Consider the following 115,343-nt stretch of genomic DNA (forward strand, 5'->3'; position numbering starts at 1 on the left):
GGCCACCATCATTGGTCGTCAGGGCGGTTACCGTGCCGCCGACAACCGTGAGATCATCGAGGGTGAAGCCCATGACTTTTTCACTGAAGGTGAAGGTCACGTCGCTGGTCTCACCAACCGTTAATAACGTATCGACAATGTTGACGATAACGCTGGGTGCACTAGTATCAACTTTTGCCGTATCTGAGCCTTCCCCAGATGTATTTCCAGTTTCATCAGTTTGCGTCGCAATAACTGTAATACTCTGCTCTTCTCCTGGTTTGTTCTCTAACCAAGAGATCTGCCCTGTTTCTGAATCATAAAGGTAATCAGTTGCAGCAGTGCCGTCGGCAAATTGTAGTTCGCCATTAACTAATTGCAGCTCTACTGTGGTTACTTGACCTGAATTACTTATCTGAAGCGTGACGGAACCGCCAAGCTCAAAGAGTGCTTCATCGATATCCACGGATATTACGACTCCGTCTTGGCCCCACATTTCAGCTCGTGATAGAAGCTCATCATTATTTATATCGGTGTTAATTATGACCACTGGCTGATCGACAAGGAGGGTATCAATCACTACATTCTGCGTGGCTGAATCTGTATTGCCAGCGAGATCAGTAACGGTAGCCGTGACCAAGTAAGTGCCATCGGCCAACGTGGTGCCAGTGAGGTCGATGCTCCAGTTACCTTGTGCATCAATGACTAGGCCATTGGCGGTAGTGTAATCGGTGCCTGCAATGTTAACCATTAAGGTGCTGGCATCGCCTAAATCAACGGTGCCCGAGAATACTAAGGTGTTGTCGTTGGTAATGAAATCTGAGCTTGAGCTGCCGGTGTCATCAGTGATGCTGGTGATAGCGACAGTTTGTTCATCCCCATCTTCATCGATTTGGGTGTCGACAACGACATTCTGCGTGGCCGAATCTGTATTGCCAGCCACATCGGTAACAGTAGCTGTAACAACATAAGTGCCATCGGCCAAAGTGGTGCCTGTCAGGTCGACACTCCAGTTGCCATCGGCATCAATCACTAGGCCATTGGCGGTAGTGTAATCGGTGCCTGCGATGTTAACCATTAAGGTGCTGGCATCGCCTAAATCAACGGTACCCGAGAAGATTAAGGTGTTGTCGTTAGTGATGAAATCTGAGCTTGAGCTGCCAGTGTCGTCTGTAATATTAGTGATAGCGACAGTTTGCTCGTCCCCATCTTGATCTATTTGGGTGTCGACAACGACATTTTGTGTGGCTGAATCAGTATTGCCGGCGACATCGGTGACGGTAGCTGTGACGACATAAGTGCCATCGGCCAGTGTGGTGCCAGTGAGGTCGACACTCCAGTTGCCCTCAGCATCAATCAATAAACCGCTATCTGTGGTGTAATCAGTACCTGCGATATTGACGACGAGTGTGCTGGCATCGCCTAAATCGACGGTACCCGAGAAGACTAAGGTGTTGTCGTTAGTGATGAAATCAGAGCTTGAGCTGCCGGTGTCGTCAGTGATGCTGGTGATAGCGACAGTTTGTTCATCCCCATCTTGATCTATTTTTGTGTCGACAACGACATTTTGTGTGGCGGAATCGGTATTGCCGGCGACATCAGTGACGGTAGCTGTGACGACATAAGTGTCATCGACCAGAGTGGTGCCAGTGAGGTCGATGCTCCAGTTGCCCTCGGCATCAATCACTAGGCCATTGGCAGTGGTGTAATCGGTGCCTGCTATATTGACGACGAGTGTGCTGGTATCGCCTAAGTCGACAGTACCTGAGAAAACTAAGGTGTTGTCGTTGGTAATAAAATCTGAGCTTGAGCTGCCCGTGTCGTCAGTGATGCCCGTGATGGCAACATCTGGTGCCGTGGTATCTAGTGTTGCAGAGTCTGTTCCCGGTGGGGATACGTTACCGGCTGGATCCGTAATAGTGGCTTCAACAACAATATCTTCTCCTTCGCCTGGAGCTGGGAGGGTTATATCAACAGTTCCGGTATCTATATTTTCCTGCGTGAGTACTATTTCAGTACCGTTAACCGTTAACGTATCACCGACATTGGCTCCAGTGCCCTCTAACCCAATAGTGACAGATATCTCAGTGTCACCATTAAGCTCGGCATTACTGATAAGCTCATCATTATTGGTGTCCGTTGTGATAGTAACTTGTGGGGCGCCATCAGCGACTGGCGTGACCTCTAGAGTCAGTGTCGCGCTTGACCCGGTATTAGTGGTATAGGTGATAACAGGAACGCTGCCGTTCCAGTTGTCATTTGGGGTGAAGGTATAAGAGCCATCGGGCTCGATAACTAAAGTTCCACCATCTAGTGTGACTGTTGAACCAGCATCATAGCTCACATCTTCAACTTCGAAACTAATGACAATTAAGTCGCTGTCGATGTCAGAATCGTTGGCTAATACATTGCCTGAAGCTACGCCATCTTCATCGATCGTGTTGTTGTCATCTACCACAATGCTTGGGTCATCAACGGCATTGACTTCAATGGTTAATGTGGCAGTTGAGCCTGTGTTTGTGGTGTAAGTGATAACAGGAACAGCGCCGTTCCAGTTGTCATTTGGGGTGAAGGTGTAACTGCCATTTTCATTGATGACTAATGAGCCGCCTTCAAGTTCGACAGTCGTCCCAGCGGTAAAGGTTTCACCGTTCACTTCAAAGCTAGCAACGGTAAGTGCATTGTCGATATCTGAATCGTTTGCTAATACATTACCTATTGCTACGCCATCTTCTGTAATGGTTGTTGCATCATTTTCTAGGATTGATTCGATGTCATAACTTTCAGAGGTGGTTGCAGTGCCTTGCTCCCCATTATTGCCAAATCCATACACAACTGCTTCGATACTTGTATCCGAATCATTAACCAATTCAGCGCCATCAACTTGAATGGAGAAGCTGCCATCTGCGTTCATCTCTGTTTGGTAAGTTACGCCGTTAATGGTGATTGTAATGATCGCAAGCGTGATCGATGGATCTGCATCGACAGTTCCGGTAACGGTAATGAGTTGCAGGCCTTCAGCCGTTGTGATTATGTTGTCGCCAGTAATAGGTGCTAAGTCTATGCTAATGGCAGTATTTGAAGGGCTATCATTATCAAAGATACGAAGTGTACCTTGTGCATCAACTAAAACGGCATTAACAGGATCTGTGAGATTGATGAGTGCAAATTCTGGGCTGCCTTCAACGATTAAATCATCTACGATTGGAATGTTAATGTAAGCGGTTGTTTGCCCCGGTAGAAAGGTAACCGTTCCATTTGTTGCAATAAAGTCTTCACCAAAGAGTGCTGAAAGCTCGGCAGTACTGTAGTTAACCGTGATGATCTCTGTGCTAGGCTCGCTCAGTGTCAGCGTAAAGACAGCAAACTCCATTCCTTCGACAACAAGGGCATAATTGATATCGATAAGTGGTAGATTAGTACCATCTGCATCATTATCAAAAATCGCAAATTCTAAGGTTTCATCGTAAACATTTTCACCCGTTACGACTGCATGGAAAAACTCAGTGGGTTCAATGGCTGCATCATCAAAAATAGGGATACGAATTAATACGCTACTATTACCAGCCTCTAATACGAAACCAAATACTGGGCGGGGAATGCTGCCACTATAATCGATGGAAGTGACTGTCATTGTCTGCCAAGTGACGCCTCCATCATTAGAGTATTCAATTGGTATCAAGTAATCATCAGCATATTCAGCGACAGGAAAACCTAGCTGTTCACTTAATAGTTCACTGGTGAAGTTAATTTCCAGCAGCGAATCTTCGGTAAAGATTAATTCGCTGTTAAGGCTGAATTGATTAAAACCATCTTGTTCAAATACATCAGGAATATCAGCTGAAAGGTGAGATTTGTACTGATCTTGAGTGTTCGAGGTTATGTCACGAGAAACGGTCCAATCCTCTACACGGTAATCAATACTCAATCCTTCTAAGTCATATTGAGTAATACCTTCATTTAGAATTATCTCGTAATTACCATTACCTAAATCAACTAATGTCCCTATGCCTGCAAATTCTGCATTGAGTTGTACATTACTAACAATCAAATTCTCAGTGGTGACCTGATGGCCAGTAGCACCTACAAGTAAATCGTTGGCGGAAAAAGTGATTTTCCCTTCTAATTCATTATAGTTGTACGTTATTAAGCCACCCGGAACATCCAGAACATCTGCAGTACGATTGTCGTGCGAGATAGGTGTTCTATCTTCAGCTAGCGCATCAATCGTGTCAGTAACATGTTCCATTGCTAAGGTTTCGAAAACATTCTGACCATCATTAGATAGTTCGCTTTCTCGAGTAAAAACAATACCTAATTCAGCGAGAACAAGCGACAGCATCTCTTTACCAGCAGTAGCAAGATTTAAGGGCTCGCCAGTCGTTTGGTCGATGTAGTTACTGAGTAGCTCATGGATAGCAAAAACGATATTGATATTAGACGCATAGCTGGCATCTAAATTAAGAAGTGAGTTAGTTTGTAACGTTCCATCGTCGGTGCCATCGCTAAGATCGTTATCTAGAGCCTGAAGGAAGATGGCCATGTTTTCGACATAGTTCATGTTGGTATCAGATAAGGATGTCCCAGCGATATCTTGCAGGAACAATATCGTGCCCTGTATTGCATCAGCACTAAAGCTAGCAATAATCACGTTACCTATGCTGAACGTAATGATGTCGCCAGGATTATAGGCAAAGGAGCCATCACTCCCCATATCGCCAGTAAAGCCGTTTAAGCCTGAAGAGGTGCTATAGGCGATGCCGTTGACAAAGTTATCGCTAAATTGGGCGATGTTGAAGCTATTGCTTGATTCTGGTGCGAGCTCTCCCAAAGACAAGTTAGTTGTCAGTGGTGTTGAGTTTTCGAATGAAGTATTGAAGCCAGAATTTGCCAATGTTTCATCGCCGCTTCGCGCAACTGAAATATAGCCTGAGCCGCCTTCACTACCACTGGTTTCACCCGCTGCTGTTTCTGGGAGATCTAAGGTTGGATCGTCGCCCGAGGCGATTAAAGCTTGGAGTGCTTCAATTTCATCAAGTGCACTGGTATCAAATGGCACTTCAAAGTCTGTATTTGAATATGTGGAATCATCTTCATAAAGAATTTCTATCTGAGCACCGTTTTCAATAAACAGTGTTGTTGCACTGGGCAGTGCTTCGCCTGAAGAGATCGTTTTAGTGATGCCATCTAATGTTCTCGTGACCTTGCCGCTAACAAGTACAACCTGTCCATTTTGTGTCGTAACTAGTGATTCCATTCGAAAACTCCAAGAAATTGAGTGTTAAAGTTGTTGCCTTGTAAACATGAAATAGTGAAGGGTAGCAGCTAAGGCAAGTATAGATTTTTAGATGTTAACTTATGTAACATTCTCTATCAACTCATTGGTTTTAATTGAGTTTTATTTTTGACGCGGCGAGTAATGCAGTGAAGTTAGTAACACTGTTAAGGGGTGTTTCGTTAGTTTATTTCTCTGTTTATTAGTGCTAAATAGTGTTATATGTTGATTATTTGTTACTTTGCGGTGTTCTTATGAATGGCGTTTTTTTGACACTTATTTTTATCGATTAACAAAATACAACTTTAGTATGTAAAGACGCTGTACGGTAGTAAGCCCTTTTGAAAGTTGGGTGATAAACACAGAGATTGTAGAATGGAGTTTGAGATGACTAAGCCAGCAATAGCTGGCTTTTTGATATTACAAATTTAGATAAATATTAATTGGCTAAAGCTAGTGCTTTAGGGAAGAGAATGTTGTTCTCAAGATGGATATGTTGTTTTAGGTCAGCTTCAAACTCTGCCAATGTGGCGTAACAGACTCGCCATGTGGTGCAGGCATGTTCAGGTGGCTGAAAGTCGTTGGTTAACTCATGCAACTTCTCAAGTATTTTTCCTGCGTCATCATGTTCATGTTGCATCGCATTGATAGGGTTGCCGATATGGCCGAAGCAGCCGTTGACCACTTCACCCGCCGCCATGGTGCGAATAGCAGGAAACAAGATCTGTTCCTCTTTCATTAAGTGGGGCGTTAGATCATCAACTAATGCGCGGATCCAACCTGCGAATGGTTTGATCTCTGCATGGTGTTCGCCGTGTGCACGTACCATCTTTTGACTGTACTCAATCAACAGAGGTGCTTTCTCACGCACGTAGCTGTGGTGTTTAGCCTCTATATAATCAATGAGTTCAGAAACGGGTAGTAGATTGAGGGCATCCTCTTTTTGACCTTGTAGATCAAGCTTTGTTAGTTCACTTTCAACGCTCGATAGCTCAACGTTAGCTTTGTCGCAAGCGCTGGCTAACGTGCGTCCCCCACCGCAACAAAAATCAATACCAAACTGGCTAAATACGTGGGCATAGCGAAAGTCTGCGGCAACAAGACTGCCGACACGTTGCTCAGATAGGGAAACATTCAATTGATGGGTCAGGTTCATACACACTCCAAAGCTGCTAAATATTTGCATGTTTTAATGCATCATATTGGCAGCGCTGGTAAGGTGCAATCTATTCCCGACTAAAACACTAGGGTAATCACATTATTCTTGCGCTAGATCATTAATCGGCGTTGTTAAGACGGCATCGGAGACCAACTGCTGTTCCAGCATGCCGCCGACTCTTAATAGGTTCTTTTGATAAAGAATAAGGCCGCGATGATCCATACTGGATTGCTCTACATGTACAGGAGTCAGCCAAGTGTGATGTTTTAGATCAAAGCGATGGAGTGCATTTGATGGTGCGCTTGGTTGACCGTTGTAGCCAATACCACTGTAATTGTATGGATTGTTGCTACCAGCCATAAAGATGAGTTGCTGGTTAGGTGCATCGCCGATAGCTGCCATACGGTAGTGCGCTTCGGGAGCACGTTTAGCGGTTGAGTCTCGATCTTGTAAAGAAGATGAGATTAGTGAGTAGTGGGGCAGTGCTTGCCAGTCTATTTTAAGATGATTTGCGGCTTGGATCTTCCCATATAGGCAGACTGGTGATGAGGTAAAGCCTCTTGCTTGATTGAGTTTTGCTTCTACAGTGACGCCATCGCAGAGAACGAGTTCATTGTTCACGGCTGCTACAGACTGACCAAAAACAGCGGGTGCTGGAATAGGTGTTGCCTGAGACCAATGATTGGTCTGGGTGTCGTAGACCTGAACCAAATTTACATTGCCATGCTGATGCCAGCCGCCAAACAGATAGATGTACCTTTCTTGATAGTTGAAAGCCGCAGTGTCATCGACGGCAACAGGCATGTCGGCGATTCGAGTATAGGTGTTATCTTTGAGTGCGTAGCGGTAGTTGTCTGATGTAGATACTTCGTGATGATCTTTTGATACGGTATAGCCGCCAAAAATATACACACTGTCTTTAACACCAATTGCTATCGAGGCGAGTCGCCCTGGGAGCGTTTCGATATGGGGCACATTGGGTAACGTTTGCCATTGAGCCTTTGGATCACTTAGCTTAAACATCCAAGCTTTATTGTGTATGGCTTGATAGTCTTTACTTGAGCTAAGCCCCATAAAGCTAAACAGATAGTCATCTCCCTCACTCGTCGCCAACGCTATTGCATTATTGGTCACAGGCTCAGGCAGGTTTGGCAATGGTAACAGGAGAGTGTTAGCCGATGTCACGAGAGGGAGAAGCAATAAGAGTATGGCGGTAAGCTTGTTCATGTAATGAGTGTTCCACGGGCTAAATAGTAAACATAGCCATCATAGAATGTTTTCGCATTGACTCAAAATTAGTGTTTTAAAATAGACATAACAAAAACGGGCTTTCCATTGCTGGAAAACCCGTTTTCATACAACAACCTAAGACGTGAGTCTTAGTTCATGCCGTATTTCTTCAATTTTTTACGCAGAGTACCACGGTTGATACCTAGCATGTTTGCTGCACGAGTCTGGTTACCGCGAGTGTGCTGCATGATGATATCTAGCAGAGGCGCTTCAACTTCGCTTAACACCATTTCATATACTTCTTCAGCTTCTTGTCCGTCCATTTGGGCGAAAAAGTTAGTGACTGCGCGTTTTACTGCATCACGTAATAACTGAGGCTTGATAGTACCGTTAGCTGTTTCAATTTTGCCAACAGTAAGCTGATGAGTTTCTGTGTTAGTAGTCTGATCAAACATTCGTATTCTGCTCTTTAATTAATTCTGTGCAATTTCGTCAAAATAGCGTTCCACCATGGAACCTTGTTCTTCAACAGTTTCCAGCCGATTAAATTCGGCGCGGAATGGACGCTGTTCATCTTGGTCCAAATACCATCCAACATGTTTTCTAGCGAAACGGATCCCCTTATAATCACCGTAAAGCGAGTATAAGTTTTTAAGGTGTTCCAGCATCACACGACGCTTTTCATCCACCTCAACAGGCGCTAGCTTGTTACCCGTTTCCAGGTAATGTTGAATTTCTCGGAAAACCCAAGGCCGTCCTTGGGCGCCTCGTCCTATCATAAGAGCATCAACTCCCGTATGTTCGAGCACAAAAAGTGCCTTCTCTGGGGTGAGGATATCTCCGTTCGCTATAACAGGGATCGAGATATTCTTTTTAATAGCCTTAATCGTGTCGTATTCAGCATTACCTTTATACATGCACTGCCTAGTTCGGCCATGTACGGCTAACGCGGCGATACCACAATCTTCAGCTATCTGGGCGATTTGAACACCGTTCCTGTGTTCTGGAGCCCAACCAGTTCGAATTTTCAGTGTTACAGGTACATCCACTGCTGCGACCACGGCTTGTAAAATTGCTTTTACCTGCACAGGATCTTGTAGTAATGCTGAACCCGCTAGCTTTCTATTCACTTTCTTTGCAGGACACCCCATATTGATATCGATGATCTGTGCGCCTTGTTGTACGTTGACAACAGCGGCATTGGCCATCAATTCAGGATCGGCGCCTGCAATTTGTACTGATCGTATCCCATCTTCGCCAGCATGAAGCATGCGCTGACGGCTTTTCTCTGTGTCCCAAACATCGGGATTTGATGAAAGCATCTCTGATACCGCCATGGCAGCACCATATCGAAGACAAAGATTTCTAAAGGCTTGGTCTGTAACACCTGCCATTGGTGCCACGATCAGCTGATTTTTCAGGTGATAGGGTCCAATTTGCATTATCAACATACCTAGAGCTTCAAAGGGGCGCTATAGTACGACTTTTTTGCGCTGGTGAAAAGGTCAATAAATAACCTGAGAGAAACTTTTTTTCTTGACTTTTGGATGCCAAGAAGTCATTGGCAGCACAGGGTGTGCTGCCGTTACCGCTATTTACGTATTCCTGTCAAGCGGCTCCACTCGTCTTTGTGAGCAGGCTCATCCATATCAAACCATTGAGTATAGAACTCGGCAACTTCCAGTGCTTGCTCTTGCAAGAGGCCTGATAATGCCAGTAGACCGCCTGGTTTTACTTTCTCTGCAATAAGTGGGGCTAATTCTCTAAGTGGGCCTGCAAGTATGTTGGCAACTAAGATATCGGCTTTAAGATCGGCTGGTTGGTCTTCTGGAAGGTAGAGTGCGAGTTGATCTTCTACGCCATTTCGCTCTGCGTTGGCTTTAGATGCATCGATAGCTTGGTAATCGATATCAATACCTGTCACTTTGGTTGCGCCAAGTTTCAGTGCGGCAACCGCTAAAATTCCTGATCCACAACCAAAATCGATCACTTCTTTATTGTCGAAGTTCAAACCGTCTAACCATTCAAGACACAATGCGGTGGTTGGGTGGGTACCAGTACCGAATGCAAGACCAGGATCGAGAATGATATTGACGGCAGTAGGGTCTGGGATTTCGCGCCAGCTTGGGCAGATCCATAAGCGATCGCCAAACTTAATCGGGTGGAAGTTATCCATCCATTCGCGTTCCCAATCTTTATCTTCTACTTGCTCAATCTTATAGCTGAAATCATTGCCTAGGTATGGCAGTAACTTTAGCTCTTCTACGACTATGTTCAAATCACGATCGGCTTCGAATAGGGCGGTGAGAACAGTGTGGTTCCACAGTGGCGCTTCGCCCAAAGTCGGCTCATAAATTGGCGTGTCTTTACCATCTTCTAAGGTAATAGACAGTGATCCTACTTCCATCAGTAGATCGCTTAGCGTGTCGGCGTGTTCATTGTCGGTATCAATTTTTAACTGGATCCAAGGCATTGGGATCATCTCAAAGTAAGTGCTGCAATGTGTGTATTGTACCATGAGGCATTTAAAGAGTGAGACCAAATAAGGAGTAGGGTAATAAATTTGCATTTTTTCTCGTATGAGCCTGAATGATAAAACAATAAGGCTATCAAGATATTGTTTTAAATCTTCTCGTAACCACTTGAATTACACTGGTTAATTGGTATTACCTTTGTTTTGTTGTGTATCAATTCTTTGTGACGAAGTTCAAAAAAACACCGCTTAGCGAGTGAGCTTTATCACGATTTATAGAGGGGGTTTATTTCAGGGGAGATCTTCTTGCTAAGGTGTTTGGATTGTATATACCCAAGCTACCTCAAGATGCTCGTTTCAGAGCTCCCGTAGGATAGCTGAACAAGGCAGTGATTGAGGATAATGGTTATTCCCTTGTCGATATCACTAACGCAGTGCAGGGATTCTACGGGAACTCCCGAAGGGCATGGCGAGAAGCAACATTTTTCTGTGTTATGAAATATTGAATTAGAATAACTAGTCCTACAATTTCATACCTTGAACTCTGTCACTTCTCGACATGCTGAATCCTGCATCTTGAAGTTGTTTGGGTATAGTAGCCAACATTAGACGTGATAATAAAAATGACAATCAAAACCCTACTTCCTGCATCGAGTATTCCAGGCTTAGCTGGACACCCTTGGTCAGCAAGAGCCGATAAAATACAGAGTGCGACAGGATTATTACTGGGGTGTTTTTTATTGGCTCATCTGCATTTTGAATCGAGTATTTTACTTGGTAAAGAGGCTTTTTATCAGGTGGTACAGATTTTAGAGGGAGGGATGTTTAGCGAGTCTGGGCATGGTTTCCCTGTTCTTACACAGATTTTCTCTGTATTCATTCTCCTTGTCGTCATCCTGCATGCCGCAGTGGCATTGCGACGCTTTCCTGCTCAACTGGGCCAATGGCGCGCACTGCGACGCCATATGAATGGTATTAATCATAAAGATACTCATGCTTGGTTCTGGCAGCTGGTTACTGGTTTTATTTTATTCTTTTTAGCCCCTGTGCATATATTTACCATGATCACCAATCCGGAAATTGGGCCAAATCTCTCTGCTGAGCGAGTGTATCTAGACAATGCATGGTTACTCTATGCCCTTTTATTACCTGCGGTGGTTATCCACGCCATGATTGGCCTTTATCGTGTGGCGATTAAATGGGGGCTCACTGCCAACCGTTCAGGTTTACGTAAAGTGGCTAAATTTATGATCATCTACTTACTCACCATTGGTATGTTGAGCTTGGTGTCATACCTCTTTATCGGCGCTGATTTAACGATTCCAGTTGAGCCATACATACCCCATTAAATGTCTTCGCTATTGATTAATAAAAATAATAAAGACCTGAAATTTATGTCCCGGCACTTGAAAGTGCGGGGCGTAGAGGCCGTTAGCGTCTATTTTGGGTTTATAAAGGAGCAAGTGTGAAACTGATATATACGGATTCTTTGGTGGTCGGTGCGGGATTGGCAGGCCTCAGAGTGGCTATCGCGTCGAAAGAGCGTGGATTAGATACAGTAGTGCTGTCACTTATCCCAGCTAAGCGTTCGCACTCTGCAGCAGCTCAAGGCGGCATGCAGGCGAGCTTAGGCAATACCGTTAAGGGGATGGGGGATGATGAAGATATCCATTTTCAAGATACGGTTAAAGGCTCGGATTGGGGCTGCGATCAAGAGATCGCACGCATGTTTGCTCATTGCGCGCCAAAAGCGGTACGCGAGCTCACTAACTGGGGCGTACCTTGGACTCGCGTGACTAAGGGGCCGCGTCAGGTCGTGGTTAATGCCGAAAAAGTCACCATCGAAGAAGCCGAAGAAGCCCATGGCCTTATCAATGCACGCGATTTTGGTGGCACCAAAAAATGGCGAACCTGCTATACCGCCGACGGGACGGGTCACTCTCTTCTATACGCCGTCGACAATAAAGCCATCTCGTTAGGGATCCCAGTGCATGAACGTGTCGAAGCACTTTCATTAATCCACGATGGCAAGCGTTGCCAAGGTGTGGTTGCTCGTTGTCTGATAACGGGTGAGTTGAGGGCTTATATCGCCAAGTCGACCACCATCGCCACAGGAGGATATGGGCGTATTTATGAGGTCTCTACCAATGCCATTATCTGTGAGGGAATAGGCCAAGCATTGGCACTGGAAACCGGTGTGGCTAAGCTCGGTAATATGGAAGCGGTGCAGTTTCATCCGACTGCCATTGTGCCCGTGGGCATTTTGACTACAGAGGGCTGCCGTGGTGATGGCGGCCTGCTTAGAGATAAAGATGGCCATCGTTTTATGCCAGATTATGAGCCGGAAAAGAAAGAGCTAGCCTCCCGTGATGTGGTGTCACGCCGAATGACTGAGCATATGCGTAAAGGCAAAGGTGTTGATAGCCCTTACGGTCCGCATCTATGGCTGGATATTACGCTGTTGGGCCGTAAGCATGTGGAGACCAACCTGCGTGAAGTTAAAGAGATTTGTGAGAGCTTTTTAGGTATAGACCCTGCTAAAGATTGGATCCCCGTTCGTCCGACACAGCATTATTCTATGGGTGGCATACGCACCGATAAAACCGGACAGAATCCACAACTAAAAGGCTTGTTTAGCGTAGGTGAAGCGGCCTGTTGGGACATGCACGGGTTCAATCGATTAGGTGGTAACTCATTGGCCGAAACTGTGGTTGGTGGAATGATTATTGGCAAGTATGTGGCCGATTTCTGTGAGGAAAACAGCTTAGAAGTTAACACGGGCTTGATTGAGTCTTTTGTCGAGAAAGTGCGTGGTGAAATAGACGAGCTCATTGAGGGCGAGGGCAGCGAAAATCCCTTCGTATTAAGAAAAGAGATGGAACGGATCATGATGGCTTATGTGGGGATTTTCCGTAATGGCCCCGAGCTGGAAAAGGCCGTGTCTGAGCTACAAGCGTTACTCAAGCGTGCTAAATCTTTAGGGCTTAAATGTAAGAAACGCCATGCCAATCCTGAACTCGTCGAAGCGTTAAGGGTGAAGCGTATGCTTAAAGTGGCACTCACTGTCGCATGTGGCGCAGCCGCTCGTACAGAGAGCCGTGGTGCGCACGCTAGAGAAGATTTTCCCCAGCGTAATGATAAAGAGTGGCTCAACCGTACCTTAGCCAGTTGGCCAGATGAAAACTCGCTTTCACCTGAGTTGAGCTATGAGCAGCTTGATGTGATGAAGATGGAGTTGCCTCCAGGATACCGTGGTTATGGTATTAATAATGCGATAGCGCATCCTGATACTGATAAGCGTGAACATGAGATCACACAAATATTAAGTCAGCTTGGTGATGATGCAGACAGACATCAACGCCAGCATGCTTTGATGCCATTTAACGTCCCAGAATCATTAATGGCTAAAAATGAACGGTTAAATAGAACAGTGAGCAACGAAATGCCAGTTGGAGAACAAGGATGATGAGTCAAGGTCGCACATTAACGTTTAATATCTTTCGTTATGATCCGCAACAGAGCGGCGACAAGCCTAAGATGGTTAAGTATCAGATTGAAGAGACACCTGGAATGTCGGTGTTTATTGCGCTCAATCAATTGCGTGAACAACAAGATAGCTCGCTGCAGTTTGATTTTGTCTGCCGTGCTGGGATCTGTGGCAGTTGCGCCATGGTGATCAATGGCTTTCCAACCTTGGCGTGTCGCACATTGACCAGTAAATATCCTAAAGGTGAGATCACCTTGATGCCATTGCCCGGCTTTGAGTTGATTGGCGATCTGTCAGTGAACACGGGTAAGTTTATGCGTGAACTTGCTGAGCGGTTAAAGCTCTGGCTGCACCCGAATCTGGATGATGTGGATGTGCACCGTCTCGAAGCACCCATGGCACCGGAAGAGGCCGCTAAGCTCTATGAACTCGAGCGTTGTGTAGAATGCGGCGTGTGTGTGTCAGCGTGTGCGACTAAGCAGATGCGCGAGACCTTTGTAGGCGCTGTCGGTATGATGAAGCTGGCTCGTTTTGAGCTTGATAGTCGAGATCAGCGAGGTGTGGAGGATTTCTATCATGTTATTGGTAATCAAGATGGCGTATTTGGCTGCATGACCTTATTGGGTTGCCAAGATAACTGCCCTAAAGATCTGCCTCACATGCAACAAATCGCGTATCTACGCCGCAAGATGGCCGTTGCGCTGGTTTAATGAGCATGTCGTGTGAGATAGAAAGCCTGCTTTAATCGCAGGCTTTCTTTTTGGGCTAAGAGCCCATAGCATGGCTGTTAATTGATTCTTAGGTTTACAATATGCAGATAAATGATCTCAAACTTTTCGTTCGAGTCGCTGATTGCGGCAGTATTACCGCGGCTGCGACGGAATTGGACATCTCATCAGCGTCAGCCAGTGCGTCACTAAAACGCTTAGAGAAGCAGCTTGAGACGAGTCTATTTATCCGCAGTACTCGCAGCCTGAGACTCACTGACACCGGTGAGCGTTACCTTATTCATTGCCGCAAAGCGCTTACTGACTTGGCGCTAGGTCAGCAGGCCATTGATGATGTGAAGGAGAAAATCTCTGGGGTTGTTAAGCTTGCCCTGCCGTCGGATGTGGGACGAAATGTGTTACTTCCTTGGCTGGATAGTTTTATGGATGAGTATCCAGAGTTAAAGCTAAGGTTACATATTGGTGATACTTTATCGGACTTTTATCACGACAAGATAGATGTCGCCCTGCGCTCTGGAACCCCAAAAGACTCTTCGTTAGTCGCTTTTAAAGTTTGCTCTGCTAAACGTGTGCTGTGTGCGTCTCCTGAATATATCGCAAGGCGAGGAAGGGTTGAGTCAATCGAACAACTTGCTGAACATGATTGTCTTTTCTTTATGTTAGATGAGCGTACTCATGACCTGTGGAGTTTTACTCACAATGGGCGTGAACTCAAAGCGAGAGTGACAGGTAAACGAAGCTGTAATGATGCTGATATTGCGCGCCGTTGGGCTGTTGCTGGCAAGGGAGTTGTCTATAAATCTTCATTGGACTTAGGTGAAGATATCATCAGTGGCAGGCTGATACCCATGTTGACCGATCATGAGGGAGAGTCGGCTGATCTCTATTTAGTGTGCCCAGGAAGAGAGCATGTTACCCCTGTCATCTTGCTTTTAAGGGATATGTTGAGGGAGAGATGTGAGCTAAAGCTAAAGGAAGTATCAAAGGCTCTTGGTTAATTCCAATAGGGCTTTATTACAAGCTGTCCTGACATAACGAAGTTCTTATACCGTCCTTGGTAAAACTTCATAAGTGTTCTAGACACAAAAAAGCCGCAACGAGTGCGGCTTTTCTTTATGCTTTGCTAGAACCTAGAACCTAGAACCTAGAACCTAGAACCTAGAACCTAGAACCTATTAGCTCTTAGCGCGTTTCATCGCGGTGAAGAACTCTTCGTTAGTCTTGGTCATTGCCAATTTGTCGATAAGGAATTCCATACCTGTGACTTCATCCATTGGGTGTAAGATTTTACGCAAAATCCACATTTTCTGAAGTTCATCTGGTGTTGTAAGCTTCTCTTCGCGACGAGTACCAGAGCGGTTAAAGTCGATAGCAGGGAAGACACGCTTTTCAGCGGCTTTACGAGAAAGGTGTAACTCTTGGTTACCTGTACCTTTAAACTCTTCGTAGATGACTTCATCCATTTTTGAGCCTGTATCAACCAGTGCAGTAGCGATAATCGTTAAACTTCCGCCGTGCTCGATGTTACGAGCTGCACCGAAGAAACGCTTAGGACGGTGTAGTGCGTTAGCATCAACACCACCAGTAAGTACTTTACCAGATGACGGGATAACGGTGTTGTAAGCACGTGCTAGACGTGTGATTGAGTCGAGTAAGATAACAACATCTTTCTTGTGCTCTACAAGACGCTTAGCTTTTTCGATAACCATTTCGGCTACTTGTACGTGACGGCTTGCTGGCTCATCGAAGGTAGAAGCAATAACTTCACCTTTAACCATTCGTTGCATTTCGGTCACTTCTTCTGGGCGCTCATCGATAAGCAGAACCATCAACACAACATCTGGGTTGTTGTAGGCGATGCTTTGGGCGATGTTTTGCAGTAATAGTGTTTTACCCGCTTTAGGCGGTGCAACAATCAAACCACGCTGACCTTTACCAATTGGTGAGCATAGGTCGAGAATTCGTGAAGTAATATCTTCAGTCGAACCATTACCACGTTCCATTCTCATGCGTTCTTCAGCATGGAGTGGGGTAAGGTTTTCGAATAAGATTTTTGTGCGGGAGTTTTCTGGCTTGTCAAAGTTGACTTCAGATACTTTCAAAAGAGCGAAATAACGTTCGCCCTCTTTAGGTGGTCTAATTTTACCAAAAACGGAATCACCTGTTCGTAAGCTGAAGCGACGGATCTGGCTTGGAGAGACATAAATGTCATCTGGACCAGCTAGGTAAGAGGCGTCACCACTACGAAGGAAACCGAAACCATCCTGCAGAATTTCTAAGACACCACCACCGAAAATATCTTCACCGCTTTTGGCGTGGGCTTTAAGGATTGAAAATATAATGTCCTGTTTACGTGCTCGAGCAGGGTTCTCAACGTTCATTTCTTGAGCAAGTAAAACTAAGTCTGAAATCGGTGTGTCTTTTAGTTCTGATAAATTCATCTTGGAGGGTCTTTTTATGCGAGATAAGGCTATTTAGATTCAATTGTCATAAAACGATGGGATATTGAACGAATAGCGAGATGTGGTTAATTAGAAATAGGTCTGGTTATTAAAGTAGCACTATAGTGGCTGTGCGTCTAGGTTTTTAGCTAAAGCCGACACAATTTATTGAATAAGATGTGTCGGCGGTCACTTTCATATACTGAACTTGGATCCGCGGGCTATATTTCTAGATCGCAGAACCAATAAATAGCGTATTAAAGTTGAGCGTCGATAAACTCTTTAAGCTGAGTTTTAGAAAGAGCACCGACTTTAGTGCTGGCAAGCTCACCATTTTTGAATATAAGTAACGTCGGGATCCCACGAACACCATATTTAGCTGGTGAAATACTGTTACTGTCGACATTCATTTTAGCGATAGTCACTTTGCCTGCATACTCTTCAGCAACGTCATCTAAGATAGGTGCAATCATTTTACATGGTCCGCACCACTCAGCCCAAAAGTCGACGACTACAGGTAGTGTTGAGTTGATTACGTCATTTTCGAAGCTGTCGTCACTTAAATGTACTATTTTGTCGCTCATGATGTTCTCCAGTTAGGTTGCCATTGCTGGTTTGTTAATGGCTTAACCTGTATATTGGGACTGAAAAATAACTTTTCAAGGCATAATTTTTCGCCTTTAAAGCTAGTTTTTATTATTAGTCGCTATTTCAAACGATTGAGTTTCTTATTGCAACCCTAACTGGTATGCTGCCGCTATGAGCGAAACACATTTATCAAATCAAAAGTTTGCCGACTTTTCTCTTAATGAAGGGATAAAAACAGCACTAAACGAGAGCGGTTTTGAATTTTGTACGCCTATTCAAGCCCTATCTTTACCTATTCTATTACAGAAAAAAGATATTGCTGGCCAAGCCCAAACGGGAACAGGGAAAACATTAGCTTTTCTTGTGGCGACTTTTGAGCATCTTCTTTCTACTCCAGTTCCTGAAGGACGTCAGATTAATCAGCCTAGAGCGATGATTATGGCGCCTACTCGTGAATTGGCTATCCAAATCGCAAAAGATGCAACTTTACTCGCAAAACACACAGGCCTAAAAGTCGGTATTGTTTATGGCGGTGAAAGTTATGATGTTCAGCGCAAAGTGCTGGATAAAGGTATCGATATTCTCATCGGTACCACGGGTCGTATTATCGATTACGTACGTCAAGGCATCATCAATTTAAGTGCTATTCAAGCTGTTGTGTTAGATGAAGCCGATCGTATGTTCGATCTTGGTTTTATTAAAGATATCCGCTTCCTCTTTAGACGTATGCCAGACGCTAAATCGCGTTTGAATATGTTGTTTTCTGCGACTTTATCAATGAAAGTGCAGGAATTGGCTTACGATCACATGAACGAGCCAGAGAAAGTCGTTATCGCGCCTAACGAAAAAACCTCTAAAAATATCAGAGAAGAGATCTTCTATCCATCCACCGAAGATAAGATGAAGTTGTTGCTGTCGTTGCTAGAGGAAGATTGGCCAGAAAAGGCGATCATATTCTCAAATACTAAGCACAGCTGTGAAAATGTCTGGTCTTGGTTATCGGGTGACGGTCACCGTGTTGGTTTGCTAACAGGTGATGTACCGCAAAAGAAACGTATTCGTATTCTTGAGCAGTTTACTACAGGTGAATTAGACATCTTAGTGGCTACCGATGTGGCTGCACGTGGTTTGCATATCTCAGATGTGTCTCACGTGTATAACTATGACCTACCTGATGACTGTGAAGATTACGTTCACCGTATCGGCCGTACAGGTCGTGCTGGTAAAAAAGGTGTATCGGTCAGTTTTGCCTGTGAAGAGTATGCACTCAACCTACCTGCAATTGAGGAGTATATTACTCACTCGATTCCTGTAGTTAACTATGACAGTGAAGCCTTGTTGGAAGATATTCCAGCGCCTATTCGCATCCATAGAAAGCATAACACTCGTCCACAAGGGCGCTCAGGTTCAGGACGTCCACAAAGTGGAAATCGAAGTGGTAATCGTAATAACGCTCCGCGTCGTCACGACACAACCCGTAGACACTCTTAGAGCATAATTGATGTCGACAGCTCGCTATGCTGCTATTACGTTAGGTTCAAATAGCTTTAATATGCTGGTCGCTGAAACCTCGGCAGGCCAGCCAAAAGTTATTGCTAAATACAAACGTAAAGTACGTCTTGCCGAAGGGATCCAAACTGATGGGTCCCTAAGCGAAGAGGTGATATTACGTGGTCTCGACTGCTTAGCCATGTTTAGTGATATGCTCGATAAAGAGTCTGTGTCAGCAGGTAATATTGCGATTATTGCCACTGCAACGCTTAGAAATATAGCTAATTCTGATGATTTTTGCCGACGTGCACTCCCCATTATAGATCACCCCATAGACATCATTTCAGGTATGCGTGAAGCTGAACTTATCTATCAAGGCATGGTTGCTACTACAGAGGGAGAGGGGCGACGCTTAGTTATCGATATTGGCGGTGCGAGTACCGAATTTATTATCGGTGATGGTGATAAAGTCTTACTTAAAACCAGTTTAGCGGTTGGTTGTGTCACCTTTAACGACAAATTCTTTAGCTCTTTTCCTTTTCAGCAGTTAGATTTTGATGAAGCAAAAGCGGAAGTCAAAGCTGTGCTTGGTGATTATCTGAGCGAACTTAAATTGTTAGGTTGGCATTGTGTTGTAGGCGCCTCGGGCAGCGTACAATCAGTGGTTGAGTTACTCAATCACAGAAAGCAGTCAGCGACAATCACCTTGGATGTGCTTCTTACACTTCAACAAGAGGTGTTATCCCAAGCAGATCCTTCAATGTTAGCCATCTCAGGTCTTCATTTGGAAAGAGCGCCCACTTTTGCTGCTGGCGTTTCGATTCTACTGGCTCTGTTTGAATTACTGGATATTAAGAGTTTGAATTTATCCGGTGGAGCGCTCAGAGAAGGTGTGCTACAGATGTTATCTCAACAGCAATTAGACAATCTCTGAAACAGCAATATCATTTTTAGCTATTAGTTCCCTTCTATTTCTCAATATTTATATGATAAGTCTTTGTGTTCTATCTAACATGAATACTTTTCATCGCAATAATAGATTTAACCTATTCTCCATTCTTTTTAGCTGTCCTCAACTTACCGACTCATTCGTAGCTTTTTTGTCACTCTAATCTCTCTTTGTTTAGATAGTATACATATTTTTTGGATATTGAAGATTGTATATAATATGTGGTTCATGTTATGTTTTTGTTGCACTTGGTGTTTGGTACACCAAAATCAACTAATAATATTTTGCCAAGTGCTTACTTAGATAAAGTTTAAGGGAGACTAAATCATGTCTAGAAGTAATGCGCTTATACGATTTTCGCCGAAAAAGACGCTAGCGGCTCTTGCCGTAGGTTCAGTGTTATTTATATCTGCCCCAGCGGCTATGGCTGCCGATACGAGTATTGTAAAAGGTCATATTGTAAACGCTTCAGGTAGTAACCTATCTAATGCGACTATCACGCTTAAACATAAGACCAAGGGTCTTGTTTTTAAAGTAGAAACTAATGATAAAGGTGATTATCTTTTACGTAATGTGCCTATCGGTGATTACGATATTACGATTAGTAAAGATGGTTACGAGCAGAACCAAGAAAATGGTGTTCAAGTTAGTATCGGGCAATCAGTTATTCTTGATAGTCAGTTATATTCGGCTGGTGCCGACAATGTTGAACGCATTGCTGTAATGGGCAGCATGATCCGTCGTGTAGACATGGCATCATCGACCTCAGGCTTAACTTTTAGTCAAGATGAGCTACAAACTATGCCTGTTAATACAGGGTTCGAAAGCATTGCGTTGCTTGCACCGGGTACTGCAGCTCCTGGTGGTTCAAATTTTGATGGTGCATCTAGTTTTGGTGGTTCATCTGCGGCTGAAAATGCTTACTATTTTAATGGGCTGAATGTAACAAGCATTCGTACGGGGTTAGGCTCAATTCGTCTACCTTGGGAGGCGATATCCCAGACACAGATAAAAACAGGTGGTGTTAGTCCTGATTTCGGTGGCGCATTGGGCGGTATTGTAAACGCTGTTTCTAAATCGGGTGAAAATGAATTCAAATTTGGTGCTGAAGCACGATGGGATCCAAGTTCTTTACGTTCATCTCATAGTAATATTTATCAATCAAATGGTGAAGTCGATACTAATACTCAACAAGATGGCTATGACTTTAAAGAGCTACAGTTATGGGCAAGTGGTGCAATTATTGAAGATTCTCTATTTTTCTATGGTTTGTTTGCACCAAGACGAGAAGCTCAAGATTGGGCTGGACAAACAACTAAAGGCGGTCGAGATCGCGAAGAAGACCGCTGGTTTGCAAAGTTAGATTGGTACATGTCAGATGACCATTCAATTGGCTTCTCTGCAATGAATAACAAGCGTACATGGACAAATCAAACGTATGCTTATGATTGGGAAACCAATATTGTTGGTGAACAGCAAGGCGTAAATGCACCAGGTGAAGATGGTGGTAAAGTGTATAGCTTGAATTATAACGGTTATTTAACTGATGCTTTCTCAGTTTCAGCTGTTATTGGTCGAGTACAAGAAGATGTTGAAAATGTTGTGGCGTCAGCAAACCCTGGTGTTTGGGATTATCGTGATGGTTTTTCGACTTTGAGCCAACATACTAACTCGTCAGTATCAGAAGAGCATTACACTCGTGACCAAGCTAGAATTGATTTCAGCTTGGATTTAGAAGATCACTCAATTCAATTTGGTGTTGATTATACCAAGGTTAAAGTTGATTATTCTTCGTCTCAAAACGGTATTGGTGATGCACAAGGTTGGTGGTCAATCTACACGGCTGGTGCTGATGATAACTCTGGTCAAACTCAGGGTGAAGACTATGTTGAACGTCGTGTACGTGAACGTTTTACTGATTCGGATGTGACCTCTACTGCGTTTTATATTAATGATTCTTGGCAGGCAACTGATAACTTAGTGTTAAATCTTGGCTTACGCTATAGCGAGTTTGAAAACACAGTTTCTGATGGTCGTGCGTATGTGGAAATGGATAATCAATTTGCACCACGTATTCAAGCTATTTATGATGTATTTGGTGATGGTGAATCGAAAGTATTCGCAACCTATGGTCGTTATTTCCAGCCAGTTTCTGCGAATATGAACATTACACAGGGCTCCTCTTCTATTGAGTGGTTTGAGTATTCAGAACTTGATCAAGTCGATGCAGATGGACACCCCGTTATTAATACCGACGGTTCGCCAAGCCGTGGTGCTATGCTTCGTGATCGTTGGGATCGTCAAAAAGGTATTACTGAACCAGGCTTGATAGCATCATCATCTCTTAAATCAATGTACTCAGACGAGTTTACTCTAGGATATCAGCAAGAAGTTTTTGAAACGATGACTGCTGGTGTGCGTGGTATTTATCGTGATTTAGGACGTAGTGTTGAAGACACTGATATTGGTCCTGTTTTATCTAAGAAACTTGCTGAGTTAGGTATCGAAGATAATGTTGGCCAGAGCTCTTATTATGTACTGCTTAATCCAGGTGAAGATGTTGGTGTTTCATATGACTTCGATGGCGATGGCCAAGTAGATAACATTAACTTAACTGCACAAGAGATGGCATTGCCTGAAGCTGAACGTAAGTATGTTGCGTTAGAATTTACTTTGGATGGTTCTGTGACAGATGATTTACGTATTAACTCATCGTACACATGGTCAAATAGCTATGGTAATACAGAAGGTCTAGTTAAAACCGATAATAATCAGGCTGATCCAGGTTGGACGACATCATACGATTATGGCGACCTAATGGATCACTCAAGTGGTGATCTACCAAATGACCATACTCATGCATTTAAAGTGAGTGGTGCATATAACATTACTGAAGATTTAATCTTTGGTTTTGTTACTCGAGTCACTTCGGGTCGCCCTCAGAGTTATTTCTCACAGCATCCAGATGGTGTGGGTAGTTGTACAGCTGGGAGTCCTTGGGATGACTGTATAAGCCGCTACTACGACCAAGCTTCACACTATGATGAAAATGGTAATCCTGCACCACGTGGCACTGCGGGTAATCTACCTTGGGTTACTAATATCGATTTATCACTGACTTATATGACAGATATTCTTGATGGTGACTTTTCTATCAAAGGAACTGTTTACAATGTTTTAAATTCTGATTCTGCAATTAACGTGAATGAAGAGAGAGCACGTTATGCAGATACATCTTCAGGTTTAGAGCTTAACCCTGACTATGGTATGACAACGGATCGTCAGGAAGAGCGATTCTTCTCAGTGGTAGCGCGCTACGAATTCTAAATAGTTTATGCTAAGAGGTAATAAAGGCACTCATTGAGTGCCTTTTTGTTTATAACTGACCAACAATCAGTTCAGGATCTTGGCCAAGTCTATCTCCAGAGAAGTTTCTGGCCGTTCGATAATACGACCTAGTTCTTCACCATTTTGACTCACAATAATGGTTGGAATACGTGTGAACTCGTATTGCGCCGCGAGTCCTTCTGGATCCGACTTAGCTCTGTCGACCCCGATATAAGTCACCTTGATATTTGGGTTGTTAACCTCTTCGAGGATGCGGATTAAGCGTGGTGTCTCACGGTGACAGTCACCACACCATGTGCCGATAATCACCACAATCTCAGTTGCTTCTTTTAGATTCTTTAATGGTGTGATCGCGGCGGTATCGACTTGGTATTCTTTATAGCCTTTCGAGAAATCGTCCAATTCAAGCATGGTTTGTGTTGCTACAGTTCCAGTTAATATCACTTCCTGTATCTCCTCATTGCATGTGGCAATTAAGCCACCTTGATTATCTTCGAATGCACAACCACTGCTGGCAAGAGTCTGGCAGCTAAAAAAGAGGGCGGTAGTGGCAAGTAATGCTTTGATGTTGTTGGTCATGATAATACCTCAAACTGATGGAAATGACTCGTCTGGCTTTGTATCTGTATTTAATCATTTAGAGGTAGTAGGGAGAAGTAGGAGGCTTGGTAAAGGGAAGTTAGATCACGGTGCAATGTTGTATTTAGTTGTATAGGTCACACATTCTTGATGAAGACGACCTTTGATGACTGATACACTTGAAGCTACTGATTGCTATAAAAGGATTCGAAACAAGAAAGCCGCAATGAACGCGGCTCACTAAATTAGCTCAATGGTAGGGTAGATTATTTAAGCTGATCTTCTTTTAGCCATTGAGCGGCACGTTTAGCAAAGTAGGTCAGTACACCATTAGCGCCGGCACGTTTGAAACAAAGCAAAGATTCCATCACGATGGCTTTTTCAGATAACCAGCCATTTTCGATAGCAGCCATATGCATCGCATATTCACCACTGACTTGGTAAGCAAAAGTCGGCACACCGAGTTCACGCTTAACACGAGTAACGATATCAAGGTACGGCATGCCTGGCTTAACCATTACCATGTCGGCGCCTTCTTGAATATCGAGAGCAACTTCGTGTAAGGCTTCATCACTGTTCGCTGGGTCCATCTGGTAGCTATGCTTATTGCCACCTTTAAGGTTACCCGCTGAGCCAACCGCATCTCGGAATGGGCCATAGTAGTTTGATGAGTATTTTGCCGAATAAGCCATGATTTGTGTGTTAACGTGACCCGCTTCTTCTAACGCTTGGCGGATAGCGCCAATACGTCCGTCCATCATATCTGACGGCGCAACGATATCAGCACCCGCTTCGGCATGTGATAGGGCCTGCTTAACTAAGATCTCAGTGGTGATGTCATTAAGAATGTAGGCATCTTCATCGATGATGCCATCTTGGCCGTGAGTCGTGAAAGGATCCAATGCGACGTCAGTCATTACGCCTAACTCAGGAAACGCGTCTTTTAGAGCTCGAACGGCACGTTGTGCTAATGCATCAGCGTTATAGGCTTCTTCTGCTAACAACGTTTTCTTTTCCGCCGGCGTGACGGGGAACAGCGCGATGAGCGGTATGCCTAGTTTAACAATCTCTTCAGCTTCTTTAAGCAGTAGGTCAATTGAGTAGCGCTCAATACCTGGCATAGAAGCGATCTGTTCAGTTCGGTTGTTACCTTCTAGAACAAACATAGGGTAGATGAGGTCGTTTACCGAAAGTTGGTTTTCAGCCATTAAGCGACGGCTAAAATCATGTTTACGCATGCGACGCATTCTGCGCTGTGGAAAAGCACTGGTAATTATATTCACGTTCGACTCCTGCTTAACCCATAAAATGTCAACCTGGCCATATGCTGGCTGATACTCAGGCTGTGGGTGTTGTTTATCTCTTATTGAGACTCTGGGGTATAAACCATCACTCGGTTACGCCCATCATTTTTTGCACGATAAAGTGCTTTATCGGCTTGTTCTAATAATCTGGTTGGTTGAGCTTCAGACTGTATGATCTCTGAACTGACACCAATACTGATGGTTAAAGGGATATCGATATCTTTCCAGCTGATAGGTAAATCATCAATGGTTTTCCTAATCAGTTCTGCAACTCGTTCCGCACCAGGTTCATCTGTGTTTGGCAGTATAATAGCAAACTCTTCACCGCCAAAACGTGACACCAGATCCGCTGGTCGTTTTAATTTCTCTTTCAATGTCTGAGCGATAAGTCGCAGGGTTTGATCGCCTGCTAAATGGCCATAGCTATCATTGATCGATTTAAAACGGTCGATATCAAGCATTAAAACCGCCATAGGTGTCTGTTGTCGTCGACTTAATCTTCCTTCGGCCAACAGACGCTTATCGAAAGCTGCTCGGTTTTTTACCCCTGTTAAACTGTCGGTTGTTGCTTGCTCTGTGAGTTTTTGATTTGCATCGTTGAGTTCTCTCAGGGCTATTTCTAGTTCTAAAGTGCGTTCTTGCACCATCTGCTCAAGCTTTTCATTGCTATTGGCTTCGATGAGCAAGGCTTCTTCTTTGGTTTTACGGAGCTTTTGCGATTGTAATAAGGCTTCCTGCTGTGAGGATTGCTTGGCTTTTCGTTCATCGTTATACCGAATTGCGAGAATGCTAGCCATGAAGATAACCTCAAATGTGAGGCCAATCATAAACGGGGTGAGATGGGTTATTGGCAGAGTGATCCATCCGAGGTACAAGGTTCCAGTGATAAATGACCCAACCAGCATACCGCTCCACGCTAAGGTATAAAGTTTTGCTAACTTATGGCCTCTGAAGGCATGTATGGAAGCGATGACCATCAACATGGCGGTTACAAAGAGAACTGAAATAATGTTGATGTACAGTGCTAGCGAGTATTCCAATAGCGGGGTGATAAGCAGAAGCAATAATGCATAGAGCGCACTATATCGGCATAGTTTGAGCATGGTCATGCTGTGATATTTTAACAGCAGGACTTTTTCGGTGAACAGCAGCGCAAAAAACATGGTTAACGGCACGAGCGCAGTCATCATAAAGTTCTGCATCATTGGCCATTTAGGCCAAAGAAATTGAAATGCATAACCCTGCAAAGTCGCAACCAGTAAGGTCACCGATAACACATAACCTGCATAGTATGTATAGCTATATGAGCGAGAAGTAATCGCAATACAGAGGCTGAAAAAACCAATTGCGGCCAGCGCACCAAGTTGAAAACCACTAGAGAGTGAGTTTGACTCTGTGTATTGAGTAAATGCTTTCGGGGACCATAGGGTTAACGGTAAGTTGGAATTACCCTCAGAATTAATTTTAATGTAAAAGGTGTGCACTACATCCGGTGCCAGTTTAAATGGATAGACAAACAAGTTATTGATCAAAGGACGTTGAGTGAAGAGTAATCGATCCCCCATCTCCGTGTGATCGATTAATTGCCCGTGAATAAAATGATAGAGATCCAGCTTATCAATATGGGGGTTTCCCAGTGATAATAGCCTGTTGATAACAACAGGATCGGCATTATAGAGACTAAATTTAATCCAAAACGGATCTAAGTCTATTTGATTGTATTCATCACTAGGTAATCGCTGCCAACGTGTTGAGCTGAAGTTTTTGACTTGCTCTATCGTTTCGTCATCCGCTGCAAATGAATAATACAGCCAAGAGGATATTTCTAGTGGGGTCTCTGAACCTTCACTAAGGGCAAGTAAAGTTTCAGATTTAGCCTGAGTACATAAAACCAGAGTAAGGGTAAGTAAAACTAAATTAATCAGCTTCATTTATGATTCATAACCTAAAAAAATCAATACTGTTTCTGTAAGCTTTTTCAGCAAAATCAGCTGGGTCTTGATCTCTTAGTGTTGCAATATATTGCGCGATATAAGGCAGGTACTGAGGTTCATTTTTGCTGGATTTAGGCTTAGGTCTCATGCTTCTTGGTAATAGATATGGGCTATCGGTTTCAATCAGTATTCGATTATCAGGGATATCACAAACAAGTTCAGCCAGCTCAGCTCCTCTGCGTTCATCGCAAACCCAACCGGTGATCCCTAAATGCAGGTCGAGTTCGAGGTAAGCTTCCATACTTTCTCTATTGCCGGTGAAGCAATGCAGCAGCGCACCACATAGTTCGCTGCGCCTCTCTTTAACGATAGACAAGAAGTCGTCATGGGCATCACGCTCGTGCATTAAAACCGGGAGTTGCAGCTCAATCGCTAAGTCTAATTGGGCTTCAAATGCATCTCTTTGTTTTGGGCGAGGAGAAAAGTCGCGATTGTAATCTAGCCCACACTCGCCGATGGCGACCACTTTAGGCGACGCTGCGAGTAATCGCAGTTTATCAGTACTTGCCTGATCCCATTCACTGGCGTGATGTGGGTGTGTTCCGGCGGTACAATACAAATGTTGAGGGTATTCGACACTGCACGCTATTGCCAGCTCGCTTTCGGCTAAATTACTGCCAATAACAATAAGCGGTGAAACCCCTTGGGCCACCGCTCGTTGAATGATGTCATCTCTATTTTTTTCGAGGGCGCCGCCAATAAGGTTGACAGCGATGTCTATGTATTTAGACATTACTTTAGACGTTTAACTCGAATCGTTGTATTACGGTCATCAGAACCTAAGACGAAAGAGCCCAGTGCTGCTTTTTCGATAAAGACAGTTTGATCCACCTTTAGCTTGTAACGACGTCCGTCAGTTTGTTTCCAGATTTGGCCATTGGTAAAGGTGATTTTCAGTGCGCCATAGGGATCTTTAGTGATAGAAGCAATCTCTAGATAGATCTTGTCAATGGCGTCGGCCTTGGCTTTTCTTAGGTTGCCAAATTCCTCTTCTACGTTTGCGGAAACTGGCTTAGCGGCCACTGTCGCAGTAGCGACTACAGCCGGAGTGATTGGGGCTTGTGTTTTCACTGTTTGTGCTAAGGCATCAAAACAGGTAAGCCTATTGAGCTCGTCTGTTATCGATGCGCAAGCGGATAATTCTTGTGTTATGCCAGCGGTGGCATTAGCCGATATCAACATAGCGGCTGCAGTGATCCAAAGTTTGCGCATGAATATTTTCCTTTATGATATTGAGCGCGCCATGTTTAGCTAATTAATCGTGCTTATTTAGCTTCCTGGCCAGGTTCATCCTGTTTTTCTTGCTCATCGTCTTCTTCGTCATCCTTTTTACTGTAGAAACGAGCAGCAATCAATCCCCCTTCAAATAATATCAGCATAGGTACGGCTAACATTGTCTGAGAAATGATATCTGGTGGAGTGAGTAACATGCCTATTACGAACGCTCCAACGACAATGTACGGACGTTTAGCTTTCAGCTCTTCGGGGGTAGTCACGCCAGCCCAACAGAGTAAAACGACTGCAATCGGGATCTCAAAGGCTAAACCAAAGGCAAAGAACAACTTTAAAATGAAACTAAGGTAGCTCGTGATGTCGGTCGCAACCTGTACGCCTTCTGGGGCGACACTGGTAAAGAATCCAAATACGACAGGGAAGACAACATAGTAAGCAAATGCGATACCTAGATAAAACAACAACGTGCTACTCGCGAGCAGCGGCATCATGAGTCGCTTTTCATGCTTATATAGACCGGGTGCGATAAACGACCAGATTTGGTAAAGCACATAGGGAATCGCAATGAAAAATGCGAGAACCAGTGTCAGTTTAAATGGCGCGAAGAAAGGAGCGGCAACGTCGGTTGCGATCATGCTGCTGGCTTCGGGCATCACATCCATTAATGGTGTCGCCACATAGTGGTAAATATCATTTGCCCAATACGCTATGCAGGCAAAAACTAACAGTACACTCCCGACAGCGTGGAGTAATCTGGTGCGTAGTTCAAGTAAATGACTAATTAGAGGCTGCTGTTGAGACATGGACTACCTGTTCGATTTGTCTGAGTTAGCGTTAACCTCAGCAGTTGGAGCCTCTAAAGGAGTGCTATCCGTTGGCGCAGAATTGCTGGCCGGAGGCGTTTCTTCTACTTTATAAGGTCGATTGACAGACTGAGCTGCTTCTTTTAACTGATCAATTGAATCTTGCAATTCAGGTGATAGATTTTTAAGGCCAAGATTCTCAGCATTTTTTAAGTCTGAATGCAGTTGCTCAATTTTGAGTTCCTGTTCAAGCTCATCTTTTACTGAATTAGCCATACGTTTCATGGCTCGGATCCAACCTGTGATTGAGCGTACTGCAACCGGGAGTCTTTCAGGGCCTAGTACTACTAGCCCTAAAATACCGATCAACAGCAGTTCCATAAAGCCAATACCGTCGAACATAAGGAGTTATACCTGTTCTTTATCCTTGGACTCTGTTTTTTTCTCTGCGTTTGGAGCTGTCTTCTCTACGCTAGGAGCCGTTTTTTCAGCAGCAGTCTCTTCAAGTGCTTTCTTCTCTTCTTCAGAAGACATGGCGTTTTTGAAACCTTTTACTGCCCCACCTAAGTCACCACCAAGTGAACGTAACTTTTTGGTACCAAATAATAATATTACGATCACAGCGATGATCAGAAGTTGCCAAATGCCCATGTTACCCATGAATTTTTCCTCGTAAATATATAAGTAAATCAGTAAATAGTTCTATTATGAACTTATCGTTTATTAGTGCTAGCTAAAGTTTGCGGTTTTTTGGTCTAGATCGCCAACCAATAAACCAGATTACTGTGCCTGCAGCGATACTGCCATAAGACGCCCATAGTGTAGAGTCTTGGTTGAACAAAATCGTGCCACAGATCACTAAAATAGCTGCAGTAATTAAAAGATAGTTACTTTTATGGGCTTTCTGCTGCAATTTGATATAGCGATCTAGCATTTGATTCTGAGATTTGACGAAGTTTTTACCCATTTTTAGGTTGTCATAAACTAGCTCCGGAAGCTCTGGTAACTTATCAGCCCAGTAAGGAAACTCTTTTTTGATCTTGCTCGCCATCCCTTTTGGACCCACTTGTTGTGACATCCACTCCTCAAGGAAAGGTTTGGCTGTCTGCCACAGATCGAGTTGGGGGTATAGTTGACGACCTAACCCTTCGATGTAGAGTAAGGTTTTTTCTAATAGTACCAATTGTGGTTGTACGACCATATCGAAACGTCTGGCGGTGCGGAATAGTTCGAGTAGTACGTGTCCGAATGAAATCTCATCCAACGGCTTGTTGAACATGGGCTCGCAAACGACTTTGACTGCTTGCTCGAATGCTGCGACATCAGTATCTGGTGATACCCAACCTGATTCTATGTATAACTGAGCAATACGATGGTAGTCACGATTGAAAAAGGCGAGGAAATTTTCGGCTAAATAGCGTTTATCTTCATCGGTTAGCGTGCCCATAATGCCGCAATCTAAACCGATATAATGAGGATCCTCCGGGTGCTCTCGACTGACAAAAATGTTGCCAGGGTGCATATCCGCATGAAAAAAGTTATCTCTGAACACCTGAGTGAAAAATAGTTCTACGCCTCTTTCTGCCAATATCTTGAGGTTAGTGCCTTGTGCCTTTAAGGCTGCCATATCAGACACTGAAATACCGTAGATCCGCTCCATAACGATCAAGCGAGTAAAGCACAGCTCTTCATACATATAAGGGATGTAAAGTGAGCCTGAGTCTAAAAAGTTATTTCTCAACTTGACGGCGTTGAGGGCTTCGAGCTTAAGATTGAGTTCACCTTCAATGGTAGTGCGATAATCTTCAACCACTTCAGCAGGGCGCAGGCGATTACCGTGGCCTAGAATGGTTTCCATGAAGTTAGCCACTTGTGACATCAGCAGAATGTCGGCATTAACCTGAGCTTCAACATTGGGCCTCAGTACTTTAAGCACCACGGCTTTGCCATTGGATTTGAGTGTGGCGGTATGCACTTGTGAAATTGAAGCTGATGCGAGTGGAACTCTATCAAAGTCATCGAAATACGTATCGATAGAGGTTCCCAGCTCAGCCTCTATCATCTCTATGGCTACTTCTGAGTCAAAGGGAGGCACGCGATCTTGTAGCATGGCTAACTCTTCGGCCCACTCGTCATTGAGTAGATCACGACGCGTCGATAGCATTTGACCAAATTTAATGTATACAGGCCCCAGCTCTTGCATGGCAAGTTTTAGACGCTCGCCACCCACTTTATCTTTGTGTTTGTTTCTAATCCAAAATAGGCTGCAGCGTAGAAGTCTGAAGTACCATGGCGTGATTTTAGAGGGAATTAACTCATCTAACCCATAGTGAAGGGCGGTTCTGATAACCTGATAAGCACGCTTGATACTGGAGACGGTCATGTTTTAGCTTTAGTCCTAGTTTGTAAGTCATTAATTCGTTTTTCTATGGCGTCGATGTCAACCACAAGATCATCGATTCTATCACCTAAATAGATAAATTCTATTTGATGAGGCGCCAATTTATACTCTTCAGTGGTCAATTGCCCGATATGGCTGCGACTTTTACGAAATACGTTGCTGATATCTTTTTTCGCCTGCTCCATTCCTTTTACCAGCATATGGGTCGGCGCATCACCTAAATATTTGGAGATAGGCTCAGCGAAATCAAATTCGACTTTTTGCAGGAAATGGCTAAAGGTTTGGAGCAGATTGAGATCGCCCTCTAAACTGAGCTTATCGTGTTTAATGAGTTCAGTGAGATTGGCACCTTCGGTAAGTTGGTAGAGCGTAGTTATGTCGGCATTAACTTTCGTTGTTACTTCGCCTTCATATCGGCTTAATACTTGTATTTCTTGTGCAAATACAAGATAGATAGGCCAGCTGAGCTGACTCAACTGGATACAGAGCACTTTTCCATGAAGTGAACGCAGCTTTGCGTATTCATCGGGGGATTGGGCTAAAACTTGCCGTAAAGCCGTTTCCAGACCTGCACTGAGTAGCAAAGCTAATTCACGTTTCATGACTTTCTCAACTAAAATTTATAGCCCTTATGTAGCGCAACAATACCATCGGTCATATTGGTGTATTCTACTTGCTCAAAGCCTGCGTCGACCATCATACCTTTTAAAGTCTCTTGATCTGGATGCATACGAATCGACTCAGCTAAGTATTCATAGCTGTCAGCATCTTGGGTGATTAATGAACCCATTTTAGGCAATATCTTAAAGCTATATAGATCGTAGACTTTACGCATAATGTCGTGCTGTGGTTTGGAGAACTCAAGAATAAGCAGTTTTCCACCCGGCTTTAGTACTCGCAACATAGAACTAATAGCCGCATCTTTGTCGGTGACATTTCTTAAGCCAAAAGCGATAGTAATAATATCGAAATGATTGTCAGGAAATGGTAAAGCTTCAGCGTTTGCCTGTACGTAGTTAACGTTACCGACAATACCTTTATTTCTGAGCTTCTCACGACCCACTTTCAGCATAGAATCATTGATATCCGCAAGTGTTACTTGGCCTCTGTCACCGACTAGGTGAGAGAATTTTGCAGTCAAGTCACCTGTACCCCCGGCAAGATCCAGTACTTTCATGCCTGGACGAGCACCTGCACTTTCGATAGTGAAGCGTTTCCACATGCGGTGGATGCCGAAGGACATGACATCATTCATGATGTCATATTTGGCTGCGACAGAATGAAAAACATCAGCAACCAAATCGGCCTTTTGATCGCTTTCAACTGTTTTGTAACCGAAATGGGTACTGTTTGGTGTGCCCTCTGACATCTATGTCTTCCTATTTACTTAAAAAATAATAATGAGTTTAAGTCATTCAATCATGTTGCAATATCACTCATCAATTACAGTGTGAGCTAGGTGAGTTATCTGCACCTAGATTTGTTGAAAATGAGCGCTAGCGCAGAGTTTCGCATCGCAGCCTGAGCATTATACCCAAACTACTTTAATAAGCGAGTTTCAACGCTTACGTAGAATAGCCAAGTAAATCAGTCACGCTGAACAGGGTAACTAACCTGAACTCGGGATAAGCTGTGCCGCTCAATACCCCTATTATTGCCCCTATCTGTGTTGATCTTTCTAGTAATAGCCAGCTATTACGTACGAAACATCGCCTTGATATCGACAATAATTTTGGCATCGAGCAAAACTGTCAGATATATGAGAAATACAAAATGATTAAGCTAATGATTTAAGAAGATACTTCAGAACGTCTGAACACTCATTATCCCGAGTTCAGGTTAACTAATCTGCTGAGCTTGGTTTCTTCCTTGAATATATGCATAAATAAGTTCGCTGATACTTTGTCCTGTTTCGCGATAACCAGCACTAATTCCTGCTACATGGCAACTAGGTGCGGCTTCTGCAAGGTGCAGGTAAGTACAAGGGGTATTTTTCGCGATGGTGTGCACATAATGTAAAGCATCAAGCAGAGGGATCCCCGCAGCTGTTGACGCGCTACTTGGCATATTGGTGATCGAGTCGAGATCCAGTTCAAGGGCAACTGGCAACTGGCTGCTATTGAGCTTAGTCACGATGTCATCTAAGGCTGACGTTAAACTTATTTCACGGCGTACCCAGATAGATTGAAGGGTATGCCAATGACCCCCAAACGCGCTTAACTGAGACAGTGTTTCTTCACTGTTTTTCAGTTCATGCATCCCCAATACATGGTAGTAACCGAGTGCGCCGCTGGCAGCTGCATAGCTGAAGCCATTGCCACTGTGACGGCCTTCTCGAGGGCGAAAATCACTGTGCGGATCTAAATTAACCGCTGCTATCTGTTTATGATAAATCTGCTTTGCAGCCATCAACAGACCATAAGCATTATTGTGGCCGCCACCAATCACTATTGGCTCAAGGCCGGCCGCCATGACTTGTGCTGTAATTTCAATAACCCGCTTATCCAGAGTTTCAACATTGGCTCTTAAGGCATCAGCTGATGCGTCTTCTGGTAACTGAAGGTCATCGGTCTTAATTTGACCCAAAACTAAGCATTGCTTGCCGTTAAAAAAACGGTTTGATTGTAGGTTAAGAAACTGCGCCATGGCGGACTCGAATGCATCGGTTGCCCCACCACGACCTAAGTTAGCACGAGGGCCAATATCTTCACCAATCCCCATGATCACAAAACGAATCTGGTTATTTTTAGCGGTGTTAAGCGTCTCTTCTAAGCTGATGTTTGGGTTATGGGTCAATACGGTCTGAGCCAACTTGGTTTCGCCAGCTCTTGGGGTGACCAGTTGTTGACATCGTAGCTGGGTGAAGGGGAGTAAGTACTGCATATTGGTTTTGTTCTTATTCTGATGCGTATGCTTATATTGTGGCTTAATGTGTTAGCGGTTATCAATAAAATAGTGTTCTAGTCTACTTTGAGTTGCTAATTGTATGAGGCAAGGTGAGGTGCTAAGGTTTGTTTTGTATGATGATAAAGACCGTGTTGTGGATGTCTATCATAGCCGTGAAATGTTTGATGAACTTGAAGGTTTTGATAAGCAAGTAGAATACCTTGAGCTTGAAAATGGTAATCATTACTTAGAGATAGAGCAAAATAGACTTGATACTCTGAATGCTTTCGACAAGTTTTTGAGTCAACATCTTAAATAGAAATAGAAATAGAAATAGAAATAGAAATAGAAATAGAAATAGGGCGATGAGATGTTTATCTCTTCGCCCTTTTATTGAGCATTGTTTCAGATACTAATCGATATCTAATGGCTCTGGCGACAGGATGATGCCTGTGTTGTCAGCGTAAACATGATCCAGCGGTAAGAAAGTCACCCCACCAAAATTTACTGGGATCTCAAGTTCACCAACGGAATTACTGTCTGCTCCAACAGGAATGGACGCCATGGCTTGAATGCCAATATCAAGCTCTTCCAATGAATCAACGTCTCTTACAGAGCCGTACACAATGATCCCTTCCCATTTATTATCAACAGCTACCTGTGCAATAGATGCATCAATAAGGGCGCGTCGTAATGAGCCGCCACCATCGACAAGGAGTACTCTACCTTCACCAGGCAGTTGTAGTGCCTCGATAATTAGACCGTTGTCTTCAAAACACTTAATCGTGCTGATTGAGCCACCAAAAGAGTTACAACCACCATAGTTACTGAACATAGGTTCGACAACATCAACTTGGTCGATGTAGGTGTCACAAAGTTCTGAGGTGTTGTATTCCATAGTCATACTCCTGAAATCAATAATGTGCCGAATAAGGCACTATTAGGTAGTTGTAGCTAGTATATAAGGCTTTCTTAAAAAGAAAAGTGTTATCAATCACGCAATTGTCGATAGCCGCGCTTGTCGCTTATTATGTTGTTGTATTTCTTCATTAGCGTGATAATTGTACTTGAAATATAAGCAAGATCATTAAATGACGTACTTATATTACGCTTAGCAAGGTGATTTGTAATACATTAGTGGGATTTACTTCGTCGAACATGATGAAGAGAGCATTTTCATCTGTACTAATCTGCATGGTTTGATGAGCTTCAGAGTGATATTCAATGTCTCTCAGTTATTCCTGCGACGATGAATTTTTTGGGTAGTACTTTAAAAACAAACCAGAAAGAATCCCCTTAGTTAGCGCCCATTTTTAGCTTCATTTCATCATTAAAAATCTACGCGGAATATATTTGTCTTTAATGGTGACTCCTCAAGCTTCGAATTCCCCTTAAACTACATCGACATAAGTATTAAATCCTTATTTTTAATGTGGAATTAGTTTTTTATACTGGGTTTATTCGTTGACTTGGGTTGGTTATTTTATAGACTAGTTAGCCTTCGAGGAGTTGGGTTTATAGGGAGATAAGATGTTTTCTGTTGTGGAGTACGAGAATAAGCGGGTCTCAATACGTTTTACTGTGGTCAGCATTTTTATCTTTGCCACTGTGTTAACTTCAACTATTGCCATCAGCCTTCAATATTACTTCAGTCAATCCATGGCAACGGAATCCGCACTTAAACATTTTGACCTCGATGCAAAACATATGAGTCAGTATTTGTCTCAACTCGATACTGAAGCTGTGAATATCACTAAACTGCTTTCAGGTTTAGATCAGTTAATTGAAGATGATCATTTTAACCGTAAGGCACTATATACGTTTGCCGAACTCATGCGGAGTAATCCTATATATTTTGGCGTTAATGTGGGTTTACCTAACGGTGATTTCTATCAGTTAATCAATCTTGATGTTTTTCCTCCTTCGAGAGTAAAATCCTTTTCAATTCCCTCTGATCGATGGCTATTTTCATTTATTACTGGTAAAGGTGAACATCGAATAAGGCAATTTATCTACCTTAATGATGAGCTTCAAGAACGGATCGTCAAAGAGGAGGTCACTGTTTATGATCCTAGAGTAAGGCCTTGGTTTATTAATGCTGATATAGGGAATGTTTCCAGAACTCAGCCTTATTTATTTGACTCGATTCAATCACCTGGTAAGACCTACTCTATCCAACTGCCTGATGCTTCAGGTGCTGTTTTGGGAATGGATATTACCCTCGAGACTTTTTCTAAATACCTCAGTGCGGTTGGCCAGAATATCAGTGGGGGATCAGCAAATGAAGTGTACGTATATAAGCCTTCCGGTGAGATTATTTCGTCTAACCAGAAAAAGTCAGATCAGATCAAAATTCCTCAATCATCCCCACTGGCATTATCCCAAGCCCAGCATGCTTTTGTTGATAACTCATTGCTATTGAGGGTCTCAAATGAGACCGATTGGCCGCCAATAGATTTTGCAATATCAGGCCAACCCCACGGCTACGCGGTTGACGTGATGGAGCTTATCTCTCAGATGACAAATTTACATTTTTCCTATGTCAACGGCTTGAGTTGGAAGGGGCTGGTAGATGCCTATAAAACGGGAAAGATAGAGCTGCTGCAATCAGTCATTATGACTGACGAAAATCGAGATCTTGGCGTGTTTAGTGAGCCATTTCTTACCTTGTCCTATTCTGTGGTTACCGTAGAAGGATTACAACCGATTACACACATCTCAGAGCTTGAAGGACATAAGATTGCAGTGCCAGTTGATTGGCTGATTATTAAGTATATTAAACATTATTTCCCCGATATAGAGTTCGTTGAATATGCTTCTACTCATGAGTGCTTTAATGCAGTGAGGCGAGGGGAGGTGATGGCAGCATTAGATACTGGGATAAACTTACGCTATACAGCACGGCAATTCTTTATTGAAAATTTGATGTTCCATGATGACTTGTCCTTTTCCCCCTACAGCATCCCCAATGGGCTGAGAATCTTAGCGAAACATAAGCCGCTAATCGAGATCATTAATTTGGCATTAGCCAATATCACGCCTGAGCAGAAAAAGGCCTTAAAGTTGAAATGGATTGATAGCAGCTCACTTCGCCAACCGATGAAAACAATGGGAGTGGTTCCCTATAAAGCCCTAATCGATATCGGGGCAGACAGTCAGCAGCACAATAAATTACATAAGCTGATGATTAACGGAATTGAGCAATTTGTGTATGTCACAGCATTTGCGAGTGGCCAGTCTATGCTTGGGATTGTGGTGCCCAGCGAGATTATTTTAGCTCCCAGTACGCATAAAGTGTTGACCTCAATCTTTATCACCGCAGTGTGCATGTTGACGTTTTTGCCTATTGCTTGGGTATTTTCAAATCCTATCATCAAACCTATCAATCTATTGTGCCATGAGAATGTGAAGATAAAGCTTCGCGATTATGATTCAGTGATCAAAGTGAGTACCCGAATTAAAGAGTTGGATGAACTCTCTGACTCCATGTTGGAGATGGCAGAAGCTCATAAAGAGTATGAAGCATCTCAAAAGGCATTAATTGAGGCGATAATTAGGTTAATTGCACAGGCAGTGGATGATAAATCCCCCTATACGGCAGGGCACTGTAATCGCGTTCCTGAACTTGGCTTGATGCTGGCAAATGCGGCCCATAAAGCAAATAGTGGCCCTTTTAAATCGTTCAGTTTTAAGAATGAAGATGAACATAGAGAATTTAGAATCGCTGCTTGGCTACATGACTGTGGCAAAATTACTACCCCTGAGCATATTGTGGATAAGGGAACCAAGCTTGAAGCAAATTATAACCGTATCCATGAGATCCGCATGCGATTTGAGGTGTTGTGGCGCGATGCAGAGATCAGCTATTTAACCTTGTTAGCTGACTCGCCAGAAAGTGAAGATGTGTTACGTGAGCAATTGAACGCGAAGTATGTGCAGCTTAAACTGGATTTTGAGTTTATTGCCAATGCCAATATTGGTGGTGAGTTTATGAGTCAAGAGCATAAGGACCGTTTAGCTTTACTTGCTAATGTGACGTGGAAGCGTCATTTTGACGATAGACTCGGGCTATCACCCTTCGAGGAGCTTCGCTTTAACGAGCCAACGACGGAAGTCAGCTATCCGGTCACCGAACAGCTGTTACGAGACAAGCCTGAGCATATTGTCAAACGTCTCAAAAAGGTGGAGTTTGATCCTAAGTTTGGTATCAAGATGGAGATCCCAGAACATCAATACAATCTAGGTGAGCTGTATAACTTGTCGATATCCAGAGGCACGTTAACCGCTGAAGATAGGTATAAGATTAATGAGCACATCATCAGCACCATTAAAATGCTGGAGAGTTTGCCTTTTCCTCCCGAACTTGCGCGAGTTCCTCGATATGCATCGACTCACCATGAGACTCTTAAGGGAACTGGTTATCCTAGAAAACTCACCGGTGATGATCTTTCGATACCGGAGCGAATTCTTGTCATCGCTGATATTTTTGAAGCATTAACGGCAGTCGATAGACCCTATAAAAAGGCTAAACCTATCAGTGTTGCGGTGGATATTTTGCATAAGATGGCATTGGATGAACATCTCGATATTGAGCTGTTCAGGTTCTTCCTTTCAACCGGTATTTACCTTGAATATGCGAATAAGTTTCTTGATGCTTCTCAAATTGATGAGGTCGATATTAGTCAATATTTAAGTTGATACTAACTAATAAAAACGATGAAAAAGTATAAATTGATTTTTTAGATGAGGTGTTCCAATTATATGGCTGTGTTAACTCCGAGAGGTGGGATAGAAGGTATATATCTATATTAGCATGATTTAGTTAGTTATTTTTTAACTTTAGGCTATTGGTCTAGGTTGACTTGTTGCCAACCTGTTATAAAATGTTCCTTTCAGGGATTGAATGACAAAGTAGGGATGCTATGAGCGCTGCGACTAAAGTCAGTAATAAGCGATTTACTATTCGTTTCACTGTGGTGGGGATCTTTATTTTAGCCACCGTAGTGACCGCTTCCATCGCCATCGGTTTGCAATATTATTTTAGTACAGCCATGGCCACCGAATCAGCAGTAAAGCTTTACAACCTAACCGCTAAAAACACCAGCAACTACCTCACCCAAGTTGATAAGCGGGCTATTAATACCACTCAGCTGCTCTCAAACTTTGATGATCTCGTGGTTGATGGGGCTTTTAACTCTGAGGCACAACAAGCCTTTGCTCAAGTGATGCGAACCAATTCACTGTTCTACGCCATCTATATCGGTATGCCCAACGGTGATTTTTATGAATTGATTAACCTTGAGGCTCATCCAATTATCCGAACCCAGCTTGATGCATCCCATTTAGATCGCTGGGTGATCATCAGTATTAGTGGTGAAGGAGCGCTTCGACAGCGAGAGCAGTCTTATTTAGATGAGGACTTTAACCTGCGTGTCACACGCAGTGAACTCAGCGATTTTGATGCGCGTGTAAGGCCATGGTTTGTTAATTCAAATAGTGAGACCGTATCTAAAACAGAACCTTACTTATTCCAGCATCTGCAGTCCCCTGGTCAAACCTACTCGATAAAGTTGGCAGAATCTGGTGCTGTACTGGCATTGGATATCGCGCTTTCAACGGTATCTGATTTCCTCGTGATGCAGGGGGAAGATGAGAATGGCCTCGCAGAGAAGAAGATCTACCTTTATAAACAAAGTGGTGAGCTGATTGCATCGAATCAAGTGCAAACAAGCACCATTGAAATACCAGCCTCTAACAAGCTAGTGTTGAGTGCAAAACAGCGCGAGCTGGTGGCAATGACAGAACCACTGTCAGTGTCTAATGAAACGGATTGGGCGCCCATCGACTTTGCCATATCTGGAATGCCTCAAGGTTACAGTATCGATCTGCTTCATTTAGTCTCAGAGATGACCGGATTACGATTGCGCTATATCAATGGCTTTAGCTGGAGTGAATTGACGGAAAATTATAAAGCGAAAGAGTTAGACCTGCTTCACTCTGTGATTAAAACCGATGAAACAAGTCTATTAGGTGAATTTAGTCAGCCGTTTCTTGAGCTTCCTTTTGCAGTCGTTACCCAAGAAGGGACGCCGCAAATCGATCATATCAAGCAGTTGCAAGGCAAGCAGGTGGCGATCCCGACAGGCTGGTCCATCATCGAAGTGATTAGACAACACTACCCTCAGATAGAGATCGTTGAGTTGCCTTCGACCTATGCAATATTACATGCGGTGGAGCAGGGTGAGGTGTTTGCTGCTCTGGATAGCAGCATTATATTGCACTACACAGCAAAGCAATTTTTTGTTGAGGAGCTCCAATATCATGAGCAACTTGATTTTTCTCCTGTCGCAGTGGACACCGGTTTGCATATTGTTATGCCGAGTCAGGAGGCTGATATTATCGAGGTGTTCAACCTAGCACTCGCCAATATAAGCCCTGAGCAAACTCAAGCTTTAAGAGTGAAGTGGTTTGGTGAAGGGGAGAAGAAGATACTGTCGACTCAAGGAACGGTTCCCTTTGAGGTGTTGATCGACATGGCCAATGAGCCAAAAGATCAAAAAACATTAATTCGTCGTGAGTTAAATGGCGTTGAAGAGTTTATCTACGTCACTCCGTTTGGTGACACATTATCCGGAAACCAAGAGTACTTTGCCATTGTCGTCCCGATGGAGAAGTTACTGGCAACCAGCATCGATAAAGTGCAGCAATCTATTCTATTTACCAGTTTATGTTTGTTGTTTATTCTTCCCATTTCTTGGTTGTTCTCATCGCCAATTATCCGACCGATTAAGTTATTGGCGATTGAGAATGAAAAGATAAAAAATCGTCAATATGATGAGGTGAAAAATGTAGACTCCAATATCTCTGAGCTGGATGAATTGGCGAACTCTATGATGGATATGTCTCGCTCCATTCAACTCTATGAAGAGAATCAAAAGGCCTTGATGGAGTCATTCATCAAACTAATAGCCCAAGCCATTGATGATAAATCCCCTTATACCGCTGGACACTGTAATCGTGTGCCTGAACTTGGATTGATGCTAGCGGAGGCGGCTCAACAATCTGAACTGACTCCCTTTAAAGACTTTAAATTTAACTCAGATGATGAACATCGAGAGTTCAGAATTGCGGCTTGGTTGCACGATTGTGGCAAGATCACCACGCCAGAATACATTGTCGATAAAGGCACTAAACTCGAAGCGGTTTATAACCGTATTCACGAAGTTCGCATGCGTTTTGAAGTGTTATGGCGTGATGCCGAAATTGATCACCTAAAAAGAGCCGCTTCAGGATCAGAGCCGAGTGAGCTGCAGTTGGCGGAGTTGGTACATAAACAGAATCAATTGCGTCAGAACTTTGAATTTATCGCCAACGCGAATGTTGGCGGTGAGTTTATGGATCAGGCGGATAAGGAGCGACTCGCTGAGCTTGCCGCCATCACTTGGGAGCGTCATTTCGACGACAGACTAGGGCTTTCACCTGTCGAAGAACTCAACTTAAGTCAGCAAGATACTAAGGTAAGTTACCCTGTTACAGAAGCGCTACTAAGAGATAAAAGCGAGCATGTCATTAAGCGTGCTAACAAGGTGGAGTTTGACCCTAAATTTGGTATTAAGATGGATATCCCTGAGCATCAATATAACTTAGGTGAGCTTTATAACCTCTCGATCTCTAGGGGAACCCTGACAGCAGAAGACAGATTTAAAATTAATGAACATGTCACCAGCACGATAAAAATGCTGGAAAATCTTCCTTTTCCGCCAGAGTTAGCTCGCGTGCCTCGCTATGCTTCTACTCATCACGAGACCTTAAAAGGCACTGGTTACCCTCGAAAATTGAGCGCTAAAGATTTATCGATCCCAGAACGAATTCTTGTTGTGGCAGATATTTTTGAAGCCTTGACCGCAGCCGACAGACCCTACAAAAAGGCGAAGCCTCTCAGTGTGGCTATCGATATACTTTACAAGATGGCACTGGATGAACACTTAGATATGGACTTATTTAAGCTGTTTTTATCGAGCGGGATCTATCTCGAATATGCCCATAAATTCCTCGATGAAGCGCAGATAAATAATGTGGATGTGGCTAAATATCTAAATGGAGAACCAATGCGTAAAAGTGCTTAGGTGGCAAATTCTTCCACTACTCACTAAGTTTAATAAACCAAGGAATGCAACACTGTAGGGATACTATGAGAGTTAATTATTTACTGTTTGTACTCAGTACCAGTGCGTTATTGAGCGCGTGTTCGGATAACAATAACGATAGTCAGGCTGATGCCGCAGCAGAGCAAGCGGCTGTGACGAGTGCGCTAAGAGAAGAAATAACACAACAGTCACTGAGTGGCGATCCCAGTTTGAATAGAATTGTGCCAGATGCTAGTAGTCCGCTTGCTGTGCTAGGTATGCAGCTTTTTTACAGTCAGGCATTGAGTGGTGACATGGATACGGCTTGTGTCAGTTGTCACCATCCTGAGATGGGAGGCGGTGATAATCTAGCGCTCTCCATTGGGGTTGAAGCTGTTGCTCCCTTGCTATTAGGCCCAGGTCGAGAGCATAGCTCATCGGGACATGATTACGATGGTGGTCCCACGGTGCCAAGAAATGCGCCCACCACCTTTAATATTGCGCTGTGGGATAAAGCGATATTTCATGATGGCCGGCTTGAAAGCATGCAAGGCACTGAAAACATGAACGGTGAAGGCACCAGCATTGTGTCACCGGATTCGCCGGACAGAACCACGCCTGATGAGGGGACTATTAACCTTACCGCAACGCAAGCTATGTTTCCTGTGACCTCTAGTGAAGAGATGAAAGGCCATCACTTTCAGGAATATGATAATGAACAGATCCGTCAATATCTGGTTGAGCGTTTGCGAGGAGAAACCGATGAGCTTGTCACTAATGAGTGGCTAGCAGCGTTTCAGTTAGGGTTGCAGCAGCCTGATGGAACCGCAGAAAGTCTTATCACCCAAACTAATATGTTTACTGCGATTGGCGAGTATGAGCGCTCTCAGGTTTTTGTTAATAGTCCCTGGAAAGCATTTGTAGAGGGGGATGACAATGCCATTGATCTCGCCAGTAAACAGGGAGCCCTGTTATTCTTTAAATCTAAAGAGGAGGGCGGCGCAAATTGTGCGAGTTGTCACAAGGGGGATTTTTTCACCGATGAGCAGTACCACAATATCGCTATGGTACAGGTTGGTCGTGGTAAAGGAGATGGCGAGAGTGGCAGTAATGATTTTGGCCGCTTTAAAGTGACCCAGCTTGAAAGTGACAAATTTGCCTTTCGTACACCAAGCCTATTGAACATCGCCAAGATGGGGCCTTATGGCCATGCTGGTGGTTATCTCTCGCTGGAGGCGACTGTCAGGCATCATCTGAATGCCAGTGATGCCGTTTATAACTATGACATCGCAGCGAATATTGAGCAGGTTGGCGTGCAAACTCAAGAGATGTTGAATAATACCTTAGCGGCACTGCATAAGCTTAATGCCGACCGCAATGCTGGCGTAGAAGGGATTTTGCAGGATAAAGAACTTAATGATGAAGAGATTGGTCAATTAATCTCATTTCTACATAGTCTAACCGACAGCTGTATTGCTGATGCCGAGAATACTCAATGCCTTGCGCCCTGGGTACCTAGCGATGATATTGCCGATCCTGATGGTCTAAGACTAGAAGCGGTAATGAGGTAGTCACCTTTATCTAGATAGGGGGACCTCTTCCCCTATCTCTCCGCTTAGTTCTTAATTAATTCCCTTTCTGCCAAGTCCTACACATGCGTGTTTTTTACTAAATTAAACAAATTAATTGTTCATGATCGATGTCATGTTAAAATGCCCGCGGCAAGTCAAATGGCTGCTAGATAGACCGCTTAGCGTCTCCCTTATTCCTCATCATTGATTAGAGTCTTTATGAAACGGATTTTACTGTTAACTTTATGCGCTTTTTCTAACGCGGCTCTCGCTGTAGAACCTCTGTTTGAAACACCAGAAAATATGGAACCAACATGGGTTGATGACATTTTGTCAGTCTTTGGTGCCGATGGTGAGTTTGATGAAAGCAAAGCCATTGATATGAGTTATCTGCCAACCGCATATTACACACCAGAGAAAAAGTTTGGCGTGGGTCTTTTGATGGTAGGGTTATATAAAACCGACAATGCATCGAGTGAAGAGCAGCCATCATCATTAGTGTTAAATTCGTTTGTATCGATGAACAACTCCTATGGCGTTGAAGTTGAAAATATGACGTTTTTTAACCAAGGTAAGCAGCGATTATTGCTGGAGCTAGAGCTGCATAATGAAGCGTCGGTTTATTACGGCCAAGGCATAGCACAAGGCGATTTGGACAGTAATCACCATGAGTTTGAAGAGCAGTTATACAGCTTCAAGCCACGTTGGATGACAGAAGTTGCGGATAACTATTTCATTGGTGTCGGTGCTAACTTTATCTACGCCAGTGCAGACCAATTTCAGTTAGCAGAAACCGAAGTTCCTGTGGACTCAACCGATATCTTACCTAACAACGTGAGCTCAGGTGTCGTGGTGACCAGTATCTACGATTCACGAGATTACCGCTTGAATGCCACCAAAGGTTGGTTATTTCAAATTGATGCAGGTTTATATCAAAACAATGAATACTCATCATTTTCGACCTACGATGTTGAGCTTGCCAACTATATTGACCTGAGTTCTGTCTCTGGACTAAGTTCAGCGCCAGGACTTATTGCGTGGCAAGTACAAGGTCATTTTACCGATGGCGATGTGCCTTGGAATTTACTGCCTGATCTTGGTGGCTCTAATGCCATGCGCGGATACATCAAAGGGCGTTACCGTGATGAGCAGATGATGATGGGGCAAGTTGAGTATCGCTTACCTATATTCCAACGCTATGGCATGGTCTTTTGGGGCGCAGCAGGTAGCGTAGCGCCTAAGATAGGTGATCTGACGGAGGAGTTATTAACCTCTTATGGCACTGGATTTCGTTTTAAAATTAAAGACAATATCAATCTTCGCCTAGACGTTGGTGTGGGTGAAAATGAAACCAATTTCTACCTAAATGTGAATGAAGTTTTCTAGCATGACACCGACCTGCTTCAGTGCTAATGCGTTCACTTTCTTGCTGATGTTAGCGCCACTGGCATTTACTAATGTAGTTTCTGCAAGTGAACAAGAAGAGCATCAGCAAGAAAATGAGATAACACAGTGCAGCCGCACCTCGAATTATGCCATTTATCTCAGTGGCATAAATGTGGGCACCATGAACAGAACTGAGACATGGCAGGGAAAGACTGCGGTCGTCACCTCAACCAGTGAAGCCAGTATTTTAGGTATAGGTACTCATTATCAGCAGCGTGCAGAGTTATCTTGGTCAAATGCCCGCAATGAATGGCTAACCGACACCTTTCATCAAAAAGTGACCGGATTTCGCTCGAGAGACATGGAGGTGACTTTTGCCAATCATGGCCTCGAGTCACGGGTTGATATTGATGGTGATATCGACACTTACACATCGAAGCAGATCCCTTTGCGAGATGTGGACACTTTGGCAATTCAAATTCGTGAATACTTGCTGCAAGGACGCCAACAATTCGCCTTAATCAGGCAAGCGTCAGATGCGATAGAGCCTTATCAGTTCTACGTTGAAGATGTACAAACTGCAGTCATAGAGCCATGGGGCGAGTTAACCTTAATTCCTGTTGTACAAACAGGGGCTGAAGACGTCACTTACTATTTTGCCCCTGCCATGGATTACCAATTAATCAAAGCCAAGTATCACGGCATCATACTCCAAGGCCTGATTGAACTTGATAGTTACAGCTCATCTTGTGAGCCAAGTTTGGCTCAATATCCTTGATGCTCTTAAGCCCTCATAAAAGCTATCCACCACAGAGGACAAGGAGAACCACGGAGAAAATCAACGGCTAAAAGCCTTTGGAAATCTTCAGCTCTTCTGTGCTTACTTAGTAGGTTGGGCTTTAGCCCATCAATAACTTATATCGTATATACAAACCTGACGGCATAAATGCCGACCTACAATAGAATAAGGCTTGAATCGCATATACATCTCTGCTTGACCCGTAAGCAAAGCGTTCCTGTAGCCATAGGCTATCCCGTAAGCGAAGGGTTCCGTACTCAAGAGAGTAGTCCTAGCAGGGTGAAGCCCGTTCTATAAACTCTCCTTCTTGCCTAAAATCTTCTCCTCAAGATAATGTATCGACTGTCCACCCTCTGAAAATCCTTCATCTTTTAGTATCTGTTGTAACAGTGGGATATTGGTTGCTATGCCTTCGATGATGATTTCGTTGAGGGCAGTTTGCATGCGGGCGATGGCTGCATCTCGTGTCGTGCCCCAAGTGATCAGTTTGCCTATCATTGAGTCGTAATAGGGCGGGACTGTGTAACCAGCATAGAGGTGAGAGTCCCAACGTACGCCGATGCCGCCGGGGGCATGAAAGGTGGTGATAGTTCCGGGGGATGGGATGAAGGTATTGGGGTCTTCGGCATTGATGCGGCACTCTATGCTGTGGCCGCAAAGCTGAACATCTTGCTGCTTGATAGTGAGCGGTTTACCCGCTGCTATCTCAAGTTGGGCTTGAATAAGGTCGACGTTGGTGACCATCTCGGTGATGGGGTGCTCAACCTGAATACGAGTATTCATCTCGATAAAATAAAACTCACCCTCTTCAAAGAGAAATTCGAAAGTACCAGCGCCGCGATAACCTATCTCAACACAAGCGTCGGCGCACTGTGAGCCTATCTGGTTGCGGGTGAGGCTATCTATCCCTAATGCGGGTGCTTCCTCTACGACTTTTTGATGTCTGCGCTGCATCGAACAATCACGCTCTCCAAGGTGTATCGCATTTCCTTGTCCGTCAGAGAGTATTTGGATTTCGATATGGCGAGGCTTTTGAAGGTATTTCTCCATATATACATCGCCATTAGCAAACGCGGCTTTGGCTTCGGCTTGGGTGAGTTCGATAGCCGATAGCAGTTCATCTTCATGGTGTACGACTCGCATGCCTCGTCCACCGCCACCTGCGGTAGCCTTAATGATCACCGGGTAGCCGATACGCTCGGCTATTGCTTGATTCAGTTGATGATTTTGAGTCAGCATGCCATCAGATCCGGGAACGGTGGGCACGCCTGCTTTTTTCATTGCGCTTATGGCTGAGACCTTGTCTCCCATCAGGCGTATCACATCGGCATTGGGACCGATAAAGGTAAAGCCGCAACGCTTAACTTGTTCTGCAAAATCGGCATTTTCGGACAAAAAACCATAGCCTGGGTGGATGGCATCGACACCCGTTTGCGATGCCGCACTGATGATGGCAGGGATATTGAGATAGCTATCGTGAGGTGAATGTTTGCCAATGCAGACGGTTTTATCTGCGTATCTTAGATGAAGCAGCTCCCTATCCGCAGTGGAATGAACCGTGACCGTCTCGATGCCTAGCGAATGACAGGCGCGCATTATCCTTAAGGCTATCTCGCCGCGATTTGCAATCAAAATGCGCTTCAGAGGACGTATTACTGGCTGCTTCATCGATCTTAATTCCCTTTAAAAGTGGGCTAAACACGCTTATCTCTTTGACTCATCACAGGCTATCAAATCTTCAATCTTCGATAACAATCAGGGCTTGATCGAACTCAACACCATCACCGTTCTCAACAAGAATTTTGCTGATGATACCTGAGCGTACCGCTTCTATCTGGTTCATCATCTTCATGGCTTCGATAATGCAGACCACATCGCCTTGCTCGACTCGTTGGCCAACTTCACACAAGGGTTCAGCGTCAGGTGAGGGGGAGAGGTAGAAGGTACCCACCATTGGTGAGATAACCGTGTTCTCTTCGTCAAAGTCGGCAATATCGTCTGTCTTTAACGGACTGTCAGTCGCGTTTGTCGCCGTGTTCACCGCTTGAGAGGGAGACGCAGAATAGACTTGCTGACTTGGCTGCTCCGGGTTGTGATGGGGAGCGTACTGGCAAATTCTTACGGACTCTTCACCCTCGGTGACCTCTAGCTCAGCGATACCTGATTCTTGTACTAACTCGATCAGCTTTTTTATTTTTCTAATGTCCATGGTCATTCCAATTAGGCGTTGGCATTCATTGTTAGGTTAATCGTTACAACGAGCTATGTAGGCGTATCTTGTAAGCGATTGATGGCTGACTTGAGGGCAAATTGGTACCCATCGGCACCTAAGCCACAGATAACACCAATGGCTTTATCCGAGAAGTAGGAGTGATGACGAAAAGGCTCTCGGGCATGAACATTGGATAGATGAACTTCGATAAAGGGGATCGCCACACCTAAAATAGCATCTCTTAAGGCAACGCTAGTATGAGTAAAAGCAGCAGGATTGATAATGATAAAATTAGCATCTGTATTGTGAATGGCATCAATCAATTCATGCTCTGCATTGGATTGAATATGATCCAGTTCAACATTGGCACTATTGGCCACATTTTTCATACTCTGAACAATACTGTCTAACGTATGGTGCCCGTAATGTCCCGGTTCACGACGCCCTAAAAGGTTCAAGTTAGGGCCGTTGACCAATAGAATTTTTGCTTTGCTACTCATATCAAAATCCTTTGAGAGTATTGATGAATAGTGCATTAAGGCACTGATAAAAATAATAGTCTGATTTCACCAGAAGTTGACGAAGATGTCGACACTTGACTGCTTTTTCGACGAAATTAGATAAAAGATAGCAGAAGCTTCGCCCTGCTATTATGGCACTGCGTGCCTGCGAGAATGTTCGCAAACTTTCTACGAGGACGCTTCGCTACGAGTAAAAGCTTCAAGAGATGGAAAGGCTTTGATAGTGCAACTGAATGTTGCTAACTTGTTGGGTGTACTGTGGGTGGTGAATCAATAATCCCTGGTTCGATTTCATTAGTCGCTAAAATGAAATAAATCTAATAAGGAAATGATGATGAGTTTTAAGTTATTCACCGCTATTGTGCTTGGGGTTACAGTGAGTCCATTTGGCGGTCAAGTTCTTGCTACTGAAGTGTCTAAGCACCTTTCAAGTTACATTGAACCTGAGCCAATTAAACGTAACCAAGTGGCTTAAATTTATGTTATTTGATCAATCTCGTCACGAGCCTCTGACCAAGTGTTTATGGGATGATGCTTTTGTAGAAGCAGAAATATTAACAATTATTGATGATATTGAGCGTTCGCTGTTGCCCGAGTCCTGCTGGCCTACACATCCGCTTGATGCGGAAAGTTATCCTAATGCTGGCCCTAAATGGTCAGCATACGCAGGAGCTGCCGGAACTATTCACGTATTACAAATCTTAAGTCGCTACGGTTATAGGGTTACAGATTTATCAGACATATTAGAAACCGTTTACCAATCTTTTTTGAAAAGCCCTGATGTTTCAGTTGAACCCGGCTTACAAATTGGTGAGCTTGGGATATTAATGCCTGCTATGTTAGCTCAGTCTAATAACGAGGTGTTATCAAGGCGCGTAATACGTTGCATGGAAGCGACGTTAGAACTACCCCTGTATGAGATCACTTCTGGGCAAAGCGGCATGATGCATGGGGCGTTGGCGCTGTATCGTAAAACCGGTGAAAACCATTGGAAAGAGTTGTACGTTAAAGGCGCAAAGACATTATTGGATAATTGGAAGTTGGATACAAATACCGGAGAGTGGCTTTGGCAAAGCCAAGTATTCGGCCCTAAGCGCCATTATTATGGTGCGTGTCACGGTTTAACTGGTAATGCCAATATATTGCTACAAGGTGTCGACTTACTGCCAAATGACCCTAGGGCAATGATCCTGAAACGTACGATTTCTACACTGAATATCTCAGTGGAACAAGATGATAACTTAGCGAACTGGAAACTCTGCACCAAGCCAAATATTGAGAAGTTACTTGTGCAATGGTGTCACGGTGCGGCAGGAATTGTTACAGCGATGGCAAGGACACCGCAAGATGATTCTCAATACTCCAAATTACTGGATCGTTTACTGCAAAAAACTGGTGAACTCGTATGGCAAGCAGGCCCTTTGGTAAAAGGGGCTAATATCTGCCACGGGACATCAGGTAACGGTTACGCTTTGTTATATCTATACCGAAGGACAGGTGATTCAATGTGGCTTGAGAGAGCAAGACTATTCGCCATACACGCCATTGAGCAGTGTCAGAAAGCCCGTTTAGTTTATGGACAAGGTCGATACACCTTATGGACCGGCGATGCTGGCCTAGCGATATATTTGTACCATTGCCTGCATCCTAAAGAGGCTGCAATACCAGGGTTAGATCTTTTTTAATGCTCTGAGCTTTTGTTTGTTGCTTCTCTCCGTGGCCCTCCGTGTTCTCTGTGGTGAATAGCTTTTGTCTTGGCGCTCGGGATTGCTAGAACGGCACTTGGTGTCTGCGAGAACGTTCGCAAGCTCACTGCTAGAGGGCTTTGCTGCGAGTAAAAGCTGAGACGAACGTCGCGTGCGACTTATCATGAGTAGGGAACGCGTTGCTTACGGAATAGCCTATGGCTACAGGAACGCGTTGCTTACAGTAAAAGCAAAGCTGAGGATTTGCCATCGCCGTCATCCTTGGCTTGTTCCTGGATCCAGTTTGAAGGTAAACCCTTGCTAAAAAATCATCACAAAATATATCTAAGTGCAAAATTGAACAAAACGAGTAATTCTACAGGCTGTTTATATGTCTAGGAGTACCAATGTCAGTCATCGCTAATACACCTAAACCTCCATATTTTGCAGTGATCTTTACATCCACGAGAACCGAGGGGGATAACGGTTATGGGAAAATAGCAGATAGAATGGTCGAGCTAGCCGAACTGCAACCTGGATTTTTGGGTATAGAATCAGCAAGAGAAGATGTGGGTATAACTGTTTCTTACTGGGCAGATCTCGATTCAATTAAAAATTGGAAAGCGAACTCAGAGCACTTAGAAGCTCAAAAAACGGGTCGTAAGTCTTGGTATGAATCTTTTAAAGTTCGTATTTCAAAAGTAGAGCGAGATTACGGGATATAATAATTCGTGATTATTGATGGCCGCTTTACGGTTTCCAATAACCTCCCTGTTAAACGGCCAGTTCGCTAGCCCTAGCTCTCGCTTATTAGCCATGGCTTTACCCTGCGAGGGCTGCTCACTTGAGTACGGAACGCGTTGCTCACGAAATAGCCTATGGCTACAGGAACGCTTGGCTTACAGTAAAAGCAAAACTGAGCATTTACCATTGCCGTCATCCCGGGCTTGTTCCGGGATCCATTCTTTTGAACTTAAGCGATGAAGGGCGGGCTGCTATAAATTCAAGAGATAAAGGCTTTAGTTGTTGCTGTTGCACTTCTCCGCGGCCCTCCTTGGTGAATAGCTTTTATCTTGGTGGTATTAAGGAAGAAGCAAAGATCATTCTCACCACGGAGGCTGCGCTACACGGAGTTCACGGAGAAAAGATGGAGGTAAATCAAAGGAAGTTCGTGGTGTAAAAAGAAAAAAATATGGATGCCCTGTCTTTTTCTTTAGGATGGCAACCTCAATTAGTAGCCTCTAGAAAGTATTTAGGATGGTAGAACAAAGAGGCTTATTATCTCTTCTGCCGCAGAGCTGCTTCGTTCAACAAGTCACTCAAAAGGTCAAATAACAGTTGGTTTTTGTTCCTTCGTCGCTTATTTTAACCAACTAATATTGCCTCCTAGTGAGGCGTTATGCATCAGGATACTATGAAGAAACTTATCGGACTTATCGCTGGCTTAATATTTGGGGCAACTGCTGTGGCACATGAGCAAGTTGATTTCAGAGTGGCAATTCCAGATACATGGAAGCTTGTATCTTATTCCACTGAAGAAAATTTGTGGACATACGAGTCACATGATGGAAGCCATCGGCTGATGGTATCTGTGCTTTACTACTCTCAAGAAACAAACCATTCTCAACAAGGACAGTTTTTGAATGATTTCATCAAAACTAGACAGGAGCAGTCTTCAAAAATTGAAACTGATATTCAGTTTAGCGAAACAGAAATCAAAGAATATGAAGCCGCTTGGGTCGCTAAGTTCAAGGAGTCATCTTCTAAGGGGCGGTTTGCATCTACCAAAGTAATTTCTTCAAAAATTGGTATTGCCAATTTTTACTTTGAATCAGTTTCTAGTAGTACATTTCATGAAGAAGTTAGTGATGAAATCCTAGCCACGACAGGGTTTTCAAGCTGAATGCATAACAAAAACAAGCAAAGGACGCATAACGGCTGTCACCGTTTTTGCTAAGAGAAAAAGCCGGCAAAAAACAGCGCCAGCCTATGCGCCGCTGATTGCGGCGTTATCCCTTCAAAATCTGCCACGATATCCATGTAACAAGCTCATAAAACCATTCAGGTTAGCCTAAACTACAACCTCCACAAAAAAACTCATCGAAGAATCAAGCGAAGTGAAAAATTGAATTGCCGTAGAAACTTCGATAGTGTCGTTGTATTGTGTTAAAAATTAATCAAAAACGAGTAATTCTACAGGCTCGTCATGCAATACAGGTATCTATTAAAATGGAAATTGGTGTTGGAATTGAGGCTGATGCTAAATCAAATATTAAAGTTAAGCTAGTCTCCGACTTCATGGCTGACCTTTCGAAATTCCTTAAGCCAATTAACTATGGTCAGGGAGTACTAAGTATTACTATCGGCTTTATTTGTAATGAATTAGTGCCTGGCTACGAGAGTTGGCATAAGGAAAGGAAGCCTAGATTTACTAGAAATAGGAAAGTTAAATTACTTAGTGGCGATTCCATTACTAGTAATAATAACTTCTCATATGATATGAAATTTAGCGATGATGAATACGCTAGCTTTATCCAATCTACGGATGATGAATCAACTAGAGTGTTTGCAATTAAACTTATTGATTCGCTATCTACTTTTGACGACCTTCCAAGGTCTGTGTCAGACTTTAATGTAGGTCAATTCAAAGCTGATATTGAAAATTTTGTTAACTCAAAACTTGGAGTTGAAGTAAGTGCAAAACAATAAGCTTAAATTCGTTTCGACCAAAAATACGGCCTTCATTGGATGTGCTGACGCACACCCTTTAGCTAAGCGTTAACTTATATCTGATTACCTACGTTCTCTAATGGCAATCGCTGCTTTCAGAGCTTAAGCTCTGAAAGGTTTCTCTCTATAAATGAATCATAACGATAAAACCTAAATCGAAGAGATAAACACTTAGGTGTAGATAATGGAATGGACCCATCCTCTTTTAATCGGTCTTGCAATGGGCCACGATGTACCTAGCAATGGAGGCCCGATTTTTAGACATAAATAAGCAGTTCGTAAAGTAAGAGAGAGCGATATTTTTCAGGGTTTGGGGAAACATAAACTTAAGAGGGTTCGATAATGCATCTAGAGTATGACGAACTTTCTTTATGGGATGATGCTATACGTCTGGTGAGTGAAAGTAAGTACGATCAAGCTATATATTTGTTTAAAAGTATGGCTAAAAGTGGGATCGATGAGGCATTGGTTGAAATAGGTCGGCTGTATGAAATGCCAACATCAGAAACTATTGAACAAAACTTTGTACAAGCGGTAATTTATTATAAGAAAGCGATTGCTTTAAACGATGACATGTATGCCTATACTGCTCTAGGAAGGCTATATTTTTTCGGTGTTGGTGTTGAGCTAGACTATGCACAATCAAAGCAATTGTACTTAAAGGCTGCTAACAAGGGAGGGCTAGTTGCCACGTTGATGCTAGCACGTATATACCGTTATGGGTATGGTGTTCAGCCTGACATAGCTAAAGCAAAAGAGCATTATGATAAGTCCATTAAACTTGGTAGCTATGTAGCTTTAAAGGAGAGTGGTGGCTTCGATATATCTTGTGGTGATTTTATAAAAGGTATAGCTAAAGTCATAAAGGGAACGTGGAACATTTTCTTAGGGGTGCGAAAAGACATTTCTAATTATGGCGTTATTGTTAGTGAATGTGTAAAAGACCAATAAATAGGTCAACAAATGAGTCATAACGATAAAACTTAAATAGGAGAGATGAATAATCCGATGTAGATGCGGCTGTGCGCTTCGGTTTCAGGGATGAAACCGCAGAGCGTATAGGGATATATTTATAGCGTCTCACAGAAGTAACTACACATCAGGTCGCTCTTTGGCATCCTGCCACTGCGACATTGGTGCATCCCTGCACGGCACCTGCTGCAAGCAATAAATACGATTAAGGTTATGCTACCCAGCAGGCCAGCTAAATACCAAAACCCTAAATGAACCCAACCAAAAATACTCCCAAACTTGTTATTTCACAAGTGTCAAAAATCCTTGTTTTGGCGCAACACCTTTGTTGCCCCTTTCTGCTTTTTAGCATCTACCCTGCGGCGTTGGCTGCCCTTGGTGGGTTTCGTCGCGACACGCTTTCTTTGCACGATTCCCACACTGGCGACGAGCTCAATAAACTGGGCTAGCGCAGTTTGACGATTAAAGTCTTGGCTGCGACTGGCTTGGCACTTGATGATGACTTTACCGCTCTTGGTGATGCGGTGATCCGCCTTCTTAAGCAGGGCGCTTTTATAGAATTCAGGTAGTGACGAGGCGTTGATATCGAAGATGATCTGAGCGGCGGTGGAGACCTTATTAATATGCTGGCCACCGGCGCCACTTGAGCGGATAAATTGCCATTCAATTTCATTTTCTTGAAGGGAGACACTATTTGAAATTTTAATCATGGCAAACTACTTTAGCTTCGGGATGAGTTATCTTATACCAATATGTATTCGCATACTTAATTGGTTTTATTCATGATTGCTGTTTTATCGGCATTCTCTGATATCTGTCCCTGTTGTTTATATCTGTTATTTATCCCAAAGTTAGCGCAATATTCAGGTTTCAGACCTCCCGCAGGATAGCTGAATAGGGCTGTGGTAGAGGCTTTTGTGGTGGGAAGTGAGTATATGAGATTGAATCGTTTGGAGTATTTTTATGCTGTGTAAAATCCCTGATATTGCTGAGGGTGTAATAAGTCTTTTTGCTAGCGGACGGCTTTCAAGTTCTGACTATCAGCAAAAACTGAAACCTTTGATTGAACAGTATCACGGAGAGGCGGGGCAGGTCTTTCTTTATGTTGAAGCGGATGTTCTGCTCGAAGGTTGGGATGCTAATTCGTTAACTGGCAGTGGTGAAGTGCAATTGGAGAAATTCGAAGCACTAGTACTTGTCGGCGGTCCAGACTGGTTCGGTAATGCCGTGCGTCTGATGGGACCGTTTATGCAAAGTGATGTGGCGTGGTTTCCCCTTGAGGAGAAATCCCAGGCAATCACTTGGATAACCGCACGGCTAGAGAAGTAATATTGTATTCTTAACTGAATCGTTTACTCTATTTAGTTAACGAGTGGGATCATGATACTGATGAGCTTGCTGTGAATGTCTCACGTTATCAGTTAGGGAAATGCTGATAGCGACAATACTTTAAGGAAAATTCCATGTCTTTATCGACTAAGTTAACTAAAACGCTTTCTATGACGGCTTCTGTATTGATGGCTGGTGTGTTCGCGATCAGCTTAAGTGGTTGTGCCCCTGAAGTGGGCAGTGACAAGTGGTGTAAACAGATGAGCGAGAAAGACAAGGGTGATTGGTCTGGTAACGAAGCAGCTGATTACGCAAAACACTGCGTATTTAAGTAAGCTAATAAGTCCATCAGACACTTTTTGATTAAAGTGTACCGAGATCTAAATTTTAGATAATTTACACTTGGTAGTGAACAGAAATGATTGTGTCTGTTGAACTTTTGAATACAATGCCAGTCTGATTGTTAGAACCTAGAACCTAGAACCTAGAACCTAGAACCTAGAACCTAGAACCTAGAACCTAGAACCTAGAACCTAGAACCTAGATTTTATATTTAATAAGGGATTGTTTGCCACACTATTTTCGTCAACTCACCCATAAGATCGCCGTCATGTTGATCGCCGTTGTGTTACTGCAGTTTGCAGTCGCCAACTTAGGCGCGCATCAGTTGCATCTTGGGGATCATGAAGACGAAAGCGAAAACCATCCCCATCTTGAGTTTACTGCACAGGTCACCAGTTTAGCGGAATGCGTAGATTGCATCTGCAGCACCGAAACAGATTTTGACCTACCATCCGTGAGCGATGCAAGTACAGATCAAACCTTAGATATTCTGGGTGCTAAGCACAATCACCTTGTGAGTAAAACCGAGACCCAGACTTTTGATCTTTGCCTTGATTGCCAGTGTCATGGCGGTCATGTGACTGCGATGTCTATCACGACTGTGATGCCTTCCATTCCTAAGGGAGATGCGCTGATTGCCAGCGTTGCTCGTTACCTTCCTCCCGAAGGTGTTCTAAATCACCGCCCTCCAATCGTATAACCTTAGCTAATTTTTAGCATCTAAAAAGCATAATGGAACAGCATGAACCGACGTTAGTCGTTTAGCTGCGCCTCACTTTTTTACCCCCTATTTAGCCTAGCGTCTGAACCTGTATTTAAACACGGGTCTTAGCATGCATCGTCAGCTTTTGGGGAAAGGAAATACGATGAAAAAAACCATAATTGCCAGTTTACTGCTTGCCTATGTGGCGAGTGGATCACTGCATGTTCAAGCCGCAGACTTAAGCACGAGTGCGGATCTGAATGGATCTGCCTTAGTGGAGAACCAACAGGGCAACTTTAGCACCTGGTTACCGGGTCTAATGCAAGATTTCAATGCCCTCCCTGAAGTTAGAGCTCAAGAGGTTAGACGCAGCCAAGCACTGATGAAAATCAATGCCGCCGATCAAGCTGTGTATAACCCAGAGCTAGGTATCGGCTATCAAAATGCCTCCGAAGACACGTACTCACTGGATATTAGCCAGACCATTGATTGGGGTGATAAGCGTGGCGCAGCAACCCGTCAAGCTCAGTTGGAAGCGGAAATCTTGCTCTCTGATATCGCCTTAGAGCGTAGTCAGATGTTGGCTAACTCAGTGCAAGCTTTGGTGGAACAATCTCAGGCGAGCAAAGCATTACAGTTTCAAAAGCAGCAGCTTAAATCTGCGAAATCACAGTTCGATATTGCCCAGCAACAGATGCAAGTGGGTGAGTTATCAGCTGTTGAATTGCAGTTAATTCAGCTTGATGTTGCCAGTAAAGCGGCGGATTACGCGGTTGCCGAGTTGGCTTCTATTACCGCAGATGCTGAAGTGTTGATGCTGTTGGGCAGTAACGAACAGCCGTTTAGTGGCTTTTTAGATACCCTGACAGTCGCCACAATGTCTGCGCAAATAGACCCTGAACTCCCAGCTCTTAAAAGTGCTTATCAGCAGGTGTTATTAGCAAAAGTCGCCGCGAGCCAAGTGAAAGCCAATGCCGCAGCCGATCCAACCATCAGCCTGAGTGCTGAACGCGAGGGAGAGGAGAATAAGCTCGGTATTGGCTTGTCTATTCCATTGCAGTTTCGTAATAACTACAGCGATACGTTAGCGGTTGCCAGTCAAGAAATCGCGGTTGCTGAACAGACCTATTTGGCGCGGGAACGTGTGCTGATCCAACAACAGAAAAAATTCAATCTAAGTCTTCCAAGACTCACTGAGCGCTATCAAGAATGGCGTGAATTGGTATTTCATTCTGGGCAAGAAGCAGCATCGGCCTTAGGCCAGCAGTGGAAGGCGGGCGATATCAATACCAGTGATTATCTGCAAAGTCAGCGTCAGCTTTCGAGTAGTTTTTTAGCGGGGTTGTCACTCGAAACTGCACTGTACTCAAGTTGGCTTGAGTGGATGGGAGCAAGTGGGCAGTTAGAGGTTTTCCTCAGCGCACAGCTTCCGGTAGCCACTAACAATGGGTCTGCTAATCGCAGCACTCTTGCTCACTAATTAGATTGGAATTTATCAATATGAAACACAATACAAATTTGAACATCAGCGAGACTAACGTCATTACCAAGGCGATTGCTAAGGCAATGGGATTTGGATTACTGATCACACTCGCAACGGTTATTTCTATCCCAACCACTGCATTTGCTGGTGACGAGCATGAGCACACTGCCACAGAGCTACATGTCGAAGAGACAGCACATCTTGATGAAGATAAGCATGATCATGAAGGTGAGTCGACAGTGCAAACCGATGATGGACACGGTCACGGCACCGCTGAAGTTGAAGAGGAAGAGTCTCATCCAATCGTGTTATCAGATGCACAATTGACACTTGCAGATATCAAGGTAGAACAGCTTGCTGTCGCCTCGTTTAGTTTAGAAGCAGTGGCAACAGCGACCTTAGTGGTCGACCGTGACAGAACCATGACTTTAGCACCGCAACTTGATGTCAAAATTGAGCAGCGTCATGTGGTTCCAGGGCAAGAAGTGGCAGAAGGCCAGCCATTGCTGACATTAGGTGGCGTTGCGGTTGCGCAGGCTCAGGCTGATTACATTAATGCAGCTGCTGAGTGGAGCCGAGTTAGCCGTATGAGTAAGAGTGCGGTGAGTGCCAGTCGTTATCTTCAAGCGCAGGTCGATGCTGAATTAAAGCGTGCGATTTTAGAAGCGATGAAGATGACTTCAAAACAGATCTCAACGTTAGAGTCTAACCCTGCAACTATCGGTCGCTATCAATTATTAGCGCCAATCAAGGGACGCGTTCAGCAAGATTTGGCCAAGTTAGGTCAAATAGTGCCTGCGGGCACAGCGTTAATGCAGCTAACTGATGAGTCTCATCTGTGGGTTGAAGCTCAAGTGACGCCAACTCAGTCTGAAAAAGTCAGCGTCGGCAGTATGGCACTGGTACGTGTGGGTGATAAAAACATCGAAGCTAAAATTATCGGGCGTTCTCATGAGATAGACAGTGTGACGCGTACTGAGCAGATCTTAGTGAGTCTGGAAAATCCAGGCCATGTGATCCATGCGGGTCAGTTTGCTGAGCTCTATTTACCTGATTCTCAGGACACGGGTTTTGTTCTACCTGATGCAGCATTAACCCGTGGTGGAGATGGTGATTGGCAGGTTTTTATTCAAGGTGAAGAGGGGTTTGAAGCGTTTGAGGTTGAAGTGGTAGAAAGCCAGCGTGGCTTGAACCTGGTTCGTGGATTAGCGGTAGGGAGTAAGGTTGTGGTATCCGGCGCCTTTTTCCTCGCCTCTGAATTAGCGAAGTCTGGTTTTGATATTCATAACCACTAATGACTATTGCTAAATAGTTTTTACCCAAAAAATTCTTGAATAGAAAGAGGCTCTCTCATGTTACAGAGACTGATTGAGGTTGCGATCCGTAACCGTTTATTGGTGGTACTAGGATTAATCGCAATTGCGGTGGCCAGTATTGCCATGTTACCCAAATTAAATCTGGATGCCTTTCCAGATGTCACCAACGTTCAGGTGACGGTTAATACCGAAGCCGAAGGCTTAGCAGCCGAAGAAGTTGAAAAGCTGATTAGTTACCCAGTAGAGTCGGCAATGTACGCTTTACCTGCGGTAACAGAAGTTCGTTCACTGTCACGCACTGGCTTGTCTTTAGTGACTGTGGTGTTTGCAGAAGGAACGGATATCTACTTTGCTCGCCAGCAGGTGTTTGAGCAGTTACAAGCTGCGCGTGAAATGATCCCTGATGGGATTGGTGTGCCTGAAATTGGACCAAACACCTCAGGTTTAGGCCAGATCTATCAGTATATTCTACGTGCAAGCCCAGATTCTGGCATCAATGCCAGTGAGCTACGTAGTCTGAATGATTACTTAGTCAAACTTATCATGATGCCTGTGAGCGGTGTGACTGAAGTGCTCTCATTTGGTGGCGATGTTCGTCAATATCAGGTGCAGATCGATCCTAATAAGCTGCTCAGTTATGGTCTGTCGATGGCGCAAGTCACCACGGCACTTGAGAGTAATAATCGCAACGCGGGTGGCTGGTTTATGGACCAAGGCCAAGAGCAGTTAGTGGTGCGTGGTTATGGTCTATTACCCGCAGGTGATACGGGATTACAGGCGATTGCCCAGATCCCGTTAACTGAGTTTGGCGGTACACCTATTCGCGTGAGCGATATTGCGAATGTGGCTTATGGTAGCGAGATCCGTGTGGGTGCGGTGACCATGACGCGTCGTGATGAGGCGGGGAACGCACAGAACCTAGGTGAAGTGGTTGCCGGCGTGATTTTAAAGCGTATGGGCGCGAACACGAAAGCGACCATTGATGATATTAATGCCAGAACAGCCTTGGTTGAGCAGTCTCTGCCTGAAGGTGTGACTTTTGAGGTCTTCTACGATCAATCAGATCTAGTGACTCAAGCTGTGACAACAGTGCGTGATGCACTCTTAATGGCTTTTGTGTTCATTGTGGTTATCTTAGCGCTATTTTTGGTCAACGTACGTGCAACGCTGTTAGTACTGCTATCAATCCCTGTCTCTATCTGTCTTGCATTGATGGTGATGTCTTACTTTGGTATGTCGGCTAACTTGATGTCTCTCGGCGGCCTTGCCGTTGCCATCGGTATGCTGGTGGATGGTTCGGTGGTGATGGTTGAAAACATCTTCAAACACCTGACACAACCAGATAGACGTCATTTAAGTGATGCACAAGATCGAGCAGATGGTGAGTCAGATCCCCATCATGCGGGTGAAGTTGGCTTGGTTGCTGGCTCTGAAGAAGGCATCGTCATGCGAGTGATGTTGGCGGCGAAAGAGGTATGTAGCCCGATCTTCTTCGCCACTGCGATCATCGTTGTGGTGTTTGCTCCTTTGTTTGCGCTAGAGGGCGTCGAAGGTAAGCTGTTCCAACCCATGGCTGTGAGTATAATTTTAGCCATGCTATCTGCGTTAGTTGTGGCGTTGGTTGCTGTGCCTGCATTGGCAGTGCTGCTCTTTAAACGTGGAATAACGTTAAGAGAAAGCCCGGTACTGAAACCGATTGAAGTGGTTTATCGCCGTTTATTAACGATGACAATGGCCAGACCCAAAGCCGTAGCGGCAACCGCTGTGACCTTGTTTGTGCTGAGTATGGCGCTGTTACCCCGTTTAGGCACAGAGTTTGTCCCTGAGTTAGAAGAGGGCACGATAAACCTGCGAGTGACGTTAGCACCAACAGCAAGTCTAGGAACATCACTGAATGTGGCGCCTAAGCTTGAAAAAATGTTGCTAGAGTTTCCTGAAGTGGAATATGCCTTGAGCCGCATCGGCGCTGCTGAGTTAGGGGGAGATCCTGAGCCCGTTAACAACATCGAGATCTATATAGGTCTTAAACCTGTTGATGAGTGGCAGTCTGCCGAGAATCGTATTGAACTGCAAAAGTTGATGGAAGAGAAGCTGAATGTCTTCCCTGGACTGTTGTTTACCTTCTCTCAACCTATTGCGACTCGAGTGGATGAATTGCTATCAGGTGTGAAGGCACAGTTGGCGATTAAAATCTTCGGTCCTGATCTTGATGTGCTGTCACAAAGTGGTGAAAAGCTTACCGCATTAGTGGCTCAGATCCCCGGTGCCGTGGATGTTTCCCTTGAGCAAGTCAGTGGTGAAGCGCAATTAGTGGTTCGTCCTAATCGAGAGCTGCTTGCTCGTTACGGGATTAGTGTCGATGAGGTGATGAGTCTGGTGAGTCAGGGGGTTGGTGGTGTAAGTGCCGGCCAAGTGATTGACGGTAATGCCCGATACGATATCAATGTACGTTTAGCCGAGAAGTATCGTAGCGCACCTGATGCGCTGAGGGATCTTATTCTCAGTGGTGTTAGCGGTGCCAAAGTGCGTTTAGGCGAAGTGGCTAGCGTTGAAGTTGAGATGGCACCACCGAATATTCGTCGTGATGATGTTCAACGTCGAGTCGTAGTACAAGCAAACGTTTCTGGTCGTGACATGGGCTCTGTGGTGAATGACATTTATGCCATTATTCCTCAGGCTGAATTGCCGCCAGGCTATACCGTTGTTGTCGGTGGTCAATATGAGAACCAGCAGCGCGCCCAGCAAAAGTTAATGCTAGTGGTCCCTGTCTCTATTGGATTAATCGCCTTGTTACTCTTCTTCTCATTTGGTTCGATTAAACAAGTGGGCTTGATCATGGCGAACGTACCTTTGGCGTTAATTGGTGGTGTGGTTGCCCTATTTGTCAGCGGCACTTACCTGTCGGTGCCTAGCTCTATCGGCTTTATCACACTATTTGGTGTGGCGGTGCTCAACGGCGTAGTGCTGGTGGACTCGATTAATCAAAGGCGTCAGACGGCGTTAAAAGAGAAGCTTGGATCGAATGCTGGTGAAAACCTTTACACCAGTGTGTATGAAGGCACCGTTGGTCGTCTGCGTCCGGTATTGATGACGGCGTTGACCTCGGCTTTAGGTCTTATCCCTATCTTGGTATCAAGTGGTGTGGGCAGTGAGATCCAGCAGCCGCTAGCAGTGGTGATCATCGGTGGTCTGTTTAGCTCGACAGCTTTGACCTTACTCGTGCTGCCAACACTTTATCGTTGGATGTACCGCAAAGAGGAAAGTTAATCGATTTCAGCGGGTTGTATTTATGAACCGCTGAAATTTAACGACACCAAGGAAGGTCTTCTTCCTTGTGGAAGAGATGAGGTGCGTAGCGTTAGTCTGCCGTCGTACCTTTTATTGGTTACGGTCATTGTCTCATTAAGTGATTTAGTACGCGCAGCAGGACGCTGCGCTTTTTAATCTGTTAGCTTTACAGCGTTAGATATGGATGCTATCGACCAGCTAATCACTATCTCTCATTTCTAAACCTGAAATAAAGTAGGTTGTTTAAATAATAAGCTTAGACCCATGGTTAAGGTCTTGTTTTAGCGTTTCGCATTACCCAAAAGTTTATACTCCTAGTTCTTTTTTGTCCCTAAGATAGCCCTTTCATCTGATTGTACCCTCTACCTTTGGCTTATAGGATTGTTGTTTGTTTCAACTTGTATCAATTATTCAACATGATTGTTACTTGGTCGACGATGAAACGAACGATATTTGACCTCCTAAATTGTCAGTCTATGTTTTTGTTGTGTCTGTTTGAACGGGATGTCACCAGGTTAGCTGTAATTTCTTGCAGCAAACTCCCTAAATATAAATTTAATGGGTAACAGCATGATGCTAAATAATAAGATCTCATTGGTTTTCCTAGCTATTTCAGCAGCGTTAAGTTCTCAAGCGATGGCTGCTAATAGTGTAGATGTTTCAAAACTAAAAAGTATTCACTCTAGTAACAATATTAATAGTGCAATCTCACTTGAAAAAGGCAGCGATTTTAAAGTCGCAAAAGAGATTCAACTTGGAAAGAAAGGGACGAAGCAGCGCCTACAGCAATATTTTTATGGTGTCCCTGTATTTGGTTATTCGATCAGTTCAAATGTCTCTTCCATGGGTATTTACTCAGGATTGCAGGGAAAGATGTTGGACAACATTGCTCAAGCTGAAAGCTTCGTTAATCCTAAGCTTTCTGCAAAGCAAGCGTTAACAGCTTCAATGAAAGGTGAGAGTAAATTAGCTTCTCAACTTAAACGCCATAACGAGCAAGCTGATCTATGGGTATACCAAGATGATGCTAATCAGGCTCGTTTGGTCTACATCACATCATATGTTCAATATGGTGATAATCCGACTCGTCCTTTTACGATTGTTGATGCCAAAACTGGATCAGTCCTTAAGCGTTGGGAAGGTTTGACTCACGCTGAAGTAGGAACAGGCCCAGGCGGTAACGTTAAAACAGGGCAATATGAGTACGGAACTGATTTTGGCTACCTAGATGTCACTGAAGATGGTGACAATTGCACCATGGATTCAGCAAATGTAAAAACAGTTAACCTTAACCACGGTACAGGTGGCAGCACCGCTTTTGAATACGAGTGCCCGCGTAATACTGTTAAAGAAATCAACGGCGCTTATGCACCGCTGAACGATGCACATTTCTTCGGAAATGTTATCTATAACATGTATAGCGATTGGTACGACACTGCTCCACTGACTTTCCAGTTAACCATGCGTGTTCATTATGGTAATAGCTATGAGAACGCCTTCTGGGATGGCTCAGCAATGACATTTGGTGATGGTGCGACGACCTTTTACCCATTAGTGAGCTTAGATGTATCAGCTCATGAAGTGAGTCATGGCTTCACTCAACAAAACTCAAATCTAGTTTATGCAGCACGTTCTGGTGGTATGAACGAAGCCTTCTCAGATATGGCTGGTGAAGCTGCTGAGTTCTTTATGCAAGGAACTAACGATTGGCTAGTCGGTGCTGATATCTTCAAGGGCGAGGGTGCATTGCGCTATATGGAAGACCCTACGCTTGATGGTAATTCAATCGGTGATGCGGCTGATTACTATGATGGTATGGATGTCCACTATAGCTCAGGTGTGTTTAACAAAGCGTTCTACACATTAGCGCACATGGATGGCTGGAATACTCGAACAGCATTCCAAGTGATGGTGGTTGCTAACCAGGTTCACTGGACTGCAAATAGTAAGTTCTGGGATGGCGCTTGTGGCGTGAAAAATGCTGCGTCGGACCTAGGTTATAGCACTGCAGATGTTGAAGCAGCCTTCATGGCTGTAGGCGTTGAAGCCTGTGTTGAGCCGGAGCCGGAGCCAGTTCCTGAGCCGACGGTATTAGTTAATGGCGAGTCAGTTGATGTCAGTGGCGATACGGGGAGCAAAGCATACTATACATTGGCCGTTCCTGCCGATGCGACAGAGTTATCTTTTGATTTCTCAGGTGGTACTGGTGATGGCGACTTGTATGTGAGATATGGCGAAGCGCCAACAATGGATACCTATGATTGTCGTCCATATAGTGGTGGTAATGATGAGTCTTGTCCTGTAGACCCTGCACAAGAGGGAACCTACTGGGTCATGCTTCATGCATACTCTGCTTATGACGGAGCTGCACTTGTTGGTAGCTACGAAGGTACCGATATTCCAAATGAAGCGCCTGTTTCTGACTTTGATGCGAGCTTTACTTTAGGTATGGCAAGCTTTACGAGTACCAGTACTGATAGCGACGGAAGCATTACAGATTGGAGCTGGAACTTCGGTGATGGTTCTACTGGAACTGGTGAAACGACCTCTTATGAGTACACTGTATCTGGTTCTTATGATGTGAGCCTAACTGTGACGGATGATGATGGAGCTACAGCAGTATCGACTCAGACGTTCGATGTTCAAGTTGACGAAGTCACTGATTTTAACCTAACAGTTAAAAATTCTCATAAGTCACGTAGTGGAAGAGTTCGTGTAAGACTTGGTTGGGACAGCGTAGGCACCTTTACTATTTACCGTGATGGTGTTGAAGTTGGAACAACAACGAATAGTAGTCATACCGATCGCTTTAGAGATGCTGACGGAACAAGCTTTAGCTACAAAGTATGTGGCGCTGATGGCGGCTGTTCTGATGTTGAAGTTGTAAACTTTTAACGTTAGCTAGGTTATACCGATTGGTATAATCACAGGCTAAGCGTTTGGCAAAAGGCCATCGAATTTATCGATGGCCTTTTTCTTACTGAAGATTACTTTTCTAGTTGAGCTTTTGCTGCTTCAACTTTAGAGAAATCTAAGCCCAGCTCAGTTACGGCTTCTTTGATTAACGCTGGGTTTTGCATCACAAGTCCCATCAGTTGCTGTAGCTTTTCTGGTGGGATCCCTAACTGGCCAATCATGCCCATGGCCATCATTGGGTTTTCGGTCATCGCTTGGAACAACTCACTAATTTGTGTGTCACTGATGTTGTGTTCTTTTAAGATCGCAAGAATTGGGTTCATTGCACTGCCTAGTTGGGGGTTAACGTTAAGATAGGTACTGATTCTATCATTCATCAAACTAAATGATAGCAGTTGCATCAGAATTGCGTCAGTCATGGACTTACTCCTACTAACTCCTCTCCTAGACTAGGTTAACTGGACTTGATGCTAGAAAGCGCATAGCTTTAGATATCGTGTTGCGCATTTTCTGATACGGATTGGTATGAACCGCTATGGCTAAATGTTTATCGCTAACTTGTCTCCTTTATCTGCTGTTTATTGATTCTGTGGTTGCTGCTAATCCATGGGGGAAAGTGAGTGAACCTTTTCGCGGAGAACCCAGCGCAATAGGCAGCTATGCTAATGGCTGTTTGTCTGGTGGTGTGGCCTTGGCAAATGTTGGAGAGGGTTTTCAGGTTATTCGTACCACACGCAATCGATATTATGGCCATGCAGATCTGGTTAGCTTTATTGAGGACTACTCATTAAAAACGAAACAAGCCGGTTTAGGTGATCTTCTTATCGGCGATATGTCGATGCCAAGAGGTGGCCATTTTACTTTCGGTCACAGGAGTCATCAAATTGGTTTGGATGTCGATATCTGGCTACGTCAAGCCGATAAAATCTTATCTCCTCAAGAACGTGAAGCTCCCCAAAGGCAAGATGTCGTCAATCGAAAAGCCTTTAAGGTCAACGTAAATTGGTCTGATGCCCATCAGAACATGATATATCTCGCCGCCATCGATAAGCGTGTTGCCCGTATCTTCGTCAATCCAGTGATCAAACAGCAGCTTTGCGATAATCGTGACCCAAATTCTGACTGGTTACAGAAGGTGCGCCCTTGGTGGGGCCACTCTTCTCATATTCATGTCAGACTCAGTTGTCCCGAAGGGAATCAACTGTGTGAAGATCAAAAACAGCCACCTAAGGGGGATGGCTGTGATGAACTAAGCTGGTGGCAGGAGCAGATGACAGCACCGAAAAAAGTGAAGGACACAAGCCTTACGCCTGAGGCTAAATCTAAGCCACAACCCAAGCCTAAAGCAAAACCTAAGAAAATAAAGCCTGAGCAATGTATTCCTCTTCTCGGTTCAGGCCTAGTTCAAAACGGCTGATTTCATAAGTTAAGCGTTCTGCCTTTGCGGCTCATATCTTGGCTCATAGCGCGTATTTTTAGCGGCGATGTGACAGCTTCACCTGCTTGGTAAGGTCGCCACTCTCCGGACGTTTGCTGATATTCAACCGGGATTCCAGGAAAGAGTGTCTTGATGTCTAATATCCCTTGCTGAAGCTTGGCTCCCACAGTTGGAATACGGTAAAAGACCTTTGCCTTTTCCAGTTTCGCTAGCTCTTTGCGGCCTAATATCGAGGCAAATCGTTGCCAATCTTGCTCTCTTGCTCGTTCAGCTTCTTGGGTGAAGTGTCCTGATTGACTGAAGTAGACCTTGCCTGAGTGATCATATTCAAGTTCCCACTGGGCTTTGTGCCATGCGCGTTCTGCCAGTGCTAACAGGCGAGGGAAAAGCATGTATTGTGCTTGTCGATCACTGCGCAGCATCTCGCTCCAGAGGTGAGCCTGAATACCTTGGTATCTGACACCTTGGCGTAAAGGGTTTTTGGTGTCATCTGAGCGATAAGCCTGATTGTTGATATCTTTCCATAATTCAGCGTGGGCCGGTAAATTATCAGGCATAAACTCGAACACTTTTTTGCTGCTGATGTTTCTGGCTGCCCAGTGATTGCCAGGTTCTTTAGGGTGGGCCTCATAGGGGAAATCAAAGTAGGTGACCTCAGGTGTGGATATGATGGTATCCCAATCATAGTTAGCCTGTTGATGAGTGGCGACGTGCCCCTCACTGTAAAGTTGTGACCAAGAGTTTGTTTGTACGGCTTTCGGCATTCTCTCTTTTCGTGTCTCGCCCATGCCATCGTTCCAGCCTGCCACTTTTATCTGTTTTTTGGCCAACATGGCAGAGATACGTTCAATGAAGTACCCATTTAGGCTGTGTAAACCTGCGACTTGCTCACTTTTATGACTGCGTAATCGATCACATGCCGGAGAGTCCAGCCAGGCTCCGGCGGTTTCATCTGCGCCTATATGGTAGGTCGTTAGCGGTGTTCCAGCATCTTGGTGGAGTTGCTGAACTTCATCGATAACCTTATCAATAAACAGATAAGTGCTGTCTAAGCAGACGTTAAGGGTGTTGTCTTTGTAGTGCTGTATCGAGCTGTATTGGGTGTTATCTTCTGGCTCGACAAGCCGATAGGTGTCAGCTGTTACTTGATCGCCTTTGGCTAAATAGTGGCGATATCGAGCTTCCATCGAGTGAATAGCAGCGCGGCTATGCCCTGGCATATCCAAAGAGGGGATAACTTGTATATGACGGGCTTTGGCGTAGGCTAGAATCTCAGTGTAATCATCGACACTGTAATAGCCGTCACTCTGGCTACTGCCAGTAATATCACTGCCAAGCTGAGGCAGTAAACAGTTATCAGGATCATTAAAGCAGCGTTTTGCGCCCACGCTTGTGAGCTCGGGAAGGCCAGGGATTTCGAGTCGCCAACCCTCATCGTCGGCAAGGTGCAAATGAAGTTTATTCAGCTTATAGGCAGCCATCTGATCCAGCGTGCTTAAGATAAAGGCCTTCGATAAAAAGTTACGCGCGACATCAATGTGTAATCCTCTAAATGTGTACCTAGGTTGGTCATCAATTTTAAGGTAGGGGAGAGTCAGTTTTTCAGTGTCGATGAGCCCAGCTAAAGAGATGAGACCATAGAAAGCACCAATGTCACTGTGAGATGTTATCTCTATTCCTTGTGCATCAATCTTCAGTTGATAATACTCAAGGTTACTTGGTTTTGGATGACTCACGTTAGGTCGAGAATGCGTTGATTCGGCACTTTCATTGGGCAAGACGTTCACTGAAACAGGTAGACCTTTAGTTTTGGTCGACACACCAAGTAGATTAAGTCTATTGATTACTGGGGTGAGTGACCGCTTACTTACTCCGTTTATTGTTAATGTTATTCCCAATGATAGATCGACCGTAGAGTGACCCTCTGTCACCACCAATGAAGTGGGTTGAGGAATGAGTTGAGCGCTGATATCGATACTGTCTGGTACAGAGTTAATCTGCTGATAGAGGGAGTCCGAATTAGCCCATTGGGTGTTGTCGTTCTTGTTTACTCTGAACTGCTTATTTTTATCGGTAAAAGGAAGAAGATAAGGCTGAAGCTCTAGGCCTGTTTCAGGATCTATTTTGGTTCTGGTGCTGTCGATCACCTGAGCTTCACTTCCTTGAACGTGAACGAAGAAATTGGGCATGAATTCAGAACGGGTGATCTGGCTTCCTTGGCTGTAAAAAGTAAGTTCATACTCTGAGTTGGCGGTTAAGGTGGTGAACTTATCTGTTGGGGTAATTCGGTGTAGATCGCCATTAATATGTTGGATATCGAACAGTGAAGATTCATTGAGGATCACTGGCGTAAGCTGGCTGAAGTAGATACTCCAATCTTGTAGATTTAAGGTCTGAGGCGTCGTTAAACGAATTCGAGAGTAGTAGCACTTATCTTGATCTTGAGGACAATGCTGCGGTAAAGAGTTTACTAGCTCATAACTGACTTGAAGCTGCTGTGCAAAGTCCGTTACTTGGTGTTGTTGGCTCTGTGCTTGGGCACTGGCCGATAACATGGCCAGCAAACTGGTCACTATGATCTTTCTCATATTTGTCTTCCTCTTTTTATTGTTATGGACGTTTCAAGAGAACTGGCTCGATTTTAGATGCCTACTTTACTGCGCTCATCACCCACTCGTGTTTATGAGGATGGGCATTAAGGTGCAACTGGGCAGCACCTAGTAAAGCGCTGTCTTTATTATTCGAAGGTATAATGGTCAGGTTTTCAATAACCTTGCGGTAGGGAAAGCTCGCCAATCCCTGCCAAAGCCCCTCTTTAAAAAGATCAAATGAGTGAGCGACAGAGCCGCCAATGACGATGATTTGGGGATCGAGAATGAGAAGAAGGTGACTGATTGCATGAGCCAAGTGATGGCCAAATTGATGATAAGCTTGAACAGCGTTTGCTTCACCAGCTCTTGCTTGTGTGGCAAGTTCAGCCCCTGAAGCCCCTATGTGTATGTCGAAAAATCGCCCAGAGCAGTATTCATCTAATGTTGAGGTAAGGTAATTGATCTCACCAACTTCACCAGCACTGCAATTGTGCCCTTGATAAAGCGCGTTGTTGATAATAAAACCAGCGCCAACCCCAGTGCCTAAACACAAGCCTATTATGTCATTATAGCCTTGGCCAACACCGAATTTATGCTCTCCAGCGGTAAAGCAATTGACGTCATTATTGATATAAACATCGAGCGAGTATCGCCGTTCAAGGGCTTGTTTTAACGCAAACTCTTTCCATGCGGGAATATTAACTGCGTCATACACCACCCCTAGCTGAGTATCTACAATACAAGGTACGCCAACACAGATTGCTGTTGTACTTTGAATTAAAAAATAATCAATGCAGTCAATAATAAAAGATTCAATCTCACTCAAGCTTGCATCTGCACAAAACTCGAATGAATGTGAACACTCAATTATACCGTCAACGTAACGGCCTGCATTGATCTTAGTGCCACCAATATCGAGAGTGACAATAGAAGGAAAACTCATATTAAACCTAGACGTTATTCTGCTTTTAAATGGCAGATTAATTAAGATGGTTGCTCGTGTTTATAAACAACTCGTTAATTTTTATAAACTACTTGTTTGAGCCGTTTCTCGTTTGCTGTTCTTAAACAGGTTAATTGTTTTATTGTTAATCAGTGGCTTTGCCCAAAAACCCACGCTGAGTATATAAAACAGCGTGATATAAACGACGATCATGCCTAAACGGAGATCGCCGGATATGTCAGCGATGACGCCTATGATGGGGGAGGCGAGTCCGCCGCCAATAATCCCGGTACACAGAATGCCTGCCACCGAACCATGGTGCTTCGCTACTGAATTAAGCGCGAGTGAGAAGATCACTGACCACATAACTGAGAGGAAAAAGCCGACTAATGGGAATGCAATTAATGCGAGTTGGGTATTGCCAAATAGCGCCACTGTGAGCGAAATAATAGCGCTCATTGAGAAGATTTTTAATACAAGTCTGCTGTCTAGAAACTTAACCAATACCAGACCAAGCACACAGCCAAGGGTTAACATCAACCAAAACTGACTTAATACGCCAGCTCCCTCAGTGAGCGGATCTAAACCATGATAGCGTTGGAGAAATAACGAGATGAAATTGGCCACACCTTGCTCTGCTCCCACATAGGCAGCAATCGCAATAAAGAAAAGTAAGATTTTCTTATCTTTAAACAGCGTTATATACACTTTTACGGCGCCGACCGATTCGGTGTCTTTGCGGTTTACTTTAGGGAATTTAAGCAAGGTGATCAGCATGAGCATCATCAACGAGATGAGGGCGAATATCCAATACATGGATACCCAAGTCATATTGGCAGGAACAAGTGTCTGAAGCGTGCTGATTAACAGGTTGTCGCTCTCAGGTTGTTCAATGGCAAGCACGACTTTGCTGTAAACCAAAGGGCTAAGGGCACCGGCGGCACCAAAGAGAAGTTGACCACAAACTGAGTAGAAGGCGAAATGTTCCTCACCGCCAACCACCCGCAATAGAGGATTAATCGCAACTTGCAGCATGGCCATTCCGGTTCCTATTAAGAATAGTGAGAACATGGCCATGTAGAAATTTGGCGATATCGCGAATATAGATGAGCCTAAGGCAGCCATCATAAATGCCATAAAGAGTACTGGTTTTTCACTCAATCTATCGACTAGCATTCCCGAGGGGATAGACATAACCCCATAGGCCGCAAAAAATGAAAAAGGCAGAAAACCGGCTATCGCTAGGCTTAAATTAAAGTCAGCGACCAACGAGGGGAAAAGAGGGCCAAGTATATTAGTGATAAATGACACTACAAAGAATGTCAGTAACACTAAGGCCAAAATCAGCTTATTTCTATTCATCTTTCAGCATCCTTTGCTCATGTAATATAGAGAGTATTAATTAGGTGTTTGGTGTCGATCTATAACACCATATTAATAATTGGAGTGACGTGCCTGTTCTCAAAATTATATTTGTGGATATATATTGCCTGTCTTTAATGTGTGTTGAGATACTAAGCTATCAAATGTTGATACTATTCAATCTCTGTTAATTTTTACTGAATGGGTATTTTATTAATCATCGTTCTCTTAAATCTTCATCTTTTAAAAATAATTATTTGTTAAAAGGTAATAGATTAAAAAGGTCAGCAGTATGGCTGCTGACCTTTTATGCAAGTCTTACTTAATATGAATATATAAAGTGAGCTCAACAGTTCAAGCTTTTAAGGGGGAGATTAGTTTGCGATAAAAAGTGTATCGCTAACATTCGGTGTCCACAGTGCTTGTGAAACATGATCGGTAATGATGGTGTATTCCACTCCCATATACGTGACCGAATCACCAGCCTGATAGCTGACATTTTCAGTCCAAACAGAGCTTGGAGTGCTCTTTAACCAAAGGTTTGAATTGGCTGTTGGCGCCCAGTTATCTTGTGATGTATGCGCTGATACTGCTTTAAATACCGCATTGTTATAGGTGACATAATCACCCGCTTGATAGCTGTTTTCGCTTAACCATTGTGGTGCGTAGTTGTCCATCGTATCGAATTGGTAGCCAGCTTCATGTGCTAACTCGATAAACTTAGCAAGTTTTGGCAGGTTCAAGGTTGCCCCTTGTCCACGCTTAGCATCTTCGAACAAAAAGTCATGGGTCAAGATAATCACTTTGTCGGCGTGCAGCGAGTCGCCACATGGGAACGTTTGTGTCTTGGAGTTAACTGGATTTATCGAGATTGGCGCACAGGCATTCAGAGCAGAATCGACATAGGTTAAGAAGACATCAGCTTCGGTGAGGCTGTTCGCAGGGTATGCAATCCCCCAGTTTTCTGGAGCCCAATCAAGATCCCAACCGTGAATTAGGTACTGTTTGTCGGCGAGAATATTGGAGACTTCAATGCCTGCTTTTGAACTGTTTGATGGGTTATTAGCATCACATACATAGCCAGATTCCCAAGGCTTGAAATCGTCTGAGGTGGCACATAGACCATCACCTTTTAGCTCGCCGCTTGAACGCCAGCCGTTGGTGTAAGGGAGTCGAGCTAAACTGGCTGCCTTGTAGTTAGGGTAGCTTTGAATATTGGGAATATAAGATTCCAACACCGTCAGGTTTTTACTGAACATGGAGGCATCGAAAACCGGATCTTGGTATGAGTTAATTTGGTGATCGCCAGTTGCATTGCACTCCGCGCCACTTGTTGGGCCAAACTCATCGACACAGTTATGTACCATATGGTCGTAGCTGTGGTTACCGATGACATGTCCGCTTTTTAGGGCTTGAATTAATGAAGCGAGTGCAAGATCTTCATTTTCATCGGCTATTCCGTCCAGATGCCAAGCATTGATGTAGAAAGTGGCTTTAATGCCTGCGTTATCTAAGGTGTCAATGAGTGCTGGGGTGGCATTCATTGGGCCGTCATCGAAAGTTAAGTAAATGGTTTTATCATTCGCTTGTGCATATGAGATAGAAGCAAACGCCAATGTGAGTGCGCAGGTAAGTGATGTTAATTTCACAGTTATATCCTTGTGTTTATCAGAGTTAAATTGTATTTCGCTAATTATTTTTATAATCAGTCTTATATTTGTGTGAACAATCTAATCCTTGTTGTTCACCTCTGGTTATACGATTCTAATCTCTTGGGATATTATTCTATTCAATTGCATTTTTATCTATCATTCGAGATAGATAACTATTTATGAATATCTTGAATCAACAAATGTTTTACATCTGCTTTAAATTCCGACTAAAAATAACAATTTACGATAGATAAGTATTAGAATTTGATTGAAAGGTACCTAAACTCAATGGGATAGCAGTATAGATTAGTAATGGTTTTTAACATTAGATCTAAAGGGAACATAGGACTAACCATGAAAGTTAATAATAATTTACAACAATTCAAACGTTCGAGTTTGGCACTTTGTGTCGCAGGTGTCCTGATGGGGGCATCTACCCCTGTATTGGCTGAAGAGTCACAGGCGACGGATAACATTGAAGTTATTGAAGTTAAAGGTATGCGTCGTTCTTTAGAGCAATCCCTTAATACTAAGCGTTTTGCCAACTCTATTGTTGATGCTATTACGGCTGAAGATATTGGTAAGTTCCCCGATAAAAATGTCGGTGACGCGCTGCAACGTATCTCTGGTGTCACTGTTGACAGACAATACGGTGAAGTGAGTGGTGTGACGATCCGTGGCACCGCACCTGAGCAGTCGCGTATTTTACTTAATGGTCAGTCGGTAGCGAATACTTCTTGGTACGATTTAGGTCCTGCAACTCGTACTTTCAATATGGAGCTATTGGGTGCAGAACAGATCTCATCGGTAGAAGTATACAAAACACCTGAAGCGAGCATCGAAGAGGGGGCTTTAGGTGGTACGGTTAATCTACAGACCCGTAAGCCTCTGGATTTAGACGCCAATACTTTTATGATATCGGCAGAGGTGGCACGCAGTTCACTGTATGAAGAAAATGATCCTGGTGGCGCTTTTCTAGGAAGCTGGAAAGATGAAGATGAACGCTTTGGTATCTTAGCGGCATATTCTCTTGAAAAGCTGACCAGTGGTCGTCAGGTGCTGGAATCTCTCAGTGGATATTACCCCTACTTTGCCGAGAATGAAGCGACAGGTGAAGACGCGGCAGTGGGGGCTTGGGGCATAGGTTCACAGGCATTTAGAGCTGAGCGTGAGAGAACCAGTGCTCAGGTTACACTGCAGTTTATGCCTACAGATAACCTTGAGTTAACACTTGATTATTTCAACTTCGAATTCGATAACCCCCATGTAAACCATAACTTTTTGACCGTCAGTGCGCGTGGATCTGAAGCGACAAATGTGGTCAATAATGCTCAGGGTGGTACTGAATCAGCCACCATTCAACCTGCTTACGCTTCTATTATCTATAACCCTGTAGTGCGTCATGCGGTAAACATGAAAGCCGATGTATTGAACCTAACGGGTAAATACACGGGTGACAGTTATACCTTAAGTGGTGTGGTGGGTCAGTCTACTTCAGAAGGCGGAACACAAGGCGGTTCCTCGTCATGGTGGATCCCAGCCACAGATGAAGGCGGGAAGATTGGTGATCCAGCGTTTCCTGATGGGCAAGGCAGTGTTGATGGTGGCTTTAGCTATGATGCAACAGGTCCATATCAAGTTGAGCTGACATCACTGGATGCAACCGATGCATCGCAGTTTAAGCATGCTCAAGAAGCTAACTATGAAACTTCAGTTCAGGAGCATGATATTGCTTATGCTCAGTTTGATGCTGTTTTTGAGTTAGATAACGACTATATCGACAATATTGCTTCAGGCATTAAATACAATTCCAGTGATTTTTCTCGTCAAGCTTACAACCGTAACCCAAGTGAGATCTTAGGCTTTGTGCCTGACGGCAATCTGTCTAACTGGACTGGCGGCGTGCTTAATGATTTACACTCTCAATCTCCTGGTAACACACTTAACTCATATGCTTATTTAGATGAAAATAAGTGGTGGGATTTTATTAGTGAAAAGTATCAAAATGGCGAGCTTGAAGAGGTCGTAAACCAAGGGAATACTTTTTCTGTCGATGAGAAAATGTTAGCCCTGTATGCACAGGTTGATTTCTCCGGTGATGATTACCGCGGTAACTTTGGTGTTCGTTATGTGACTACTGAGCAAAAGTCGACAGGCTTTGCTGATGGTAAGGTATTCGAAGAAAGCATCGATTACGATAACTGGCTGCCGAGTCTGAACATTGCGTATAACCTGACGGATGATCTAATTGTACGTGGTGCGGCATCTCAAGTGATGGCGCGTAACAACTACAGTGATTTAAAACCAGGTTTGAATATTGCGGCTAATATCGGCAGCGCAAACGGTGGTAATCCAGATCTACAACCTTACAAGTCTAACCAAGCAGACTTAGGTATCGAATGGTACTTCTCGTCTTCTTCTCTGCTCTCTTCTGCTATTTTTGTTAAAGAAATTGACAACGTTGTCTTTAATACAGAAAGCGTCGAATTTGTTGAGAAATGTGGTCCAACAGAGGCGGATTGGAGTGAATGTCGAGTTACTCGTCCTCGCAATGGCGGCACCGGATCTGTACAGGGTATTGAGTTTCAACTACAGCACAGTTGGGATTCAGGATTTGGCGTCTTGAGTAACTACACCTATGTCGACAGTGAAACTACTCGTCCAGATGGTGAAAAAGAGATGGTTCCTGGTGTATCAGAGAACTCTTTCAATGGCTCCGTTTTCTTTGAGAATGACTATATCACCACACGTATTGCTTATAACTGGCGTACTGAGTGGGTTGGTGTTGGTGCCACTCAAGCAGTGTTGAACGATGCTTATAGTCAATGGGATGCGTCTATTACTTGGCATGCGATGGAGAACCTTAACTTGACCCTTGAAGGGGTTAACCTGACCAATGAGGTTATTCAGTCACAAGATACCGAATTTGATTTGACTCAAAACACCATTGAGTTCGGTTCACGTTACTACTTGAGCGCAAGCTATCAGTTCTAAGAGCTTGTCGTATTAAAAAAAGGAAAGTCTGTTTACAGGCTTTCCTTTTGTTCGTTAAGGGGATTGGATGAAAAAAATTAACCGAATCGTCATCGTGGGTGGTGGTACTTCTGGCTGGATGGCGGCAGCAGCACTGAGTAACAAGCTAAGTGTGGATCAGTTTGAAATCACATTGATTGAATCTAGTCGGATTGGCACCATAGGAGTTGGTGAAGGTTCAACGCCATACCTTAAACACTTTATGCACTCGCTGGGTTTTCAGGAGTCTGACTGGATGTCGAGATGCGATGCCAGTTATAAGAACGGTATCTACTTCGATAATTGGAACGGGGATAAAAACCGCTATTTTCATCCTTTCTATTTCTCTTTGGACGTTAAACCGGCTGAGGTCTTCTTTAATTGTGCCAATGCGCGTAGACGTGGTATTGGGCCACATATTAATGGCGATAATTTCTTTATTTCAGGCCATTTAGCCCAACAGCATCTCTCTCCAATAGCTGATAAAACACTGCCAGCTCAGGCCGAGTATGGCTATCATTTTGATGCAGCAAAGCTTGCTGGAGTGCTCAGTGATCTATCCTGCTCTCGTGGGGTTAAGCATATTAGTGCGGATGTGATTGATGTTAATCAGGATGATGGCGGCGATGTCATCTCTTTAGTATTAGATGATGGCGGTGAGATTCAGGGAGACCATTTTATCGATGCCAGTGGTTTTAATGCCCTGTTGATCGGTAAGACATTGCAGGTTCCTTTTGAGCCATTTGGTGATGAGTTACTTAACGATGCGGCAGTGACGGTGAGCACACCAAGAGAGACGAGAGAAAAACTGGCGACTTACACGCAGTCTAAAGCGATGTCAGCTGGGTGGATGTGGAGGATCCCATTAACTTCACGTACCGGTAATGGCTATGTCTACAGCAGTCAATATCTCTCTAAAGAACAAGCTGAGGACGAGTTAGCAGCAGAACTGAATCTTGATGCTAGTACCGTCAATTTCAGACACATTAACATGAAGGTTGGCATGCGCAGTAAGCCTTGGAGCCGGAATGTGGTGGCAATTGGCTTGTCACACGGATTTATCGAACCGTTAGAGGCGACGGCCTTGATGATTACCCAGTGGAGCATTGAGTATTTCATTCAACTGTTAATGGAGGTAGAAACGCCAAACGAGCAGTGTAGAGATAAGTTCAACACTGAAATGACTCGATTAATGTTAGGGGTGAAAGAGTATGTTCATGGTCATTATGTCACGAGTAAGCGACGGGATAGTGATTACTGGCGCAAGGCAACCTCGGAGGAAAGTATCTCACTGCGTTTATCTGCTCTGTTAGCTAAATGGAAAAGTGGCGAAGATTTTGATGAGTTTCTGCATTGTAATGAGAGAGACATGGCGTATTTTAGGCCATCTTGGTATGCCTTATTAGCTGGCATGGATTATCGAGATGAGTCATTGGTTATGGTGCATCAAATGTTAGATCCAAACTTGATCGAACAGGCACAAGGTTATAGTAAAACGGTGGCTGAAAAGTATTTCAATGAATAAGTTAATCTTTGTTTTATAAGCGTTAAATGTATATAAATATATCAAAAGGATATATGAGAAATAGGTCTAATACACTTTGATCATAAGCCAGATAGACTCTAATGGAATTTCGCAGTAATAAATAAACGGACTTATTTAAATGAAACCTATGTGCGAGAAAGTGATCCCCTCGAGTAACAGCTCATGGCGCTTTGTTAAGTACCAACGGCCAAACATAGATTTTAGTTGGCATTACCATCCTGAATACGAAATCTGTTTGACCTTAAATAGCAAAGGACTGAGGTATATTGGCGATCATATTGAGGAGTATTCTAAGCCTGATCTGGTCTTTGTCGGCCCGTATATGCCCCACACTTGGCATTCTGCTATCAATGAAGATGAATCGTCGCAAGTGGTCTATGTTGCTCAGATCCCAAAAGCCTGGCTCGATGAATTGGTTACTGAACATCCGGAGATGCAGGGTGTAGAAGATATGTTACAGCGATCTTCAAGGGGGATCCTTTACAGTTCAGAGTGTACGAAAAAAGCCATTGTTCTGTTTCAGCAGATGGAGATCGCCGATCCTTTTAGTCGCTATATTTTGTTGATGAACTTGCTGAATGTCATGCTTCAAGATCAACTGTCTATTCTGCTATCTAGTCGCTTTTTTACTTATAGTGATAAAACGGACTCAGGGGTAGACAAGCTAGATAGGGTGATTGAGTTCATCTATGGCAATTTTGACCGATCACTTTATGCCGATGAGTTAGCGGCTATTGCGCATATGAGCACCAACCATTTTCACCGTTTCTTTAAGAAACGTACTGAACGCACGTTGACAGTATTTATTAATCAACTAAGAGTAGGCAAAGCCTGTAAGTTACTCATTAACTCTAACCATCCTATTTCGGTTATCAGCGATCAATGTGGCTTCAATAATATCTCAAATTTTAACCGTCAGTTCCTCTCAATTAAAGGCAGCACACCAAGCGGTTTTAGAAAAAGCATCAGATTAAAGCATGCGCAGTAATCCACCTTCCAAACATGAACAAGACAAGCCCTAGGCTTGTCTATTAATTACATGAGGCTGTCTGTATTAACTGCTTAATGCATAGCCGCCTTTGAGGTGAGCCACGTTGGCAAATCCAAGGCGGTGCATCGCTTGGGCTGCAACCATAGAGCGGCTGCCACTTCGGCAAACAAGTACCCATTCAGATTCTTTATCACTTTGATGCTCTTGAATAAATTGCACTAAGCGTGTCATCGGAATATTGATCCCAGTATTGAGGACATTATCGATATCACTTGGCTCGCTGGTGGTGTCTAAATTATGTTGCAGGGCATACTCATGAGGTTCGCGAATATCGAGAATTTTCACGTTTGTAGATGTCGACAGTCGCAGCTTGAGTCCTGCGCTGTTGTATTCCTTAATTTGGGCTTTATCACAGTCGGTGTTATAAGCACCACATAGAATTTCGCTGCCCACTTCATCATTCAAGTTCGCGTCTAAATCGGCTTTTCTCGCTGCAAATTGTGATTCGCTGAGCACACCAGATAGTACGGCTTGTAACAGAGGATTACGTATCACTTCGGCGGACAAGCTGGTAGTAAATTCATTATTGTAGTCGTGACTGGCGCATATTAGTGTCTGTTGTCCTATGAGGCGGTTTATCTGTTTCAGGCTGTGGTACATCAGAAAAGCGCTGCTGGTGGCGAAATTAGTTCTTCCTAGTGTGCCCATTAGAACCGTATCGCCACAGAAAGCATAGCGTGTATGGGTGGTGAGTTTGTGGGGATCTGAGGTCAGCAATAAGCTGATACTGTCATCGGTATGTCCCGGAGTGGGGAGCTTTATTAAGGTCAGTTCCCCGAGTGCCAGTGAATGATATGTTTCATCGGCGAGGGTCAGAATATCTGTTTCAGTAGGCCAGCCTAACTCATCTGTTTTCTGAGTCGCGAGGTATTTTTGTGCTAATCCGACACGCCCAGAAATATGATCGGCATGGCCATGGGTATCTAAAATCGCAATAGGGGTGAGCTGTTGGCATTGGAGCAAAGTATCGATACGCTTCTCAAGCTCAGGAAGAGGATCAATGACTAGGGCTTGCTTGCTCTTTAGATCGGCATAGATCCAAGTGCAGCTAGAACCGGATCTCAATTGAACTAATCCATCTAAAGGGGCTCTATCTTGCAGAACTTGAGAGTCATCTAACATTAGGCAGCTATTGGTCAATGCCTTTGCTGCTGAGCGGATCCTCAAGCAAGCTGTATCAATTTCAGCTTGGGTCATCGCAGGTCCAAATGAGAGGCGAATCGCGGATTCACTTTGCCATGCGGGCAGACCCATAGCATCGAGTACAAAGCTTCGTGTCACCTTGGAACTACAGGCGGAACCTGAGCTAACACGGATATTGGCCGCATCAAACAGATCCATCAACTCTTTGCTGCTAAAGCCTGGGACGGCGAAGTTGAGTGTGGTGGGGACACTATTTTTAAACTTGTGATTAAATACAATATCGGGAAATGCTTGTGACAGACTATGACTCAATTGACGACGGTAATCTGTGAGGGTGTCTACATCGTAAAAACTGCTGTTATCTTTGTCGAGCAGCATCTCAAATATCACATTCAGCGCTGCTAAACCGGGGAGGTTCTCAGTGCCCGAACGCAGTCCGCTCTCTTGCCCGCCACCCGCAATAAAGGGGGTAAATGGTGCACTATCACGTATGTAAATAAAGCCAATTCCCTTCGGGGCATAGAGCTTATGGCCGCTAAATGGGGCGTAGTCTATGCTGGTTGTGGCTAAGTTTATTGGGCGCTTACCCAGAGCTTGTACGCAGTCAACTAACCAAAAAACCTCTTTGTTCTGCTCGCGTATACAGTGCTCAAGCTGTTGTAGATCTTGATACACACCGGTTTCATTATTAACGGCCATGGTGCATATCATTAAGGCGTTACCCACCTCATTTTTGATAAACTCGAGATCCAATTCACCAGTATGATCGACTGGAATGGACTTGATCTCAGCGTGGATCCCTAAGATCTCATTCCAATGGGCCAGCGAGTTTGGTACGGCTTTATGTTCAGTTGCCCCGTATAAGAGAGTGTATTTTTTACCTGCTTGAATCTGAGTTTTCGCCTTAATAAGACCCGATATGATACCGGTTTGAATCCCCTCTGTAGCGCCACTGGTGAAGATGAGTTTGCCACTACCAGTGCCTAATAATGTCTTCGCACGCAGACGAGTCTGCTCCATTAAGTTTTTTGCTTTAAGGCCGGTAATATGACTACTGCTTGGATTGCCGAAGAGATCTTGCATGGCATCCATAGCCGCTTGGGCAGCCTGCGGAAGTACAGGTGTGGTGGCGTTCGCATCAAGATATATCTGACTTAAGTTAGCTGTTTGGCTCATAGGGGACTCATATTATTATCATTAGCCCTTATATATCTTAAGGGAATAAGTAATTACTTTGAGTTATATTAACAGCTCTAAATGAATGATCAAGATCACATTCGACGACAACACTACCAAGGCGTGTTGTCGTGATGATGAGGAGTAGTAATACCAATCAGTATAAAGATTTGATCGCTCAGCGAGAGTTTAGCGGTCCTGAGGCAAGGTCATTAATTGCTCCTCGGCTCTAGCATCCTGCTTCGCCCTACCTCCTATATCCATATAGTCGTGCATTAATGACATTCACCACATCTAACCTCCAGGGATGGAGGAAATGTCTTAAGTATGTCGGGAACATACTAGACCATGTGGCTTGCAACGAGTGAAGAGCATAGTGAAACTAGGGTTAAGCTCCCTTTTGTTTCTTAAGAGTCACAGGATCAGAACCGCTAAAACTCGCCTGTAAGGAGTGTTTTTGGCTGCCTACTTCTGCGTTGAATGAACTCATAAGGGAACAACCATTATGTCATCCATTCGCCTTGAATTAGTTTGCCAAAAGACACTCTGAGTAGATCAACTTCTTATACTGATTGGTATAAGTAGGGGCATAGGAATAACTATGCCCGCTAAGTTTAATGAGCAGTTGGTTGAGGGGGCGGTTGGTAATGTCTCAAGGTTTCGATTCTGTCATCCAGTGCTGGATGAGTACTGGCCCAGCCGGGAAGATCGACGGGTTGCTGTTTATGTAATTTTTCAAATAGAGTCGCCAATGGCTCTGTACTCTGATGCCATGAATAGAGTTGCTGTGCGGCAAAATCATCGGCTTCACTTTCATGTATTCTTGAGTAGGTTAAGCCACCACCAATGACGGCGATACTGGTAAGGGTGTCGGATATACCACTACTGTCGCCCACGACCATTGCTGCGGTAATAGAGAGTATGGCTGTCTGCACTAGGTTGGTCATCACATGCTCTTTGTGAACATGTCCTAGTTCGTGGAGTATGACGCCCTCTAGTTGGAGTTTCTCGTTTGCTAGCTTTACCATCGCATCGGTTAATACAACCGTTCCGTCAGCTAGTGCAAAAGCATTCGCGCCATCGCTAGCGAATCTAAGTGTCATTTTTGGGGGATGTGTGAACTCGACTCCTTGCTCTTTGAGTTTGTTGATTAGATCGTCAAACCTCAATTGCAATTTATCTTGCTCCTTTTGTTCTAGTTTGGATGCCTCAAAACCCATCTCATCGAGCATAGTGAGCCCTTGTTCACCTAACTCCCTAGAGAGTTCAACAGGAAGGTGACTGGCAACCCATTTAGCGGCTTTAGGGACAGCGTAAACATAGAGTCCATATGCGGTAAGCGCGGTGACCACAGTGGCAAGGCAGATGAGTAGCAGATTACGTTCAAGCCTGACTAAAAGTGGCGTTTTACTGTGTCGATTTATCCAAGTATTGAGTTTATTACCATCACTACTGATAAAGACCCAACCACTTGCGAAGGTCATATTTCTTGGCATAGAGCCAAGAGCATCCGACAGGGTAACTGCATCTAGCTGGCATTGATATTGGTGTGCTTCACTTTTAAGAATAATAAAGCCATTGCTGCCGAGTGTTAGCTCAGCAGCGTGTTTTGTTGAATTTTGGGGCGCTATTAGGTGCCCCTTTACAGTTTCGGTCATCGTGGGAAGTTAGACGATATTGAGGTTGATGTCGAAGGCATCAACCATCTCATCGGCAATCGCATTACAGGCTTCAAGATTATGATCTTGTACAGCCATTAAGGCGAGATCGCCATCCAGTTGGGTAGCGCTTGCCATATATTGGGCGTGTCTTATGTCTGCCCAAGCGCGCCCTAATCCTAAGGTGAAAATCGTAAGCAGTAGGTTAGTGATGATCAGTGCGAGATAGCCACCTAATGTCATGTTCGATACCAGTTGCAGCGTGTTATCGATCTGAGTTTTACTAAACAAATAGTTACGAATTCTGGTTTTGACAAAAGCAGCGATAACAAAGCCAATAAAGAACATGTATAGATAGCCAGCTAAGAGAGCGAAAACCGATGTCATCTGTGTTTCGGGATCGATAACGTCACCAGTGAAAAGGGCTTGGAGAACATCGAACATCCCCAGACCAATGATCAGGAGGAAACCTAGGATAAATGAGCCAAGAAATAGTGCACCACCCAAGGCTGCAATTTTTGCGTATTCAACCATATTTAGCTCTGCACTAAAGGGTTTGCCGCCATATCGATAGCCGTTAACCACATAACTCGCCATACCGACCATGACCCAGGCATAACCGAAAACTGCTGTTAAGGTAAATAGCAGTATTCCGCCAATAATGGCGACAACAGGATGACTTTCCATGAGCAGAGCACTAAATCCAAATGAGGAGGCAATGATGAGTGCATAAGCTGCTAGAGGTTTGACTAATATGTTGAGGTAGGCGTTGGAGTAGCTGCCCTCAAAATTAAATCGTACATTTCTGTAGCGTGTGATTCTAGCGTCGAAACGCATGTTTCTGACTGATAGATAGGGAAGCGCTAAAGCGAGTAGCAGACCACATACAATGGCTGCAATAGGGTTAATTCCCGATAAAATAGTCCAGGCGATCAATGCGACTACGGCAATGATACGTCCGATTAATATCTGCATAGGTTTAGCAAGATACTCAAAGCGGTCGCCATCTAACTCAGTATTACCGTAGAAATAGGTGTTGGTTCTTACTTTTGCCCAGGCTGAATAGATGCCGAAGGTGACGATGGTCAGTAAGATATTAACGATCCAGATGCCGAAAAACTCACTGGCGTTACCGTGAAAGTTAAAGGAGTGCTGTTTAGTGGATAGATCTGTGCTGTGCTCAGTCATTATATTTCCTTCCGTTGGAATAGCTCTATATTAGAGACGATATGGATCCATATATCAATTAACTAGGAGTACTTTTGTATTAAATTTGTTCTAAACCCAAGACTGGGAGTGAGTGCTTGGATTTAGATTTCGGTTTTTACGAGTTTCTACAGGGTTTCTTTAACCTCTTCGATCAGTTTCTGCCACTGAGGATACTCAGTGAAGCTGGATGAAAGATCGCCCCAAGGACGCAATGTGGACTGTTGTATTGCTTCGCCATCTTTTACACCTGATTTGAGTTGGTATAGATATATACCCAAACCACTTCAAAATGCAGGATTCAGCATGTCGAGAAGTGACGGAGTTCAAGGCATGAAATAGTTGGACTAGTTATTCTAATTCACTTTTTCATAACGAAGAAACACGTTGCTTCACGCCGTGCCCTTCGGGAGTTCCCGTAGAATATCTGCACTGTGTTAGTGATATCAATAAGGGAATAACCATTATCCTCAATCACTGCCTTGTTCAGCTATCCTACGGGAGCTCTGAAACGAGCATCTTGAGGTAGCTTGGGTATAGAAGGCGGAAGCACGATAGTTTGCAGCGCAATGGATAAGGATATCTTTACCTTGATTGGCATCCATTATCTTAAAAAATTGCTCTACATCTTCGCGTGTAGGCTTGTTCCAATCGACGCCAATGTGAACATATTCCATGTTCGCACCTGTGACTAAACTTGCCTCATCTTGATGACCACTGGGGTTGCCTGCCGGAATTAGGTTGATGACCAGATCGACACCAGCTTGCTGTAGCTTAGCGAATTCAACGTCACTGGGTAAGCCTGCAGTGATAATGTTGTCGCCATTAAACTCAACGGCTTTAATCTCTTCGAGTGTAGCGGGGGAGATAGCAGCCTGAGTCGAGCTTATTGAAAGCAAGTTGCTGAGTATCACTGCAACGAATATTGATCTGTTCATATTTTAGTTAACTCCGTTATTTAGCGAGGTAATCCGTTATATTTTCACCTTGATGACCACTTTACGCACTGGTGTTGAATGAGCACTGACTCCCGGCATATGCATGTCTTCAGGAAAGAAAATAGCAAACATCCCTGCTTTAAAAGGGATGAAGGCGGCATCTGACTTGTTGCTCTCGTAATCGAATTCAGCATAATCATGCTCGGCAAAGTAGGGGCGTGACGGTGTCTGTTCTGCAAGTGGCAGATAACCAAATTCCTCTTCACCACTGACAACATATTGGACGTCGATATATTGCTGGTGGACTTCAAAAGGTTCACTCTCTTTTGGCTTCGTCTGGTAATCGTTGACGATTACAAAAATATCTTTGCCATCGAGCTCATAATTGCCCACTTCAAGCTTGGTAAAGTCTGTCTTGGCGAGGTGGACTAACGCTTGGGTGAGTTTAGGGCTTAGGTGAGAGTATAATTTTGCATTACTTAAGGTATCGACGATCATAGTGGGCTTAATATGGAGTGAGATATATAGGTCGAGTTTAACCTTGTCTCTGTTTGCCGTAAATATGAATTAAAGTACTGATTTGCTATATTGCGATCTCATTCATCTCAATAGGAATACTTGTCTTGCCTGCACTACGTTTCCTCGCTGGTCCAACCGCGTTTAAAAACATTGCCGAGAATGGTCTTAAGCCTGAATTGTTTACTCAGTTATTGGCCGCTTCTGGTGGGCCTAAATGGATAGGCATTGCTGGATTGGATAGGTATCTGTTTGGCGAGTTTTTTAAAGGAAGAACGGCGCCGCTTCATACTTTAGGGGCCTCGTCTGGTGCTTGGCGTTTAGCGTGTTTTGGCCAAGCCGATCCGCTTAACGCATATTCACGTTTAGAAGCGCTGTATATCGGTCAAAAATACGAGACTAAACCGACGCCAATTCAAGTATCTACTCAAGTTAAAGGCATTATTTCAGGAGTGCTGGGCCAGAGCGGTGCAGAGGAGTTAGTGTCGAACTCAGTGATAAAGACTCATCTGTTAGCGTGTCGGGGACGACACTTAAATCGTATTTCGGGCCGGCTTCCGTTGGGTTTAGGCTTAGCGGCCACGGCGGCGAGTAACCTAATTAGTCGACGCAGTTTAGGTTTACATTTTGAGCGTATGGTTTTCAGCGCTGGAGATGCGCAATCCCCTTTTAATCAATTTGAAGATCTACCCAGTCACATCATTAATCTGACCAGAAGTAACCTTGAACAAGTGTTGTTAGCGACAGGTTCGATCCCTTGGGTACTAGCCCCTGTGACTCACATTGATGGCGCACCTAAAGGGCATTACTATGATGGCGGGATCACAGATTATCATTTTGATCTGCCTTTATCCCATGCCAAAGGTTTGACCCTTTATCCTCATTTCTACCCTCATATGACTCCAGGTTGGTTCGACAAAGCCTTGCCTTGGCGCAAAGCGAGTGATCACTATCATAATGCGCTCATCTTAGCCCCAACAGCAGAATTTCTTGCTTCTTTACCATTGGGGAAATTGCCAGACCGAAGCGATTTTAAGTATCTCAGCAGTGAGGAAAGGATAAAGTATTGGCAGCAGGCGCTTGCTATGAGTCACCGTCTTGGTGATGAATTAAATAATGTCGTAGCAAAAGGCAATGTGATGGATCACCTCGAAGCTTTTTAAAATTCGTGGTCATCATTGCAACAAAAAGCTGACGTAACCTGTCTAATTAATAACCGCTCTTCTTGGAAGTACATTCTCAGGTAGTTTGGGTTTAAGTCAGAGGTTCTCAGCCTTTAGTGCTGTTTATACTGTTTAGAACACATGGTTGCTGCAGATAATAATTAAACTGCTACACTTTAAATTTGTTGGTTTTATGTTTCACTTAATTGGTTAAAGCTAGCACTTTCTGTTGGTTACCTACCCCAAGGGGAGGAGGTTACTATGAAAACACAGGAGATGGCGTTAATTACACGGGATGCATTGTTGCTGCCCGATGGAAGACTTGAGCTAAATATTATCACTCCACATCATCTAAGGATGATTGCAGATGTATGCAAAGGCAAATATCCATTAGCCTTTGGTATGTTGAAAGCCAACGGTACACCTCCTTGTTATCCGAGTGTCACTCAATGTGAGATCATCGATTTTAATCAACTAAACGACACCAGTCTGAGTATTGTGCTTGAGGGCAAACAGAGGGTGAAGATTTTATCTGCCGCCCGCCAGAGAAATGGGATCTGGATGGCGAGAACGATCCCTTCAAGTAATTGGCATGAAGAGCCGATAAGGGGGGAGTTCGAATTGATAAGCGCGGCGTTAGAGCAGTTTTTCGAGGTCAATCCTAATCTGTTTGAACTTTACTCTAAGATCCACCTAGAAGATGCTTCTTGGGTGAGCCAGCGTTGGCTTGAAGTGCTCCCGCTTTACAATAAAGATAAGTTAACTCTGATTAACCAGCCTGATTGCCATCAGACCATGGAATTTGTGTTAGAGCTTATAAAATCACACGCGGATTAACCAAACTAAGCTAGTCATCAAACCATGGAATTTGTGTTGGAGTTCATAAAGCCCACGCGGGTTAACCATTGCCATGTTAGAGCGGGCATCGTCATCCTGAACCTGTGTCAGAATACCGCATTAGGTTTTCATTCTTGTCTCTACCAGCTTTCTCTCCTTTCGATAATTCTGTTAAAATGACGCTTCTTATCTTCTGAGCCATTTGATCACCATGTCCTCTTCTGTTCTTGCAAGCCAAGCCTCCTACGTTGTTCTGCCTGAACATATTACCGACAAGCCTACTGTGTTGAGTTTTCTTGTTGAACGATTTGAACAGATTGGCGCTGATGTATGGTTTGCCAGAATAAGTGCAGGCAAAGTGCATTGGCAGGATGGCAGCTTAATTGAGATTGATACCCCTTACAGACCAAGAGCTCGAGTCTATTATTATCGAGAGGTGGTGAACGAAACTAAAGTGCCTTTCGATGAAGAGGTAATCTATCGTGATGATCAGATTATCGTCGCATTTAAGCCTCATTTTCTTGCACTGCACCCAAGCGGGAATGTGATCAATGAGTGCTTAGTTAATCGACTTAGAATTAAGACTGGTATAGAGACAATCGTGCCTGCGCACAGGTTAGATCGGGCGACAGCCGGGCTGGTTTTGCTCTGTCTTCAGCCTGAGCATCGTCAGCTGTATCATGACCTATTTAAATTTGGCCAGATCCGCAAAGAATATCAAGCATTAGCCAAGTTAACGCCTGAATTGATGGCGAAACATCAGAGGGCTGAATTAACTCTGCCTATTCACTGGACTGTAAAAAATCGCATGGTAAAAGGAGATCCAACATTTACTATGCGAGTGGCAGAAGGTGAGGCCAATACCCATTCAGAGATCTCTCTTATCGAAGTGAGAGGTGAGGTGGGTGTATTTAATCTATCGCCGATCACTGGGCGAACTCATCAGCTTAGGGTGCATATGCAAAGTTTAGGCATGTCGATATTAAATGATAGATGTTATCCGCAGCTGCAAGATAAAGCTCAAGATGACTATAGTAAGCCCCTTAAGCTACTGGCTAGGCGTCTTAAATTTACCGATCCTGTCACCCATAAATTGATCGCGTTGGAATGCGATGGCATTGAAGCTTAACAGCTCTTTGAATATTGTATACTTTCGTTGTGTTTTTACTGGCTTAGCCTTATGCTTGAGGTTAATTAAGTATTCTCATTAATCGTGGAAACCTCAGAAAGTGGTCGGGGTTGGTCAGCTTATCGGATAAGGAAAATAAGAATGAATAAAACGACCCTCACTTTAGGTTTAGTCAGTTTGGCTATCGTCGCTTCATTGGGTTATCAGAATCTTTCTGGCGAGAGTACAGCGACAATATCTAACGCTGGATCTGATACGGAACCAAGCAACGAGCAACATATAGCGGTACTGGAGCAGGATAGTCCAGCTGTTGCCGAGCTTACTGCAAGTGCTTCATCTCGTTCGGCTATTGCATCTCCATCGAGTGATGCTGCAAACGACGCAGTCATCACAGCTGTGTCGACGGGGCAAAACTTAGCTGATTCAATACCGACTCGAGAATCAGATCGTGACATGCAAAGAATGCCGCGTCAGGTATCCGATTCGATGCGATCCCCTGGAACAGGGCCTAGAGCCGGAGAAGATTACTCTCATCATCCTAGACCGGGTAGTGAGCAGTCAATTACGGCCCCAGTAAGCAGGCCCGCACCAGAGCCAACTCCAACGAAGTAAATTGAACCTACTCGTCTCGTTGATATTTCGCTTTTAGTCGTCAGCTTCTCTGGTTGTCGATCGTGCTCCATGTTTATCACTAGAGGGTCTCTCGAAAAGGGTTTCGCTCATATCCGCATGAAGCACTGCTATCTTTGTTGGGGCGCCATTTGGGGCGAAACTCACCATACCGATGCCACTTTTATTGAATAATCGCTGGCTTCGAGCGCCATTGGGCCGACGGCCTCGTATCGACATACGTTTACGTTTAGTGAAGAAGTTTAGCGGGGAGAAGTGCCCGTATAGCCAACCATTAACCCTATCGAAAATAGGTAACAGCTTCTCAGGAAATTGATTTTTAATGCCGCTGCAGGTGATCTGATATATTTTTGGTCCTCCTTTACGAAAACGAATACGGATATCGTACGCAAAGGAGTAGTGCACATCCCCCGATAGGATCACAAATTGCTCAGGGGTTTTCCTGTGCTGAAAAATACTTAGTAGAGTGTTGGCAGTGCCTGGGTGTGCCATCCAGTTTTCAGCATCCACTAACAAAGAGCCGCCAAATATGGTTGCCGTTCTCTGTATGGTCTCAATTAATTTTACGCCGAACATAGGTGCGGCGGAAATGATGATGACTTTCTCCTGTCCCACTAATTCATGTTGAAACTCCATTAATGCTTCCCAGTCCATCAAGCCGGAAGGTTTTGCTAAATTAGATTCACTGCGCCATCGCTGAGTCCGAGTATCAAGTACTACTATTTTGGGGCTGGTATTAAGGTTGTAATGCCAATGGTTAAATTGCAGTAAATTATCGATAAGTTCATCATGACTAAGCTCATCGTGAGTAAAGTCATTAGGCTGATTTAAAAAGGCTTTTAATTTTGGAGTGATTTCCGCTTTAAATTTATCAGGTGCATTTCCTATCCCTTGAAATAGGGCGTACGCGATGAGTGCATTGCCGATAATGCGTTTTGAAAAGGCATGGCCATAGGCTGCTTGCTCCCATTTGGCCGTTAGATTCCAATCATCGGTGACATCATGATCGTCGAAGATCATATAAGTCGGCAAGTGAGCCATAAGCCGTCTGACTTGCTTAAGTCCGGCTTTAAACTCGAGAATATGAGTCCATTCGTGTTGCCATCTGTTTGTGTTTACGGCCGATAAGCCAACAACATCTTTAGGAATATCGATGCGCTCCCACAGTTCTGGAGACCAAGTCAGTAGATAAAAAGCGATGATCTCACCAAGACTTACTAGATGATTTTCAGCTTGTGAAGAGGTAAAAATAGGGTGGTTTCGATACCAGCTTCCTAACGCTGTTTTCGCTGGGTAATTAGTTTTAGGCAGTAAGTTTTTATGCCGCTGATACATAGCAGCAGGATGATAACTAATCGCGTCACTGTTATGAATTTGAGCATCGTTGAACTGTTCATGGGGTAAACCCAAGAGTTTGATCACTTCGCCTATCGCGTAGAGCATAGGTCCGGCGACATTATCGACATAGACTTGATCACCACTGAGCATCAAGAGTGCGGGTCTTGCCTGTGTGCTTATATCCCCTTCAAGTTGGCAGTCTGCCGCCACTAAAGCATCACCACTGTGATGATGGGCATTGCGGCATGAGCCATGAAGCATGTGATCAATTTCAGATTTGATGACAAAATTTGGCGCTAATCGTGTGCCGTAGTTCAGGCCATCGACGCCGCTGAAAATAGCACCTTGTTGTATATCTTCTAAAAAATAATTTACTTGTACATTAATTGGCAGCAGTTCTGGCTCACTAAGGTGAATCATATATTGATAAGCTTGGTTGCCTAATTTGATGCAATCCAGTTGCTTGGCATCTAAGCCCTCATTGAAAAGTACTTGCTCTTCTCCTTCATCATTCAGAAGACAACTAAGTGTCAAGGTGAGTGATTCCATTGGTTTGCTCGCAACAAACCAAAGCGTGAAATTGTCGCGATCACAGTGGCGAAGCATAGGACCTGCAATTAACAGGGGAAGAGGGGACACTGGCATCATTAACTCATTATTCCAAACTTATCTCATTACTGACCAGACTAAACAAGTGGATATGAATTGAAAAGGGAATTCAATGAAAAGTGGTGCTTAATAGGGTGGAAATAAGTAGGCATCAAAATGCGGAGGAGTGTCGCCTTTTGGTCATTCTTGTTTCGTGATAAAAGGATCCGCATAGATGTGTTTGATCTCTGCTCCTGCCAAATAGGCCCGCTTTTTCATTTTAGCGACCATTGCAGGGTGTCCGCATAGATATACCTGCCAACCCAGTAAACTCTTATGATTTTTCATTGCTAGATCGTCAGCGTGTATACGTTGATTTTCTTCCATTTCAACACCAGAAATTGCACCACAGTAATGGAAGTTGTCGAACTGCTTGGCGAGAAGCGTCATGTGGTTTTGGCCGTATAAGCCATTCTTGGTTCGACTGCCATGATAAAGATAGATGTCACCTTGATGATTATTATCTAGCGCATCGCGGACAATTCCCATCAAGGGAGCGAGTCCACTGCCTGTTCCAACTAGCAGTATTGGCATTGGTTTCGTCACTTTTTGATAGTAACAATGACCGAAAGAACCACAAATATCGAGTTTATCTCCTACTGATAGATCATGATGGATCCATTGGCTCATTTCACCATTGTCCATCTGCTGCACATGAATTTCGAGCATACTGTCTTGTGTCGGCAAGCTGGCGAGTGAGTAGCTTCGCTTCAGGCCATCGGCGCGTCTGAGGTTGATAAACTGCCCAGCGTGATAATCAAATGGTGTCGCGGGATCGAGTGTGACACGACAGATACGTTCACTTACGTGTTCGATGGCATGCACAAGGACAGGAGTGAATAACTCATTCTGGGCTATGACAGATAGGGTTAGCTCACCGCTAGGCTGACAAATACAAGGGAGAAAATATCCTGATTCTTTCCAACTGGCGCGAATATCGGGTTGGGAATCGGTGACATCGCCCTTTTCAGCTTGCAACATACAAGTATGGCAGTGACCACTTTTACAGGAGTAGGGTAGGTCAATGTCCTGCCTAAGCAGGGCATCGAGTACGGTTTCTTGCTCATTTAATGTTATGGCTTGCCCTTGCCAGTAAATCTTAGTCATTGACTATAAACCCAGTACATCATCATGAGTGCTGCCAACGATTGCCATGACTTGATCTATCAACTCGTTAGGTACGCTGAGTTCTTGCAGTGTCGCTTGTAAGTGTCCTGCAACAGCTGAAAAATGGCGAGTATTGACTCCCTGTTTAAGCAACGGAGCATGAGCTTCGCGTAATGAAGCTCCTGTGTAACTATTGGGTCCACCAAATGCCATGGTTAAAAAGCTTTTTTGCATCGCTCTCATACGATCCATATCGACATCATCAAAAAATTGGCTAATGCTGTCATCGGTTAACACTTTACGATAAAAAATATCCACTGCGGCATCAACAGAAGCATCGCCACCGAGTTGTTCAAAAAGAGTTGTCATTTTTATCATCCTATTTATTGATTAACATTCAGTTTTTTTGTTTGATAGAATCTGTAAAGATAAGTGCTCTCTTGAGGTTAGAATACTTGTAGCTTGCGTCAAGTTAGCAAGCCTGTTTGGCTCTTATCTTTTATTAAGATACTTAGGTAATAAGGTGCTGCGTCTGATTATTATGAATACGGCTAATATCATGAGTAGTATGAGGTTGAGAGCGCCTGATTTTGTGCCGCGGATCTCTAGCTGAATATTTGCTTGTAGGCTGTCATTAATACCATCTCGATTAGTATCTGTATTTTCGTTTATGTCTAAGATCCCATCATTATCGGAATCGGTATCGAGATAATTCGGCAAACTATCTTGATCGGTATCAATCACTCCTTCCACTATATCTAAGATTTCATCGTTATCACTGTCTAAGTCTATGAAGTTGGGTATACCATCCTTATCAGTATCTATATCCCCTTCAATATTATCGGGAATATTATCGTTATCGCTGTCTGTATCGATAAAGTTCGGGATTTGGTCATTGTCGCTGTAGCTTTGGATTAAGCGGCTATCATCTATACCGTCTAAGTTTTCATCTACACCCATGGTTATTTCTACATCTATGGCGTCATCAATTCCATTTTGGTTACTATCAACTCCTATTAGTTTGGTAAGTAGCTCCTCCTTGCTATCTGAAATTGAGTCATTATCACTGTCTAAGTCCAGATAATTAGCTTGGCCATCGAGATCAGAATCAAGCACAAGAAAGTGATCGGCAATGCCGTCATTATTTATATCAACACCACCCGTTATATCTATGTCCCATGAGTTATCAATGCCATCCTTATCGTGGTCTTCTCCCATTGGTGCAGGACGGTTATTTTCGAAGGCGTCGGATAAGCCGTCATTGTCACTGTCACGGTCCAAGTAGTCGGCAATATTGTCATTATCATGATCTCCTAGGCCTTCGGTAACATCCGAGATGCCATCGTTGTCATTGTCTTTATCTAACGCTAAGGGGACGCCATCTTGATCCGGATCGACAGCGGCTGATGTTCCAAACCAGTTGGGCATGTTGTCATAGGAGTTATCAATACCATCACCATCAGAATCGTCTGTTTGATCGATACGTCCATCGCCGTTTTTATCCAATACCACAGCGGGTGTGTTGGTGATATCCATCTGACCATTGTTGTTACTGTCCAGATCGATAAAATTTGGAGTACCATCTGAGTCTGTGTCAGTTGGAGTTAAGATAAGCACGCTGTTGGCATCAGATTGACCATCATGGTTGATATCAGCCCCTCCAGACTCAGTGGTATCGAGTAAGCCATCGTTATCACTGTCTAAATCATGCATGTCAAAAATGTTGTCTGAGTCATTATCGGAAAGCTGGATGTTGTCGATTATTCCGTCATTGTTACTGTCATTTCCAGGGGTGAAATCTGGGTCAAATATATCTGTAATACCGTCATTATCTTGATCGAATGCCTGCACGACGGTTTCAGCGGTATCACCTATGCCATCGTTGTCCGAATCTGTGTCTAGATGATCTTCTATCCCGTCGTGGTCATGATCATTTTCTAGTAATTTAGCATCATTGATTCCATCGTTATCGGCATCAAAGTGACCGCTTTCGTCGATGTCGAATCTATCATCTATACCATCAGAATCGGTATCTTCTCCCTGTGTCATGTCTATGTCGTAGAGATCGGTAATATTATCGCCATCGAGATCGATACGGGCAAATGTTGCTTCGATGGCATCAGGGAGCCAGTCATTATCTGAGTCAGGATCTAGGTAGTTAGGTTTACCGTCATGATCTGTGTCAATAAGGCTTACATCATCGTCTATACCATCATTATTACTGTCTCGTCCTTTAGTCTGGTCAATATCGAAAATATCATCTATCCCGTCACTGTCTGAATCTTCTCCAGAGATCCCAGCTTCATAACCGTCTACTAAACCATCATTATCACTGTCAATATCAAGGTAATTAAGCTGACCATCGAGATCACTGTCAAAGCTACCTTCAATAATATCGGGAATACCATCTTTGTCTTCATCTTGGCTAGAGTCGAGATAATCAGGTTGCCCATCACCATCAGTGTCTATGACCCCCTCTTCGCTATCTGGTATGCCATCGTTATCTGAATCAGTATCCCGACTGTTTGGTATACCGTCTCCGTCACTGTCTATATCGCCTTCAATGAGGTCTAAAATGCCATCACCGTCATCATCAAGGTCGTCATCGTCGGAAATACCATCGCTATCTAAATCTGCTAAAACGATAATGGTGACGAGAGCAATATTTGAATCTGATTCATTATCATTGACTTTGAATGTGAAACTATCATTCCCAGAGAACGCTTCCGATGGCGTGTAAATTAAGCTGGAACCGGTTCCAATCAACATACCGTTTAAGGGAAATGTCTCTATTAAATAATCCAAGGTTGAATCTTCAGCATCTGTTGCCGTTAGAATAATTTCAATAGAGCTAGCTTGTACCATATCTAGGCTTTGATCATTGGCTATTGGCGCATCATTGGTGGCAGTGATATTGAGTGAAACAGTGGCTGTATTAGAGTCAGAGGCTCCGTCATTGACCTTAAATGTGAAGGCGTCAGTCCCGGTTTCGTTAAGGCTTGGTGTATAGGTTAAATTGGGAAGAGTGCCCGTTAATGTTCCCTTGCTGGGTGAGCTCATTAAGCTGAAAGTGAGCGCGTCTGCCTCAATATCAGAGGCGGTGAGAGTGACCGTTTTAAGAGTGTCTTCAGTCACAGTGATACTTTGGTTCGTCGAGATTGGCGCATCATTAGTGGCAGTGATATTGAGTGTGACTGTGGCTGTATTAGAGTCAGCTATTCCATCATTAACTTTAAAAGTGAAGACGTCAGTCCCGGTTTCGTTAAGGCTTGGTGTATAGGTTAAGTTGGGAATAGTGCCCGTTAACGTTCCCTTGCTGGGTGAGCTCATTAAGCTGAAAGTGAGCGCGTCTGCCTCAATATCAGAGGCGGTGAGAGTGACCGTTTTAGGAGTGTCTTCAATCACAGTGATACTTTGATTGATAGAGATTGGCGCATCATTAGTGGCAGTGATATTGAGTGAAACAGTGGCTGTATTAGAGTCTGAGATTCCATCATTAACTTTAAAAGTGAAGGCGTCAGTCCCGGTTTCATTAAGGTTTGGTGTATAGGTTAAGTTGGGAATAGTGCCTGTTAATGTTCCCTTGCTGGGTGAGCTCATTAAGCTGAAAGTGAGCGCGTCGGCCTCAATATCAGAGGCGGTGAGAGTGACCGTTTTAGGGGTGTCCTCAACCACAGTGATGCTTTGATTCATAGAGGTTGGCGCATCATTAGTGGCAGTAATATTGAGTGAAACAGTGGCTGTATTAGAGTCAGAGACTCCATCATTGACCTTAAAAGTGAAGGTATCAGTCCCGGTTTCGTTAAGGCTTGGTGTATAGGTTAAGTTGGGAATAGTGCCCGTTAATGTCCCCTTGTTTGGGGAGCTTATTAAGTTAAAAGTCAGCGTGTCGGCCTCAATATCTGATGCCGTGAGGGTGATTGTTTTTGGGGTGTCTTCAATCACCGTGATGCTTTGATTAATCGATGTTGGCGCATCATTAGTGGCAGTAATATTGAGTGAAACAGTGGCTGTATTTGAGTCAGCTATTCCATCATTGACTTTAAAAGTGAAGGCGTCAGTCCCGGTTTCGTTAAGGCTTGGCGTATAGGTTAAGTTGGGAATAGTGCCCGTTAATGTCCCCTTGTTGGGTGAGCTCATTAAGTTAAAAGTCAGCGTGTCGGCCTCAATATCCGCTGCCGTGAGGGTGATTGTTTTTGGGGTGTCTTCAATCACCGTGATGCTTTGATTACTGGATGTTGGCGCATCATTTATTCCGGAAACCGTAATGGTGATGCTACCAGTATTAGAGATAAGGTTTCCGTCATGGGCAATAAAGGTAAAACTGTCTCCACCAACATAATTAAGCGTCGGCGTATAAACCAGACTTGGTAAGGATCCGCTTAAGGTTCCATTCACTGGGGAGGACAGTAGACTATAACTTAAGGCGTCGAGATCTATATCTGTTGCCGTTAGTGTTATGTTGACAGGGATATCCTCTGTTACTGGAATATTTTGATTGTTAGTGTTTGGTGCATCATTAATAGGGTTGACGCTAATTGAGACCGTTGCTGTATTAGAGTTGGTAAATCCATCATTAACGTTAAAGGTGAAGGAGTCAGTGCCTGTATAATTAAGTGTAGGTGAGTAGGTTAAGTTAGGTATAGTGCCGCTTAATATCCCATTGTTAGGTGAGTTGATTAGGCTGTAGGTTAATGTATCGAGATCAATATCAATCGCAGTGAGGGAGATTAATTTAGGGGTGTCCTCTGTGACCGCTACATTTTGGGTATCTGAGACGGGGATGTTGTTAACAGAAATGGTTAACTCTTGATGAATATATTCTAAGGTACCACCACCATCTACGCGGACAAACAGCAGGTAATTATTATCAGTATCAGCATCTAAAGGGATGTCATAATTTGGGGCTGATAGAAAAGTAATCTGCCCGCTGGCATCTATGTTAAATAGCGCTGAATCTCCCCCAAGTATTGAATAGGTATATGAGCCGGATCCTCCCGTTGCGACAACGTTTGTGACTAAGGTATTGCCCTCATTTATTTCGATAGCAGCTTCATGATCACCTCCATTTGAGGTGATTGTCGGGGCACTGGCATTGATATTGATAGCTTCAGTGGTAAAGTCGCTTGAGAGACCATAAACATAGGTGTCCATATAATTCATATTGCCAATGCTGGTGGAGGTAAAGTCTCCCCATGTATGACGGTGTAGGCCAATCGGAGCAAGAGTGGATAGGCTGCCAGTAGGAAGATTAGTACTTCCTCCAATCGAGGTGTCATCCCAATAGATCTGTGTGCCCATCAGAGTGGTTTTATCGGTTGCTTGTAAAATTGTCATGCCATTATTTGATCCCCCACCACTGGTTTCGACATCTTTAACAACAAAGTGAGATTCACCTAGTTTTAGGGTTAATTTGACGTCATATTTTGCCGGAAGCATGGCATTACCATCTGCATCTTTTCCATCCCAAACTTTATTTACGCTGACATTTTGCAGCATTTTTCCTTGTAAGATAACCTCATAGTTTCCCCCTAGCGCTGCCACACTGATATCATAAGTTCCTGTTGCATCAGGGGTAAATGAGAATGTGCCAGTGTCTTCAATGGTGTCAGCATTCGGGGATATCTCATTATCGTTTCCCGCACTATCGAGAAAACTGAGAGTGTCGGTTAACTGAGCTGCAACACTTGGCGCAGGAGAGGGGTTTGCGCCTGTAGGATAGCTAAGATAGGTCGGGAACTTCTCATTAATACTTAAATACAGATAGTTACTTGTCCCTGAGTAGGGGGGATTTAAGCCTATGTCGTTTGAGAGTATCTTATGGATATCTCCGGCAAAACCTTGCAGATCGACAGCCCATACATAGTTAGTGTTAGTAAACCCACCTGGCGCCAGAATATACATTCTAGTGTCTGCCGCATAGGTTGATGTGTAGCTGGGAGTATCGAACCGCCATAAGTAGGAGAAAAGATTACCATCATTAGCCATTGGATCAACGCTGTCTCCTATGTTATCGACAACTGAGATGTCCCACCTCTCGTAATTATCATCTAGTTCACTTAAATCGACTGCATACACCCCAGCACTTGATACCTGATAATGCATGACTTCACCACTGCTCGGTGTTGCTGGAAGTGGGCTTGTCATGGGGTCAGAACAGCTAATATTACCAACTGTGGAGGTCAGGTCGGCTAACTTGGTGTTTTTCACATACTTGCCGGAAACGACATTTGTGGAGTAAATATCGGCATAAACCTGACCGCTTTGATTGAACTGTCGGCATAGATGCAATCGAATATATTTATTAGGTGCGTCGACATGGATAAACATTAAAGCGTCGGTTTCGAGATACTGTGGGTGTGCGGAATCCATCTGATAGGTGCCCTCTGCATGGAGGTTATGACAGTATACGCAGAGGAGTAATAGACAGATAAAACTATTCGGTAATGGTTTCAACATCGAGTTGATCATAAGCTTCTTTCCTGTTTAAGGTAAAGATGGGATCAATTAATGAACTGGATTTAGGGCTGTACACTGCAGTTCGATTGATCTGATTCTTACGAAAATTCCATTTTCTATTTCATTAAATATAGAATAGATGTTGTTTTTTGGCTTATTACAGTTAACCGATACTCCTCATATATTTGCCTTATTCCTTTTTTAGATACATTACCCCTTATGTATAGTCTTGAATTATTGACTCATTATGTAATCATGAGTCAAGAGAATGCTCATAGAATATAGATTGGAGCTTTAAAGATTATGGATGATATTCAGACTAAGTGGCGTAAGCTAAAGGCCTGTATTGCTCTACCTATGGTGCTAATGAGTACTTCGGTTTTTGCTGATATCGGCGACACGCCTGTTATCGGCGGCGTGTTCAATGCTAGTGAGATAATGAGGGATCAAATTGTCTCTTCCCTGAGTGCTTCTACTAAGCTGACTCGTGATATCCACTGTTTACCGTTGCGGGTGTCTCTCTTGATGTTTATATCCTCTCACTTCCTCTGGACAGTAAGGTTAAAGCCAGAGTTATCGCTCAGCTGAGCGATCCGACTTATGCCATCCCCTTGGGTCATTTCCTCTACAGTTTTTACGATCAATACTCTGGCTTGAGTGTTGATGATGAGTTTAAGCAGTATCTGAATGGTGTTTACTCTTCTGAGCAACTTAAAGCTTTTGAGCACAGTTTGTATCAGCACGGAGATAAGCCAATTCCTGAGGATAAACAAGCATCTGGTAAACAGGGTAATAGCGAAGGGATAAAAACGGATAGCCAGTTTATTGCCTCTATGGTGACTATCTATGACGCCTTAGTGGAGATTGGTGAGTGGCAGGATATGGACGCATTGCCGCATCATTACACCTACCTTACTCAGAGTCCAAAAGATCTCGCTCTGGTGAATAAAATACAGCCCATTATTGTCGACTTAATGACTCAAGCTGCTACTGGAATGGAAGCGGGAGAGATGAAAGCAGCGCTACAGGGCATGATAGAAGATGGTAAGCCTGAGCATAAAAATCGGGTGGATAATAAGGCCCAAGCATTAACCATTACATTAATCGATTTCGTTCGCCTCAATGTACTTAAAGCCTATCGCCAGTTTGTATTTAAGCAAGAACGGGAAACGGCATTAAATGCTTGGATGCAGGATACCTTTGATGAAAATTCCGAGAATTTAATTCAGTTTCTAACCTCACAGCAGGCGCGACGTTATGGCGTACAAGTCGCCGTTGATGGTTTGCAACAGGGTTTGCTCGAAGGTCTAGTTGACCCATCAACACCTTTTATCAAACATGCTAATCAGATCCATGAATCTCGCACACGTTTTAAACCTCAAGATGTGGAGACCAAGCAGCCTGAGCATGAGCAGCAGGTAAAGTTTATGGCAATGCTGGCAAAGACTCAGTATGACGATCCTCATTACCTACCTTTTTTTAAGCAATTATATAAAACTAATCGGGACTCAATCGCTCAGGTGGGGATCTCATCCACGCCAACCATTAGTGTGCGCAACCTGCCGATCATAAAAACCGGCGCCAAGGTATCTGGAGAGCGAGGCACTGGGATCCCCAATTTTCACTTTGTGGACAGAGAAGAAGACAGGGCTTATTACTTCTTTGGTAACGATGCTCTACAGCTTGACAGATTAATGGAAAGCTCAGGCGTACAGACCATGTTTGATCGATTGAATTACCTCATCACCCTTAACTGTAATGCTCAATATGATTGGAATGCTCACACCAGTTTCGACGGATTAGTGAATCTTGGATTGGGCGAAGTGCAGCGAGATTATGGGGAGAAACGGTGCTTAAGAGAGTTGAAAAATCGCGCTAAAGTTGAAGTGGAGTTACGCCAATTTCGTCAGGATTTGATTGAGGATATACAGGGTTATCAGGGGATCTCTTTTCTCGATATTTTTACTAAATTAACTAAAAAATGGAAGATAGAGCAAAGGATCACTGAACTGGCAAAACTCGATGGTCAAGGGATGCCAGATTTCACTTTGATCTATAACCCTTGGCCGGATCATTTTGCACATTTTACCGGCCCCTTTAGCGACGAGGTCATCATGCCAACGGGAGAGCTCAATCGATTGGATTATTGGCTATCTCAAACTGAGCAGGTTTATAAAGAAGCTGGGATCTATGATCAAACCTTGTGGGGAATGGCGGGAGATCATGGTTTAACACCTGTTTTTTATGCGCTCAATCCAGAAAAGTTAGTGTTTGAAGCGCTGTCCAAGGAGCTAGGTTACCCCATTATAGTGAAAAAAATATCCTCTGATGAGGGCGAAGGCCCTAAGATCACCAATGCACTGAATTACTCAAGCAACAAAGGGGTCGATATCGTTGTTGCATCGACAGCGGGTGGCAACATGATGATGGATCTGTTTAATTCGGCATCTGGATGGGAAGTGCAACCCACGTATGAAGAGTTAATTCGTTGGACGCCAATCAATGCCAAGGAGCCATCTCAGACGATTGATATCGTAGCTGAGACAGTGAACAGACTGGCAGATAGCCTGGATTACATGGTGCTGCGGGAACAGCAATGCAGCCTGAATCAATGCCAAATTCGCCTGATTGGATATCGCGACGGTGTTCGCCTCGATGAGCTGGTGGAGTTAAGAGGAGATAAGCTGTTCTATACCAGTGTACCCGTTACTGAGCCAGGCATAGATCCCCGTATTGAGCCAAAATTGCTCGATATCCAGACTCTCAACCCGTATCGAGAGAAGCCAACAGCAGCAGAGTTGAGCAGGTACTCCGTTTTGAAAGCCCAATGCTTGCATCAAGCCAAAGAGCAGGAGCCAGAGTCATGGTGCAGTGTTCAGCAATGGCGTGAGCTGAGCCTGTTTACTTCAAGACCTGATGCTCTGAATCAATTGGCAAGGCTGTATGAAGAGGACAGAGCGGGTACGGTTAACCTGTTTCCCAAGGCGGGGGTCGGCTTCAACACTAAAGTCCCTGGTCGTCATGCCGGTGAAGATTACCTTGAAAAAGACGCCTTTATTGGTTTCTGGGGAGTACCAATAGGTGACGATCTCATCCCATTAACTATCGAAGAAAATGGTTCACTGGCGCCAACCCTATACGAGTTTCTAACGGGAGAGCCCATTACTGTGGGTGAGAATGGTTGGGGCTATCCCTCTTTGCTTGAAAAATTGGATGTTCAATAACTCAAATATTAGTCAGGGAATATGTTAATTCTAAAGGCTGTTTGAGCAGCTGTTTTACATGTTAACTAAACGCGCTTTTTTCGTGACCTTTCTGTGATATTTAAAGCCTATAGTCAATATTCGAATTCAATATATTGACGTTAAATATAGATTTAATCCTTTTAATTACAGTGAGATCTATGACATGGAACATATTAAAAAATTAAGTTTGATGCTTTTTGCGATTTGCTTATCCCCGAGTTTGTTTGCCGAAAGTTATGGTAGTCACCATCGCGAAGCTGTTTATGAAGTGACGGTGACTAATTTGACTAAAGGAATCGCGTTTACACCTTTGTTAGCTGCGACTCACAGACCAGAGATGCAGTTGTTTACGCTAGGTGAACCATCGAGTGATAATATCGCGAACGTCGCTGAAGGCGGTGATATTAGTGGTTTGAAAGATGAGTTAGACAGTTCATCTAGAGTCGCCAATACAACAAGCACAGATGGATTGCTAACAAATGGCCAAAGTGTCACTTTCGAAATCAGTTCGAGTCGTCGATTTAGCCGCATCAGTTTGATTTCGATGTTATTGCCAACCAATGACACTATGGTTTCGTTAAGAGCAAAGAAACTGCCTAGAAGACGTGGTCAAACAGTTCACTACAATATGCGTGCCTATGATGCAGGCTCAGAAGCAAATGATGAGTTATGTGTGAATATTCCAGGCCCTGTTTGTGGCGGTAACCCTTTCTCTGCGCCTGATGACAGTGATGAAGGTTACTCATACCCAAGTCCAGGCATTCACGGTGAAGCCGATTTAGCTCAGTCACTCTACGATTGGAATGGCCCCGTTGCTAAAGTTAAAATTAAGCGTATTTACTAACTTACATTATTCGATAGATGTAGATGTTTAATCATTTTTGCGAGTCATAAGACTCGCTTTTTTTGCCTGACGATTCCATTTTACTCATCAACTTGGTGAGACTGACGTCGCCTCAAGATTAAGGTAAATATCACTAGGCTGATGGTACCAATGACTGTGATTATCAACCAAAAAAGGTGTTGGTGGTGATGGTAAAAGGCGAGTATGGGAGTGAGTTCATCACGGATAAGCACTGGTCCTAAGCCAAAGAGTGTGAGCCAAAGCCCTGTGGCAAGCGTGTTACCAAGCAGAAACTTGTTAAGTGACATCTTGGCCATACCGCAACCAATAAAAATGGTTTGTTTAAGCCCTTCAATAAAGCGACTGAGTAACAGCGCGGCTAAACCATACTTACCAATAAAACCATGGAGCTTGGCTTCTGTACTCTCTTTTACCCAACCTTTCTTAATCAAAACATCCCCGAATTTGATCCCTAAAAAGTAACCTAAGCTATTGCCGATAAAAGCACTGCTACCCGCGACGATAAGCACAAGCGGGAGTGACATTTGTCCTGCTGCAGCAAGAAGGCTGGCGACGATTAATAAGGATTGGCCGGGAGCGGGGATGCCTACGCCTTCGATGGCGATGGCGAGCGCTAGAATGAAATAGCCGTATTGCTGTAGCCAAGGTGTCATTTCGGCCATGATATGTTGTAAAGCTTCAGGCATAAGCTGTCAGTTACTGTGACGATTAACTTCTGTCCATAATAACGCGTGTTTATAGGATGAAGGCAAATGTTTCCGAAATTTAATCTACACCTGCTCCACTGCTTTGATATTTAGCTTCCAGGTGATGAGTGAAGCCAATTGTGCCAAGGCCAATAAGCTTAAAATGTGTAAGCTGGTATTGGTATCTGAGCTTGTTAGCCAGAGTACACAGGCGCCGAGCACATAACCTATAGTTTGATATTTAGAGACCAGTCCAGTGGCGATCGCCTTGCTTCCTTTGCCGACTAAGTGACACAACAAGGTGGTGATCTGCAGTTGTAAGATGGCAAATGCTCCGCTGAGTAGAGGCACGGCGATGAATAGAATGTGTGGGATCGCCAGCTGCATCAAAGTCAGAGACAGCAGTAACATAATATTGGCCAGCAACATCATTTTAAAGTGATCGACGTTGTTTAATCGGGATGTCAGACCATGGCTGAATACCATGGTTATCGCGGCTAGTGTCATTAATAGAGAGAGATACTGACTGGTCTCTTCACTGGAGTAGTGCAGCGAGGCTTGCACCATAGGAGTCAGTAAAAAGGTCACACTGCTATAGGTGATACAGATTAAGGTGATACTGATAAGCAGACTATGGGCGAGCTTACTGTCGAGCTGATTCTGTCCGAGTTCTGTATTGATCGCTTTCAGTTCTTTGTTGGTGTGTGTCGCAGTAGTGCGGCTAAATCTGAACACACTGAATAGACACATTAGCGGAGCAAAACAAAGGAAGAGTACGGGCGTTAGCCAGCCAAGCCAGATCAGCGACATGGCGAGTAGCGGGCCTAACAGTCTGCCAACTGCCATGGTTGCCGACAGTTGTGCCAATTTTTTCATTGTCTGTGTCGCAGGGCTTAATTCGGTCAACCAAGCTTGGCAATTCGGGACTATTGCTGAGGCTGTCATGCCGTAAATTAGCCTAGAGATGATGAGGGTAAATACCACCCATAATAGCGGCCATTGCCAAGTCACACTTCCCCACAGCGCCAGTAGCATCACGGTGAAACTCACACTAAACCCCAGAATCCCCCTCATTAACACTTGTGCATATCCTAAACGCAGCGACAGTTTGGCCCACATAGGAGTACTGAATAGAAATAGCATTGAACCTAGGCTCATCAGCATGGCAAGGCTTTCGATTGAGAGACTGGTTTTATCGATAAAAATGGGGGTGAACACAACTAAAATACTTTGACTTAATCCTAATAGCGGCGCCGATACAAACAGAGGCCAGGGACGTTTTTCCATCTTAACTATTCGTGTGTGTAAACCTTGTTGACATGCTAATGGTAATGATTATCATTTGCAACTTGTTATATTCTTAATTAGATACGGGTGTTATAGGGATGTTGAATAACGAACAGAGTGAGCATGTCGATTTGGCCGCTCAATGTTTTTTTAATGGATTACTGAAAGAGTTCCATGGCTGGCAACAGGACACTAATCATGAATTCGTATCCATAAACTTGCCTGAATGTGGCGTTGAGTTACAGCTTTCGTATGCCCATTTTTCCCATTGCGGGCCCCATCGATTTATTTTCCCAATTCGTTACATTGAGGGAAGCCACAGAGGTTCATTGAGCTTTGAGCGGGCGTTGACCTTAATTCTCCATGAACCTTCGATTGTCGGTGATTTGTCTGAAGAAACCAGAGACTTATTTAAAAACCGAGTGATACTAAGCGCCGCGAATACTGCCAATGCAATCAGCACCAGATTTGATGATCTTAACCATCTCTACAAGGATAAATTGAATTTTATTGAGGCAGAACAAGCCTTGCTGGTGGGACATAACATGCATCCGGCACCAAAAAGTCGCAGTGAATTTAGTGGTGCGGATATTTGTTATGCCCCCGAAAGTGGTGAAAGTTTTGGACTTCATTGGTTTGCTGTTCATCAAACAGCTTGGCAGGGAGAAGTTTACGGCAGTGATGTACAGAAGAGTATTGCTGCAATAACCGAAGATCTTAAATTGGATTTTGGCATTCTACCTGCTGATTTTCAGCTTATGCCGATGCACCCTTGGCAGGTTGCCGTGCTGAAAGAGCGAGATGATATCGCTCATCTATTCGCATCTGAGCTGATTTTAGATCTCGGTATTCACGGTGAGGGCTGGCGTGCGACCACATCACTGCGTGCCATCTATCATCCTGATTGCCGGTTTATGATCAAGTACTCATTGAGTGTGAAGCTCACCAATTCAGTGCGCCATCTTTCGTTGAAAGAGGTGCGCCGAGGCATGCTGCTTGAACAGATCTTAGATGCGGATAAAGGGCTTGAGCTTCTGCAGCGCTATCCGAAATTGACCATCATGCGCGAGCCTGGTTTTGCTGCGCTGCAAACACTGGAAGGTGAGGCCATAGAGGAGAGTTTATTTGCCTTTAGGGTCAATAGCTTCTGGAAGCAGCCTGAACGTGAATCTTTGGTGCTGGCGACCTTGACTCAAGCTGATCCCTTAGGAGGAAACAGTGCATTAGCTAATATGGTGCTTGGCCGCGCCGAGGAGCGGGGAGAGTCGACATCAAGGGTTGCACAGCAATGGTTCCAAGGCTATTTGGAGCAAGTATTGGAACCTTTAGTGACGGCTCGAAGTGATTACGGGGTGATCTTTCTAGCCCACCAGCAAAATATTGTGGTGGATATTGAAGATAGCCTGCCTGTTGGACTCTTCTATCGGGACTGTCAGGGAACAGGTTTCACCTGCGCGGCTCAGGAATGCTTTGCTGAACAATTAGGTGATGTGGCTCCTGAAAACTTTATGCCCCATCAGTTTGTCGATCCTTTTATCAGCTATTACCTGATATTTAACAGCAGCTTTAGTGTTATCAGCTCAATGGCCTCAGCAGGCTTGGTGAAAGAGTCGGTACTGCTGACTCAGTTGAGATTGTTTATGGGACATCTGCAACAGAAGGGATATAAAGATCCCGGATTTGTTGATTACCTTCTCAATTCAGACTCGTTAATATTTAAAGGTAATTTCTTTGTTTACTTGAGTAATATTAATGAAAACAGTATCGAAGATCCAAGTGAGATCTATCAAGAGATCCCCAATCCACTCTACCTAAGACCGGATGGAAAGCGCTTAGTAAAACGCTTACCAGACAGCAGTCTGATGGGATTTACCGAAGGTAACAGTATCAGCATTGAAACTGCTGAGTGTTCACTCGATGTTTACCTGACTGAACATGACGGCTTGAGGATCTTGTTACCTGCTAGCCCAAATTATAATCAGTCACGGCTCTCCTATCTACAGATGTTGTCGCTGCTTGAACACAGTATCTTTTGTGGCGTGGCCAAAGGCGTCAGTTTGTCGTTATCCCACTGGGATCAGCTTTGCTATGACAAGCCTGCACGCTGGATGTGTGTCGATGATAATGCGCTGTTCATTGGTATCTCTCAATTTGAACAAAACCCAGATCTGTGGCTACTTACCGCTAATCAGTCTCTACCCGAGACCCTAATCGAGGAGGAAGTTACCCATCCTTTAAGGCCTCGTCACCCCCAAGGAGTTTTCTATCGCCGCTATAGCTATGAATTTGGTCAGGAACTGAGTTTACGGCTTGTTGATCCTCAGGCTGATCTTGCTCTCTTCCATCAATGGATGAATCAGCCACGAGTTGCGGAATTTTGGGAGCTTGATAAGCCTAAAGAGGAGCTACTGGCGTATTTACAAAAAGGCGTGGCGCTGAAGCATCAGTTTCCCGTTATCGCCATGTTGAATGGCAATGCATTTGGCTACTTTGAATATTACTGGGCTAAGGAGGACCGACTGGGTCCTTACTATGATGCCGACAATTACGATCGTGGTATTCATCTCTTGATCGGTAATGAAAATTATCTTGGCAGCCAATACTGGAAGGTATGGGGTCACTATCTTATTCAATATAGTTTTCTTGCTGATAGCCGGACAAAACACCTTGTTGGCGAGCCCAGAATTGACAATAAAAATGTGATTAAGTTATGGCAATACTTTGATTTTGAAAAAGTGAAGGAGTTCCATTTCCCCCATAAACATGCAGCTTTAGTTGTGGGTAAACGTGAGCGCTTTTTCGAGCAGATGACACGTCACTATCAGGATAATTAATCATGAGTAAAGATATGAAGCATTTCGATCTTTTTGGCATCGGCATTGGTCCCTTTAATTTGAGCATTGCTGCGTTATCTCAAGGCATAAAAGGGTTAAATACGGCGTTTGCTGACGCCCATCAGTCGATGACATGGCACCCTGGTTTACTGCTTAATGATGCAAGAATGCAGACCAGTCCCCTAAAAGATATGGTGACGGCTGTTGAGCCGACGAACCCGCTGTCTTTCCTCTCGTATCTGGTGAATAAACGTAAAATCTACGCTTACATGGCGGCGCAGATGGACACCATAAGTCGCATCGAATTTGCGGACTATCTAGCTTGGGTCGCAGGTAGAGTGGATAATCTCATGTTCGATAATCCTGTCGATGCTGTGGAGTTTGCCGGCGACAAATTCCTTATTCACAGTAAGCAGGGGAGCTATACCAGTCAGCACATCTGTCTCGGAACGGGCAAAGTTGCTCATTTACCACAGTGTGTTAAGCCCCATATGGGACCTAAATGTCTCCATGCCAGCCGTTTAGCGTTGAGAGAGCGTAATTATCAGGGCAAAACCTTGGCAGTGATTGGTGGCGGTCAAACCGGCGCCGATGTCTTTCTTAATCTTCTGCAGCGTCAATGGGGCGAGCCGACTCGGGTTATCTGGATCTCAAGACGGCCTAATTTTCAGGCGTTGGATGAAGGGGTATTTACCGATCAATATTATACGCCGGGCTATGGACAGATTTTTTATGGCCTGAGTGACGGAGTTAAACATCAAGAAGTAAAACACCAGAAGCTTTCTAGCGATGGCATCACCAGTGCTTCATTGAATGAGATCTATCAGCACCTTTATCAGGAACGGTTTATCAATGGCGAAAGAGACAGTGGCAAATGGAGTTTGCGCCCCCACAGAACCTTAACTCAGATGCGTCAACGTAATGATAAATATGAGCTCACATTAGTTAATGGCATCACCGGAAATAATGAATTGCTCGAGGTTGATGAGTTGATTCTATGCACGGGTTTTGAGTCACAAATCCCAAGTTATCTATCGCCGATTAAACAGAAGTTGGACATCGATCAATATGGCCAATTTAACCTCAATCGTGAGTTTTCTGTGGCTTGGGATGGGCCTAAAACCAACAAGGTCTATGCGGTTAATGCTGGCGTTCATAGTCACGGTATTTTAGAGCCACAATTAAGCCTTACTGCTTGGCGTAGCGCCACCATCATCAACGACATGCTTGGCCATGCTCACTTTGACCTCTCATTGGAGGAATCAATTATAGATTGGGGCGAGGGAAAGCCAGTCTCAGAAACAAAAAATATTATTAATCATCAGGGAATATAATCGTGTCAAAGTTCAAATTAGCCCCAATATCGACTGCCATTCTGCTCGCCACTTTTGGGGGAGCTGCATGGGCTGAGAGTGACCAACTTAGTTCGGATAACGGGGAGATGGAGATCATTCATGTTACGGCGAAACCTTTCGATACACCGGTGTCTTCATTGCCGGGCACAGTTCAAATCATTGATCAGGAGGCAATTCAGGCGCAGATTAGTCTGAGCGCTGATCTTTCTAGCTTGCTGGCAAGTCTGGTGCCGAGTTATGGCCCAGAAACTCAGATGATGTCGAGTACATATCAGGGGTTTCGTGGCCGTAAAGCGATTGTGATGATCGACGGTGTGGTTGTGTCGAATACCTTACGAGATACCAGCCGAGTACTCTCCTCCATTTCGGTAGAGAATATCGCGCGCATTGAGGTGATTCAAGGCGCCAGTGCTGTTTACGGCAATGGCGAGTCTGCTGGAGTCATCAACCTGATCACTCATCAGGCAAGTAGTGAGGGGATTGCATTTTGGAGTGAGGCTAAAATAGCAGGTTCAATCCATGATGCTGACTCAATTGGCTATCAACTAAGTCAGCGTATCTCTGGCACTCAAGGCCAGTTTAACTATCTGGCTCAGCTTAACTGGCGTGACTCGGGCACCCTATTCGATGGTGAAGGCACTCAAATTCCTTCCGATCCTGCAGGACGTGGCGGTCAGGGTGAGCTTGAAGATTTCGATGCTTTAGTCAAATTGGGTTATCTGTTCGATGATGACTCGACCATGGCGCTCAATCTTCACAGCAGAAAGCTTGAAAATCAGCTCAGTTTTGCACGTAAAACCGTGTTTGATGAAACCGTTGTTGTCGATACCTCAAAACCTTTTACTGGCGATGCGCCCTACAGTGAAAACAAGTATGTTCAGTTTACTTATAACGCACCTTCGATGGGGGGCCATCAGGTCAATATCGAGTTAAGTGCTAGCGAGAGTGAGAACACACAGGCAAATAAGGTACTGACTCAATCTAAGAAACAGGCGCTCCGCATTGCTGCGCAGCCTCTTGTGTTGCCGAGAGAGCAAGATAAGCTGACCTATGGTATTGATTATCAGGTCGATAAAACAAAACAGATTAGTGCTAAAGGTGTGTGCGAGATCTGTAATGTTGAGCAGACAAATCTGGCTCCCTTTGCCGAATATGAGTTTAATCAAGATAGCTTCATGCTGCAGTTTGGGCTGCGTTACGAGAACTTTGACCTTGATGTACCAGACTACTTGGCAACAGGACGGTATGGTTATACGCCCTTTAGTGGCAAAACGATTGAGGGAGGCAGTTTAAGTTACCGCAAACCGGTATTTAATTTAGGTGGGGTTTATCGTTTTGAAACAACTGAAATATATGCCTCATTTTCCCAAGGTTATGGTTTAGGCGATCTGCGCCGTCTTCGCTCAATTGATGTGGCAAAGGTTGAGCAATATGATGACAAGATGACACCAACTGAAGCGAATAATTTCGATTTAGGCTATCGAGGACAATTCGACAATCTTAGTTTTGATATTGGCTTGTTTTACACTCAGTCTGAGCGTGCTCAAAGCTATGTCGATATTCTGGACCAAGTGATTTATAGCACCTTAGCCTCTTTAGATCCGCGTCTGGTGTACGATCAATCAAAGACGCTAAATCCTGATGCAATCGATGCAGTGGTGAGCCGTGATGAGAAGACCTATGGTGTTGAGTTACTCTCCTCTTATGCCATCAATGACACTTTCACCCTTGGCGGAAACTTTAGTTATACCCAAGGTGAATATCGTCATCCAACAAATGGTTGGGTGAAGATGAACAACGCCCGCATTAGCCCGATGAAGGCAAATATCTTCCTTGATATGAACTTGAATGATGAGTTTGGTGGCTTGTTACAGGTTAATTATGTTGGCTCACGTGACGAAGGTTCTGAGATCGATTTGGCGTTGCCACAAAATGGCATGTGGGGAACTTTTAAAGGGTACAGTTACTACAATGCGCCGACTGAGAGTTATACCACTGTCGACTTGAGTCTATTTTATCGCAGTGACTTCGGTCAGTTTACCTTAGGTATCAAAAACTTGTTCGATAAGGTTTATCGTCCAACCTATGCACAGATGGGCAGTGGCAGTGTGTATGGCGGCATCGATCTTCCAAGCGATCCAACGTTAGATCAACTTGAAGGTTTAGTCCGTGATTATGCATTTAAAGACAGCTACAACGCCCAAGGCACTACCTTTACTTTAGGTTATCAGGTTAACTACTAATACCGAATAGCATAATATGAACAGCAGTAGGTGCTACTTTGGGCCTACTGCTTTTTAGTGCCCAGAATCTATACCAATCAGTATAAAGATTTGATCGCTCAGCGAGAGTTTAGCGGTGCTGAGGCAAGGCAACGAGTGAAGAGCATAGTTGTTCTACGGTCAAGCTCGTTAACACAGTATCAGCACCGCTAAAACTCGCCAGTAAGGAGTGTTTTTGGCTGTCTACTTCTACGTTGAATGAACTCACAAGGGAACAACCATTCTATTATCCATTCGCCTTGAATTAGTTTGCCAAAAGACACTCTGAGTAGATCAACTTCTTATACTGATTGGTATTATATCGATAGACTGTTCATATTGTTGTGCAGATAATGTGAAAATCATAGACTATACCCAAACCACTTCAAGATGCAGGATTCAGCATATTGAGGTAGCTTGGGTATATGTAACTGTTGAGACAATCAAATTTGGAGTTGAAGTGGCAAAAATTATGATCACTGGGGCAACAGGCCTCTTAGGCAGAGCTGTGGTTAAGCAGCTGACATTAACGGGTGAGCATGAGCTGATTGCTACCGGTTTTAGCCGAGCTCAAGCTGGTATATACAAGTTAGATCTGACCGATGATAACGCAGTCGATCAGTTTATCGCTTCCCAACAGCCTGATGTGATTGTTCATTGCGCAGCGGAGCGCAGACCAGATGTTTCAGAGCAATCCCCTGAAGCTGCACTGGCACTGAACCTCGGCGCGACAGCCGCGTTAGCTAAAGCGGCTACGCAGCAAGGCACTTGGGTTATCTACATCTCTACCGACTATGTGTTTGATGGTACAACGCCAAGCTACATTGAAAGCGATGCACCAAACCCGGTGAATTTTTATGGCGAATCTAAACTGCGTGGTGAGCAATTGCTACTTGAAACATCCGATGATTTTACCGTACTCAGGCTGCCCATTATTTATGGTCAAGTGGAGCGAGTAGAGGAGTCCGCAGTGTTAGTTTTGCTGAATCAGCTATTGGATAAAAAACCACAGAATGTCGATCATTGGGCGATACGCAGCCCCACATCAACACTGGATATCGCCATGGCCATCGAGAAGATGATTACTCGTAAACTCGATAATGAGGCGCTAAATGGGATTTATCATTTCAGTGGTAAGGAGATCATGAGTAAGTACCAGATGTTACTTGTACTTGGTGAACTATTTGGGCTGACTACTCAACATTTAACCCCAGTTTCAGAACCAACAGACAGCGCTAAACGGCCACATGATTGCACCTTAAGCTGTCAACGGTTGGAAAGTCTGGGGATCGTTTCTCAAGTGAGTTTTATGCAAGGGGCGCGTGATAGTTTAATCAGTTCACCAACAGCCTTATCTTTAAAAAGTTTAAGTTTGAAATAATGGTTATATTTGGGGCTATTGAAAATAGAGTAGGCGATATTGATGCTAAAAGGTGATTCACCACAAGGCTTTCCGAATCTAAACGCCTCGGAGCAACTGGTTGCTTTGCGTACTCTAGGTCTTGCTCTGAAGCTAGTGCTGACTTTTTTAGCTGCACAAACCTTCGGGCTTTCAGTGCATAGCCCTGCGATAAATTATGCGTTAATGCTAGAAGCCCTTTATCTAGTGGTGACGTTTAGCGTGCGTAAGCCACTGCAGTTGAGCGATAGCGGGCTATTTATCGCGCTCTTGCTCGACACCGCTTTTTGGATCACTTGGCTCTACTTTACCGGTGGTGCGACAAACGCATTTATCTCGCTGCTGTTACTGCCTATTGCGATAGCGGCTGTGATCTTACCCCGTTGGGCGCCATGGACTTTGACCTTTATCTCGACGCTGGCTTATAGCTTAATGCTTTACAGTATTCCGTCAGATCAAATGCAGCACCACGGCATGGACATGGGTTCCCATTATTTGGGGATGTGGCTTAACTTCGTGATCTCATCTCTAGTGTTAACCACGAGCGTCGCTTTTATTGCTAAGCGGATGCGCAGGCAAGCGGACGAGCTTGCTTACATGCGTGAAGCCCAGTTAAGACAGGAACAATTGCTGGCTTTAGGTACCGCTTCAGCTCAGATGGCGCACCAACTCGCGACGCCGTTATCTAGCCTGAGGTTGTTGGTTGAGGAGGTGGCTGAGGAGTCCGATGCCAACGCACCTGCGGTAAAAGAGATGAATGTGGCGTTAGGCCGTTGCGAGAAAACTTTGGCGGATTTAAGGCTAGCGACAGAGTTGATTCGGGAGCAGAAAAAGTTTGAAATTCGCGTCGACGAACTATTAAACCAGCTGGAACAACAAGTCAGCCTGTTTATGCCGCAGGTGTTACTTGAGATTGCGTTGGATAAAAAGGCTGAATGCGCCTTAATTGAAACCGACACGAGTCTGCTGCCTGCCATTTTATCTTTAATCGAAAATGCTGCTAGGGCGAGTACAGATCATATGGGACTGCAAAAGGTGAGTATTAAGTTTAATGTCGATGATATCCATGCTTGCTTGAGGTTAAGGGTCAGAGATTATGGCAGCGGGATCCCCAGTAAACTGGTGTCGCAATTGGGTCATAAACTGGTGGACAGTCCGACCGGCATGGGTGTTGCGCTTATGCTGAGTCATGCCAGCTTTGAGCGCTTAGGAGGACAATTAATCTTAGGCGCACATCTAGAGGGAGGGACCGTGGCGGAAGTGACATTACCTTTATATGGAACAGTATAGATGACGACACGTCGACTATTGATTATAGAGGATGACCTAGCACTTGCTAACGTGCTCGACAGGCGAATGTCGCGCCATGGATTCGACTGTCTGCAGGCACATAATGCCAGTGAAGCGCTATTGGAAGCTAGGCAGTTTAAGCCCAGCCACATACTGCTTGATATGAAGCTTGAAGAGGACAATGGCCTGCGCTTGATCTCTCCTTTACGTCAAAGCTTACCTGATGTGGTGATGGTGTTGCTGACTGGGTACGCCAGTATTGCCACCGCCGTTGAAGCTATTCGATTAGGGGCTGATAACTATTTGGCTAAACCCGTTGATACGACAACGCTATTGAGCGCGTTAACGGAGAGCACGATGAAAGGGGATAAGGTTGATATTCAAGAGTTGGATGAGCAACCATTAAGCCCTAAAAGATTAGAGTGGGAGCATATTCAACAAGTGTTAAATATGAACAAGGGCAATGTGTCGGTGACGGCGCGCCAACTTGGTATGCATCGACGGACCTTGCAGCGAAAACTCCTCAAAAAACCCACTTTAGATAACCGTAAGTTAGAGAAATAAAGCATAAAAAACCAATAATATTGAGAGACAGTGTTTGTTGGTTTTTGTCTCTGGCCGCTAGATTCTGACGCAAGGCCATCATTTATCTACTGAATCTATTCCCCACTCTTCCGTATCCCAATGAGTCGATCACTTTCTGTTCCCCATTGGTATCGAGAGTGGGTATTTCTGCTGAAATCGCTGAACTTTATCTATCAGCAGATCGATAGTACTGCGGACTTTATATTTAGGATAATCAGTTTGCAGGTAGACCAACTGTAGAGGAACGCTATTGGCTATTTGATCGG

87 protein-coding genes (1 of these 87 running past the window's edge) are annotated in these 115,343 nt (G+C 44.1%); 43 read left to right on the forward strand and 44 right to left on the reverse strand.

From position 1 onward, the window contains the following. The 6 genes from FN961_RS00005 to prmA all read right to left on the reverse strand — a co-directional run. The coding region (locus FN961_RS00005; RefSeq protein ID WP_143562503.1) for a retention module-containing protein at positions 1-5,236 on the reverse strand (5,236 nt) is incomplete at its 3' end. A 457-nt stretch (positions 5,237-5,693) separates the two neighbouring features. Continuing rightward, the gene (gene ric / locus FN961_RS00010) at positions 5,694-6,410 is read right to left on the reverse strand and encodes an iron-sulfur cluster repair di-iron protein (protein WP_143562504.1); all 717 of its coding nucleotides are present in this window, start codon (positions 6,408-6,410) and stop codon (positions 5,694-5,696) included. Between the two features lie 102 nt (positions 6,411-6,512). After that, positions 6,513-7,640: a Kelch repeat-containing protein gene (locus tag FN961_RS00015; RefSeq protein WP_143562505.1), complete on the reverse strand. Its 1,128-nt coding sequence runs from the start codon at positions 7,638-7,640 to the stop codon at positions 6,513-6,515. A 152-nt stretch (positions 7,641-7,792) separates the two neighbouring features. Next, a complete protein-coding gene (fis, locus tag FN961_RS00020) occupies positions 7,793-8,098 on the reverse strand; it encodes a DNA-binding transcriptional regulator Fis (protein WP_005496187.1) in 306 nt (101 codons plus the stop codon). An 18-nt stretch (positions 8,099-8,116) separates the two neighbouring features. Further along, positions 8,117-9,085, reverse strand: a complete 969-nt coding sequence (gene dusB, locus FN961_RS00025) for a tRNA dihydrouridine synthase DusB (RefSeq protein ID WP_143562506.1) — start codon at positions 9,083-9,085, stop codon at positions 8,117-8,119. Positions 9,086-9,234: 149 nt separating this feature from the next. Beyond that, positions 9,235-10,116 carry a 50S ribosomal protein L11 methyltransferase gene (prmA, locus tag FN961_RS00030; RefSeq protein WP_143562832.1) on the reverse strand — a complete coding sequence of 294 codons (882 nt, stop codon included), beginning with the start codon at positions 10,114-10,116 and terminating at the stop codon, positions 9,235-9,237. A gap of 623 nt (positions 10,117-10,739) precedes the next feature. Here prmA and FN961_RS00035 point away from each other — a divergent pair. The 4 genes from FN961_RS00035 to FN961_RS00050 all read left to right on the forward strand — a co-directional run bounded on the left by FN961_RS00035 (position 10,740) and on the right by FN961_RS00050 (position 15,329). Beyond that, positions 10,740-11,465: a fumarate reductase cytochrome b subunit gene (locus FN961_RS00035; RefSeq protein ID WP_143562507.1), complete on the forward strand. Its 726-nt coding sequence runs from the start codon at positions 10,740-10,742 to the stop codon at positions 11,463-11,465. 116 nt (positions 11,466-11,581) lie between these two features. Further along, on the forward strand, positions 11,582-13,582 hold the full coding sequence (locus FN961_RS00040) for a fumarate reductase flavoprotein subunit (protein WP_143562508.1): 2,001 nt from the start codon (positions 11,582-11,584) through the stop codon (positions 13,580-13,582). Beyond that, positions 13,582-14,313, forward strand: a complete 732-nt coding sequence (locus tag FN961_RS00045; protein ID WP_143562833.1) for a fumarate reductase iron-sulfur subunit — start codon at positions 13,582-13,584, stop codon at positions 14,311-14,313. The genes FN961_RS00040 and FN961_RS00045 overlap by 1 nt, the downstream gene beginning before the upstream one ends. Before the next feature lie 101 nt (positions 14,314-14,414). Beyond that, positions 14,415-15,329: a LysR family transcriptional regulator gene (locus FN961_RS00050; protein ID WP_143562509.1), complete on the forward strand. Its 915-nt coding sequence runs from the start codon at positions 14,415-14,417 to the stop codon at positions 15,327-15,329. Between the two features lie 177 nt (positions 15,330-15,506). Here the strand turns inward: FN961_RS00050 and rho are convergent, their stop codons facing one another. Together rho and trxA are read right to left on the reverse strand one after the other, a co-directional pair. Then, entirely contained in the window at positions 15,507-16,772 is a 1,266-nt protein-coding gene (gene rho / locus FN961_RS00055; RefSeq protein WP_143562510.1) for a transcription termination factor Rho, read from the reverse strand. A 257-nt stretch (positions 16,773-17,029) separates the two neighbouring features. Beyond that, positions 17,030-17,356: a thioredoxin TrxA gene (trxA, locus tag FN961_RS00060; protein WP_143562511.1), complete on the reverse strand. Its 327-nt coding sequence runs from the start codon at positions 17,354-17,356 to the stop codon at positions 17,030-17,032. Between the two features lie 175 nt (positions 17,357-17,531). On the opposite strand from trxA, the gene rhlB reads away from it, so the two are divergent. The 3 genes from rhlB (at position 17,532) to FN961_RS00075 (ending at position 23,127) form a co-directional block, all read left to right on the forward strand. Continuing rightward, positions 17,532-18,851, forward strand: a complete 1,320-nt coding sequence (gene rhlB, locus FN961_RS00065; RefSeq protein WP_143562512.1) for an ATP-dependent RNA helicase RhlB — start codon at positions 17,532-17,534, stop codon at positions 18,849-18,851. A gap of 10 nt (positions 18,852-18,861) precedes the next feature. Further along, a complete protein-coding gene (locus FN961_RS00070) occupies positions 18,862-19,785 on the forward strand; it encodes a Ppx/GppA phosphatase family protein (RefSeq protein WP_143562513.1) in 924 nt (307 codons plus the stop codon). Between the two features lie 342 nt (positions 19,786-20,127). After that, the gene (locus FN961_RS00075) at positions 20,128-23,127 is read left to right on the forward strand and encodes a TonB-dependent receptor (RefSeq protein WP_143562514.1); all 3,000 of its coding nucleotides are present in this window, start codon (positions 20,128-20,130) and stop codon (positions 23,125-23,127) included. 66 nt (positions 23,128-23,193) lie between these two features. Here FN961_RS00075 and FN961_RS00080 read toward each other — a convergent pair whose 3' ends face one another. The 12 genes from FN961_RS00080 to FN961_RS00135 all read right to left on the reverse strand — a co-directional run bounded on the left by FN961_RS00080 (position 23,194) and on the right by FN961_RS00135 (position 34,345). Continuing rightward, positions 23,194-23,727 carry a DUF6568 family protein gene (locus FN961_RS00080; RefSeq protein WP_143562515.1) on the reverse strand — a complete coding sequence of 178 codons (534 nt, stop codon included), beginning with the start codon at positions 23,725-23,727 and terminating at the stop codon, positions 23,194-23,196. Between the two features lie 266 nt (positions 23,728-23,993). Beyond that, positions 23,994-25,010, reverse strand: coding sequence for a porphobilinogen synthase (gene hemB / locus FN961_RS00085; protein WP_143562516.1), 1,017 nt, complete (start codon positions 25,008-25,010; stop codon positions 23,994-23,996). Positions 25,011-25,090: 80 nt separating this feature from the next. Next, complete coding sequence (locus FN961_RS00090) at positions 25,091-26,962, reverse strand: sensor domain-containing diguanylate cyclase (protein ID WP_143562517.1); 1,872 nt, start codon at positions 26,960-26,962, stop codon at positions 25,091-25,093. A 7-nt stretch (positions 26,963-26,969) separates the two neighbouring features. Continuing rightward, positions 26,970-27,758 carry a TatD family hydrolase gene (locus FN961_RS00095; protein WP_143562518.1) on the reverse strand — a complete coding sequence of 263 codons (789 nt, stop codon included), beginning with the start codon at positions 27,756-27,758 and terminating at the stop codon, positions 26,970-26,972. Then, complete coding sequence (locus FN961_RS00100) at positions 27,758-28,237, reverse strand: hypothetical protein (protein WP_143562519.1); 480 nt, start codon at positions 28,235-28,237, stop codon at positions 27,758-27,760. Before FN961_RS00100 ends, FN961_RS00095 begins: the two co-directional genes overlap by 1 nt. A gap of 53 nt (positions 28,238-28,290) precedes the next feature. Further along, on the reverse strand, positions 28,291-29,061 hold the full coding sequence (tatC, locus tag FN961_RS00105) for a twin-arginine translocase subunit TatC (RefSeq protein ID WP_143562520.1): 771 nt from the start codon (positions 29,059-29,061) through the stop codon (positions 28,291-28,293). A 3-nt stretch (positions 29,062-29,064) separates the two neighbouring features. Beyond that, positions 29,065-29,463, reverse strand: a complete 399-nt coding sequence (gene tatB, locus FN961_RS00110; RefSeq protein WP_143562521.1) for a Sec-independent protein translocase protein TatB — start codon at positions 29,461-29,463, stop codon at positions 29,065-29,067. A gap of 6 nt (positions 29,464-29,469) precedes the next feature. Beyond that, positions 29,470-29,721 carry a twin-arginine translocase TatA/TatE family subunit gene (tatA, locus tag FN961_RS00115; protein WP_143562522.1) on the reverse strand — a complete coding sequence of 84 codons (252 nt, stop codon included), beginning with the start codon at positions 29,719-29,721 and terminating at the stop codon, positions 29,470-29,472. A 73-nt stretch (positions 29,722-29,794) separates the two neighbouring features. Further along, positions 29,795-31,444, reverse strand: coding sequence for a ubiquinone biosynthesis regulatory protein kinase UbiB (ubiB, locus tag FN961_RS00120; RefSeq protein WP_143562523.1), 1,650 nt, complete (start codon positions 31,442-31,444; stop codon positions 29,795-29,797). Then, a complete protein-coding gene (locus tag FN961_RS00125; protein WP_143562524.1) occupies positions 31,441-32,064 on the reverse strand; it encodes a ubiquinone biosynthesis accessory factor UbiJ in 624 nt (207 codons plus the stop codon). The genes ubiB and FN961_RS00125 overlap by 4 nt, the downstream gene beginning before the upstream one ends. Before the next feature lie 11 nt (positions 32,065-32,075). Then, positions 32,076-32,831 (reverse strand): bifunctional demethylmenaquinone methyltransferase/2-methoxy-6-polyprenyl-1,4-benzoquinol methylase UbiE, encoded by a 756-nt coding sequence (ubiE, locus tag FN961_RS00130; protein ID WP_143562525.1) that lies wholly within the window; start codon positions 32,829-32,831, stop codon positions 32,076-32,078. Between the two features lie 470 nt (positions 32,832-33,301). Further along, on the reverse strand, positions 33,302-34,345 hold the full coding sequence (locus FN961_RS00135) for a formimidoylglutamase (protein WP_143562526.1): 1,044 nt from the start codon (positions 34,343-34,345) through the stop codon (positions 33,302-33,304). A gap of 118 nt (positions 34,346-34,463) precedes the next feature. Between FN961_RS00135 and FN961_RS00140 the strand changes: the two genes are divergently transcribed. After that, positions 34,464-34,667: an alpha/beta hydrolase family protein gene (locus FN961_RS00140; protein WP_143562527.1), complete on the forward strand. Its 204-nt coding sequence runs from the start codon at positions 34,464-34,466 to the stop codon at positions 34,665-34,667. 93 nt (positions 34,668-34,760) lie between these two features. Here FN961_RS00140 and rraA read toward each other — a convergent pair whose 3' ends face one another. Then, positions 34,761-35,246 carry a ribonuclease E activity regulator RraA gene (rraA, locus tag FN961_RS00145; protein ID WP_143562528.1) on the reverse strand — a complete coding sequence of 162 codons (486 nt, stop codon included), beginning with the start codon at positions 35,244-35,246 and terminating at the stop codon, positions 34,761-34,763. A 632-nt stretch (positions 35,247-35,878) separates the two neighbouring features. Between rraA and FN961_RS00150 the strand changes: the two genes are divergently transcribed. From FN961_RS00150 to FN961_RS00170, 5 genes are all read left to right on the forward strand, one after another. Further along, the gene (locus tag FN961_RS00150; RefSeq protein ID WP_143562529.1) at positions 35,879-39,046 is read left to right on the forward strand and encodes an HD domain-containing phosphohydrolase; all 3,168 of its coding nucleotides are present in this window, start codon (positions 35,879-35,881) and stop codon (positions 39,044-39,046) included. Between the two features lie 224 nt (positions 39,047-39,270). Further along, positions 39,271-42,474: an HD domain-containing phosphohydrolase gene (locus FN961_RS00155; RefSeq protein WP_143562530.1), complete on the forward strand. Its 3,204-nt coding sequence runs from the start codon at positions 39,271-39,273 to the stop codon at positions 42,472-42,474. A gap of 65 nt (positions 42,475-42,539) precedes the next feature. Further along, on the forward strand, positions 42,540-44,045 hold the full coding sequence (locus FN961_RS00160) for a cytochrome-c peroxidase (protein WP_143562531.1): 1,506 nt from the start codon (positions 42,540-42,542) through the stop codon (positions 44,043-44,045). Between the two features lie 219 nt (positions 44,046-44,264). Beyond that, positions 44,265-45,431 (forward strand): BamA/TamA family outer membrane protein, encoded by a 1,167-nt coding sequence (locus FN961_RS00165; protein ID WP_143562532.1) that lies wholly within the window; start codon positions 44,265-44,267, stop codon positions 45,429-45,431. A 46-nt stretch (positions 45,432-45,477) separates the two neighbouring features. After that, positions 45,478-46,209, forward strand: coding sequence for a hypothetical protein (locus FN961_RS00170; RefSeq protein ID WP_373293440.1), 732 nt, complete (start codon positions 45,478-45,480; stop codon positions 46,207-46,209). Between the two features lie 312 nt (positions 46,210-46,521). Here FN961_RS00170 and accC read toward each other — a convergent pair whose 3' ends face one another. The 3 genes from accC to aroQ form a co-directional block, all read right to left on the reverse strand. Further along, positions 46,522-47,898 (reverse strand): acetyl-CoA carboxylase biotin carboxylase subunit, encoded by a 1,377-nt coding sequence (gene accC / locus FN961_RS00175; RefSeq protein ID WP_143562533.1) that lies wholly within the window; start codon positions 47,896-47,898, stop codon positions 46,522-46,524. 70 nt (positions 47,899-47,968) lie between these two features. Beyond that, positions 47,969-48,439, reverse strand: a complete 471-nt coding sequence (gene accB / locus FN961_RS00180; RefSeq protein WP_143562534.1) for an acetyl-CoA carboxylase biotin carboxyl carrier protein — start codon at positions 48,437-48,439, stop codon at positions 47,969-47,971. A gap of 53 nt (positions 48,440-48,492) precedes the next feature. Then, entirely contained in the window at positions 48,493-48,942 is a 450-nt protein-coding gene (gene aroQ / locus FN961_RS00185; RefSeq protein ID WP_143562535.1) for a type II 3-dehydroquinate dehydratase, read from the reverse strand. Positions 48,943-49,297: 355 nt separating this feature from the next. On the opposite strand from aroQ, the gene FN961_RS25695 reads away from it, so the two are divergent. The 6 genes from FN961_RS25695 to FN961_RS00210 all read left to right on the forward strand — a co-directional run bounded on the left by FN961_RS25695 (position 49,298) and on the right by FN961_RS00210 (position 54,329). Further along, a complete protein-coding gene (locus tag FN961_RS25695) occupies positions 49,298-49,438 on the forward strand; it encodes a hypothetical protein (RefSeq protein ID WP_185972669.1) in 141 nt (46 codons plus the stop codon). 4 nt (positions 49,439-49,442) lie between these two features. After that, on the forward strand, positions 49,443-50,648 hold the full coding sequence (locus FN961_RS00190) for a lanthionine synthetase C family protein (protein WP_143562536.1): 1,206 nt from the start codon (positions 49,443-49,445) through the stop codon (positions 50,646-50,648). Between the two features lie 407 nt (positions 50,649-51,055). After that, complete coding sequence (locus FN961_RS00195) at positions 51,056-51,373, forward strand: antibiotic biosynthesis monooxygenase family protein (RefSeq protein ID WP_143562537.1); 318 nt, start codon at positions 51,056-51,058, stop codon at positions 51,371-51,373. Positions 51,374-52,062: 689 nt separating this feature from the next. Continuing rightward, on the forward strand, positions 52,063-52,551 hold the full coding sequence (locus FN961_RS00200) for a hypothetical protein (protein WP_143562538.1): 489 nt from the start codon (positions 52,063-52,065) through the stop codon (positions 52,549-52,551). 326 nt (positions 52,552-52,877) lie between these two features. After that, positions 52,878-53,357: a hypothetical protein gene (locus FN961_RS00205; RefSeq protein ID WP_143562539.1), complete on the forward strand. Its 480-nt coding sequence runs from the start codon at positions 52,878-52,880 to the stop codon at positions 53,355-53,357. A 363-nt stretch (positions 53,358-53,720) separates the two neighbouring features. Continuing rightward, complete coding sequence (locus FN961_RS00210; protein ID WP_143562540.1) at positions 53,721-54,329, forward strand: tetratricopeptide repeat protein; 609 nt, start codon at positions 53,721-53,723, stop codon at positions 54,327-54,329. Positions 54,330-54,646: 317 nt separating this feature from the next. On the opposite strand, the gene arfB is transcribed toward FN961_RS00210, so the two are convergent. Beyond that, complete coding sequence (gene arfB, locus FN961_RS00215) at positions 54,647-55,060, reverse strand: alternative ribosome rescue aminoacyl-tRNA hydrolase ArfB (protein ID WP_143562541.1); 414 nt, start codon at positions 55,058-55,060, stop codon at positions 54,647-54,649. A 253-nt stretch (positions 55,061-55,313) separates the two neighbouring features. Between arfB and FN961_RS00220 the strand changes: the two genes are divergently transcribed. From FN961_RS00220 to FN961_RS00250, 7 genes are all read left to right on the forward strand, one after another. After that, entirely contained in the window at positions 55,314-55,679 is a 366-nt protein-coding gene (locus FN961_RS00220) for a SpoIIAA family protein (RefSeq protein ID WP_143562542.1), read from the forward strand. A gap of 170 nt (positions 55,680-55,849) precedes the next feature. After that, complete coding sequence (locus FN961_RS00225; protein ID WP_229814731.1) at positions 55,850-56,014, forward strand: DUF3012 domain-containing protein; 165 nt, start codon at positions 55,850-55,852, stop codon at positions 56,012-56,014. 233 nt (positions 56,015-56,247) lie between these two features. Next, positions 56,248-56,721, forward strand: coding sequence for a hypothetical protein (locus tag FN961_RS00230; protein ID WP_143562544.1), 474 nt, complete (start codon positions 56,248-56,250; stop codon positions 56,719-56,721). Between the two features lie 166 nt (positions 56,722-56,887). Continuing rightward, positions 56,888-58,204, forward strand: coding sequence for a TolC family protein (locus FN961_RS00235; RefSeq protein ID WP_143562545.1), 1,317 nt, complete (start codon positions 56,888-56,890; stop codon positions 58,202-58,204). A 20-nt stretch (positions 58,205-58,224) separates the two neighbouring features. Then, positions 58,225-59,502 carry an efflux RND transporter periplasmic adaptor subunit gene (locus FN961_RS00240; protein ID WP_143562546.1) on the forward strand — a complete coding sequence of 426 codons (1,278 nt, stop codon included), beginning with the start codon at positions 58,225-58,227 and terminating at the stop codon, positions 59,500-59,502. Between the two features lie 57 nt (positions 59,503-59,559). Continuing rightward, complete coding sequence (locus FN961_RS00245) at positions 59,560-62,790, forward strand: efflux RND transporter permease subunit (RefSeq protein WP_143562547.1); 3,231 nt, start codon at positions 59,560-59,562, stop codon at positions 62,788-62,790. 591 nt (positions 62,791-63,381) lie between these two features. Continuing rightward, a complete protein-coding gene (locus FN961_RS00250) occupies positions 63,382-65,706 on the forward strand; it encodes a M4 family metallopeptidase (protein WP_143562548.1) in 2,325 nt (774 codons plus the stop codon). A gap of 92 nt (positions 65,707-65,798) precedes the next feature. Here the strand turns inward: FN961_RS00250 and FN961_RS00255 are convergent, their stop codons facing one another. Continuing rightward, positions 65,799-66,050, reverse strand: coding sequence for a DUF2999 family protein (locus FN961_RS00255; RefSeq protein WP_143562835.1), 252 nt, complete (start codon positions 66,048-66,050; stop codon positions 65,799-65,801). Between the two features lie 212 nt (positions 66,051-66,262). On the opposite strand from FN961_RS00255, the gene mepA reads away from it, so the two are divergent. Next, on the forward strand, positions 66,263-67,144 hold the full coding sequence (mepA, locus tag FN961_RS00260) for a penicillin-insensitive murein endopeptidase (protein ID WP_143562549.1): 882 nt from the start codon (positions 66,263-66,265) through the stop codon (positions 67,142-67,144). A 2-nt stretch (positions 67,145-67,146) separates the two neighbouring features. Here the strand turns inward: mepA and FN961_RS00265 are convergent, their stop codons facing one another. The 4 genes from FN961_RS00265 to FN961_RS00280 all read right to left on the reverse strand — a co-directional run bounded on the left by FN961_RS00265 (position 67,147) and on the right by FN961_RS00280 (position 73,710). Continuing rightward, the gene (locus FN961_RS00265; protein WP_143562550.1) at positions 67,147-69,753 is read right to left on the reverse strand and encodes a family 20 glycosylhydrolase; all 2,607 of its coding nucleotides are present in this window, start codon (positions 69,751-69,753) and stop codon (positions 67,147-67,149) included. 61 nt (positions 69,754-69,814) lie between these two features. After that, entirely contained in the window at positions 69,815-70,699 is an 885-nt protein-coding gene (locus FN961_RS00270; RefSeq protein ID WP_143562551.1) for an ROK family protein, read from the reverse strand. Between the two features lie 81 nt (positions 70,700-70,780). Beyond that, complete coding sequence (locus FN961_RS00275) at positions 70,781-72,061, reverse strand: MFS transporter (RefSeq protein WP_143562552.1); 1,281 nt, start codon at positions 72,059-72,061, stop codon at positions 70,781-70,783. A 374-nt stretch (positions 72,062-72,435) separates the two neighbouring features. After that, the gene (locus tag FN961_RS00280; protein WP_143562553.1) at positions 72,436-73,710 is read right to left on the reverse strand and encodes a polysaccharide deacetylase family protein; all 1,275 of its coding nucleotides are present in this window, start codon (positions 73,708-73,710) and stop codon (positions 72,436-72,438) included. Positions 73,711-74,067: 357 nt separating this feature from the next. On the opposite strand from FN961_RS00280, the gene FN961_RS00285 reads away from it, so the two are divergent. From FN961_RS00285 to FN961_RS00295, 3 genes are all read left to right on the forward strand, one after another. After that, on the forward strand, positions 74,068-76,707 hold the full coding sequence (locus FN961_RS00285; RefSeq protein WP_143562554.1) for a TonB-dependent receptor: 2,640 nt from the start codon (positions 74,068-74,070) through the stop codon (positions 76,705-76,707). A gap of 67 nt (positions 76,708-76,774) precedes the next feature. Next, positions 76,775-78,250: a tryptophan halogenase family protein gene (locus tag FN961_RS00290; protein ID WP_143562555.1), complete on the forward strand. Its 1,476-nt coding sequence runs from the start codon at positions 76,775-76,777 to the stop codon at positions 78,248-78,250. Between the two features lie 139 nt (positions 78,251-78,389). Continuing rightward, complete coding sequence (locus tag FN961_RS00295; RefSeq protein WP_143562556.1) at positions 78,390-79,259, forward strand: AraC family transcriptional regulator; 870 nt, start codon at positions 78,390-78,392, stop codon at positions 79,257-79,259. A 66-nt stretch (positions 79,260-79,325) separates the two neighbouring features. Here FN961_RS00295 and FN961_RS00300 read toward each other — a convergent pair whose 3' ends face one another. The 6 genes from FN961_RS00300 to FN961_RS00325 all read right to left on the reverse strand — a co-directional run bounded on the left by FN961_RS00300 (position 79,326) and on the right by FN961_RS00325 (position 85,941). After that, positions 79,326-81,641: an aminotransferase class V-fold PLP-dependent enzyme gene (locus FN961_RS00300; protein WP_143562557.1), complete on the reverse strand. Its 2,316-nt coding sequence runs from the start codon at positions 81,639-81,641 to the stop codon at positions 79,326-79,328. A 614-nt stretch (positions 81,642-82,255) separates the two neighbouring features. Then, positions 82,256-83,299: a M48 family metallopeptidase gene (locus tag FN961_RS00310; protein ID WP_143562558.1), complete on the reverse strand. Its 1,044-nt coding sequence runs from the start codon at positions 83,297-83,299 to the stop codon at positions 82,256-82,258. A 9-nt stretch (positions 83,300-83,308) separates the two neighbouring features. After that, positions 83,309-84,487, reverse strand: a complete 1,179-nt coding sequence (locus tag FN961_RS00315) for a YjgN family protein (protein ID WP_143562559.1) — start codon at positions 84,485-84,487, stop codon at positions 83,309-83,311. A 146-nt stretch (positions 84,488-84,633) separates the two neighbouring features. Continuing rightward, positions 84,634-84,786 carry a protein-tyrosine phosphatase family protein gene (locus FN961_RS25700; protein ID WP_185972670.1) on the reverse strand — a complete coding sequence of 51 codons (153 nt, stop codon included), beginning with the start codon at positions 84,784-84,786 and terminating at the stop codon, positions 84,634-84,636. A gap of 189 nt (positions 84,787-84,975) precedes the next feature. Then, complete coding sequence (locus FN961_RS00320) at positions 84,976-85,443, reverse strand: protein tyrosine phosphatase family protein (RefSeq protein ID WP_143562560.1); 468 nt, start codon at positions 85,441-85,443, stop codon at positions 84,976-84,978. Positions 85,444-85,479: 36 nt separating this feature from the next. After that, positions 85,480-85,941: a NanQ anomerase/TabA/YiaL family protein gene (locus FN961_RS00325; protein ID WP_143562561.1), complete on the reverse strand. Its 462-nt coding sequence runs from the start codon at positions 85,939-85,941 to the stop codon at positions 85,480-85,482. A gap of 125 nt (positions 85,942-86,066) precedes the next feature. Between FN961_RS00325 and FN961_RS00330 the strand changes: the two genes are divergently transcribed. From FN961_RS00330 to FN961_RS00345, 4 genes are all read left to right on the forward strand, one after another. Continuing rightward, entirely contained in the window at positions 86,067-87,122 is a 1,056-nt protein-coding gene (locus tag FN961_RS00330; RefSeq protein ID WP_143562562.1) for an alpha/beta hydrolase, read from the forward strand. A 261-nt stretch (positions 87,123-87,383) separates the two neighbouring features. Continuing rightward, positions 87,384-87,959, forward strand: a complete 576-nt coding sequence (locus tag FN961_RS00335) for an LON peptidase substrate-binding domain-containing protein (protein ID WP_143562563.1) — start codon at positions 87,384-87,386, stop codon at positions 87,957-87,959. 211 nt (positions 87,960-88,170) lie between these two features. Further along, on the forward strand, positions 88,171-89,088 hold the full coding sequence (locus FN961_RS00340) for a pseudouridine synthase (RefSeq protein ID WP_143562564.1): 918 nt from the start codon (positions 88,171-88,173) through the stop codon (positions 89,086-89,088). 141 nt (positions 89,089-89,229) lie between these two features. Beyond that, the gene (locus tag FN961_RS00345; RefSeq protein ID WP_143562565.1) at positions 89,230-89,700 is read left to right on the forward strand and encodes a hypothetical protein; all 471 of its coding nucleotides are present in this window, start codon (positions 89,230-89,232) and stop codon (positions 89,698-89,700) included. Between the two features lie 33 nt (positions 89,701-89,733). Here FN961_RS00345 and FN961_RS00350 read toward each other — a convergent pair whose 3' ends face one another. From FN961_RS00350 to FN961_RS00365, 4 genes are all read right to left on the reverse strand, one after another. Continuing rightward, on the reverse strand, positions 89,734-91,704 hold the full coding sequence (locus tag FN961_RS00350; RefSeq protein ID WP_185972671.1) for an alkaline phosphatase D family protein: 1,971 nt from the start codon (positions 91,702-91,704) through the stop codon (positions 89,734-89,736). A gap of 141 nt (positions 91,705-91,845) precedes the next feature. Then, entirely contained in the window at positions 91,846-92,811 is a 966-nt protein-coding gene (locus FN961_RS00355; protein WP_143562566.1) for a 2Fe-2S iron-sulfur cluster-binding protein, read from the reverse strand. Between the two features lie 3 nt (positions 92,812-92,814). Next, positions 92,815-93,180 (reverse strand): group I truncated hemoglobin, encoded by a 366-nt coding sequence (locus FN961_RS00360; protein ID WP_143562567.1) that lies wholly within the window; start codon positions 93,178-93,180, stop codon positions 92,815-92,817. A 123-nt stretch (positions 93,181-93,303) separates the two neighbouring features. After that, on the reverse strand, positions 93,304-99,183 hold the full coding sequence (locus FN961_RS00365; RefSeq protein WP_185972672.1) for an Ig-like domain-containing protein: 5,880 nt from the start codon (positions 99,181-99,183) through the stop codon (positions 93,304-93,306). A gap of 390 nt (positions 99,184-99,573) precedes the next feature. Between FN961_RS00365 and FN961_RS25985 the strand changes: the two genes are divergently transcribed. The 3 genes from FN961_RS25985 to FN961_RS00375 all read left to right on the forward strand — a co-directional run bounded on the left by FN961_RS25985 (position 99,574) and on the right by FN961_RS00375 (position 103,359). After that, entirely contained in the window at positions 99,574-99,858 is a 285-nt protein-coding gene (locus FN961_RS25985) for a hypothetical protein (RefSeq protein WP_229814580.1), read from the forward strand. Positions 99,859-99,881: 23 nt separating this feature from the next. After that, positions 99,882-102,494 carry an alkaline phosphatase family protein gene (locus FN961_RS00370; RefSeq protein ID WP_229814581.1) on the forward strand — a complete coding sequence of 871 codons (2,613 nt, stop codon included), beginning with the start codon at positions 99,882-99,884 and terminating at the stop codon, positions 102,492-102,494. 184 nt (positions 102,495-102,678) lie between these two features. After that, positions 102,679-103,359 carry a spondin domain-containing protein gene (locus FN961_RS00375; RefSeq protein ID WP_143562569.1) on the forward strand — a complete coding sequence of 227 codons (681 nt, stop codon included), beginning with the start codon at positions 102,679-102,681 and terminating at the stop codon, positions 103,357-103,359. Between the two features lie 80 nt (positions 103,360-103,439). Here FN961_RS00375 and FN961_RS00380 read toward each other — a convergent pair whose 3' ends face one another. Both FN961_RS00380 and FN961_RS00385 read right to left on the reverse strand, forming a co-directional pair. Next, positions 103,440-104,066 (reverse strand): DedA family protein, encoded by a 627-nt coding sequence (locus tag FN961_RS00380; protein ID WP_143562570.1) that lies wholly within the window; start codon positions 104,064-104,066, stop codon positions 103,440-103,442. Between the two features lie 84 nt (positions 104,067-104,150). Continuing rightward, a complete protein-coding gene (locus tag FN961_RS00385) occupies positions 104,151-105,353 on the reverse strand; it encodes an MFS transporter (protein WP_143562571.1) in 1,203 nt (400 codons plus the stop codon). Between the two features lie 98 nt (positions 105,354-105,451). On the opposite strand from FN961_RS00385, the gene FN961_RS00390 reads away from it, so the two are divergent. From FN961_RS00390 to FN961_RS00400, 3 genes are read left to right on the forward strand one after another with little or no spacing between them, the layout of a single operon-like run. Next, positions 105,452-108,187: a GNAT family N-acetyltransferase gene (locus tag FN961_RS00390; protein WP_143562572.1), complete on the forward strand. Its 2,736-nt coding sequence runs from the start codon at positions 105,452-105,454 to the stop codon at positions 108,185-108,187. Positions 108,188-108,189: 2 nt separating this feature from the next. Further along, complete coding sequence (locus FN961_RS00395) at positions 108,190-109,521, forward strand: lysine N(6)-hydroxylase/L-ornithine N(5)-oxygenase family protein (protein ID WP_143562573.1); 1,332 nt, start codon at positions 108,190-108,192, stop codon at positions 109,519-109,521. Positions 109,522-109,523: 2 nt separating this feature from the next. Further along, on the forward strand, positions 109,524-111,785 hold the full coding sequence (locus FN961_RS00400; RefSeq protein ID WP_143562574.1) for a TonB-dependent receptor: 2,262 nt from the start codon (positions 109,524-109,526) through the stop codon (positions 111,783-111,785). Between the two features lie 109 nt (positions 111,786-111,894). On the opposite strand, the gene FN961_RS25705 is transcribed toward FN961_RS00400, so the two are convergent. Further along, on the reverse strand, positions 111,895-112,032 hold the full coding sequence (locus FN961_RS25705; RefSeq protein WP_185972673.1) for a hypothetical protein: 138 nt from the start codon (positions 112,030-112,032) through the stop codon (positions 111,895-111,897). Between the two features lie 231 nt (positions 112,033-112,263). Here FN961_RS25705 and FN961_RS00410 point away from each other — a divergent pair, with 231 nt between their 5' ends. Genes FN961_RS00410 through FN961_RS00420 form a run of 3 tightly spaced genes read left to right on the forward strand, consistent with a single transcriptional unit; the run spans position 112,264 to position 115,056 of the window. Continuing rightward, complete coding sequence (locus FN961_RS00410; RefSeq protein ID WP_143562575.1) at positions 112,264-113,184, forward strand: dTDP-4-dehydrorhamnose reductase family protein; 921 nt, start codon at positions 112,264-112,266, stop codon at positions 113,182-113,184. A 42-nt stretch (positions 113,185-113,226) separates the two neighbouring features. Next, positions 113,227-114,492, forward strand: a complete 1,266-nt coding sequence (locus FN961_RS00415) for a sensor histidine kinase (protein ID WP_143562576.1) — start codon at positions 113,227-113,229, stop codon at positions 114,490-114,492. Beyond that, positions 114,493-115,056, forward strand: coding sequence for a response regulator transcription factor (locus FN961_RS00420; RefSeq protein ID WP_143562577.1), 564 nt, complete (start codon positions 114,493-114,495; stop codon positions 115,054-115,056). A 129-nt stretch (positions 115,057-115,185) separates the two neighbouring features. Here the strand turns inward: FN961_RS00420 and FN961_RS00425 are convergent, their stop codons facing one another. Beyond that, positions 115,186-115,343: the 3' end of a LysR family transcriptional regulator gene (locus tag FN961_RS00425; protein ID WP_143562578.1), read on the reverse strand. Its footprint extends 775 nt past the window's final position; 158 of the gene's 933 nt are visible here — the last part of the coding sequence; the start codon falls outside the window, past its right edge; its stop codon occupies positions 115,186-115,188.

Origin of the sequence: Shewanella hanedai, assembly GCF_007197645.1 — a bacterium.
GTDB classification, from domain to species: Bacteria; Pseudomonadota; Gammaproteobacteria; order Enterobacterales; family Shewanellaceae; genus Shewanella; species Shewanella hanedai.

Bases quoted from the DNA above. Each gene is read 5' to 3' on its own strand.
- FN961_RS00275 (WP_143562552.1), bottom strand. From the start codon at position 72,061: ATGAATAGAAATAAGCTGATTTTGGCCTTAGTGTTACTGACATTCTTT.
- accB (WP_143562534.1), bottom strand. From the start codon at position 48,439: ATGGACATTAGAAAAATAAAAAAGCTGATCGAGTTAGTACAAGAATCA.
- FN961_RS00285 (WP_143562554.1), top strand. From the start codon at position 74,068: ATGAAAGTTAATAATAATTTACAACAATTCAAACGTTCGAGTTTGGCA.
- FN961_RS00155 (WP_143562530.1), top strand. From the start codon at position 39,271: ATGAGCGCTGCGACTAAAGTCAGTAATAAGCGATTTACTATTCGTTTC.
- FN961_RS00015 (WP_143562505.1), bottom strand. From the start codon at position 7,640: ATGAACAAGCTTACCGCCATACTCTTATTGCTTCTCCCTCTCGTGACA.
- ubiB (WP_143562523.1), bottom strand. From the start codon at position 31,444: ATGACCGTCTCCAGTATCAAGCGTGCTTATCAGGTTATCAGAACCGCC.
- FN961_RS00170 (WP_373293440.1), top strand. From the start codon at position 45,478: ATGTTAGCGCCACTGGCATTTACTAATGTAGTTTCTGCAAGTGAACAA.
- FN961_RS00070 (WP_143562513.1), top strand. From the start codon at position 18,862: ATGTCGACAGCTCGCTATGCTGCTATTACGTTAGGTTCAAATAGCTTT.
- accC (WP_143562533.1), bottom strand. From the start codon at position 47,898: ATGAAGCAGCCAGTAATACGTCCTCTGAAGCGCATTTTGATTGCAAAT.
- FN961_RS00050 (WP_143562509.1), top strand. From the start codon at position 14,415: ATGCAGATAAATGATCTCAAACTTTTCGTTCGAGTCGCTGATTGCGGC.
- FN961_RS00310 (WP_143562558.1), bottom strand. From the start codon at position 83,299: ATGACCGAAACTGTAAAGGGGCACCTAATAGCGCCCCAAAATTCAACA.
- FN961_RS00080 (WP_143562515.1), bottom strand. From the start codon at position 23,727: ATGACCAACAACATCAAAGCATTACTTGCCACTACCGCCCTCTTTTTT.
- FN961_RS00075 (WP_143562514.1), top strand. From the start codon at position 20,128: ATGTCTAGAAGTAATGCGCTTATACGATTTTCGCCGAAAAAGACGCTA.
- FN961_RS00360 (WP_143562567.1), bottom strand. From the start codon at position 93,180: ATGACAACTCTTTTTGAACAACTCGGTGGCGATGCTTCTGTTGATGCC.
- FN961_RS00150 (WP_143562529.1), top strand. From the start codon at position 35,879: ATGTTTTCTGTTGTGGAGTACGAGAATAAGCGGGTCTCAATACGTTTT.
- FN961_RS00295 (WP_143562556.1), top strand. From the start codon at position 78,390: ATGAAACCTATGTGCGAGAAAGTGATCCCCTCGAGTAACAGCTCATGG.
- FN961_RS00380 (WP_143562570.1), bottom strand. From the start codon at position 104,066: ATGCCTGAAGCTTTACAACATATCATGGCCGAAATGACACCTTGGCTA.
- FN961_RS00385 (WP_143562571.1), bottom strand. From the start codon at position 105,353: ATGGAAAAACGTCCCTGGCCTCTGTTTGTATCGGCGCCGCTATTAGGA.
- FN961_RS00390 (WP_143562572.1), top strand. From the start codon at position 105,452: ATGTTGAATAACGAACAGAGTGAGCATGTCGATTTGGCCGCTCAATGT.
- FN961_RS00205 (WP_143562539.1), top strand. From the start codon at position 52,878: ATGGAAATTGGTGTTGGAATTGAGGCTGATGCTAAATCAAATATTAAA.
- trxA (WP_143562511.1), bottom strand. From the start codon at position 17,356: ATGAGCGACAAAATAGTACATTTAAGTGACGACAGCTTCGAAAATGAC.
- FN961_RS00220 (WP_143562542.1), top strand. From the start codon at position 55,314: ATGCTGTGTAAAATCCCTGATATTGCTGAGGGTGTAATAAGTCTTTTT.
- FN961_RS00160 (WP_143562531.1), top strand. From the start codon at position 42,540: ATGAGAGTTAATTATTTACTGTTTGTACTCAGTACCAGTGCGTTATTG.
- FN961_RS00125 (WP_143562524.1), bottom strand. From the start codon at position 32,064: ATGAAACGTGAATTAGCTTTGCTACTCAGTGCAGGTCTGGAAACGGCT.
- ubiE (WP_143562525.1), bottom strand. From the start codon at position 32,831: ATGTCAGAGGGCACACCAAACAGTACCCATTTCGGTTACAAAACAGTT.
- FN961_RS25695 (WP_185972669.1), top strand. From the start codon at position 49,298: ATGAGTTTTAAGTTATTCACCGCTATTGTGCTTGGGGTTACAGTGAGT.
- FN961_RS00290 (WP_143562555.1), top strand. From the start codon at position 76,775: ATGAAAAAAATTAACCGAATCGTCATCGTGGGTGGTGGTACTTCTGGC.
- FN961_RS00225 (WP_229814731.1), top strand. From the start codon at position 55,850: ATGACGGCTTCTGTATTGATGGCTGGTGTGTTCGCGATCAGCTTAAGT.
- FN961_RS00095 (WP_143562518.1), bottom strand. From the start codon at position 27,758: ATGTCTAAATACATAGACATCGCTGTCAACCTTATTGGCGGCGCCCTC.
- FN961_RS00395 (WP_143562573.1), top strand. From the start codon at position 108,190: ATGAGTAAAGATATGAAGCATTTCGATCTTTTTGGCATCGGCATTGGT.
- FN961_RS00045 (WP_143562833.1), top strand. From the start codon at position 13,582: ATGAGTCAAGGTCGCACATTAACGTTTAATATCTTTCGTTATGATCCG.
- FN961_RS00320 (WP_143562560.1), bottom strand. From the start codon at position 85,443: ATGAACAGATCAATATTCGTTGCAGTGATACTCAGCAACTTGCTTTCA.
- FN961_RS00365 (WP_185972672.1), bottom strand. From the start codon at position 99,183: ATGGATTCCGCACACCCACAGTATCTCGAAACCGACGCTTTAATGTTT.
- FN961_RS25985 (WP_229814580.1), top strand. From the start codon at position 99,574: ATGGATGATATTCAGACTAAGTGGCGTAAGCTAAAGGCCTGTATTGCT.
- mepA (WP_143562549.1), top strand. From the start codon at position 66,263: ATGGCTAAATGTTTATCGCTAACTTGTCTCCTTTATCTGCTGTTTATT.
- FN961_RS00255 (WP_143562835.1), bottom strand. From the start codon at position 66,050: ATGAACCCAATTCTTGCGATCTTAAAAGAACACAACATCAGTGACACA.
- rhlB (WP_143562512.1), top strand. From the start codon at position 17,532: ATGAGCGAAACACATTTATCAAATCAAAAGTTTGCCGACTTTTCTCTT.
- FN961_RS00100 (WP_143562519.1), bottom strand. From the start codon at position 28,237: ATGCGCAAACTTTGGATCACTGCAGCCGCTATGTTGATATCGGCTAAT.
- arfB (WP_143562541.1), bottom strand. From the start codon at position 55,060: ATGATTAAAATTTCAAATAGTGTCTCCCTTCAAGAAAATGAAATTGAA.
- FN961_RS00325 (WP_143562561.1), bottom strand. From the start codon at position 85,941: ATGATCGTCGATACCTTAAGTAATGCAAAATTATACTCTCACCTAAGC.
- FN961_RS00210 (WP_143562540.1), top strand. From the start codon at position 53,721: ATGCATCTAGAGTATGACGAACTTTCTTTATGGGATGATGCTATACGT.
- FN961_RS00265 (WP_143562550.1), bottom strand. From the start codon at position 69,753: ATGAGAAAGATCATAGTGACCAGTTTGCTGGCCATGTTATCGGCCAGT.
- FN961_RS00240 (WP_143562546.1), top strand. From the start codon at position 58,225: ATGAAACACAATACAAATTTGAACATCAGCGAGACTAACGTCATTACC.
- prmA (WP_143562832.1), bottom strand. From the start codon at position 10,116: ATGCCTTGGATCCAGTTAAAAATTGATACCGACAATGAACACGCCGAC.
- FN961_RS00350 (WP_185972671.1), bottom strand. From the start codon at position 91,704: ATGATGCCAGTGTCCCCTCTTCCCCTGTTAATTGCAGGTCCTATGCTT.
- dusB (WP_143562506.1), bottom strand. From the start codon at position 9,085: ATGCAAATTGGACCCTATCACCTGAAAAATCAGCTGATCGTGGCACCA.
- FN961_RS00035 (WP_143562507.1), top strand. From the start codon at position 10,740: ATGACAATCAAAACCCTACTTCCTGCATCGAGTATTCCAGGCTTAGCT.
- FN961_RS00245 (WP_143562547.1), top strand. From the start codon at position 59,560: ATGTTACAGAGACTGATTGAGGTTGCGATCCGTAACCGTTTATTGGTG.
- FN961_RS00235 (WP_143562545.1), top strand. From the start codon at position 56,888: ATGAAAAAAACCATAATTGCCAGTTTACTGCTTGCCTATGTGGCGAGT.
- FN961_RS00420 (WP_143562577.1), top strand. From the start codon at position 114,493: ATGACGACACGTCGACTATTGATTATAGAGGATGACCTAGCACTTGCT.
- tatB (WP_143562521.1), bottom strand. From the start codon at position 29,463: ATGTTCGACGGTATTGGCTTTATGGAACTGCTGTTGATCGGTATTTTA.
- tatA (WP_143562522.1), bottom strand. From the start codon at position 29,721: ATGGGTAACATGGGCATTTGGCAACTTCTGATCATCGCTGTGATCGTA.
- FN961_RS00375 (WP_143562569.1), top strand. From the start codon at position 102,679: ATGGAACATATTAAAAAATTAAGTTTGATGCTTTTTGCGATTTGCTTA.
- FN961_RS00190 (WP_143562536.1), top strand. From the start codon at position 49,443: ATGTTATTTGATCAATCTCGTCACGAGCCTCTGACCAAGTGTTTATGG.
- FN961_RS00335 (WP_143562563.1), top strand. From the start codon at position 87,384: ATGAAAACACAGGAGATGGCGTTAATTACACGGGATGCATTGTTGCTG.
- FN961_RS00135 (WP_143562526.1), bottom strand. From the start codon at position 34,345: ATGCAGTACTTACTCCCCTTCACCCAGCTACGATGTCAACAACTGGTC.
- FN961_RS00355 (WP_143562566.1), bottom strand. From the start codon at position 92,811: ATGACTAAGATTTACTGGCAAGGGCAAGCCATAACATTAAATGAGCAA.
- FN961_RS00200 (WP_143562538.1), top strand. From the start codon at position 52,063: ATGAAGAAACTTATCGGACTTATCGCTGGCTTAATATTTGGGGCAACT.
- FN961_RS00415 (WP_143562576.1), top strand. From the start codon at position 113,227: ATGCTAAAAGGTGATTCACCACAAGGCTTTCCGAATCTAAACGCCTCG.
- FN961_RS00195 (WP_143562537.1), top strand. From the start codon at position 51,056: ATGTCAGTCATCGCTAATACACCTAAACCTCCATATTTTGCAGTGATC.
- rraA (WP_143562528.1), bottom strand. From the start codon at position 35,246: ATGGAATACAACACCTCAGAACTTTGTGACACCTACATCGACCAAGTT.
- FN961_RS00345 (WP_143562565.1), top strand. From the start codon at position 89,230: ATGAATAAAACGACCCTCACTTTAGGTTTAGTCAGTTTGGCTATCGTC.
- aroQ (WP_143562535.1), bottom strand. From the start codon at position 48,942: ATGAGTAGCAAAGCAAAAATTCTATTGGTCAACGGCCCTAACTTGAAC.
- ric (WP_143562504.1), bottom strand. From the start codon at position 6,410: ATGAACCTGACCCATCAATTGAATGTTTCCCTATCTGAGCAACGTGTC.
- FN961_RS00090 (WP_143562517.1), bottom strand. From the start codon at position 26,962: ATGAAGCTGATTAATTTAGTTTTACTTACCCTTACTCTGGTTTTATGT.
- FN961_RS00340 (WP_143562564.1), top strand. From the start codon at position 88,171: ATGTCCTCTTCTGTTCTTGCAAGCCAAGCCTCCTACGTTGTTCTGCCT.
- tatC (WP_143562520.1), bottom strand. From the start codon at position 29,061: ATGTCTCAACAGCAGCCTCTAATTAGTCATTTACTTGAACTACGCACC.
- FN961_RS00250 (WP_143562548.1), top strand. From the start codon at position 63,382: ATGATGCTAAATAATAAGATCTCATTGGTTTTCCTAGCTATTTCAGCA.
- FN961_RS00315 (WP_143562559.1), bottom strand. From the start codon at position 84,487: ATGACTGAGCACAGCACAGATCTATCCACTAAACAGCACTCCTTTAAC.
- FN961_RS00165 (WP_143562532.1), top strand. From the start codon at position 44,265: ATGAAACGGATTTTACTGTTAACTTTATGCGCTTTTTCTAACGCGGCT.
- FN961_RS00270 (WP_143562551.1), bottom strand. From the start codon at position 70,699: ATGAGTTTTCCTTCTATTGTCACTCTCGATATTGGTGGCACTAAGATC.
- rho (WP_143562510.1), bottom strand. From the start codon at position 16,772: ATGAATTTATCAGAACTAAAAGACACACCGATTTCAGACTTAGTTTTA.
- fis (WP_005496187.1), bottom strand. From the start codon at position 8,098: ATGTTTGATCAGACTACTAACACAGAAACTCATCAGCTTACTGTTGGC.
- FN961_RS00300 (WP_143562557.1), bottom strand. From the start codon at position 81,641: ATGAGCCAAACAGCTAACTTAAGTCAGATATATCTTGATGCGAACGCC.